Here is a 115,343-nt window from a genome sequence, read left to right on the forward strand (position 1 = left end):
CTGGATAACCACCTCATACGATACGGATACCACCACGGTCTGACCCGGGTTAACGGTACCGATGGAGAAGCCGGAAGAAGGATTAGCGCCAGGCTGCGGCACGCCGTTAACGAGCACGCTGTTTGGCACAAATGCGCCGCCGGTTGGAGACGGGTCCGTAATCGTAACCTGTGCCGGAAGATTTCCGGTATTGCTTACAACCAGGCTATAGGTAACGGTATCTCCAACCGTAGCGTTGGACGTATTGGCCGTTTTTTGAATTCCGATAATCGCTTGATACACCGGCAGAACTACGGTATTGGAGAACGCCGATCCTGAGAAAGCGCCGGAAGTAAAGGTTGCGCTCGCTTGGTTGCTAAGCTGAGCCGGCGAAGGCAGCGACGTGATCGTCAGATTAAACGTGACGGTTGACGTTACGCCCGGAGCAATGGTGTTAAGCGAAATACCTGCGGCCGGCGACGCGCCGGGACGCGGAAGGCCGTCTACGGTTACGCTATTGGCTACAAATACCGCACCTGCCGGGATCGCGTCAACAACAACAACGTTATTGATTGGCGCAATACCGTTATTGGTTACCCCGATTGTATAGGGAACGGTATCGCCTACCACGGCTGTCGTAACCGGAACCGATTTAACTACCGCAACGTTTGGTGCGGATACTTGTATAACCAGCGTATTGGAAGCGAAGGATCCGTTTAACGTACGGCCGTCCGGCAGCGTATAAGAGTATGTCGCGGAAGCTTGGTTCGTAAGCTGTTGTCCCGGCGGTAACGACTGGATTAGAACGGAGAAGGTGACGGTTGACGAAGTCGTTACATTGCCGAGCGGAATGCCGGTAGACGGATCGGCGCCCGGTACTGACTGATTGTTTACAATGACGGTATTGGGTACAAAGACCGTGCCGGCTGGTATCGTATCGGTCAGAACTATATTCGCGCCGTAGTTGCCGGTATTGGCGATTGCTACCGTATACGCAACCGTATCGCCAACCGTGGCATTGGATGTATTTCCTGATTTGACCGCGCTAAGAATCGGTTGGTAGACCGGCGTTGACACGATATTAGAGAAGGTAACTCCCGAGAACGTACCGGATGTGAACGTAACGGAAGATTGATTGTTCAGCACAGCCGGCGAAGGCAATGACGTCACAAGGACATTAAATACAATGGTTGTAGTCGCTCCCGGGCTGATCGCGTCTATAATAACGCCCGTTGCCGGATTAGCCGCCGGTCTCGTAACGCCGTCAACGGTAAGGGAGCTCGGAACAAAACTGGAGCCGGCTGGGATCGGGTCGGTGAACAGGACGTTCGATATCGTCGCGATGCCGCTGTTCGTGACGGTTGTCGTATAAGTGACCGTATCACCAACCGAAACGGCGGTAGACGGCGTGCTTTTGACAACCGTGGCATTCGGCGCGGAGACCGGGAAAGTAACCGTATTGGACACGGCTGTCTGGTTAAAGACCCTGCCGTCCGGAAGCGTATAAGCAATGCCGGCCGAGCCGGTATTGGATAGTTGTTGAGGCGTCGGCAGGGAATCGATAACGACCGAGAACATCACGTTGACCGATGCTCCAGCCGCTACGGAGCCAGCCGGAATTCCTGTTACCGGGTCGGCACCGGGCACGGGATTGCCTCCCACCAGGGCGCTGTTTGGCACAAAGGAGGTACCGGCGGGAATATTATCGGTTACGGTTACGTTAGCCGGATAATTCCCCGTATTCGTTACAATTAACGTGTAAGTGACCGTCTGGCCGACTGAAGCATTCGACGTGCTGGAGCTTTTTGCAAGAGAAATAACAGGCAGATCAACCGGCGTCGATTCCGTATTCGAGAAGGCCGTACCGGAGAACGCTCCCGAAGTAAAGGTAACCGAAGCCGTATTGTTAAAGATTGCAGGATCCGGAACGCTGTTAACGCTATTGTTAAACGTAATCGTGACCGTACCGCCTGGCGGTATAGAGGCAACCGGAATACCGCCTATAGGGCTTGCTCCAGGGGCCGGCGTGCCATTAATCGTAACGGTTCCGGGTATAAATGACGTTCCCGCAGGGGGAGGATCGGTAAACTGAACGTTGTTTACCGTTTCAATCCCGCTATTCGTAATAACGGCCGTATAAGTGATGGTATCGCCGACGGTTACGACGGTATAATTCGCGCTTAAGGCTACTCCGACATTCGGTGCCGATACCGGGAAGGTGACCGTATTGGAGTTGACGGAGCCCGTTAATGTCCGGCCATCCGCTGGCGTATACGAATAGGAAGCCGTTCCCGTATTGCTTAACGTTTGCGGCGAAGGAAGGGAGGTAACCACTACCCCAAAGGTAACGGTAGCGGTTGCGCCCGGAGCCAGAGAACCGATGTCAATGCCGGTAACGGGGGAAATGCCCGGCATCGGCATTCCGTTTACGATAACGCTATTCTCGGTAAAGGTTGTGCCCGTGGGAATCGTGTCCGTTACAATTGTCGCCGCTGCCAGATTGCCCGTATTGGAGACGACTAAAGTATAAATAATGGAGTCGCCCAAGGTGGCATTGCCGGTGCTGGCGCTTTTGACGACCGCGATTTGCGGCTGTGTGACCGGCGTAACCGTCGTGTTGGATGCGGATGTTGCCGAGAAGGTGCCGGAAGTAAAGCTGGCGGTCGATTGGTTCGTAATCTGTGTAGGAATTGCCATCGTTATCATCACCTCGAATGATACGGTAACCGATGCTCCTGGCGCCAGGCTACCGAGTGATATGCCGGCTTCGGGTGAGGCTGCCGGCTGGGAAACATTTTGAACCAACACGCTTCCGGGTACAAAAGCCGCATTTGATTGAAGCGGGTCACGCAAAACAATGTTGTTCACCGCCGCGATGCCGTTATTGGTCAGAACGGATGTGAAGAGCATGGTATCGCCGGTGACTACAACGGTTCGGCTGGCGCTTTTTACTAGGGCAACATTCGGCAGCGCAACTTGAACCGTAACCGTATTGGAAAAGGCGGAGCGGTTAATGACACGTCCGTTCGCCAGCGTGAACGAATAAGCCGCGCTTGCCTGATTGACCAGCTGCCTGCTGGCCGGATAAGAAACAATGTTTACGACGTAACTTACCGTTGCTGATCCTCCGGCAGGGATAAGGCCAACCGGAATGCCGGTCGCCGGACTGACGTTAGGAGTAGGTACTCCGTTAATAAGAACGCTGTTATCGATAAATACGGCTCCACTCGGAACGGTATCCGTCAATGTTGCGTTTGCGGCAGTATTTCCCGTATTGGCTAAGGTGAAGTTGTAAGAGAACGTATCTCCAACGGTTGCATTGGAGGTACTAGCCGATTTGCTTACCGCAACAACGGCTTGCGAGACCGGCGTCGTAACGGTATTCGACGTGGAGCTGCGGGTAAAGGCGCCGGAAGTAAAAGCTGCGCTTGCGGCATTGCTTAAACTGCCGGACGAAGGCAGCGATGTGACGCGAATCTGAAAGGCCACCGTAACGGTTGCCCCGGCACTAATTGAGCCTAGCGAAATACCGGCGTTTGGATTAGCGAGTGACGAAGGCGTTCCGTTAATTGTAACGCTGCCTGAAACAAAGGCTGCTCCTTGCGGTATGGGGTCGGACAATACAACGCTCGTTACCGGTGCAATCCCGTTATTCGTGACAAGCACGGTATAAGTGAGTACGTCCTGAACGGCCGCAGCGGTATCGCTGACCGATTTGGATACGGTGACATTTGGCGAGGAAGCGGTTATGGACACGGTATTGGAGCTGCTGCTGCCGTTTAACGTCCTGCCGCTTGGCAAGGTATAGGAGTAGGTTGATGTTGCCTGGTCATTCAAAACGGGCGGTGACGGTAAAGTGTTCAGAAGCGTCTGGAATGTAATGGTCGTCTGGGCATTAGGCGCCAGACTGCCGATTGCGATGCCCGTTAACGGCGAGGATGCGGGGCTGGCAGCGCCGTTAATCGTCACCGAGCCCGGGATAAAGCTTGAACCGGCAGGGATATTGTCAAACAAGGTTACGGTTGCGGCCAGATTTCCGGTATTCCGGGCAAGGATGGTGTACGTAACGGTATCGCCAACCGTAGCAGCAGTTGTACCGGCTGACTTGGTCAGCGGAATAACAGGCTGGTAAACCGGCGTTGTTGTATTGTTGGAAGCGGCAGTCCCCGAGAAGGTACCGACGCTGTATGAAACGTTTGAACGATTGACCAGCTGCGCGCTTGCCGGCAAGGAGCTGACTAATGCTTGCAGGGTAACCGTGGTTGAACTGTTGGCCGCCACGGTTCCGACCGCAATGCCGGTTGCCGGATTCGCCGTTGTATTCGGCGAGCCGCCGATCGTTACGCTGCCCGCAACAAAGGTTGCTCCCGCAGGGAGCACATCCGTCAGCGTCACATTCGTAACGGCTTCCGTTCCGTTATTCGTAATGACCGAAGTATAAGTGAGCGTTTCTCCTACGGCAACATCCGTTACATTCACGGATTTGGTTAGAGTTATGCTCGGAAGCGATACGGGAAGCGTTAGCGTGTTGGATGCGGCAGAGCCGGAAATGGTCCGCCCGTCCGGCGGCGTAAACGTATAAACCGCCGTGCCTTGGTCCACGAATTGCGGCGGAGACGGCAAAGAATTGACCTGCACGTCAAAGGTAACGGTAGACGTGGCGCCTGCGGCAACGGATCCGATCGCGACGCCGGCGGCAGGGTTCGCGCCAACAACGACCACGCCGTTAACCCGGAAAGTCCCGGTGATAAAGGAGCTTCCCGTCGGAATGTTATCCGTTAGCGTTACAGTAGCGGCTCTATTGCCGGTATTTGCAACAAGCAAGGTATAAGTAACCGTACTGCCCACGGTGGCGGTCGTACGGTTCGAGCTTTTGGTAATGCCGATAATCGGCGAATAGACGGGCACGGATACCGTATTGGAAGGAATAACTCCTGTAATATTGTCGCCGCCAGCCACCATCTGGAAGGTAAAAGCGGCTTTCGCGCTGTTTGGCAGCAGGAAAGTGCCCGGAAGCGAGCTGACGACTGCCCTGTAAGTAACAACAACGGAACTGTTGATGTTTAAGGCTCCGAGCGGTGCACCGGCAATGATATCGTAAGTGGGCCGTGGAATGCCTCCCACGGTAACGCTTCCGCTTACGAAGGTGAGACCAGCTGGCAAAGCATCGGTGAGAACAACGCTGGCCGCATTTGCCGTACCCGTGTTGCTGACCGTAACCGTATACGTAATGGTATCGCCGACTACCGCGCCGGCGACGCTTGCGCTTTTTACAACGTTTATGGTAGGCGAGTTAATATTGATCTGGATGGCATTGCCATTAACGACATAAGCATCGCCGGAGGTAGTCAATGTCAGGACGGCGGATGATTGGTTATTGACGAGACGCGCGGATACGTCGACGTTCGTGATATCCCACCCTTGCCGGCCGCCGATAATATTCGTTCCCGGAGCGCCGTTCGTCTGGTTGCGGCTGCCGAAGGTGCCCGTTGTGTTCAGGTTGCCGGTATCGTTGTTGATCTGGGATGCAAAAAAGTTGTTCGCAAAGTTGTTCGGGCCGGATAAGGCAACGGTAGTTGCAGAGGTTGGGCCGAATAATGCCTGGTCGCCGGTCCGGTTGGCGTCGCCTTCCTGGGCGCTGAATAAAGCTCTTCCTCCCAGCGTACCGGAGATTGGGGTTGCGAATCCGGTCAAAGTGGTGGACACCGGCCCGGAATCGGCCTGCACAAGCACCGCGCCGGCGCGCAGCGACATGTTGCGGAAAGGCAGAGACGGATTCTGATAGATAACGCCTAACGTCCAGCCGCAATGATTGGCGGTAGAATCGTTATTAATCACAATGGTACCAACCACATTGCCGGTCGTATAAGTTCCCGCGCCGCCTTGCGAAATAAGCGAAGTTACATTATTTGACCGGACGTAAGCAGAGGCGCCGTTGCCCAGGTTGACCTGATTGCTTGTTGCGGCATCCGGCGAGACCGTAAACGTTCCGGCCGGCGTTGTGAAGGTAACCGGGTTATTTATGAACGCGCTTAGATCCGTCGTGCCGTTAATATAAGAGCCGCCCCAGATCAGCTCGGCGTACAGGATGGTACTGCCCGCCGGCAAAGTCAAAACGGCAGAGGCGCTATTACTGGCAAAAGCGCTTGTTGTGCCTGCAGGATATGTACCGAAAACAGATGCGGTATTTATCGTTGAAAAAGCGCCTATGCTATCCAGCGTTCCCGGAACGCCAGCCGTATCGGAACGGCTTAACCCAAGCGTATTCCCGGTAAAGGTAATTGCTCCGGTTGCGTTAAAGGTTGCACGAGTGACAAGAGGAATTGGTATCACCCCCTCGAGATCGTATCATTTTAGTTTAATGAGGGCAGAAACAACGGATTTTATGATTGCACATATCATACATATGAACGGTTTTGCCGGTTAACTACGTTTCTTTCCTAAATATACATTAGTAATTAAAAAGGCTTGAACCGTTACAGGTTCAAGCCTTTTCTCAGGATGCGCTTATGCTTCTCGATTGCGCGGCACTTGCGGGTGCCCGATTCTCCTTGTTGACCAAGGAATGAACCAGGAAAGAGCCTACCGAGACAGCGGCCGTAATTACGGCAAGCCAAGCGACCGGCGTTAATCCGCCGCCATCGTAAAGCCCGCCCATCATATAAGGACCGATAACCCGTCCAGCCGACCCGATTCCGCCGGTCAAGCCTAGATAAAATGGGGCATTTTTGCCGCTATTCCCGGTTAGAAAGGCCGGTATGGCGGGCGCGATCAGCATCTCGCCTAATGTAGTCAGAATCATGCCAAGCACCATGCCGGGGAAGCTGTGCATGATCAGTATGACGACATAACCGCTCATGTACAAAACGGCGCTTGCCGTCAGCTGGGCTTTTACCGAGCTGGCAGCCACTCTCTTAATCAGATTGGTCACCGGCTGGGCAACAAAAATCAGAATGCCGTTAAGCGTCCAAAGATAGCCGAACATTTGCTTCGACATGCCGTGCTCGATAATAAACGGAGATACGCCGGTATTCCAGATGCTGTTGCCGAGGTTGATCAGCATTCCTCCCAGTGCCATAAACAAATAGAGCCGGACGTCGGTAACAAGCTGCCATAAGGTTGCGCCGCCGGCATCGCGTTTTTTCCTCAACAGTTCCGCTGAATGATCCCCGCCGCCTGTCCCAACCCGCTGCAGATAGAAGAGGAAGAACAAGGCGAACACGCCGGATGTAACGCCGTTAAGCACAAAGCTGAGCGAATAGGAGACGTCGGCCAAAAAGCCGCTTAGCGCCGTGCCAACCGCCACGCCGATATTGTTGGCGATATAGACGATGTTGAAGAGCTCTCCGCGCTGCTTGGCAAATCGGAAGCCGATAAAGGCCTGGATAGCAGGCATCGATAAGGCATTAAACAGCCCGATAAGGCCCATCATGACGATAAATACGGTCCAGGCATCACTTAAAGCCGGCAGAAGCAGCAGTCCCGCGGCATTTAAGGCGAGTGCGCCGATAATCAGCTTCTTGACGCCAACCCGGTGGTAAAGCGCGCCCCCGAGCAGTTGTCCCGCAATCCCGCCGATAGACTGCACGAGAATGACGAGCCCGGCGTCGGACATGGATCGCCCAAGCTGGTCGAAGACGAACATCGTAACAAGCGGCCACATCAGCGCGCTGCCAATGGCATTAATAAGACTGGCGAGCAGGAACACTTTAATTTCTTTCGGATATTGCGATAGTGATTTCATCGATGTTATAGACTCCCGGATGTTAAATCGTGATGCAAGGCTTCTATTATACCTTAAGGCAAGCCAAAAAGCCGAAGGATATTTTTGTGCTAAAGCAATTATCCCTTTTGCCCGTATTGGTTCCGGTAGTCGCGGGGCGAGAGCCGGATATGGGTCTTGAATACGCGCTCGAACTGAGACAGGCTTTCAAATCCGACATCCGCCGCGATTTCGGTAATTCGTTCATCCGTTTCGCGAAGCTGCTGCTGTGCTTTCTTCACCCGGGTAATGCCGATATATTCCGTCAGTCCGAAGCCGGTATACTTCTTGAACGTGCGGCTCAAATAACTGGCGCTGAGATGGAACTGCCTGCTTAAACCGTCAAGCGTCAGCGGTTCTCGGAAATGGTCGGCCACGTAGCTTGCGATCTCCATCGCTTTGGCAGCCGCGGGGGAAGGAGGGACGGAGCCGTCGCTTGGCTCCGGTTCGGTCTGAATCGCGTGGCGCGCAGCGAACAGCAGGGATTCGGCAACGGCATGGCGAATCGGCATTTCATGTCCAGGAGGACGCTCCTGCACCTCCTGGAGAAGACCGTACAGCAGCTGCTCAAAGCGAAGGCGCTCCTGATGGGCAAGCCGGAAAACCCGGCGCGAGCCAAGGAAAGGGGATAGAAGCAGCTCGGCTTCTTTTTTGCCGTATTGCTCGAAATATTTTTCGTTGTAATAGAGGACGACTCTCGCATGGTTTGGAACGCCGGTATCCGAGGTTTTGTGCAGTTCATTGGCTGGAATAAGCACCAGATCCCCTGCGGCAATCGGATATTTGCGGTCTTTAATGAAATACTGCCGTTCCCCACTGAACAGATAGTAGAGCTCGTATTGCCCGTGGATATGCTCGACGGACATCGTGAAATGGCCCTTGCGCTTGTTATATTCCAGAAAGAAAAGATCTTCCGAATCCCCATAGAATAGTTCGTTGCTTAAATGCATGATCAAAGACCCCCGAATGACAAAATATGCGGTATAGATTTAATTCTAGCATAGATTGCGGAGAGATTGAGCAGATATTGCTGTACATTTTGAATATAGGAAATCCAATACCAGCCAGTAAGGAGATGTACAAACCAATGTCTAACAAGAAAACGTACGTGCAAGTCGGAACCGGGGGGCGCGCGGAATTTTTCTATGGGGCGATTGCCACAACCTACCGGGAAACATCCGAGCTGCTTGCCTTTTGCGATATTAACCAGACCCGCATGGACTACGCGAACAAGCTTCTGCAGGACAAGTACGATTACCCGGCCGTGAAGACGTACAAGAGCGACGAATTCGAACGCATGATCGAGGAGATCAAACCGCAATTTGTAATCGTTACGACGGTTGACCGCACGCATCATCAATATATTATCCGTGCTCTCGAGCTAGGCTGCGATGTGATTACGGAGAAACCGATGACGGTAGACGAAGAGAAATGCCAAGATATTCTGGACGCGGTTGAGCGGACGGGCCGTCAGGTGCGCGTAACGTTTAACTACCGTTATGCTCCGCATCATACCAAAGCCCGCGAGCTTATTGAGAACGGTACCATTGGCGACGTAACCTCCGTGCACTTCGAATGGCTGCTAAATACGCAGCACGGCGCGGACTACTTCCGCAGATGGCACCGCGACAAACGCAACAGCGGAGGACTCCTTGTCCACAAATCGACGCATCACTTCGATCTTGTAAACTTCTGGATTGGTTCGGAGCCGGATACGGTGTTCGCGATGGGCGACCTGCTGTTCTACGGCCGGGAAAATGCCGAGAAGCGCGGCGTTACGAAGTTCTACGACCGTGCGACAGGCAATCCAAACGCAGAGAATGATCCGTTTGCGCTTCCGCTCGACAACAACGAGCATTTGAAAGCGATGTATTACGACGCGGAGAAAGAAGACGGCTACCGCCGCGACCAAAGCGTATTCGGCGACGGCATCTCGATCGAAGACACGATGAGCGTGTTGGTCCGCTACAAGAATAAAGCTCTGCTGACGTATTCGCTTAATGCATACCTGCCTTGGGAAGGCTACCGGATTGCGTTCAACGGTACAAAAGGCCGCATCGAAATGACGGTAATCGAACAGTCCTATGTCAACTCCGGCGGGGACAAAGCCTTGGAAGGGGCGGTTCAAGGCGTTAACATCATCGTGTTCCCGATGTTTGGCGAAGCCTACACGGCGGAGTTCGAAGAAGGCGAAGGCGGTCATGGCGGCGGCGATCCGGTTCTGCTCAATGATATTTTCGGCGTTCCGGTGGAAGACCGCTTTAATCGCGCGGCTAACCACATTGACGGCGCGCGTTCCATCCTGACGGGCATTGCTGCCAACAAATCGATCCGCACGGGCCAATCGGTGAAAGTCGATGACCTGGTACGCTTTTACGAATAGGAGGAATTTCGGATGAAGGCTTTTATGGATGATCAATTTCTATTGAACAGCGATACCGCTGCCTTGTTATACGAGAAATTCGCGAAGCCGATGCCAATTATCGACTACCATTGCCACCTGGATCCGAAGGCAATCTACGAGAATAAGCCGTTTCGCAACTTAACCGAAGTATGGTTGTACGGCGATCACTACAAATGGCGCGCGATGCGGGCTAACGGTATAGCAGAAGAGTATGTTACCGGCGGCGAAGGCGTCAGCGATTATGACCGGTTCCTCGCTTATACGCGCACCGTTCCGATGGCCATCGGCAATCCGTTGTATCACTGGTCCCATCTGGAGCTTAAGCGTTTGTTCGGCATTGACGAACTTATCAACGAGAAGAATGCTCCGGTTATCTGGGAGAAAGCGAATAAAATATTTGAAGGCAGCGGGATGACGCCGCAGGAGCTGGTGCGCGTATCGAATGTCCGCGTCGTATGCACGACGGATGACCCGGCCGATTCGCTGGAGTATCACATCAAGCTGATGGAGGAAGACCGTCACGGCTTCCAGGTACGGCCTTCATTCCGTCCGGATAAGGCGCTTGAGATTAACCGTGCGACATTCCTGCCATGGATCAATCGTCTGGAGGAAGCAAGCGGATATGAAGTATCCGATTACAGCCTGCTGCTGAAAGCGCTGAAGGAGAGAGTGGATTTCTTCCACCGGACCGGTTGTCTGCTGTCCGACCATGCCATCGATACGGTTCTGTATGCGGACGCGACAGAAGAGCAGGCGGCGGCGATCTTTGCGAAAGCTCTCCGCGGCGAACAGGTAAGCCTGGAGGAAGAAGCGCAATACAAGACCTTTACGCTGGTCTACCTATCCCGTCTGTATGCCGATCATGGCTGGGCGATGCAGCTTCATATTCATGCCCATCGCAACAACAATACTGCAATGATGGGACGTCTAGGTCCGGATACCGGCTATGACTCCATTAACACGGGTTCATTGGCCGGACCGCTTGTCCGGCTGCTCGACAGCATGGAAAATAACGGTAACGGCGGTCTACCGCGTACGATTCTGTATTCCTTGAATGCTTCGGATAATGACGTGCTTGCTTCCATAATCGGCAGCTTCCAGGACGGCACGATCCCGGGTAAAATCCAGCTTGGCTCGGCATGGTGGTTCAACGATACGATTGACGGCATGCTGGCCCAAATGAAATCTCTTGCGAATATGGGCCTGATCAGCAGGTTTGTCGGCATGCTGACCGATTCGCGGAGCTTCCTGTCTTATCCGCGGCACGAATACTTCCGCCGGATTCTGTGCAATTTGCTTGGCGACTGGGTGGAATCCGGTCAAGTTCCCGCGGATATGGAGCTTCTTGGCTCTATCGTAGAAGGCATCTGCTACCGTAACGCAGAGCAATACTTCCGTTTTGGATCAGACTCGGCGAGCATTAAGGTTCAAGCGGGGGTTGCCCAATGAGTTCTATGACGAATAACTTACCTAACTTGAATTTTGCCATCCTGCGGGAAGGAGAGGCTTCATCTTATAACCGGATGAAGTCTTATCCGGTCAAGGTGCTGCAAATCGGCGAAGGCAATTTCCTCCGCGGCTTTGTAGATTGGATGATTCACCGCTGCAATGAGCAAGGGCTTTTTAACGGCAGCATTGCGGTATCCCAGCCTCGCCCAACGGGTGCGGCGAAGCTGCAGGAGCTTAAGGAGCAGGACGGTCTCTATTATCAATGGATCAGAGGCCTGAATGATGGGGAGCTTGTCGATCGGCGCGAACTGATCTCGGTATTTTCCGATTTTGTTGATCCGTATCAGGAATGGGGCCGTTTCCTTGCGCAAGCGGCAAATCCGGATTTGGAGCTGGTTGTGTCGAATACGACGGAAGCGGGTCTGGTCTACCAGGCATCGGACTGGGCGCCGGATCAGCCGATCCTATCGTACCCGGGCAAGCTGACGCTGCTCTTATACCGCAGGTTCGAGCATTTTGGCGGTGATCCGGGCAAAGGTCTTCTTCTGCTGCCATGCGAGCTTGTTGAGCGCAACGGCGATAAGCTACGCGACATCGTGCTGCAGCATGCTTCGGACTGGAAGCTGCCTGAGGCGTTCGCGGACTGGATCCGGGAGCATAATCGGTTCCTGAATTCGCTGGTGGACCGCATTGTCACGGGCTTCCCGGCCGAAGAAGCGAATGAGCGTTTTGCGGAATGGGGGATCAAGGACTGTCTCTTAAACGCGGCTGAGCCTTATCATATCTGGGCGATAGAAGGGGAAGAGGAGTTAGACGAGCGCCTTCCGTTCGTGAAAGCCGGATTAAACGTTATATGGACAAACGATCTGCAGTCCTATCAGCTTCGCAAGGTACGGATCCTGAACGGTGCTCATAGCTGGATGGCGGCATACGGGCTGTTGAACGGATTAAATGAAGTACGCGAAGTCGTTGAACACCCGGTCTACGGAGCGCATTTGCGCGAAGTTGTTTTTAAAGAGATTGTACCGTCCGTACCGCTTCCGGAAGGGGAAATGAAAGCGTATGCCGGGCAGGTTATCGAACGGTTCGCGAATCCGTACGTGAGGCATAAGCTTACGGATATCGCGATGAATAGTTTATCCAAATTCAAGGTGCGCCTGCTGCCGACTCTCATGGCTTATTACGAGCGTACAGGCGATTTGCCGCCGTTTATCGTGAAGGCGTTTGCCTCCTTGCTTAAACTGTACCGCGTAAAGCTAACCGAGGAAGGCGCTTATGCCGGCACGCGTCTGGATGATAGCCAGCTGCTCATTCGCGACGATGCGGCTATGCTGGCGGAGCTTGCCTCCCTTTGGAACAAAGCGGATAACGGTGAGCTTGGCTTGAAGGAGCTGCTGGAGGATGTTCTCGGACGCGACGTTTGGTGGGGAACGGATCTAAACGGAATAACCGGCCTAGCTGACCGGTTAACGGCCGAAATTGCTCAATTGGAGGAACAAGCATGAGAAACGCAACGATTACGAACGCAACGCTGCTTCACCCGCAAGACGATGTCGTTATCGCTCTGCGGGATATCGAACCGGGCGAGATCGTCAGATGGCCGTCGGCCGATGGAAGCGAGCAGTCGGTAGCGGTAGATAAAGCGGTGCCGCGCGGCCATAAAATTTTGATTCATCCCGTTGCGGCCGGCGTGCATGTCCATAAATTCGGTTACTCGATCGGAGTCGCCAAAGAAGACATAACGCCAGGCAGCTGGGTTCATACCCATAATCTCCGTACCGGATTAGGAGAGGTCCTGGATTATGAATACAAGCCTAAGACGGATTCGGCTTCAACCGAAGCTGTGGTCAGTCCGTCTTGGCCCTCAACTTTTCAAGGTTATGTCCGGGAAGATGGGGAAATCGGGATCCGTAATGAAATCTGGATAATCAATACGGTTGGCTGCATTAACAAGACCTGCGAGACCATTGCCAAGCTTGCCGGACGACAGTTCGAAGGGCAAGGAATTGACGGCGTATACCATTTCCCGCATCCGTACGGCTGCTCCCAGCTTGGCGATGATTTGACGGCGACGCAGAAGCTGCTCTCCGCGCTTGTCCGGCACGGAAATGCGGCAGGCGTGCTCGTTATCGGACTTGGCTGCGAGAATAACCAGATTGATGCCTTCAAGAAAGCGATTGGCGATTACAATCCGTCCCGCGTCAAGTTCCTGAAATCCCAAGAGGTGGAGGATGAGCTGGAGGAAGGTCTGAAGCTGATCGAAGAGCTGGTCGAGTACGCCGGCGGATTCAAACGTCAGGAGCTGCCTCTTGCGAAGCTGCGGATTGGCCTGAAATGCGGCGGTTCGGACGGTTTTTCCGGCATTACGGCTAACCCTCTCGTGGGCCGTATCGCGGATGCGATTACGGCTTCAGGCGGTACGGCGCTTCTGACGGAAGTACCGGAGATGTTTGGCGCGGAGACGATTCTGATGGACCGCGCGGCGGATGAGCAGGTTTTTAACGGGATAGTTAATCTCGTTAATGACTTTAAAGGCTATTTTATCCGTCACGGACAGGAGATTTACGAGAATCCATCCCCAGGCAACAAGGACGGCGGAATTACGACGCTTGAGGAAAAGTCGCTTGGGTGCACGCAAAAGGGCGGCCATGCAACGGTAACCGACGTTCTTCCGTACGGGGAACCGTCGAGAAAACCTGGCCTCAACCTTGTTCAAGCACCGGGCAACGACTTGGTGTCGGTTACGGCGTTATCGGCTGCCGGAGCCCATATTGTATTATTTACGACGGGACGGGGCACGCCTTTTGGTGGTCCGGTTCCAACCGTCAAGATTGCGACAAATACGCAGCTGGCGGAACGGAAAAAGAACTGGATCGATTACAACGCGGGTCAGCTGATTGAAGGAAAGAGGATGGAGGAGCTTCAGGAAGAGCTGCTTCATCAGATTGTCGAGCTTGCTTCAGGCAAGAGGGAGACGAACAACGAACGTAACGGCTTCCGCGAAATTGCGATTTTTAAAGACGGCGTTATTCTATAGTTATTAATGAACCGGGCTGCCGCTGCTAAGCGGGTAGCCCGGTTTTTCGTTTTGAAGGCGGGTCGGAAGTCATGTATACTAGTAGGCACTTGCATCTGATTATTGGGAGGCCTATTACGATGAGTCAGCGTTACCGCATTACTAGATCTTTGAAGGAAACAGGCAATGTTCAGGATATGACCTTGGACGAGTGCAAGCAGCTATTTGCGTCCAAGCCGGATTTCGAATACACCTCGGTCTTTACCGTAAAAGGCCCGGAGAGCACGATGTCCATCGAAGGCGATTTCTTTATGTGGAGCTACGGGGAAGCTAAAATCCCTTTCCGGCTGTACAGCGGCGATCTCTATGTGGCAGTGAGCAATGAGGCGGTCGTTCCGAAAATGATCGAAATTGCGAGCGAGCTTGAAGCGGATATTGTGGAAGGTTAATGTGATAGCGAAAAATCAATTAAAAAACCAACTCCTGCGAGAAGCGAGGAGTTGGTTTTTTAATTGTTTCAAGCTTGCGCATCGCCTACGTAACGATTTCTTGCAGCACCCATGCCAAAGATAAAAATGAGCAGGCTTGCGGCAATCAGCATGCCAATCGATACCGTCCAGTGATGGGTCATGTCGTGTAATATGCCGAATACGAGCGGACCGATTGCCGCCAGAAAGTAACCAACCGATTGCGCCATTCCGGAAAGCTGCGCGGCGGCATGGGAAGTGCGGGTGCGGAGCGTGAAAAACAGCATCGCGAGACTAAACGAGCCCGCGCCGGCAATTCCGATAAACACCGACCATAACGGAACCAAGCCGTTCCCGTCCAGCAGCAATCCGCCTATGCCGACCAGGTAAAGAACCGTTGTAATAATCACGAGTATCCGTTGGCTTTTCATCCGGCTTGCAATGATGGGGATCACAAACGTAAACGGCAGCATCGAGAACTGGATAAGCGACAGCATCCAGCCGGCCGTATCATCCGTCATGCCTCTGTCATTTAAGATTTCAGGAAGCCAAGCGACAAGATTGTAGAAGATAAAGGATTGCAGTCCCATAAATAAAGTAACCTGCCAAGCGAGAGAGGAACGCCAAGGCTTGGCTTCACCCGCAGCCGTGCTCACTTGGGATACGGCTGCCGCCGCTTGACGGGTTTTACTCATTCGCGGCAGCCAGAAGACGATGCCCACGGCTGTCAGCACAAGCCAGCAGCTTAAGGCGCCTTGCCAACCAAAGCCCGCATCGCGGGCAAGCGGTACGCTAATGCCGGAGGCAAAAGCGCCGCAAAGGTTCATCGATACCGAATAAATCCCGGTCATTAAGCCGATTTTGCTTGAAAAATCTCTTTTTACAAGGCTGGGAATAAGAACGTTGCAGACGGCAATGGATAACCCGATCAGGATCGTTCCGCCAAACAGGGCAACGGAGCTGGAGATCGAGCGGCACAAGGTACCGATCCCGATAAAAATCAAAGCGATAAATATGACGCGTTCGACTCCGTAACGCCGCGCGAGCTGCGGGGCGAAGGGAGACATAAACGTAAAGGCGAGCAAAGGAACGGTTGTCAGGAGCCCGGCAACGGAATTGGATATTCCGGTCGATTCGCGGATGTAGCTGACTAACGGTCCAACCGACGTAATAGGCGCCCTAAGATTGGCGGCTACGAAAATAATGCTTAAAGCGAGCAGCAGACCGGATGCTTTCTTCAGGTCAGCTTTCGCTATTTTGCTGATTTGTTCCATGTTGGTCTAGTCCTCCGGTGATGTCTTCATTCTGAAAATGCTGCTGCGTTTCTCCAATGTACTGTTGAACCATCTCTACTGCTTTGGCGCTGTTCTGCTCCCTAATCGCCTCCATCAGCCGTACGTGGTTATCATGGAAGCCGTGAAACCGATCCTTGTTGAACATGTCCACAAGAATAGGCGGCACACTGTCGTAAATATAATCGTACAGCTCGATAAGCAGCCCGTTGCGGGAGGAAGCAATTACGGCCAGATGGAACTCCATATCCCAGCGGGCATAACCGTCGGCATTCGCCTTTTGAATAGCCTCTTTACTTTGATCCAGGCAATAAGCCATCCGCTCCAAATCCTCCTCGTCCCGCCGCTGGGCGGAAAGACTCGCGGCTTCCTTTTCCAAGGCATGCCGAACCTCTAGCGTTTCCAGCCAGCTTGCTCGTTGGATCCGCTTCTTAAGTACGGGGCCAAGCGCGCTGGAAGAGCTGACATACGTACCGTCTCCTTGCCTTGTTTTCAGCAATCCCGCATGGGTTAAGGCGCGGATGGCTTCCCGCAAGGTGTTGCGGCTGACTTGAAGCTGCTCCATCAGTTCAGGCTCCGGGGGGACTTTTGTGCCAACCGCCCATTGACCGGAAGCAATCAGACCTTCGATCTGCTCCGCCACTTGTTCAACCAGCGTTAGCCGTTTTGCTTGCTTCAGCATAGCGTTTCTCCTTTCTAAACGTTCAAACGTAGGATGTTTGGTTATTTTACCTCGAAAGTGGTTCATTTGCAATAAAAAAAAGACCATTTCCCGGATTTGCGGAAAACGGTCTGGCATTTAATGAATTCTTGTAAGCTTCTCCGGATTGGAGATGGCGTACACGGAACGTATTTTTCCCGTTTGTTCATCGGGCTCGAAGAGATAGACTTTGACGGGCTTGTTATCCTGGATTTGCATCAAGCCTTGTTGTCCGCTGACGACTATAGGCTGCCAGCTTCCTTCAAAGGCACCCTTCCTCGCAATACCCTCCAAAAAGGCAATAATTCTGTGCGGACCAAGGATCGGATTAAGCGCAGAGCGTACGATACCGCCGCCATCCGACAACATAACCGCGTCGTCGGTAAGAAGGTGGATGAAGCTTTCCAGTCGTCCCGTGTAGATCGCTTCGGAGAAGGACTGCACAAAGCGGGTCATGGACTCATCCAGCGTCGCTTTATTTTCCTCGTTAAGGGAGGAGGAGTGACCGATCTTGGCGGAAGCGCGGCTGAAAATTTTCCGGCAAGCCGCTTCGGATTTATCCAGCATAGCCGCGATCTCCGCATATTCATAGCCGAAGGATTCCCGCAGGACAAATACGGCGCGCTCGGGCGGCGTACAGCTCTGAAGCAGAACGAGAAGGGCGTAACCGAGCTGTTCATGCTGAATCACATTGTCGAGCGGCGAAAATTCCGGAGCCCCGTCACTCACCGGCTCGGGCAGCCATTGGCCCGGGTAGCTCTCGCGTTTGCGCGGAGCCGACTTCATCACGTTTAAGACCCGGTTGGTGAGCAGTTTGACCAGATACGCCTTTGGGTGCGAGATCTCGATGCCATCAAGCCTGCTGACGGTAACGAACACATCCTGGACCGCGTCTTCCGCTTCGCTCATCGAGCCCAGCATCCGGTAGGCGATCGAAGTTAGGAGCGGCTTATACTCCCGGTAGAGCTGTTCAATTTCCAAAGCTGTATCGCTTGCCGTCAAGTCCTATCGACCTCCAAAATTTAACTGTTTTGATCATACCGTAACGAACCGCAAGAAACCACCCTCATCCGGAGGAGTGGTTTCTTTGGCTATTGAAAGCGAGGCAGAATGCTCAGCTCGCATGGTGTCGGTTTCGTTATCTAAGACAATGCAGCAGCCGGATTTGTGACAGGGGATAAGAAAAAAGATGGAGCGGGAAGCATGTCAAGGCAGCGTGCTGCCCCGGTTGCGGATCATTATAGAAAAAATGCATTGACGTGGATCGCTATTTCGGATTACACTAGCACCAGTCATTTAGTAAATTAGTAAATTAGTAAACAAGTGAACGAGATCAGCCGACTAATTAATTTCATGCGGAAATTTAGTGTAAAGCTTGATGCTTTCAATTAGTTGGCTTCATTAGAATCAACCATGCAAGAAAGAGGTGAGGACAGCAGCTCCGTGTAACCGCCGCAATGACACTGCGAGATCGTGACAACGGTCTTGCCGCCAAAATCAAAAAATCTTACTATTCACGAGGTATCTATTATGTTTTCCAATCGTTATGTACGAACGATCATTTGTTCCCGGGTGCTGCTGCACCTGGGAATATGGATCCGGAATTACGCGGTGTTGCTGTATGTGACCGATCTAACCGGCAACGATCCGGTATACGTCTCGCTTATTTCGGTTGCGGAATTTGCGCCGATCTTCCTATTCGCCTTAATCGGGGGGACCTTCGCCGATAGATGGCGGCCGAAACGGACGATGGCAGGGAGCGATTTGCTCTCGGCGGTCTCCGTCGCAGCCGTATTGCTCGCGCTCATTAACGGCGGATGGATAGCCCTGCTGATCGGAACTTTTCTATCGGCGAGCCTGTCCCAGTTTTCCCAGCCTTCCGCAATGAAGCTATACAAACGCCATGTACCCGGCGAACAGCTGCAGGGCGTGATGGCGATGTCCCAAACGCTTGTCGCGGTCTTTATGGTACTTGGGCCGGTTATCGGCACGCTTATCTTCCTAAAGCTTGGCATCCAGGTATCCCTTATTTTGACGGCCGTCTTATTCCTGGGCTCCTCGCTTATTCTGGCAACGCTGCCCCGTGACGCAAGCGAACAGCATTCAAACCTCAAATCCAGCTTTATGAGCGAGATGACAGCCGGTATCCGGTACGTCTGGTCGAATCAGGCTCTTCGAACCTTATGCGTCAGCTTTGCGGTTGTCGGGTTTGCTTCCGGTCTAACGCAGCCGCTTCAAATCTTTATTGTGGTGGAGCAGCTTGGACAAGCGAAGAGCTTTCTGCAATGGCTTGTCATGACAAACGGCGCAGCCATGCTGATCGGAGGAGTCGCGATTATGGGCGCAGCGAAAAAAATACCGCCGCAGCGTCTATTCGTAGCGGGGCTGCTCATTACGGCGGTCTGCACGACCGGGATTGGCGCCTCTACGATGATTTGGCTGACCATTCTCTTATTGATCATCAGCGGGTTGGTATATCCGGCTATTCAAGGAGGCATTCAAACGCTCATCGTCCGGAACACGGAGATGGCTTATATGGGCCGCGTATCCGGAGCGATTATGCCTGTGTTTATGGGAATGATGGTTATCGGCATGTCTCTGTCGGGCTATTTGAAAGGTGCTTTATCGTTATTCGCCGTCTATGGCTTAAGCGGTCTCCTCATCATGGCTGGCGTTCTAATCCTGCTGAAGCTCCGGGAAGGCCAAGCGAACAAATAAGGCAGACCTGCACATAAATTCCTTCCAATCGTGCAAATTAAGGAAATCCAATTGCCGTTGAGAGGGGTAACGTAGAACCATGTCATACCATAAAGATCTGCCGCAGTTTCCCGAGTCTTATTGGACTGCATCCCAGCATGATAAGGGTAAATTTCCGAAGCTTGAGCAGGATGCGGAAGCCGATGTAGTCGTAGTAGGCGGAGGGATATCCGGTATAACCACTGCCTATCTGTTGAGTCAGGAAGGTCTTCGGGTCGTGCTGCTCGAAGCGGGGGAGATTCTGAACGGAACGACCGCTCACACGACAGCGAAAATAACCGCGCAGCATGATCTGATCTTTGACGAGCTTATTCGTTCCGAAGGCAAGGAAAAAGCTTCGCTTTATTACGAAGCCGCGAAAGACGCGATGAATTTCATCCGGGAGACGATCGGCAGGCATCAGATTGAATGCGGTTATGCGGAGCAGGATGCTTATGTATACACCCATCATGTGGATTACATCGTCAAGGTGGAGAATGAAGCAAAAGCCTATCAAGAGCTTGGCATACCGGGCGCCTATCTGGACAAAATGCCGCTTAACCTGCCGCTCTTTAGCGCTGTACGGATGGACGGACAAGCACAGTTTCATCCGCTCAATTATTTATTGAAGCTGGTTGAGGAATTTTTGAAGGCTGGCGGCAAAATCTACGAACAGACAACGGCCGTAGACGTGGAACGCGTAGACGATTCGCCAAAAGTCATGACCGGCGACGGGCATCGGATTGGATGCAAATACGTTGTTTCCTGCACCCATTTTCCTTTTTACGACGGTCAAGGCTTTTATTTTGCAAGAATGCACGCCGATCGTTCCTATGTACTTGGCTTACGGGTGGAAGACGAATATCCGGGCGGGATGTATCTGAGTGCCGAGGACCCGAAGCGTTCCGTGCGTTATGCTCCGCTCGATGACGGGAATAAGCTGATAATTCTAGGCGGACAGAGCCATAAGACAGGACAAGGGATCTGCACGATCAACCATTACGACGAGCTGCGGAAGTTTGCGGAGAATCAGTTCGAGATAAAAGAAATTTCCTACAGATGGTCCGCGCAGGACCTTGTTACGGGAGACAAAATACCGTTTATCGGGCGCATTACGGCTTCGCATCCCGACGTCTTTATCGCAACGGGCTTCCGCAAATGGGGGATGACGAACGGTACCGCGGCTGCCCTCCTTATCCGGGATCTTATTCTGGAAAGGGATAATCCGTATGCGGAGCTGTTTACGCCTTCCCGTTCTCTGTCCTGGAAAACCGTTGGCAAGCTGATATCGGATAACGCGGATGTTGCGAAGCACTTGATTTCCGGGAAGCTGGAGTATGTCAAGAAACGTCCGGAGCACCTTGAGAAGGATGAAGGCAGCGTTGTTCAAATTCAAGGCCGCCGGGCAGGGGGATATCGGGATAAAGACGGTCAACTCTTTCTTGTCGACACGACCTGCACCCATATGGGCTGCGAGGTGGAATGGAATAACGGGGAACGGACCTGGGATTGCCCTTGCCACGGCTCGCGCTTCTCGATTACCGGCGAAGTTATTGAGGGTCCGGCGGAAAAGCCTTTAGTTCGCTTATAAAACAAACGAAAACCAGCTTGCATTCCTTGTTAAAGGGATAGGGCTGGTTTTTTCGTGCCGTCTATTTATCTGCGATAAAAGTAGCGCAAAGATGCTCGAGAATCACTTCCGGCGAATAACCGCGGACCTCCCGCTGGAATAGATACGATTCGCTGCTCACTCCATTAAGCAGCATATCGGCACGGAATACGCTGTTTGGTTCAGATTTTCCCGAAGCGGTAAGCATCTCGTCAAACAGCTGAACAAGAATTTCGTGCAGCTCATGGTAGAGCGGACCTTTTTGCCGGGTGCTCGGCCGGTTGGCTTGCGAAGAATCCTCAACGCCGCGCAGCAGCTGGGATTTTTTTTCCCGAAACTTGATGAACAAGCCAAGAATTCCTTTCAGTCTGGAGCTTGGAGAGTCAGCATGGTTATCTTCCAGGTAGGCGTAAATATCCTCAAACAGAATGACCAGATTGTCCTTCATGAGGTCCAGACACAATTCGCTCTTATTACGGTATCGGCGGTAAAGAGTGCCCGGTCCGATCTGGGCTTCAGCCGCTATCTGATTCATGCTGACCTGTTCCACGCCATGCTGTTCAAACAATTGGAGAGCGGCGTTAAGGATACGCTGACGGTTCTCGGCAGCATCCCGGCGCTCGGGCTTAGGCGGAGTAGTCGTTGAATCTTTATTCATGTCCGGATCACATCCTATCTTAAAAACATGATTTTAAGCTTGGTTGACAAACGGAGAGGTCTCCGTTTAATATCAAAAGGAGAGTTCTCCGCTTAATATTATCATAACCGTAAGGAGTGTGTACAATCGATGTTGAACGCGAAAAGAAGCGCATTCGTAATCATGGACTTGCAGAACGGCATTGTATCCCGTTTTGCTAATAACCCGGAGGTTATTCAACCTTTTCAGAAGGCTTTAGAGGCTGCGCGCAAGCAAGAGATCCCGGTTATTTTTGTCCGCGTGGGCTTTAATGAAGGATATCCGGAAGTCAGTCCCCGCAATAAATCCTTTTCGGTCGTTGCGCAGCATGGCGGCATGACAATCCATGACGATGCCACGCAGATTCACGAGTCGGTGAAGCCTCTGCCTGGCGAGCCGGTCGTTACGAAGTTCCGGATCAGCGCGTTTGCCGGCAGCAACCTGGAGGTTATTCTTCGCGCGAAGCAGGTCGAGAATCTTATTCTATGCGGCATTTCGACAAGCGGAGTTGTGTTATCCACGGTGCGCGAGGCGGCTGACAAGGATTTTGCCATTACCGTATTAAAGGATGCCTGCCTGGATGCGGATCCCGAAGTGCACCGCGTCCTTACCGAGAAGGTGTTCCCGCGCCAGGCGGACGTAAAAACGGTGGAAGACTGGATTGAATCCTTAGCTTAAAACACCCGGAAGCAACAGAATGAAGGAGGATGACAGGTATGCCAATATGGAAAAGAAACCTGTTCGTCTGTTGGTTTGGCGTATTCGTCGCAAGCATCGGCATGAGCCAGATCGCCCCGGTATTGCCTTTGTACATCAATCATCTGGGCGTTTCCGATACCCGAATGGTAGAGCAGTATTCCGGTTTAGCGTTTGGGATTACCTTTATATTGTCCGCCGTGTTTTCTCCGATATGGGGAATCGCGGCGGATAAATACGGGCGGAAGCCGATGCTGCTCCGGGCAAGTCTTGGCATGGCCATCGTCATTTTCAGCATGGGCTTCGCCCAAAACGTGTATGAGCTGATTGGCCTTCGCCTGCTGCAGGGAATCATTACGGGTTACGCCTCCGCTTGCACGGCGCTTATCGCAACGCAGACCGAGAAAGCCCACGCCGGGTGGGCGCTCGGAACCTTGTCCACGGCGGGAATCGCGGGTTCCTTGTTAGGTCCGTCCATCGGCGGATTTATTGAATTGCATTTCGGTATGCGGAATGTGTTTTTTATTACCGGAGTATTGTTATTGTTCGCTTTTATTACAACCTTGCTGTTCGTGAAAGAGAATTTCACCCGCGTGGATAAAAAAGCGCAGAGAATGAAGGAAGTGTGGGGCAGTATCCCCGAGAAGAATCTGACGATCACTTTGTTCGTGACGTATTTTGCCTTAACGCTTGCCATGTATTCCATTGAACCGGTCTTAACGGTGTATGTCACAAGCTTAACGAGCAGCACCGAGCATGTTGCACTGCTGGCCGGGTTTATATTCTCCGCCTCCGGACTGGCCAATATGATCGCGGCGCCAAGGCTCGGCAGACTGTCGGATAAGATTGGCGCGCACAAGGTGATGCTTATCGCTTTGATTGTTGCGGGCCTGTTGTTTATACCGCAGGCATTGGTCCATCAGCCTTGGGAGCTTATGGTGCTTCGATTCTTGCTTGGGCTGGCGGCAGGGGGGCTTAACCCGTCTGTAAATATTCTGATCAAAAAAATTACGCCGGATGCTCTCACGGGCAGAGTCTTTGGTTTTGCGATGTCGGCGAGTTACCTCGGCGTCTTTATCGGTTCCATTCTCGGAGGGCAAATCTCTGCTTGGTTAGGCATCCGGGCGGTCTTTTTAACAACGGGAGCTATCCTTCTGCTGAACGCTTTGTGGGTCTACGCGAAAGCGTATAAGAAGCTTAATCTTAAAGCGGCTGAAGGCCGTTAATTTTTTTGCGAAAATGGGTTTACCTCGGATTCGTTTTTTGTTATTATAACTGCAATATGAAATGCAATGACGAGACGAGTAGGTAAATCAATTCTTTTCCAGAGAGCTCCGGTATGCTGAAAAGGAGTAAAGAGTTATTTATCGAAGAAAGACTCTGAGCAGCGCATCGGAACCGGTCTGGCCGGGGATGGTGTGACAGGAGCTCCTGTTATAGAGCTAGAGTATAAGCATTGATGGCAATGCCGTACTTGAAGAGGCTGATATGGCGACATATCCGCGAATTTAGGGTGGTACCACGGGTATTCAAATCTCGTCCCTGAGACTACGGTCTTGGGGGTGGGATTTTTTTATTTTCGCAGCAAGCAAAGGGATTTATACCGCATACATGTAAGGTATAAGGTCGGCATACAAAATCAGACTGAGAGGATTTGAAGAATAAATGTCACAAAAACTTAAAGTTGGTATTGTTGGTGGAACAGGCATGGTTGGCCAGCGCTTCGTACAATTGCTGGATCAGCATCCTTGGTTTGAAGTAACGGTTATTGCCGCAAGCGCAGGCTCGGCAGGCAAACCGTACGTTGAATCTGTTCAGAACAGATGGAAGCTTGACACACCAATCCCTGAAGCGGTTAAGAATATCGTGGTGCAGGACGCTTCCAAGGTCGAAGAGGTTGCTGCTGGCGTTGATTTTGTATTCTGTGCGGTGGATATGCCTAAGAAAGAAATTCAGGCGCTCGAAGAGGCTTACGCAAAAACAGGCACGCCGGTCGTGTCCAACAACTCGGCGCATCGCTGGACGGCGGACGTTCCTATGGTTATTCCCGAGATCAATCCGGAGCATCTTGAAGTTATTGAGGCTCAAAGAAAACGTCTGGGTACAACAACCGGCTTTATCGCGGTAAAACCGAACTGCTCGATTCAAAGCTATGTACCGGCGCTTCATGCTTTGCGCGATTTCAAACCTACGACGGTTGTAGCTTCGACGTATCAAGCGATCTCCGGTGCCGGCAAAAACTTTACGGACTGGCCGGATATGCTGGATAACGTTATTCCTTACATCGGCGGCGAAGAAGAGAAGAGCGAGCAGGAGCCGCTCCGCATCTGGGGCAGCGTTGAGAACGGCGAAGTCGTAAAAGCAAGCGCTCCGCTGATCACAACGCAATGCATCCGCGTTCCGGTAACGGACGGCCACCTTGCAACGGTGTTCGTGAACTTCGAGAACAAACCTTCGAAGGAAGAAATCCTTGCGCGCTGGTCCGAGTACAAAGGCCGTCCGCAAGAGCTGGGTCTGCCAAGCGCGCCTAAGCAATTCATTACGTACTTCGAAGAAGAGAACAGACCGCAAACGAAGCTCGACCGCGACATTGAAAAAGGCATGGGCGTATCGGCTGGCCGTTTGCGCGAAGATTCCCTGTACGATTTCAAATTCGTTGGCCTGTCGCATAACACGCTTCGCGGCGCAGCGGGCGGTGCCGTATTGATTGCCGAACTGCTCAAAGCGGAAGGTTATATCCAACCGAAATAATTGAGATGATTGCAGCAAGCTCCCCCAGAATAGCGGGTAAGGAGCTTGCTGTTTTGCTTTCTAAGACAAGGAGGAGAACAGCTAATGAAATGTGCCGTATTGGACGATTATCAGAATGTTGCCTTGAGCATGGCCGACTGGTCGTCTGTTCAGGAGCGTGTTGAGCTGCAAGTATACAACCATCATTTCGAAGATCAGAATGAGCTTGTCGCCGCTCTGCAGGATTGCGAGATTGTTGTCATCATGCGGGAACGAACGCCTTTCCGCAAAGAGCTTCTGCAGCGGCTGCCTAACCTGAAGCTACTTGTTACCAGCGGAATGCGCAATGCATCCATTGATCTAGCCGCAGCTGCGGAACAGGGGATTACGGTATGCGGCACGAAAGGCGGAGGCGAGGGAACGACCGAACTGACCTGGGCGCTGATTCTGGGTTTAGCCAGAAAGCTGGTGCTCGAGAATGAAGCGGTTCGAAACGGCGGCTGGCAAAGCACGATCGGAGTGGACCTTCATGGCAAGAGGCTCGGGTTGTTGGGGCTTGGCCATATCGGAACCAACGTGGCAAGAATCGGACAAGCCTTCGGCATGCAGGTGATGGCGTGGAGCCAGAACCTGACCGCCGAGAAAGCGGCAGCAGCCGGCGTTACGCTGGCTAGCTCCAAGGAAGAGCTGCTGGAGAGCAGCGATATCGTATCCGTACACTTGGTGCTCGGAGATCGTACTCGGGGCTTGATAGGCGCGCGAGAGCTAGAGCGGATGCGGCCGACCGCTTTTCTCATTAACACCTCGCGAGGCCCTATTGTTGATCGCGATGCTTTGCTGGATGCACTTCGCAGCGGCACAATCGCCGGAGCCGGGATCGACGTATTCGATCAGGAGCCGCTGCCTCAAGACGATCCATTCCGCTCGCTGCCGAATGTCCTCGCAACCCCGCATATCGGTTACGTAACGGAAGCGGCGTACCGGGGATTTTACAAGGGTATCGTTAAAGATATTGAGGCGTATTTGGCCGGTTCGCCGGTAAACGTACTAACATAGTTTCAGACAAAGAGATAGACTGTCGTTTTTTCGACAGTCTATCTCTTTTTAATCTTTATTTAACTAGTGGTGCCTGAATTAAAGTCGAGAATTTAAATGGATGAACATGACCATCGTTAAAGGTCGTCTGGCCTTTTACAAAATGAACATGCTTGCCTCTTCCGACGGGGATAGCAGGACCTGTCGTTATTTTTTTTAATTTATGAAAATGATTAAAGAAATCTGTATTGGTTAAGTCAATTTCATGAACATGGCTATTTCCTCGTGGTATCGCCTGCCCGGTAACGCCTGCGAATCGGTGGTTATGACGATCATTTCCTTCTTCGGCAAGCTGGGTACTGCCCTGGAACTCATGAACATGCCGCTGTACCTTGTAACAAGGTGCAGCTTTTTTGTTAATTGTCGCTCTTTTTCTAACCATAGTTGACAAACCTCCTAATGATGGAACTGTTTTCATGGTATTAAGGAAAGGATCGGCCCGTTCTAGGCTATCTCATTGATTTAGTCAGATTGTAAGTTTCCTCAATTGGAAAAATTCTTGAATAATTTATGATCAATTAGAAGAAAATTAGAAAACCTACTAAATCGGGGTAGCAAGGAGAGAATGATAATGGCGAATGACAAACCGAATCAGCCGCAGGACGAATCGCGCAGAAGGTTCCTTAAATATTCCGGTACGGCTCTTGGCGGGGTAGTGCTTGGCGGGGTCATCGGAGGACTTGTAGGCTCGAATCTGAAACAGACGGAGAAGGAAGCAGCTCCGGAACCGGGCAAGTCGGGGACCGCACCGGAGGATAGAGACTATAACCAAGCGTTGATGTTCTTTAGTCAGGATCAATTTTTGACGGCGGAAGCTGCAGCCGAGCGGCTCTTTCCGAAGGATGATCTGGGCCCGGGAGCCAAGGAGCTTGGCGTAGCCTTTTTCATTGACCATCAGATGGTAAGCCAATACGGCTATAATGCACGTGATTATATGCTTCCGCCTTATTACAAGGCTGAAGAAACGCAGGGTTATCAGCTGATCTTCAAACGGAGAGAACTAATCGCGTTAGGATTGGATGCCTTAAATCAATATAGCAATACGAAATATCAGAAGCCGTTTGTCGAGATAACACCAGAGGATCAGGATGCTGTTCTTACCGCATTTGAAAAGAATGATACGAGCATTAAGGATTTTCCCGCTTCGAACTTCTTCGCTATGTTTCTCAATCTGACGCTTGAGGGAGCTTACGCAGACCCGCTGTATGGGGGCAACCGAAATATGGCAGGCTGGAAAATGAGAAATTTCCCCGGCAACCAGATGAGTTATACCGAATATGTGGACAAGGACGAATTTGTCAAACTTGATCCGTTAAGCTTGCATGATCATCTTGAACTTGGATAGATAAGGGGTGAAGCAAAAATGGCAACTACACTTCCAAAGGTGCCCGTTGTTGTTGTCGGAATGGGATGGGTTGGCGGCATTATTGCCGCTGAGCTGACCAAAGCCGGAATTTCCGTCGTTGGATTAGAACGTGGCAAAAGCCGCGATACGCAAGATTACTATCATGTGCATGACGAGCTTCGCTACGCTGCGCGTTATGAACTGATGCAGGATTTGTCCAAAGAAACGGTAACGTTCAGAAACACCATGAAAATGAGAGCATTACCTATGCGTACATACGGCTCGTTTTTGCTTGGCGATGGTTTGGGTGGAGCAGGGGTTCACTGGAATGGTCAGTATTACCGGTTCCTCCCTTACGATTTCGAGATTTACAGCAAGACAGTGGAGAGGTACGGCAAGAAGAAAATCCCGGAGAACATGACGCTGCGCGACTGGGGCATTACCTACGATCAGCTTGAGCCCTACTTTGTGAAATACGAGCAAATGGCGGGTATTTCGGGAGAGAAAGAGCTTCCGTCCAATATCGGAAAAATGTCCACCCCGTTTGCAACCGGGCCTATGAAGAAAACCCCGGGAATGAAGCTGTTTGAGGATGCGGCCAAAAAGCTCGGCTACAATCCTTACGTGATCCCGTCGGCCAACCTGTCCGAGCCTTACAAGAATCCGGATGGCGTTGAGCGTGCTCCCTGCCAATACTGCGGGTATTGCGAGCGGTTCGGCTGCGAATACGGAGCGAAAGCGGATCCGGTTGTTACGGTGCTCCCGGTTGCGAAGCAAACGGGGAAATTGGAGGTTCGCACCCATTCCAACGTGGTCAAAATCAATCACGAAGGTAAAAAAGCAACCGGCGTAACTTACGTGCATACCCCAACGGGAGAAGAATACATCCAGCCTGCCGATGTCGTTATTCTTGCAAGCTACGTCTTCTCCAATGTAAGACTGCTATTGCTATCCAAGTTAGGCGAGCCGTATGATCCACAGACGGAAAAAGGCTCCGTGGGACGCAATTACGCTTACCAGGTCAATGGTGCCAGCACGAGCATCTTTTACGAGGACCGCGAATTCAACTTGGCAATGGGCGCGGGGGCGCTTGGAAGCAGCATTGACGATTTCAACGGCGACAACTTTGATCACAGCGATCTCAAGTTCCTGCATGGTGCCAACATCCGGTTTACGCAGACGGGTCTGCGCCCGATTCAATATCAGCCGGTTCCTGCAGGCACGCCGAAATGGGGAGCCGAATTCAAGAAAGCGACGATCCATAACTCGAACAGGGTCTTGTCGGTTACCGGGCAAGGAGCAAGCATGCCGAACCGGTATCACTTCCTCGACTTGGATCCGGAATACAAGGATGCGCTTGGATTGCCTCTTATCCGGATGACCTTCGATTTCGAGGATCAGGACCGCGAGCTTGTGAAGTTTATTGCGCAGAAGACGAAGGAAATCGCGGATCAAATGGGCGGAACCAAGACTGAAATCCACGATTCGCTCAAGCAATACAATATCGTTCCGTATCAGTCTACCCATAACACGGGCGGCACGATAATGGGAACGGATCCCAAGACATCCGTCGTCAACAACTATTTGCAAATGTGGGATGCGGAAAATGTTTTCATCTGCGGGGCATCCAACTTCTCGCATAACAGTGGATATAACCCTACCTCGACGGTTGGCGCGCTGGCTTACCGGACGGCGGAGGGAGTTCAGAAGTACATTAATAAAGGCGGTTCACTCGTGTGAGCAATCAGAATGGCGAAGCGGCTGAGACTGTCGGCAGCGATCTGATCAGTCATCTGACCGAGCTCCGCAAACGCCTCATTTATGTAGCGGGCTGGTTTCTGGCCTCCTTGTGCGTTGGCCTCTATGCAGCGCCGAAAATTTTGACTTTCGTCAAAGGACATCTGGGTGCGATTGAAGTAGAGTGGAGCGTGTTCGCGCTTTCGGACGGCATAGCGGTGTATATGAAATGCGCGCTGCTCGTCGGGATTATTCTGACGCTTCCGTTCCTCATGTACCATCTGTGGGCATTTGCAAGACCGGGCATGACGGATGCCGAAGCAAAAAGCACCTTGGTCTATGTGCCGACCTCGTCCTTGCTGTTCGTAAGCGGAGTGTTATTCGGTTATACCGTAGCTCTGCCGATGATGATCCGGTTCATGATTAAGCTGAATCAATCGATGGGAGCTCAAGAGGTATATGGGATCCAGCATTACATGTCATTTCTGATCAGCTTCCTGCTGCCTATGGGAGTTGCTTTTGAAATGCCGCTGGCTATGACTTTTCTGACCCGAATCGGGATGCTGACTCCAGGCAAAATGAAGCAGGTTCGAAAATTTGCGTATGTTGGTCTGGCGGTTGTGGGAACACTTATCTCACCTCCGGATTTTGTATCCCATTTGTCCGTGACCGTTCCACTCATTCTGCTTTTCGAGATCAGCGCATTTATCTCGGCGCGTTACTATAGGCGGAAGTTTGCCGTACAAACGACTTGATTGTGGAGGGATAATATGTTTAACAACGTAGGAATTTCAGGGCTGATCATTATTCTGGCTATCGCTTTGATTGTATTTGGGCCGGCAAAGCTGCCTCAGCTGGGACGTGCCTTCGGCGATACGCTGCGGGAATTCCGGAATTCAACAAAAGGCATTGCCGACGATGAACCGGAAGTCAAATCGAACGTTATCGAATTGGAACAAACTAAACATTAATTGAAGGTCAAAAGGAGACAGCTGCCATGAAGATCAATAAGCTGCTTATGATCGCTGCTCTAGCCGTAACCGTAATGGGAACGGCTGCAGGCTGCGGATCAAGCTCGAAGAACAACAATAATGCCAATACGGGCGCAACCAATAACGCCGGTACCAATGCAGGCACAAACGCTGGGACCAATGCAGGCAATAATGCCGCGGGCGGAGGCGGTGCAAAAGCCATTACCGTTAAAGCGAAAAACTTTGAATTCGATCAGCCGGAAATTCGTGTTAAGCAAGGCGATAAAGTGACCATTACATTAAATAACGCAGAAGGCTTCCATGGCTTCGCGATTCCGGATTATAACGTCGATATCAAGGAAAATAACGGCACTGCGACATTTACAGCCGATAAAGCCGGCGAGCATGAATTCCATTGCTCGGTGGTGTGCGGCGCAGGCCACAGCAAGATGGTAGGCAAGCTCATCGTTGAATAAAGGTTATTGACCGAAAGCCGCGATTTCGCGGCTTTTTGTTTTGTTTGAGGAATGGTAAAATTGTTTTATTTGAATGAGGTGAATGAAATGAAGGCTTTACAATCAACAATGGTTTATTGGGATACGCTGGTGCATCCCGTGTTACGTAATCGGCCTATTTATCTGGTTGCAACGGACAACGGATTAGCGCAAGTTACTTTGCCTCATGAATCCACCTTGGAGAGAGTTGAGGCATGGGTGAAGAAAAAAATACCGAATGCGATATTGATGAGGGATTCGGCTCAAGTAGCTCCGTACATGCAGCAGCTTCAGGAATATTTGGAAGGCAGTCGAAGGAGCTTTACGTTCGCTTTGGATTTTCGCGGCACCGCTTTTCAAAACTCCGTCTGGCAGGCTTTGTTTGAAATTCCATACGGAGAAATGAGAAGCTATGCGGAAATCGCGGAACGAGTAGGGAATCCGAAGGCTGTTCGAGCGGTAGGCACGGCAAACGGCATGAATCCCATTCCGATCGTTGTCCCCTGTCACCGGGTAATCGGCAAGAACAATACGCTCACCGGCTTCAGAGGCGGACTTCAAATGAAAGAGGAGCTGCTCCATCTGGAAGGCGTTCAAGCTTTTGTGAATAAAGGACACGAGAAATACCGCTTTTAAGAAAGCAAGGTCCAAGAGAGGATGCATCATAAATGAATGAAAAAGTCTCGAAGGCGTTCGATCGACTGGCCATCGCGTATGAGCAATCCGTTGATCATAGCAGCGGGCATAACGCCTATTATGAACGGCCGGCGATGATGAAGCTGCTGCCGGATGATATGTCCGGCATGGCTGTTCTGGATGCGGGCTGTGCCGCAGGCTGGTATACATCGCAATTCGCCGAACGGGGAGCGCAAGTGACGGCTATAGATCTCAGCCCGGAGATGGTGGCGGCTTGCAGAAGAAGTCTCCGTACATCATCCGTTTATGGTGTTCCGGCAGTATGATCGTACGGATTATTTCGCCCGCGAATTATTGACGGATGTATGGAATAAGAAGGAAACGGGTCCCGTAGAGGTAACCTTTTATCATAAATCGATGATGGATATTGTTAACGCAACGACGGAATATTTTACATTTGATCAAATGATCGAGCCGCAGCCGGTTAAGGAATATAGGGAGCTTCCCGGAGCTGGCGACTGGTATAAGCGCTGGTACGAACGTTTAATGACTAATCCATGGTTCTTGATTATAAAAGCACGGAAATAACATTTGGCTCAAAAATTAATGTTAATCTAACATTCGATAAATACATCCTTAATACAGCTCCTTTATTATTACCGTAGAACAAAGATAAAGGAGCCGATAAAGCAATGAAAGCACAAAAAACAGAACCGGCGAGAATGCCCGAATACCGGATCAGCGAAAGCGAATCGATGCAATACAAGCTGCTTTACCAGATCCGAATGGGCAATATGAGCACAAGCGAACTGGATAAGCTGCAATTCCTTTGCAAAAGCGAGCTTCATGAGCTGCGCAGCGAACTTGATACGATGCTGCAGGAGCTTCGCGACATGAACAAGCAAATGCAGGGCAAGAATGAAAATCATACGGAAAAAGATAAGGGAAGCATCGCTGCTTAAGAGGCAATGATGCTTTTTTTATTTGCATGGATAGATTCAGGACATATGTCCTTTTTGTTTTTGCCCTCCTGTCGTTTAATTAGAAGAGCGAAATGAACGAGGAGGATGATGAGGAATGAAAGGCATTTTATATGCGGTGCTGGGCGGAGTATTTCTGACCTTGCAAGGTACGGCAAACGCAGCGATTGGCGAGCATCTTGGAACCTGGCAGGCCGCCGTGCTGACGCAAGGGACGGGTTTTGCAGCCGCTCTGCTAATCGTATGGCTGACGGGCGACCGATCGTGGAAACAGCTCAAACAGGTGAAGCTGCGCTACCGGTTTGGCGGAGCGTTTGCAGCGTTTATCATATTCAGCAATATTACGGCTTTTCATCATAACGGAGCAGCCATTACGGTATCGTCCGTGCTGATCGCCCAGATCCTCGTTACTTTGGGAATGGAGAAAGCCGGTTGGTTCGGGAACGGGGCAATCCGGTTAAGAGCGCCGCAATGGATCGGCATAGCCATTATGATAACCGGGATCTTATGTTTATCGTTCTGACAGGATAAAATATCCATTAGAAAGGGGTTGCCGTCAAGTTGAAAGAAATTTTGGATGATGCCCGTATTGATCAATATCTGGCCCAATACGCGTTAGACGATGTATTCCCAAGCTCGCTGCGGCAGCACTTGGCGTTATACCGGTTCGAACCTGGCGATACGTTATGCAAGCAAGGCGAAATACCGGAATATATCTTTTTTCTCATGCGCGGAAAAGTGAAGGTATATACCGCCTCGGCGGAGGGGAAGACGCTGCTTATTAATTTCACGTCCCCGCTTGGCGTGCTTGGCGAGATCGAATGCCTGAATGAGCTGGAAAATTTGAATACCGTTTCGGCCGTTACGCCGGTAGAGACGGTTGCCTTTCACAAGCGCTGGCTGAAGCTGTATCGGGAAGAAGTGCCGTTCCTGCAATTTATGCTGCATCTTGTCACGGAAAAGTTTTATAACAAATCGGTGTCGCTCAGCTTTAATCTCTTATATCCGGTTGAAATCAGGCTTGCCAGTTATTTGCTGTCCGTAACGACCCCGGAGGATGCGAGGGTCAGCACGGTTCATTTGAAGGACATGGCGAATCTTATAGGCACAAGCTACCGGCATCTGAACCGGATTATTCTTAGCTTTACCGGCGCGAACTTAATCGAGCGCAGCCGGGGCACGCTTGTCGTGAAAGACCGCAAGGGGCTAGAAGAAGCAGCGGGAAGAAATATTTACGAGACTGGAGACCGGAAGGAGCATAAATGATGTTAACAGGCATATTACTGGCATTGACGGCGGGTTCGCTTGTCAGCGTACAGAACTTGTTTAACAATAAAGTCAATGCGGCTGCGAACTCGCATACTACGACAGCTCTGGTGCTTGGAATGGGCTTTATGGCTTCGTTAGGCATGGGGCTGCTGTTTGAAGGAGCGGATCTGCTCAGCTGGAAGCCGATGCCCGTCTGGTTCTGGTTCAGCGGCTTGCTTGGGATCGGCGTTGTCACCTGCGTCGTGAAAGGTGTACGGCTCTTGGGCCCGAGCTATGGGACAACCATTGTAATGGCTTCCCAGCTGCTCTGCGCATTATGGTGGGATTCGGCAGGTTGGTTTGGACTCGAGCAAGTGACCTTCACGCCACAGAAAGCAATTGGAGTTGCGGCGCTACTGGCGGGAATTCTTTTGTTCAAGTCGAAGCCAATGGGAATGCATCTTAAAAAGGTTTAAAGAAGCCGGCTGCTGCGGCTTCTTTTTATGCTAAGATATTGGGATAGCTTATTGTAGGAGAGGGAAGTACATGCAGCAAGAGAACGTACAGCTTAGAATGGAAAGTGATGAGAACAGCTTCCTTCAAGGGGTGAAGGACTGCGTACCAACGTTGCTGGGTTATTTAAGCATCGGGTTCGCGGCGGGAGTGGTTGGTCATACCTCGGGGTTAAGCGTGCTGGAGATTACCCTGATGTCGATTCTTATTTACGCAGGCTCCGCGCAGTTTATCATCGCGGGAATGGTAGCCGCGCAGGGCTCCATAGCAGCAATCGTGTTTACCGTATTTATCGTTAATCTAAGGCATCTGCTGCTTAGCGCGGCATTGTCCCCCTATTTCCGTCATTTGACGGCTTTTAAGACCATGATGATAGGCACGCTCCTGACGGATGAGACGTTTGGAGTGGCGATTAACAGAGCGGCCAATACAAAAGCACTCAGCGAATCATGGATGAACGGACTAAACATAACGGCGTATCTTAATTGGATTCTTGCTACGATGGCGGGTGCATTTCTGGGGCAATGGATCACGAATCCGGAAAGGTTTGGTCTCGATTTCGCGTTGTCCGCCATGTTTATTGGACTGCTTGTTTTGCAATTACTAGGTCGTCAGAAGCTGTTCAGAGATTTAGTCGTAGTCGTAAGCGCGGTGATTATCGTTGTGGGTGCAAGCATGGTCACTTCGGGAAGCGTGGCGGTTATTATCGCAACCGTAAGTGCGGCAACAATAGGAGTGTTGATTGAACGATGGAAATAAGATGGGATATTCTTGCAATTATAATAGGTGCTTCAATCGTTACTTTTCTTCCGCGGGTGCTGCCGCTTGTTGTACTCAGCCGCTTGCAAATTCCCGATCTGGCGATGCGTTGGCTAAGCTATATTCCCGTAGCGGTTATGGCAGCCTTATTAGGCAATGAATTGTTGATGACCGATGGCCAACTTACTTCATTGAAGGAAAACATCGAGTTATTTGCCGCTCTGCCTACCTTCCTGGTAGCCATCTTTACGCGCAGTCTTCTCGGCACAATCATCACGGGCGTAATAAGCGTTATGCTGCTTCGGTTGATTATGTAGGTCTGCGTAAATCGCAGACCTTATTGCTTATTATCGTAAAACTAGGTCCTACGTACAGAAAACGGGTCTCGTCTGCGAATGATTATCCAAGACAAAAGTAACGGGTTGTTGCACCAAGCTTGGAGGAATTTGTATGAGATCAGCGATTCACCATCAGAAAGCAAAAAAGCGGGGACTTTGGAAGAAGCTTGTCCTTTTTATTATGATTACCGGCGTAATTATCGCTGTCATTGGAGTGGTTGCTTTTAAATTAATGGTTGCTCGGCAGGATGTATCCTTGCTGGAGGAGCCGCTGCCGGCGGCTACGATCATTTACGATCAGAACAAGGAAGAAGCGCTTCGCATTTCGTCGAAAAAAGCCGAGGCAGTCAGCTATGACAGCTTGCCGGAGGAACTGATCGAAGCGGTAGTTGCCGTAGAGGACAAACGTTTCTTCGAGCATAAAGGCACGGATTTGCAAGGGATTGGCCGTGCGATGGTAACCAATCTGACAAACGGCAAGACGGTGCAGGGGGCAAGCACCATTACCCAGCAGCTGGCGAAAAACGTTTTTCTCAGCCAAGAACGGACATGGACCCGGAAGTGGAAGGAGCTTCTGCTCGCCGAGAAAATCGAGAAGAATTACGATAAGCAGCAGATCCTAACCTTTTATTTGAACCAAATCTATTTCGGAGAAGGGGCTTGGGGTATCAAGAAGGCCACCGAGCTGTACTTTGGCATTCCGGTGAATAAGCTGTCGCTTTCGCAATCGGCACTGCTAGCCGGGATTATTAAGGCGCCTTCGGCACTCTCGCCTTACAGCCATCCGGAGGAAGCGAAAGCGAGAAGGAACGTGGTGCTGAAGCTTATGAAGGATCAAGGCAAGATTGATCAGGCTGCATACGAGGCTTCGGTGAAGGAGCCGCTTCATATTCAAAGCTCAAAGCCAAGCAGCAGCGACGCCATTAAATACCCATATTTCATCGATCAGGTCATTCGCGAGGCAAGCCAGAAGTACGGACTAACGGAAAATGAAGTGCTTCACGGTGGATACCGGATCTACACGACCATGGATACGAAGATGCAGGAAGCCGCCGAGGACGTTTATTCGCAGGACAGCCTCTTTCCCGCGAGCGGTTCGGATCAATTGATACAAAGCGGGGCCGTGCTTGTAGATCCTAAGGACGGAGGGATCCGGGCTCTTATCGGAGGCCGAGGCGAGCAGCCGTTCCGCGGCTTTAACCGTGCGGTGCAGCTGAAACGCCAGCCTGGCTCTACCATGAAGCCGATTTCGGTGTATACGCCGGCTTTGGAGCGGGGTTATACTCCGGATAGCACTTTAATGGACGAACCGGTCAATTTCGGAGGCTATCAGCCTAAAAATGCGGGCGGCAGCTATCATGGAGAAGTATCCATTTACGAAGCTTTGATTCATTCGTATAACGTGCCTGCGGTATCGCTGCTTAACGAGATGGGGATTGAGGCAGGAATGGAAGCCGCCAAACGGTTCGGCATTGAGCTTACGGATACGGACCGGACGCTGGGGCTTGCTTTAGGCGGCTTGCAGGAAGGAGTCTCGCCGCTCGCTATGGCTGAAGCTTTTGGCGTATTCGCAAATGACGGAACACGGATCCCGGCACATTCCATTTCACGGATCGATTCGGCTGAAGGGGAGACCATTGCCGAGTTCGATTCCAACGTCAGCGTGAAAGTGACGGAGCCTGCGGTTGCACGGACGATGACGGCGATGCTTGAAGGTGTCGTCAAGGAAGGCACGGGCGATGCTGCATCCCTAGGTGATCGGCCGGTTGCCGGTAAGACGGGCACAACCGAGATGCCTGGAACCGGCGGAGAAGGGATGAAGGACAATTGGTTTGTGGGGTATACGCCGCAGCTGGTTGGAGCGGTATGGCTTGGCTATGACCATACGGATATCAGCCATTACTTGACGACAACCTCGAAGGCCGCAGCAGCCGTATTCCAGAAGCTGATGAGCGAAGCTCTTCAAGACGAACCGGTCCTGGCATTCGCTAACGTGCCGGCAATTGCCAAGAAGCCAAAGGAGACCGGAAAAGCTAAGGAAGAAAAAGAAGAGAAGAAGGACAAGGACAAAGACAAGCCAAAGCACGAAAAACCCGGTAAGGATAAGCACAAAGAGGACAAGAAAAAGGAACCGGGAGAAGAGCATCGAGGTAAGGGGAAAGGGAAAAAAGATAAAAATGACGATGATTGAGATCAAGAAGCATTCGGATAAGGCGATTATTGTAGCTCATGAAATCTACGGTTTAAACCGTCATATCTCGGCGTTGTGTGCGTCAATTGCGGCGCAGGGTTATGACGTGTACGCACCTGATTTGCTCAATCGGCAGGAGCCATATGGTTATGAGCAAGAGCAAGAGGCTTACGGAAATTTTATGGAACATGTCGGATTCGATCAAGCATCCGCAGCCATACTAAGATTAGCGGGAGAGCTAAAATCGCAATATCGCCAAGTATTCCTTATCGGATTCAGTATTGGAGCAACCGCATCCTGGATGTGCTGCGCCAGTCCGGACCTTTCGGCAGTGGTGGGTTATTACGGCTCCAGAATTCGAAGCTATACAGAGCTCAATCCTGCCTGTCCGGTGTTATTATTTTATCCGGAGTCCGAGCCGTCGTTTGACGTGGACCAATTAATGGCTGATTTACGAGTTAAACCGCAGGTTCACATTCGCAAATTCAGCGGAAACCATGGCTTTGGCGATCCTTATTCGAAGCGTTACGTCCAAGCGTCGGCAGATGAAGCTTTTGGTCAAATGGTGAATTTTCTCAAATCCATTGGTTGAAATTCAAAATTGGCTATGTTAAGATACCTGTAATTTAAGGATTGGGGATGAAAAAGATATGTAGGATTTTCTTGCGACGGTATACGAGAATAAAACGAGCGATAACGATCTGTTTCGATTGTTTTATTTTTTTATGCGCAAGAGAGTTACTGCATCTTTTTCACTCAGGCGAATATTCTTGTCCACCCGTTGGATGGTTATCCAAGGGCTGGATTTGCCGTATTCATTTGAGCTGTGGGAAAGGTAACTTTCTTGCAGCTCTTTTTGATTACGGGGGGAATTCATATGTCACTGATTAATGTATCGAACCTTACGTTTGCCCATGAGGGCAGCTACGATAATATATTCGAGAATGTAAGCTTTCAGCTTGATACGAGCTGGAAGCTTGGCTTTACAGGACGCAACGGCCGGGGAAAAACGACCTTTATGAACCTGCTGCTAGGAAAATACGAATACAGCGGACATATTTCGGCCAATGTAACGTTCGAGTATTTCCCGTTCCGTGTAGAGCATCCGGAATATCTGACGACGGATGTCGTCGAGGAGATTTATCCGGATTACCAGCAATGGGAGCTTGTGCGCGAATTGACGCTGCTGCAGGTATCCGATGATGTCCTCTACCGGCCGTTTAATACGTTGTCGAACGGGGAACAGACGAAGGTGCTGCTTGCCGCCTTATTCCTGAAAGAGGATAGCTTCCTGCTGATCGACGAGCCGACCAACCATCTGGATATGAACGCGCGGAAGCTGGTCAGCCAATATTTGAACAGCAAGAGCGGATTTATCCTCGTTTCCCATGACCGCACCTTCCTGGACCATTGCGTGGACCATATTCTCTCCATCAACCGGACGAATATCGAAATTCAGAAGGGCAATTTCTCTGACTGGTGGGAGAACAAGGAACGGCAGGACCAATACGAGCTGGCGGAGAACGATAAGCTGAAGAAAGACATCAAGCGGTTGTCCGAGGCGGCGAAACGTACGAATAACTGGTCCCATGAAGTCGAGAAGACGAAGAACGGCACGAGAAACTCCGGTTCCAAGGTGGACAAAGGTTATATCGGACATAAAGCAGCCAAAATGATGAAGCGTTCGAAGTCGATGGAGCAGCGTCAGCAATCGGCAATCGAAGAGAAATCCACGCTGCTGAAAAACATTGAGTCTTCCGACAGCCTGAAGCTGGAGCAGCTCGTTTACCATAAGCCTCAGCTTGTGGAGCTGGAGAGGGTCTCAGTGTACTACGGCGATAAGCAAGTATGTACGGACGTCAGCTTTACGATCGAGCAGGGGGAACGGATCGCGCTTTCCGGCCGGAACGGCTCCGGCAAATCCAGTCTTCTTAAGCTGATCATCGGAGAAGACCTGTCCTATACCGGGACCTTCCGCAAGGGAAGCAACCTCAAGATTTCTTATGTTTCCCAGGATACCTCCCACTTGCGGGGCAACCTGACGGATTACGCGAGAGAGCACGGAATTGACGAAAGTCTCTTTAAGGCTATTCTGCGCAAGCTGGATTTCTCCAGAATTCAGTTCGAGAAGGATATTTCCTCCTTCAGCGGAGGCCAGAAGAAAAAGGTTTTAATTGCGAAAAGCTTAAGCGAAAAAGCTCATCTTCATATTTGGGATGAACCGCTGAACTTTATCGATGTCATCTCCCGCATGCAGATCGAAGAGCTGCTGCTGGAGCATTCGCCAACTATTTTGTTTGTCGAGCATGACCGGGCTTTCTGCGAAAATATCGCGACTAAATTTGTTGAGCTGTAATCAATAAGAAAAGGCCGTCCTTCGGTTTCGAAGGGCGGCCTTGTTTGATGACGGATAAAAAATAAAAGCCCCGTATGGACAACGGGGCGGAATTTACGATTGCGTATCAAAAAAAATCATGCTATAGTAATAAAACCTGTGCATGATGATTTTATGTAAGGGCGTAGTACGAACATCTTATCTACACTTATATAATATCATGCGGCGCATGCGATTGTCAAATGTCAAACGTTTATTTTCGAGATTTTTTTCAAAATCGAGAAGGAGTGTGTTTATATTTATGAAACAGAAAGAATGGGACCAGGAGCAAAACCGTCTAAATGAAGTGAAAGTTAAGCTTAAAGAAAAGATTGCAGAGCTCGAACCGGAAGTGGATACGCTGTACGGTCAGGCTTCGAATATACGCAGGCACTTCTGGGAGGAAGTAACCGTCAACACAAGCTCGGATGAGGATTTCGAAGAAACGTTCTTCAGCATCAATCAGCAGGCCGCTCTGTTATCGGAGCGGGAGCGAACTCACGAGAAACGGCGCCAGCAATGGAAAAGCCTGAAACGGCTTCAACAGTCTCCCTATTTCGGACGTATTGATTTTAAAGAGGACGGCTTGAATGAGGCAGAACAGGTCTATATCGGCTTGTCGTCGTTCTTGGCTTCGGACGGAATGAACTTCCTGGTCTACGATTGGCGGACGCCGATCGCCAGCCTTTATTACGATTATTCTCCGGGACCGGCTTCCTACGCTACGCCCGGCGGACAGATTAAAGGAAATATGGAGCTTAAACGGCAGTATCAGATTAAAGACGGCGAGCTGCTTAATTTCTTCGATGCCAGCGTCACGATAGGCGATTCGATGCTGCAGCAGGTGCTTGGCCAAGGCGCCAATAACCAGATGAAAAGCATCGTGGCGACGATTCAGAAGGAGCAAAACGCGATTATCCGTAATGATACGAGCCGAATGCTGATCGTGCAGGGAGTCGCCGGAAGCGGGAAAACCTCGGCAGCTCTTCAGCGGGCCGCGTACTTGCTCTATAAACATAGGGAGCGTCTGACGGCTGACCAGATCGTTCTTTTTTCGCCGAATCCGATGTTCAACAGTTACGTTTCTACCGTTCTTCCCGAGCTTGGCGAGGAAAACATGCAGCAGACGACCTTCCAGGAATATTTGGATTACTGGCTCGGAGCGGCCATGAAGCTGGAAGATCCGTTCGAACAAATCGAATATGTGCTGACGCAGGAGTCGGCGGTCGGATACGAAGCGCGGGTTGACGGGATCCGGTACAAAGCATCCGAAGCTTTCCTGATTGCGCTGCAGAAATACGCGGGATGGTTAAGCAAGGAAGGCATGTTGTTTAAGAGTATACGTTTCAGGGACCGCGAACTGATTACCTCGAAGCAATTATACGAGCAATTTTACGGTTATGACGCGTCTGTCCGCCTGGCTAACCGGATTATCTTGCTGCAGGAATGGGTTTTGAAGGAGCTGCGGAAAATGGCGCGTAACGAACTGGATGCGGAGTGGGTGGATAAAGAGCTTGATTACCTTGATAACGAGCAATACGTGGAGGCTTACAGCGAGATCTTGAAGAAGTTCCAGCGGGACGAAGAGCTGTTTGACGTGTCCGAACGTTATGCGAAAGCGCTGGACCGCGCCAACAAGTTTACGAATCAAGGCGAGGATCAAATCTTCGACTTCTCCGAGCAGCAGGAAGACCTGCTGCGCCAGATGATCGTGAAGGAGCATTTCAAGCCTTTGCGCCGGATGGTGAAGAAAATGAAGTTCGTCGATGTGAACGGTCTTTACGCTCAGCTGTTTGACGAAAAGGGATCGGCCTACAGCCGAATGACCGAAGGTGCCGATGTGCCTGCTAACTGGCCGGAGATTTGCAGGCAGACGAAGGAGAAGCTGACCAACCAAGAGTTGTTTTATGAAGACGCAACCCCCTATCTGTTCTTGAAGGAATTAATTGAAGGCTCCCGGATGAATACGATTGTCCGCCATATCTTCGTGGATGAAGGCCAGGATTATTCGCCATTCCAGTATGCGTTCCTTAAGAAGCTTTTCCCGAATGCCCGCATGACCGTGCTTGGCGATTTCGGCCAGGCAATCTTTACTCAATCTTCCAAGCTGGGCGGAGGAGACTCTCCGCTTCTTAAGCTGTACGGGGAAGAGAACACCACTCTCATTCCGCTCTTGCAAAGCTACCGGTCGACGAAAGAGATCGTGGAGTTCACGCGGCTGATGCTCCCTGGCGGCGAAGAGATTATTCCGTTCGAGCGTCATGGCAAAAAGCCGTTGATTACAACGGCTGGGAGCCGCGAAGCGCTGCTTCCCCAGCTTGTTCATGATCTGGAATCGCTCAAGGCGGAAGGGAACCGTTCAATCGCCGTTATCGCGAAGACCGCAGCCGAGAGCAAGGAAGCTTACGAGGCCTTGACCTCATCTGGGATGGAGGATATTCGGCTGGTCACGACGGAGACCTTAACCTTCGAATCCGGAATTATGGTTATCCCTGCTTATCTGGCAAAAGGCGTAGAGTTTGACGCCGTCGCCATCTATGACGCATCGACGAAGTCTTATAACCGCGAAAGCGAAAGAAAGCTGTTCTATACGGCATGTACTCGCGCGATGCATCAGCTCCAGCTCTATATTTGCGGGGAATGGGCGCCATATCTGAATGCCGTGAGCAGAGAGCTGTATGAACTTCAGGCTTTGGAATAAGCCTCGAACAGTTCCGAGAAGTACCGGATGGTACAATCCCGAAACGATGCGGCCGCTTGAGTCAGATACCGTCCCTTGGGCCAATGAAGCGAGATGGATCGTTCGCAGTACCCTTCCTTCAAAGGGATGGTGACCACATCGGGTCCGGTTGATCCTCCCCAGGTGATGGCAGGAAGAAAAGCAAGGCCTTGACCAGCCCGAATGAGACCGCGGACAGTAGCCGGATCATCGCTTTCGAACTGAATATGCGGCGTAAATCCGGTAAGCCGACAGAAGGCATCCGTTGTCTCGCGCAGCGATTTGCCGGGAGGAAGGCTGATGAATCGTTCCTCTTTCAATTCCTCCAGGCTGATCCGGTCGCGCCTCGCAAGAGGATGCTCGGAAGGCAGCGCGACGACAATCTTCTCCCGCAGCAAAGCGACCGAATGGCAGCCGGGAGGAGGAACGGCGCCGTCTGACAGGCATAAATCAAAGTCGTAAGCGTGTTCGCTTGGCAACGCGTGCTGAAGCAAATGGAATTGCGTATCCGGCTTGCTTTTGCGGTATTCGGCAAGGAGACCCGGCAGGAGATGAGAGGACACGCGTACATCCAGCGTGATGTATTCGGAAGGAGATTCAACTAGATCCTGCAGCTCCCGCTTCCCATCCTCCAAAGCTTGAAGCGCGATATCCACCTTGCTCAGAAAATGAATGCCATGCTCGTTTAATCGGATTGATTTGTTGGTGCGCTCGAACAGCTTTACTCCCAGCTCCGCTTCGAGGGAAGCGATCGTTTTGCTAAGAGCAGGCTGGGAAATATGCAAATGCCGTGCAGCTTGCGTCATATGCTGCAAACGCGCGGTTGTCTGAAAATATTTTAATTGCAAGAGCTCCATTGGACTCACCTAGTCTTTCTTATTCGTTATAACCTGTAGTTTATGGTTGCTATGCCTAAATATATATTAGAGTTCATGGATTCTCAAGACTATAATGGTCACATCACAATACGGATGGGAGAATGGCTCTAGTGATTATTCAAACGTCATCTGGACACGTAAAAGGCGTTCAATTAAACGGATGTTATGTATATAGAGGGATTCCGTATGCGCAAGCTCCGGTCGGGGAGCTGAGGTTTAAGCCGCCTCAAGCCCCTCCGGCATGGGAGGGAGTTCGGGACTGCCGTTCTTTTGGGCCAATCGCCTATCAGGATGTTGACCCTAACCGTACTTTCCCGGAGCTTGCGTACTCCGAGGACTGTCTGAATCTGAATGTCTGGACGTCCGGCCCTGCGGAGCAGCTTCGTCCTGTTGTTGTTTATATCCATGGCGGGGGATTTATAGGCGGGAAGGGTGCGGACTGCGACGGCAGCCGTTATGCCGCGGAAGAAGATTTCGTATTCGTCTCGCTAAACTACCGGCTTGGAGCGCTAGGCTTTCTTGCCTTGGAAGAGATTCTTGGCGAGGAATACACGACATCCGGAAATAACGGCATGCTGGACATTATCGCGGCGCTGCGCTGGGTGCAGAACAATATTGCTGCCTTTGGCGGCGATCCCTCCAACGTGACCGTTATGGGGAACTCCGCCGGCGCCAAGTGTACGGCAACCTTGTATACGATGAAGGCTGCCGAAGGACTGTTCCAGCGGGCGGTAGCCCAGAGCGGGGCAACTCAATCCATAAGAGACAAGAAGACGGCTGCTTTAACAGCGAGCCGACTTCTTAAGGCATTAGGGTTGAAACCGGAAGATGCGAGGCAGCTTCTTGAACTGCCCGCAGAGCAGCTCATCCAGGCTCAGATGAAGGCAGGACCTGACACGGCGGGAAATCTTCATATGTTTGGTCCCGTTGCGGACGGTAATCTTATTCCAATCGATCCGATCCATTATCTCCAAGAAGCAGAGAAGCTGCCGCCGCTCTTGATCGGATCGAACGAAGACGAAGCGGCAATGTTTATCTATTATGATCCGGGCTTGCAGAAGCCTGATGCAGACACGTTAAGTAGACTGTTTGGAGAGAATCAGCAGGAAGTATGGCATTCCTTCTTCCGTCATTCCGAGACGTTACCCGCGGAAAAGGCATGGGGCAAAGCGTTGACCGAGCATTTGTATGCGATTGGCTGCATGCAGCTCGCGCAGGCGGTTGCGGCTTCGGGTGCTCCGGTATGGATGTACAGGCTAACGTACGGAGGCTGGCTTGGGGCTATTCACGGTTACGAAGGCAGCTTGATTAACTATGCGGAAAACAAAGCGCGAGATCTCTCCAATGAAGCAAACGATCCTTATTTCATTGCGGATGAAGCCTCAGGTCTAGCTGCCGGGATGCGCTCAGCGTGGAACGCGTTCATCCGCTGCGGTGACCCTAACACCCCTGAGCTGCCTGCATGGCCGGAATATGGTCCTAATCAATCCGTCATGATGCTTCAACCGGATAGCTTTGTTCAAGAAAACTTAACGCCGCCAATCGGGATTTCCGTGCAGCATCAGGTTTGGAGGACGTAAGAAATGATATTTGTTGAAGTAACAGCCGCAATGCTGCTTCTCGGGTTACTGCTTGGATTCGTTGGGGCAGGTGGATCGGGTTTTATTATTGCGATCTTAACGGTTGCATTCGGTTATCCGATCCATACGGCGCTTGGCACGGCTCTTGCGGCTATGTTCTTTTCTTCGTTATCCGGGTCTGTCAGCCATTACCGCGAAGGCAATATGATTCTGAAGACCGGCGCCATCGTTGGCTTGGCAGGCGCGGCAGGCGCCTGGGTCAGCTCGGGCTGGTCTTCCTTTATTCCGGAGGACAAGTTAGGCTGGATGACTTCGGGCATGCTGTTCAGCTCCGGTCTGGCTCTCTGGTTCAGAATGGTCTATCAGGCTAAGCATGGCGGGAAAAGCTCGTCCGCACAAATGAAAACCAGCGGCATGAAGTACTATGCATCTGCTGTCTCAATCGGATTAGTTACAGGGGCATTGTCCGGACTGTTCGGGATTGGCTCAACGCCCTTTATCCAGCTCGGGCTTATGCTCCTTCTTGGCATGTCCATGCGTTTCGCGGCAGGAACGACAATGCTCGTTATTATGCCAATCGCATTAGCGGGGGGAGCCGGATATTACTCTGTCGGTTATCTGGACATTCAACTGCTTATCGCCGTTGTGATCGGCACGATGCTTGGCTCTTATACCGGAGCGAAATTCACGAAACGCGTGCCGGCGGTTATGCTCAAAACCTGCATGGTGCTGACGCCAATGCTTGGTGCTGCGATTTTGCTCCTTTAAAAAGGACTCCGGAAGGGTTGCAGCGAACTCCTTATTATCCTAATGCGATTAAAGGGGGCTGAAATGCTAGTGAGCAAGGATACTGCGTTAATGGTTATCGATGTTCAGAACGGCATGTTTCTGGAGGAGTATCCCATCCACGAAGAGGAAAGGCTGTTAAACCGTATTAACCTGCTTCTCGCCAAAGCGCGGGAAAGTCAGATTCCGGTTATCTATGTGCAACACAACGAGGAACTGGGAACACCGCTGGAGACTCATTCACCGGGATGGGAGATTCACTCCGCCGTCGCGCCGGCCGCTCAAGATCTTATTATTCAGAAATACGTGCCGGATTCTTTCCACGAGACTAATCTTCAGGAGGAACTGACCACCAGAGGGATTAATAAGCTGGTTCTGTCCGGTCTGCAGACGGATTGCTGCATTGACGCGACATCCCGGCGAGCGGTTGAACTGGGCTACGACGTGACGGTAGTAAAGGATGCTCACAGCACATGCGGACAAGGCTCCCGCACTGCGGCGCAGATCGTTGACGAGTACAACCAGTCATTTGCCGAACGAGTAAATCTCATCGAAGCATCAGAGATTGAATTTAATTAACTCCATTAATTATAGGTTGAATTTAATTAATGGAGTTAATTATTAATCACGCGAATAACGAAGGAGTTTGCCGAAGAGATGGGTTATATCGAAGAAGTAACCAAGGACTTATATCATTACCTTCCTCCATTAACGGGCAAGGATGACCTCGATTCGTTCTGGAGCGCGACGATTGAACAGGCAAAGTCAGTGCCGCTTCAGCCGGAACGGACAGAGATTAATTATTCCAGCAAGCATGTCAAGGTATATGATATCGCGTTTAACGGCTTGGATGAGACGAGAATCCGCGGCTGGCTAATTTTCCCCGCCTTTCTGAAGCAAGAAAAATATCCGTGCCTTATCCATTACCATGGCTTCTCGGGAAGCCGGGGAGAGCCTGCCGGCCATATGCATTGGGTAATGATGGGCATGGCTGTTCTTGCGGTGGACTGCCGGGACCAAGGAGGCCCGACGGGCAACAGCGCGAGCTATACGCATGGCTTCCTCTCGAATGTCGCCAGCAAAGGCGTACATAACAAATGGGAATATTATTACCGGTATGCTTATATGGACTGTCTGAAAGCCATCGATTTTGCATGCGCGCAGGCGGATATTGATGCCGACAAATTGATCATCGAAGGCGGAAGCCAAGGCGGGGCGCTCGGCATGGCGGTCGTTGCGCTGGACAACCGTCCGAAGCTCGCCATGGTGGATGTTCCGAGCAACAGCAATCTGGTAGCCCGCATTGAAGGGAATCACGGGGCGTTTGGCGCGGTAGCCGAATATTTGAAGCGGCATCCGGAACAAACCGATCTTGTCATGGACAACTTAAGCTATTTCGATACGATGAATCTGGCTCATCGGATTGCTTGCCCGGTGCTGGCATCGGTTGCGTTAAAGGACGAAATCTGCCCGGCCCAAATGTATTTTGCCACCTACAATCGCATTCAAACGGAGAAAGAGATCGTCATTTATCCGTTTAACGGGCATGAAGGCGGAGGCGGCAGGCAGACCGAGGTGAAACTGGCCTATCTAGCCGAGCATTTCAGCGAATGGTTTGAATAGGGGAAAGCAAAAGGAGCTTATGACCGACGATATCTCGTTGGCATAAGCTCCTTTATGGTTTATGGCAAAGTTGTGAGATACGGCTTCACGGTTCTGGCCAATAAATAACTGCTTGATGCGTCCCAGTTAATCGACCAGGTCATCGCGCCGCGGAAATCGGGATATTTCGCAACCGGCTTATACGTGCCGCAATCGCTTCCGGTAGCCAGACATTTAACCGCCTGGTTCACAACCGCGGGAGCGACGTAACCGCCGCCTGCCGCCGATGTCGTAGCCGGTACGCCTATACCTAGCTGCGATGGGGCAACCCATTGCAGCGTAAGGTCGGAAAGGGCGGTCAGGAAATCAACGGTGCCTTGGGAATAACATTTGCCGTCACGGCCCAGCATGCAGCCGGAGTTATAGTACTGAACATTAATGACCGAAGTGATATCCTTCAGGTTGTTATAAAGCTGCATATAAGAGGTATTCGCATTTTGCATGTCAATGGTTTGCGGCGCCATGGTCAGAACAAAGCCGGAGCCGACCTTTTGCTGAAGCTGGCGGACCGCGGAGGTGAGATTCGCTACATTCATGCCGTTCTCCAGATCGATATCGATGCCGTCGAAACCAAACTGGGTAATGAGACCGTACATGCTGTCGACAAAGTTAGTTACGTTAGGCGAAGCGCTATTCAAATTAATGTTGCCTTTCTCGCCGCCAACGGACAAAATGACTTTTTTTCCTTGCGCATGCTTTTGACTGATATCGTTAATAAGATTGGCGTTGGTATAGCCGCCAAGCGCCGAGGACAAGCCCGAATCCACGCTGAACGTGACTCCGCCGGGTTTGGCTGAGTCCATTTCGGCAAAGGACACAACGATAATATCGTATTCGCTTGGCACATCGCCAAGCTTTACGTTAGTAGCTCCATTCACGAAGTTCTGCCAGTAGCCGGTCAAGGTATGCTTAGGCAGGCTGCCGCCGCCCGTATTGGCTGGACTTGTAGTAACGCTTAACGTGTTGCTTGCCGCGGATACATTGCCCGCCGCGTCTTTCGCTTTGACCGTAAAGCTATATGCCGTAGAGGCGGTGAGACCCGTAATCGTAGCGGCTGTGCCTGTAACGGAAAGGGCGAGCGTCGTTCCTCTATAGACATCATAGCCGGTTACGCCAACGTTATCGGTGGCAGCATTCCATGCAAGCGATACGCTGGTTGAAGAGGTTGCCGTTGAACGCAAGCTGGCAGGGGCCGAAGGGGCCGTCTGGTCGGCCGCCGGGGCTGAGGTTGTGGCACTGACCGCCGTGCTGGCTGCCGAGGCGTTGCCAGCCGCATCCTTTGCTTTTACGGTATAGGAGTAGGAAGTATTGGCGTTAAGTCCCGTATTGGTAAATGTAAGAGTGCTGCCGTTCGTGCTGCCCGCAAGCGCGGATCCGCGGTAGACATCGTAGCCGGTTACTCCGACGTTATCGGTGGATGCATTCCAGGCGATCGTAACGCTGGATGAAGTAGTCGAAGTAACCCTGACATTGCCGGGTACGGATGGTGCAGAGGTGTCTCCACCGCCTCCGCCCTGCACAGGGCTCCATAAGGCAGGAACAACGGGCGGTTCCCAACCGGTGAGGGAGGTGTGGCTCTGAATGCATTTGTAGGTGGTGCCGTTGTATGTAACGGTGTCGTTAACGGCATAGGACACATTCGGAGCCCAGGTACCGCGGTCTGCGGCGGTTGCCGCCGTTGGAATAAACGTCAGCAGCAGGGAGAGAGCCAAAACAAAGAATAGTAGTCTGCGGGTGAAGGCTTGATGAGGGGAGCTAGCATGTTTCATCATGAATTCCTCCTATTCAAACTGAACTATCTTGCAGGACTATTATGAAATGGCAAAAGGTTTCTCTCAAGGAGGAAAAATCTGTGATCGCGGGATACAATTTCATTCGCGGAGTGACGCGATATGCTTACCCCGTTTTAGCGTCAGCTCTAATTATTTGACAAGCTGTCTATTATCCGTTAGGTTTGCAACTTTTTTTCTGCTGAGATGATGCTATACTAATAGGACTGGAACTTGCGATAAACCGATAGTCATGAGGTGTAGTAGGACAATGAACGAGAATGATCTTAGAATTATAAAGACGAAGAGGGCTTTGCACGAGGGTTTGCTAGCCTTGCTTAAAAAGCAGACATTGGAGTCCATCTCCGTCTCCGTGCTGTGCCGTGAGGCCAGCGTGAACCGGGGAACCTTTTATTTGCATTACAACGATGTAGGCGCATTATTCGACGAGCATCTGAATAGCTTGCTCAAGGATTTGGAGGAGTCTTATTACGAGCCATACCGGCATGTGAGCGAACTCAATCACAGCATGATCGATCCTGGAACCATCCGGATTTTCCACCATGTGAAGAAGTACCAGCCCTTTTATGAAATCGTGTTTGACAAAAGATCATCCATTTCCTACTACTACTCCTTATTCGAAAAGATTAAGGCACTTATCGTTGAAAGCACGGGGCTCAGCGGACAGAGCAATGCGTTTATCGTTGCCTATCAGGTAAATGCAATCATGGGACTGCTAATTCAATGGAATGAAGAAGGCTTCAGCCAGACGCCCGAGCATATGAGCGAGCAGTTGAGTTATATTTTCAGAACGATGTATCAAGCCCCAACCCATTAAAAGAAACCGCGCATGCGGTTTTTTTGTTTTGCTCCCAATAGAAAAATAAATCGCTTGACTTACCGCCGCGTTCATACGGGGGCTTGACGACCGTGTGCTATAGTAAGAAGCGAATGAACGTTTCATGGGAGGAAAAAATGTTCCAATATAATGATCAAACCTATACAAGCGTTAATTTTGGCACGCAAGATTTAAGATTCGGCGAGCTGATCAACTGTACGTTCGTCCGCTGCTCGTTCGCAAGCGGTTCGCTGGAAGAACTGAGCTCCGTAAACTGCAGGTTCGTCGAATGCGATTTCCGCGGCGCTATGCTAAACGGGTCGATTCATAAGGAATCGGCGTTCGAGAATTGCAATTTCAGCGGGGCAAATCTGTTTGTCGTGAAATTTGACGCCTGCAAAATGACGGGCTCGGATTTCACCAACTCCACGATGGACGGGATCAGCATCATCCAAGGCGATTGGTCATACACCAACCTGCGTCATGTTCGGCTGGCGAAGCAGGATCTGAGGGGAATCAAGTTTCGTGAGGCCGATCTGTCCGGCGCGAATTTGGAGAAAGCCGATCTGCGGGACTCCGATCTGTCGATGGCCGTGCTGGCCAAAGCGAAGCTGCAAGATACCGACGTAAGAGGGGCAAAGATGGAGGGGGTGGATTTCAAATCACTCTCGGTTGCCGGCTTGCGAATGGACCGTGAGCAAACCGTCTTATTTGCAATGTCGCATGGGGCGAAGGTAAAGTAATATAACTTTCTGGAGCAACAATCACTGCCTGCTTCACGTTAAAAGAGTAAAAGATGGCAATCGTGATTTCAGGGAGAGGTAGAGATGAAGAGAACAACCGTTTCAAAAATGCTCGTTATCGCCCTTGCGCTTAGTATGGCGGCTATTCTGCTAAGCGTATTTGGTTTGGGTTATTTACTCCGTACGGTTTGAAATTTGTTTGCGGGCGAATAAAAAACCGCTTGACGGTTCATTCTAATCAAAGCTATTATAGACACATTAAGTCTGTGATTAGGAGCTCATCAGCATGAAATATTCAAAAGCGACGAACTACGCCTTGCACACCATGGCCTTTCTCATTGCAGCTGCACCGGACAGACCGGTTGGGGTTCAACAGCTTGCGGATAAGCAAGGCGTATCGCCTACGTACCTTTCGAAGATTCTGACCAAGCTTGTCAAAGCGGGGTTGATTGAGTCGGCTTCCGGAGCAAATGGCGGCTACCGCGCGAGAGGGAGAAAAGAAGACATTTCTTTTCTTGATGTCATTCAGGCGATTGAAGGGACCACTTCGATCTTTGAATGCTCCCACACCGAGAATCCGGAATGCCGTATCCATCAGGTGATGCTGTCGGCTGAGGATGCCATGGATCAGCATTTGAGAAATACGAAGCTTGTGGATCTGATGAAATAAAGCTACATTGACTTGGCGTTTATCGAGGCAATGTCCTTTATTTATTTTAATTACGGATATTAAGAGTCTATAAAGTCTGTGAAAAATCGTTAACAAGGAGGATTATTCAATTATGAGATACGATGTTGCCATTATCGGAGGCGGGCCGGCTGGCCTAAACGCGGCACTGGTGCTGGGCAGGGCAAGAAAGACGGTTGCCCTATTTGACAACGCGTTGCCAAGGAATAGAGTAACGCATGCTTCCCATGGATTTATTACGAGGGACGGGGTTAAACCTGCGGAATTCCGTCGCATTGCGTATGAAGAAGTACTTGGTTATCCGACCGTTAAGCATTGGGAGATTGCTGTGACGGATATCCGGAGGACGGAAGATGGATTCGTCATTGACAGTCCGGCAGGAGAAGAGGTTCAAGCGGGCAAACTTATTTTATCGGGAGGACTAAGAGAAGAACTCCCCGAAATTAAAGATATCAAGGATTATTACGGGAAAAGCTTATTCGCTTGCCCCTTCTGCGACGGCTGGGAGTTAAGAGATCAAGCGCTGGTTATCATTTCGGATCAACCGCATGCCTTCCATAAAGTCAAGCTGCTTCAGAACTGGAGCCGCGATTGTATCGTATGCACGAATGGAACAGCAGCAGCCTTGGATGCTGAACAACGTGAGCAGCTTGCAGCCAGAGGCATCTCCGTAATCGATACGCCAATCTCGGCTTTGTCCGGTAACAACGGCATGCTGGAGCGGGTTCATTTTACGGATGGTACGTCGATTAAACGCAGCGGAGGTTTCATTGATCCGGCCCAGATTCCAAACCTCGACTTTAAAAAGGCATTGGGTTACGAAACGAATGACACCGGAGCGATTATTACGAATGAGATGGGGAAAACGACGGCTGAAGGCGTGTATGCCGCGGGGGATACCGCTTATGTGATGCCTTCGCAATTGATTTATGCCGCAGCTTCGGGCAGCAAGGCGGCTATGGCCGTAATGGCGGATCTCACGGAAGAGAATTGGAAGCGGCTGTAAAGGTTTTTTTGTCGTCCTTGCCGAATACATTCGGGATAACTATTCCCAATTTATTCGGAGGAGGACTGCGTTTTGCCTTTCTTTTTGAGGACAATGATGAAGGTGCTGCGGGTACCCAAACGAACCATCTTTATCGTGGTCATCGCCTTTGTACTCGGCAGCGCCAGCATTGCATATGCCATAGAGCCAACAACCTTTCATACTTGGTTTAACGCGCTATATTGGGTCATGACCACGATGGCGACGGTAGGGTATGGCGATTATTTCGCCAAAACCGTATGGGGCAAAATTTTTACCTTGTTTATTTACGTGTTCGGCATCGGTCTGCTCAGCTTGGTTATCGGCAAAATTATCGATCTTTTATCAACGGTATACAAACATTGGGAGGCAGGGAAATTGAATTTTCACGGAAAAGATCACATTATCCTTATCAATTGGAGCAAGAAAGCCCAATATGCGATTGAAGAAATTTTGTCCTTCTCGCCAGCCTCCCATATCGTTGTAATCGATGAATCCGACAAGCACCCGGTTACCGATCGTCAGGAGATTCATTTTATAAGCGGAGACCCTTCCTCGGAAGAGATCCTGGAGAAGGCGATGCTCAAACAGGCAAGAGCCGTTATTATATTTGCGGATACAAGGATCGACGAGCCGGCGCTTGCGGACGGCAAGACGCTCTTGATCGCTTCCAGCATCGAACGGCTCCATCCCGCCATCCATACTACGGTGGAGATTACGCAAGAGAAGAATACGAAAAATTTCCGGCATGTTCATGTCAATGATTTTGTGCTATCTTACGATGCCGTCTCCAGGCTGGCGGTCCGGGCAGCTCTTCAGCAAGGAAGCTCGGAAATTATCAACCAGTTAATCCGGCGTGAAGTGGGAGACGATATTTATGAAATTCCGGTCAGGCCGGAATGGAAAACCTATAAGGATGCCTTCCAGGGGGCATTGGAGTATGGAGCAACGCTCTTGTCCGATCGGGGGGATCTTGGCATAAACCGTAAACTAAACGATCCGATTCCGGAGGATGCCAGATTATTCGTCGTATCGGATGAGCAGACATACCGGAGGCTGCTGGCAATCTAGAAGCTATAAGGAGATCGAGGAATGACCGAATTTTGGGAAGCAAGCTTTATGGAGAATCAGGCGATGTGGGGCTATGAGCCATCCGACTCGTCTATCCTGACCAAGGACTTTTTCCTTGAAAAGAACGTAAAGGATATCTTGATACCCGGTATCGGGTATGGAAGGAACGCAAAAATATTTATAGACAACAGCATACAGGTAACGGGGATCGAGATTTCCGAAACGGCCATTAACCTTGCAAAAGAAGCCGGGCTGCCCGTTCCCGTCTATCACGGTTCGGTAGAGGAAATGCCTTATGACAACCGGCTGTATGACGGGATTTACAGCTACGCGCTTATTCATCTGCTAAGTCCGGAAGCGAGAGAAAAGTTTATCAAGGACTGCTATAACCAGTTAAAACCGGGCGGATATATGGTTTTCACTACCATATCCAAGGATGCTCCTATCTACGGAAAGGGCAAGCAGCTGGATAAGGACTATTACGAGATCATGGAAGGTCTCAGGATGTTCTTTTACGATGCTGATTCGATTCGGCAAGAGTTCGGGCATTACGGGCTGTTCGAAATATCCGAAATTGCAGAGCCGAACAAACACGCTCCCAATAAACCTTCCTTCCATTTTCTAATGGTAAAATGTCAAAAACGATAACTGACATGTGAAACGGCAGCCTTTGCTGTCGTTTTTGCGTTGCGGACCGTTATAATAGATAAGGTGGAAGGAGTGTTTTCGTGAAGGTTATCGTTATTGGAGCAGGGATTCTTGGGGCATCGACGGCTTACCAATTGGCGAAGTCCGGCGCCGAGGTTCTGATTATAGATCGCAAAGACAAAGGACAAGCTACGGATGCCGCGGCCGGCATCATCTGTCCATGGCTGTCGCAAAGACGGAATAAAGCGTGGTACGAGCTGGTCAAAGGCGGGGCGCGTTATTACCCGGCGTTAATTGCGGAATTGGAAGCAGAAGGGGAATCCGATACCGGCTACGCCCGGGTTGGAGCCCTCAGCATACATACGGATCCGGATAAAATCGAAAAAATGTCGGAGCGGGCTTACGCCAAGCGGCAAGACGCCCCGGAAATCGGCAGTATCGCTACCCTTGGCGAGAAAGCAACAAGGGAACGGTTCCCGCTGCTGGCGGAAGGCTATTCTTCCGTTCATATTGCCGGAGCAGCGCGGGTGGACGGCCGGGCTCTTCGCGATGCGCTTATCCGGTCGGCGATTCGGAATGGGGCGGAATTTATTGTCGGTGACGCCAGGTTGGAATACGAGACGAACAGGGTTAAAGGCGTAACAATAGGATCGACTTTCTACCCGGCAGACAAGGTTGTCGTTTGCGCAGGAGCTTGGGCGGGAGCTTTGCTGAAGCCGCTTGGCCTGAATTTCCAAGTCAGCTATCAAAAAGCACAAATCATGCATGTAGAGCTGCAGAACAAAGAGAATCAGACCGGAAGCTGGCCAGTAATTATGCCGCCTACGGATCAGTACCTTCTGGCCTTTGACGAGCAAAGGATCGTCATTGGAGCGACTCACGAAAACGACATTTCCGGTTATGATACGCGGGTAACGCCCGGAGGTATGCAAGAGATATTAGATAAGGGACTTACTCTTGCCCCGGAGCTTGCAAACAGTACATTCCTGGAGATGCGCGTGGGCTTCCGGCCTTTTACGGCAGATTTTCTGCCGGTGTTTGGTGCCGTTCCGGGTTGGGATAATCTACTGACGGGCAACGGATTAGGCGCATCCGGCTTAACGGCAGGCCCGTTTATCGGCAGCCAGCTTGCGAAGCTCGCTTTAGGGATGGAATTAGAAATTGATCCGGCTCTTTATGAGGTGCGTAAAGCTTTGGGACAGCCTAGCGCTGAATAGAGGAATAGAGAAATTGAGGAATAGAGGAAAGGCAGCCCGATGGACTGCCTTTTTTTGCGATTTTATTTTTATTTCGCTTGAAGGGTATGGTTCGCGTGATATTCGCGATAGATCGGATTTTCGCCGCATATCATAAGACCTTGTCCCCAGTTGACATGCGTGTCTAAAGTAGGGACATCCATCGGATCGCGGTATTGGAACAGAACGTTGCGGCGGTTGCGGGTACTGCGGTTAACGTCCGAGCCGTGAACCGTCAAATAGTTGAAGAACAGAACGTCGCCGGCTTTGGCAGGGCAAGGCGTCGCCATCGAGATTGGATATTCCCGGTGATCGAGGTAATGGCGTCCGACATGCGGCATCATGCCGTTCTTATGCGTGCCCGGAATAACGCAGAGACAGCCGTTCTCCATATCGGCGTCATCCAGGTGAACGCTTGCCGCCAACATGGTGTGGCTTGCATGCGGGAAGTATGGCGCGTCCTGATGCAAAGGGAAAGCGGCGCCGTTTTCAGGCGGCTTAACAAGCATTTTGCTATGGTGAAGCTGAACGTTAGGGCCAATCAATTGGGACAAAACAGCAGCCATATTCGGATGAATAGCCGCGCGCATGAATGCCGCATCATGGTATTGAACGTCATGGAAGCCCTTCAAGACAAGCTTCTTCAGCTGCTCCGGAGGGAGATATTCACCTTGCCAGGTATGGTTCGTGTCAAACTTCGATTGAGCGGCTCGGTTCAGAATGCCGTCAATGGCCTTTCTCATGTCTTCAACCTCTTGCTGCGAGAATAAGCCTTGGACTAACAGATAGCCATTTTCTTTGTAAAATTCTACATCGTTTTGAGTAATCAATTTAATTCGCTCCTCTGCTTGATGGATTGGTAAGCGATTACTTATACTCTGATTATAGGATTGCTGGCTTCGGGTGTATTTAGCTAAAAAAGCCATCCTTTTAAGAATTTACGCCAGGATGTGAAGAGATGAACATAGAGGCCATTGAAAACGGCAGCCGTTTTTTGAACGAAATGCTTACGAAATGCAAGGCAAGCGGACTTGCATTTAAAGTCCATTACTGGGACTTGCGTCCGCAGCATTACAGCAATCACATCCATAAGCATTCTTACTACGAAGTTTGCTACGTGTTGTCGGGCGTAGGCGAATACCAGGATGAGGATACCGTTTACGGACTTGAGGCGGGGACATTGTTCGTATCCCGGCCCGGTGTCTGGCATCAGATCCGCAGCGAGAACGGAATGGGGCTCATGTATGTGGCTTACGAGCTTGATCCGGATGCTTCGCGCGAAGAAGATTTCCGCCGCTATGGCCGTCATCTGGAGACGGGCAACGTGGTATTTAAAAATGCGGACTATACAAGGTCTATCCATTACTGGCTAGGGTTGTACCATCATGCCTCATGCCAGCCATACAATGAAATCGAGGATCTGACCATGATGGCAGGCATCCTGCTCACGAGTCTGGTCCAGCCGTTCGGTCAGGAGGGCAATGTCTCCTCGCCGAGCCCAGCCAGGTCGACGGATTCAACCCGATATGCGGTTCTGCGCCAGTCTAAGCAATACATTAGAGATAACCTCTCCCGGCCGCTTAAGATGGAGGAGGTTGCGGATTATATGAATCTGTCGACCAGGCAGTTATCCCGCTTGTTTCAGATGGACGGTGGAGACACGTTCCTGTCTTATTTGCGTAATGAGCGGTTAAAGCATGCGGAGATTCTATTAAAAACCTCTATTGCTTCGCTGAAGGAAATAGCGGCGGATTCGGGGTTTCAATCCGTTCATTATTTTACGAACGTATTTACGGAACAGATGGGGATGCCGCCCGGCGAATACAGGAGACGGCATCTGGACTAAAAGTTCGAGTTAAACTTGGGTACCTTTAGAGGAATAGCCGGTATGATACAGAAATGTTCAGAGGGGTTACAACCAATAGGAAGGGATTGTTGATATGAACGCGTATAACACGGCTTCAGATGTTGCAAACCCGAGTACAGGCCACTCGCTTGCCGATATTCCTGCGCATGACCCGTTTATAGTAGCGGATAAGACTACGGAAACCTATTATTTGTATACGGGCGGCGGCCCGAGAATCCATGGAATGGACCGTTATGGCGTTCTCGTTTATAAAAGCAAGGATCTCTCCAAGTGGGAAGGACCATATGTGGTCTTCGCGATTCCTGACGGAATATGGGCGAATCCGAAGCATGGCGCATGGGCGCCGGAGGTTCATGCCTATAACGGCCGATATTATCTCTTTGTTACGTTACATAATAACGACAAGAAGCTGGAAGGAGAGGGGAACGGCGGTTATCCGCTTCAATGGCGCGGCTCCGTTATCGCTGTTTCCGATTCTTTGGAGGGGCCATTCGAGATCATCAAGCGGGATGCTCCGGTTCCGCCCGAAGAGCATATGACGCTGGACGGCTCCTTGTATATAGACGAAGAAGGGAAGCCTTGGATGGTGTATTGCCATGAGTGGGTGCAGACGGCGGATGGAACCGTTGAGGCCGTGCGGTTAACCGATGATCTATCCGATCGGGCATCGGATCCAATCCATTTGTTTAACGGCTCGGACGCTCCGTGGGATAATGGCGAGCATAAGGATGGCGGGACGCCGTCCGTTTATGTGACCGACGGCTGCCAGCTGTACCGGACGAAGGAGAACCGGCTCGTCATGTTATGGTCGACTTACGATAAAGGCAGCTATGTCCAGACGATTGCAAGGTCGGCAACCGGTAAGCTGGAAGGACCGTGGGAGCAGCTGGAGCCGCTTGTTTTCGACGACAGCGGACATGGCATGTTCTTCCAGACCTTTGACGGGGAATGGAAGCTGATCCTGCACTCTCCGTTCAGGATGCCCGATTCCCGCTGCAAGCTGTATGATGCGGTGGATGACGGGGATACGTTCCGGATTAGGTAGCTTACTTATTCAACATAGCATCGCGATACTGCCGGGGGGTAACCCCGGTTTTTTTCTTGAACAAACGGTAGAAGAACTTTAGGTCCGCATAACCGACGGCACCCGCGATCTCTTCAACGCTGCCGTGACCAGCGGTTAAGAGGCGGCATGCGGCATCCATGCGGATGCTCTGCACGTATTCGATCAGGCTCATCCCGGTATGGCGGCGAAACAGGCGGCTGAACTGCCTTTCGCTAAGCCTGGCTTGGGCCGCGAGTTCGCCTAGCTTAAGCTCAGACGAATAATTCCGGTCAATATAAGCGATGGCTTCGTCCACGCTTAACCATTGCGGCCGGTCGCCGGCCGGGGCAATGATATGCTGCTTATGCCGATAGAGTCCCGTTAATATCCGCATAACGAGTGAGGCAAGCACAACCATATATGCCGGCGGCTTGGCGGCAAACTCCTGATAGAGCTCGCGGAACATCGCATGATACTCTCCCGTGGAATCCTTGACTGAGAACCAGGATAGACTCTCATCCGTAAAGCAGTCCAAAATTTCAGAGGCATAAGGGAAGCCATCCCGCAATTCGCTCATGAAAGATGCCGGCAGCAAACAGTTGTAGACGATTAGAGGCCGGTCTTTTTTAGGGGTTTTTGGCCGGAATACATGGCTCTGCCCGACGGGAATAAAAAACAACGTTCCGTGCTCAACCGGTACGGCTTCGCCGGCAATATAATGAACGCCGGCACCTTCGCTGACGTACGTAATCTCGACAAATTCATGCGAATGCTCATCCATCTCAAAGCTTTCGTAGGCGCGGTTTACATAGAGCGGTACCCCGGGCTCGAAAAATGACGATGCCGACATGACATAGGTGCTGCGTTTTATGCTCATCGTCCATACTCCTTCCAACGTGACTAAAACGATCTGACTCTATCGTACGAAACCGTTTGCAAGATGTCTAGATCCACCTATGAAAATGTCCGGATCATCCCCTGAATCTCGTTCTCTCTTGCCATACAATCAAGTTAATGATGCTGCTTAGCATACTAGATTGCCGGAAGGGGAAATTCGTATATGACTTTGTTGCAAGTAAACCATTTGCGTTGTGAATATCTGCAAAATCCAATCGGACTCGGAGTTACATCGCCGCGTATCAGCTGGCAGCTTCAATCGGATGACGTCCATGTGATGCAGCTCGCTTATCAGATTCAGGTATCCTGCGGATTGGAGGGGTTTGATGAGCTGGAGCTGGTCTGGGATACCGGCCGCGTGGAATCGGAGCAATCGACGCTGATCGAATACGGCGGGCAGTCGCTGCAGGCGCGAAGCCGATACTATTACCGGGTGAAGGTATGGGATAACAAAGGCAACGAATCGGAATGGAGCGAGATTGCTTTTTGGGAAATGGGACTTCTTCACACCGCCGATTGGACAGCGGACTGGATTACGCCAGATGCGACGGCTATCGATCCGCAGTCGGAGGAGATTTTTATGCTCCGCAAAAGCTTTGAGGCACGCAGCAACATCAGCCGCGCAACCTTGTACGCGACCTCGCTTGGACTATACGAACTGGAGCTGAACGGCAAGCGGGTTGGCGATTGGGAATATACGCCGGGCTGGACGAGTTACTCCAGCAGACTCCAAGTACAGGCCTATGATGTGACGCAGCAGCTTGCGGCGGGGAGCAATGCAATCGGAGCTTCTCTCGCGAACGGATGGTACAAAGGCGACTTGGCTTGGAACAATCAGAAGAGCATTTACGGCAACATTCGCGCTTTGCTCCTTCAGCTTCATATCGACTATGACGATGGAACGTCGGAAGTAGTCGTCAGCGACACGTCTTGGCGTGCGGCTACCGGTCCAATCCTCATGTCGGAGCTGTATCATGGCGAAACCTACGATGCCCGGTTGGAAATTCAGGGCTGGTCGGAGCCAGACTTCGATGATCTTTCCTGGGCTGGCGTAACGGAGCTTGCCCAACCGAAGGATATCCTGGTCATGCAGGAAAACGAACCCGTCCGCATAACCGAGAAGCTCAAGCCGATCGCTCTTATTCATACCCCTTCCGGCGAAACGGTGCTGGATATGGGGCAAAACATGGTCGGACGCCTGCATTTCCGCATCGAGCTGCCGGCAGGTACGGAGCTGTCGATCCAGCATGCCGAGGTACTGGACAGGGAAGGCAACTTCTATATTGGCAATCTTCGCAAAGCGAAGCAGACGGTCCGTTACATTTGCAAAGGCGGGGAAGAGGAATACGAGCCGCATTTCTCGTTCCAAGGCTTCCGTTATGTGAAAATTGAAGGCTGGCCGCAGGATGTTGCGCTGAACCTGGATCAATTCACCGGACATGTCCTTCATACGGATATGGAGGCTTCGGGTGCTTTCGAGTGCTCTCATCCTCTGTTAAACAAGCTTCAGCAAAATATTATCTGGGGACAACGAGGCAATTTCCTCGATGTTCCGACGGACTGCCCGCAGCGCGATGAACGGCTTGGCTGGACGGGCGACGCTCAAGTCTTTATCCGTACGGCCGCGTTCAATTATGGCGTGGCTCCGTTTTTCGCCAAATGGCTTCGCGACCTGAAGGCAGACCAGCGCAGTGACGGGGGAGTGCCGTTCGTTATCCCTCATGTGCTGGACGAGAATTCTCATTCTTCCGCAGCTTGGGGCGATGCCGCGGTGATCTGTCCATGGACGGTGTACCTCAGTTACGGAGACAAGCGCGTGCTTGAAGAGCAATATGACAGCATGAAAGCGTGGGTCGAGTACATTCGCAAGCAAGGCAGCGACGAATACCTCTGGAATACCGGCTTTCACTTCGGAGATTGGCTGGGCTTGGACGCCAAGGAAGGGGATTATGTCGGCGCCACGCCAAGAGATCTCATCGCAACCTGCTATTATGCCTACTCTACGGAACTCTTTGTCAAAACCGCCGAAGTGCTTGGCCGCAAGGATGATGCGGAGCATTACCGCGAGCTGTACAATCAGATTGTATCAGCCTTCGAGCGTGAATTCCTTACGCCTAACGGAAGGCTTGCCGCTCATACGCAGACCGCTCACGTTCTGCCGTTGATGTTCGGACTTGTCAAAGGATCGGTGCGAGACCGGCTGGTTAAAACGCTGGCGGACTACGTAACGGAGCAAAAGTTCCATCTAACAACCGGTTTTGTAGGAACGCCTTACTTAAGTCATGTTCTGTCGGAGAACGGCTATCACGATGTGGCGGTTAAGCTGGTGCAGCAGGAGGACTATCCGTCCTGGCTCTATTCCATTCACCAAGGGGCAACTACGATTTGGGAGCATTGGGATGGCATTAAAGCGGACGGTTCCTTCTGGAGTGACGATATGAACTCCTATAACCATTATGCTTACGGCTCTATCGGCGAATGGCTGTACAGGGTTGTAGCCGGACTTGATCTGGATGAATCTCAGCCGGGCTATAAGCGAATTATTTTCCGTCCGCGCACGGATTCTGGCCTTACTTACGCCAAAGCCTCCTATAAATCCGTTTATGGGTTGATCCGCAGCGGATGGAGTACGGGCGTGGACGGGGCTGTGAGCTACGAGTTTGAGCTTCCTCCCAACACGACGGCGGAAGTGAGATTGCAAGGTGCGCTGCCTAATGCCATCTCGGTTAATGGCGCCGATCTTCGCTTGGCTCCCGGCGTTATCGATTTCCGGGAGGAAGGCGGATTGCTTGTGCTTTCCCTCGGGTCAGGAACCTACCGTATTCATGCCTCAGCCAAAGTAACCGCGTGAAAAACAAAACCGTTCCCTTTTTCCGGGAACGGTTTTTTGCATGTAAACGTCAGCTTTTCTGAGCATGAATTTGCTTGGCGACGCGTTCACCTAATTCGGTTGAAGCTTTTCTTAAATAACCGAGTACAATGGCTTGGGTTTCCTCGCATGCCGCGGAGAGATCGCCGGCCAGATTTTTGACGAGATGATCCTTCTGTACCGGCTGCAAACGATCGTAATATTGACCGGCCTGCATGAAATCATCGGACTTTGGAATGTCGGACCTCACAAGATGCCCTTCCACGTAACGTCCGTTGCCGCTGGTCTGCATGGAGCCCGGGGTCCAGTTCGCCTGATGATTGACCGGCACCTTTCGGAAGTCCGGCCCAATTCGGTGACGCTGCGAATCTGCGTATATATTCGAACGTCCTTGCAGCATTTTATCATCCGACAGCTCGGCGCCTTCCAGCAGATTGGAAGGGGAGAAGGCAAGCTTCTCCACCTGCTCCTGATAATCGTCCGGGTTCCGGTTCAGAACAAGCTTGCCAACCGGCAGGAGAGGGAACTGATCCTCATCCCAAATTTTCGTATCGTCGAGAGGGTCATAAGGAAGACTCGCCTCATCCCCTGGATCCATAAGTTGAACGTATAAGCCGTACTCTACCGTTTTTCCGCAGGCAAGCGTATCGTACAGATCCTGACCAGCGTAATCTGGATTCTTGCAGCTTAGTTCCGCAGATTCCTCGGCGTCTATGGTCTCGACACCGGCATAAGGAATCCAGTGGTATTTAACATAGGTTCGGACGCCCTGCGCATTCCTCCAGACGTACGTATTTACGCTATGCCCGGGAATATGGCGGAGACTCTTGACCGTTCCGGCGTCGGAATACAGCCATACCAGGAAGTGAGTGGCTTCCGGCGCCCTTGCGACAAAGCTCCAGAACCTCTCAGGATCGATTAAATTATTAATAGGTGAAGGCGATAAGGCCATTATGGATTCCGGAAAACGAATAGGATCTCTGATCAGAAAGACGGGAATATGATTGAAAACCAGGTCGAATACGCCTTCGTCCGTATAAAATTTGGTCGCGAATCCGCGTACGTTGCGCGAAGTATCCGGGGTTCCCTTATTGCTGACCGCAAGGGAGAACCTGACCGTAACGGGGACCTGATGGCCAGGCCTTTGCAAGAAGCAGAGCTTCGTATGGGCGGCCATGGAATTTACGGTCTGAAAGTAGCCAAAAGCGCCCCAGCCTTTGACATGAACGGGTCTTTCGAGAATTTTGTTATGTATAAAGGTCTCCATTGTCTCATGCAGCACGCTGTCTTGTTCGAGAATGGGGCCGCGAGCGCCTACGGTTTGCGAATGGAGAGCGGCCGGACTGTCAATCGCGCTCCATTGCGATGGCGATAAACCATGGTGATGCTCTTTTTTAGCTGATTTCTGCTTAGGCATCGGGGCATTATTCTCCGGAAAACCTTGATTATTGTCCATCTATATACCTCCATCATCAATCTCTTGCCACCTTTATGTCTATTCTCGCGAGCGAAGTAAAATGCGTTTGGAATATGGGCCTATTATTCAATCCTATCGGACGGAGGCCGGTTGGAAGATTTTTTTCACCCCAATCGGACATTAAATCTTCCGGGATATGTTATGATTGGACAACAAGAGGAAAGGTTTAATGGAGGTAATAGACAAATATGGCGAAAGCAAAAGTGCCAAAGCGTCCAACGAGGGACGAGTTTGTATTGGAAGAGATAGGGAATCAGTTAAGCGAAGCTTTCTATGAAACGTCCACGATCGTCCTTACCGTATGGGGTAGGGAAGAACCTGTTCAAGGCGTTATTACGGCGATGGATTCAAGGACGGGCAAAGTCCATATCGAGACGTCATCGGGATTGGATAAAGTCCCGTTTATGGATATTATGAATGTCAGCTATCCGAGGAATTAAAAAGGAGCTCGTTAAGGATTGGACGATAAAGACACGGTTATTCTGCAATACGTAGCCGAGGAACAAAGCTTGACGAAAGCGGCGGAAAAGCTCTATATGACGCAGCCTGCCTTAACGTACCGGATTCAGCAGATGGAGCGGGAATTCGGCGTTCCGCTTATTGTCAAGCATACAAAAGGAACGTATTTGACGCCGGAAGGCGAGGCGCTGGCCTCCTTTGCCAAGAAGATGCGCGACGAGATGGCAGCGATGAAAGATTATCTTCTTAATATGAGGAGTCACGTAAAAGGCACGCTTCGTCTCGGAGTAGCCAGCTATTACGGCTTATACAAGCTGCCGCCTCTGCTCAGGATGTTCAAAGATCTATATCCCGAAGTGCAATTCCACGTCACCTGCGCTTTAAGCTCGGAGATTCTCGATTTGTTAACCGAGCAGGAGATTCATATAGGAATCGTGCGCGGAAATTACCAGTGGCAGGAAGCGAAGGAGCTGCTTCATGACGAGCCCATCTGCCTGATTTCCCGTGAGCCTATCCATCTTGACCGGCTTCCGGAGCTGCCGCATATCCATTACAGCGAACCCAAGTCCAAGACGGTGCGCGCATCCGCGTCCACATTGGGCAATACCGTTCGGGAATGGTGGCATGAGCATTATCAGGTTCCTCCGAACATAGCCATGCAGGTCGATGCCTACGAGACTTGCAAGGAAATGGTCAAGCAAGGGCTTGGCTATTCCATTGTACCCGGCGTATTCGTTTCACCGGAGGATGGTTTATATTCGCTGGAATTAAAGCAGAAGAACGGAGAGCCGATCCGCAGAAATACATGGATGTTATACCGGAATCAGACGCGCGAGCTGGCAATCGTGGATAGATTCGTTGATTTTATGACAAGCGAGCATACACGCACATGAGGTCCTGCATGAGAGCATGCAGGGCTTTTTCATGTTCCCATGACCCATAAAAAAAGTTATGCGCTTCCCCAAAAAACAATTAATTGTACTTATCTGGCCGGTATCCTTATTATTTGATACATATTGATGCATAAATATACGGCATTTTAGGATAGGTGGGAACTTGATGGGCAACAAAGATTCCAAACGAAGGATTGCGCAGGCGGTAGATTCGCTTGACGCAAAGCTGCGTGAGCTGTCTCTTCGCATTCATGCGAATCCGGAGCTTAGCTTTCACGAGCATAAAGCGCAGCAATGGCTCACGGAGCCGCTGATGGAAGCGGGCTTTGCGGTGGAAAAAGGGATTTCGGGTCTTGAGACCTCGTTCCGTGCAACTTGGGAAGGGGCAGTAGGCGGACCAACAATAGCGCTGCTGGCCGAATACGATGCGCTTCCGGGACTTGGTCATGGCTGCGGCCATAGCTTGATCGGAACGGCTGCGGTTGGCGCCGCCCTCGCGCTTAAACGTACTTTCCCGGAGCTGCCCGGCAAAATCATCGTGCTTGGCACGCCTGCCGAAGAGGAAGGCGGCGGCAAAATCATCATGTGCAACGACGGAGTATTTGATGAAGTTGACGCGGCGATGATGGTTCATCCGCAGAACAAAACGATGGTGCTTCGAGGCGCGCTTGCGTGCGTGGATGCCACGTTTACGTTCCACGGAAAACAGGCCCATGCCTCCTCCTCGCCGGAAAAAGGAATCAGCGCGCTTGACGCTCTAGTGAACGCCTATGCGGCAATCAATTCCTTGCGCCAGTTTATGAAGGAGGATGTCCGGATTCACGGCATTATAACGAAGGGCGGGGACGCGCCTAACGTTGTGCCCGAGCTGACCGAAATGGTGTTTATTTTGCGGGCATCCACCGTGCAGGAGCTGGAGACAGTCCGGGATAAGGTATACCGCGCCGTCCGCTGCGCGGCTGAAGGCGTAGGGGCAACGGTCGACATTAAGGAAGGTCTGATTTATGCGGAGCGGAACAATAATAAAGCATTGGCAGGCTTATTCGCACGCAACCTGGAGGAAGAGCTTGGCCTTGAGGTAAACGATCCCCCGCAGAAGGGCGGCGTTGGTTCCTCGGACATTGGCAATGTCAGTCAAATGACCGCTGTTATCCATCCTTATATCCGGCTTGGAGAAGCAACGACGCATACGCCGGAATTCGCGCGTCTCGCCGGCTCGGAGGAAGGAATGATTCAGCTGAACCAATCGGCGAAAGCTCTGGCTATGACCGCTTACGATCTTTGTTCGGACCGTGATGCATTAAGGCTTGTCCGCAAAGAGTTCGAGGAATGGAGCAATTCTAAAAATGGGGGATAAGACAATGAAAGATCCGACTAAACCGGCATCCCGGCAATGGTTTAAAATGCCTCATACGTATGTCATTCTTATTTTTCTCGTATTTGTCGCTGCCGCTTTGACTTACGTGGTTTCGGCAGGCGAGTTCGAACGGGCTGAAGATCAGGCAACGGGCAAAACGCTTGTTGTGCCGAATTCCTATCACGAAGTGGATGCCAGCCCCGTAAGCCTGGTAAGCATCCCGAAAGCCATCGTTCACGGACTAGTGGATTCCGCTGACGTCGTCTTTTTCATCCTTATTATTGGCGGCACGTTCGAGATCATCTCTTCTACGGGGACAATCGAAGCCATTACGGGAAGGGTTGCCAAAAACTTCGCCAATAAAGGCAGATGGGTTATCCCGATCTTTATTATGCTGTTCTCGGTTGCCGGATTTACGATGGGCATGTCGACGGAAGTGATGGTCTTCGTGCCAATCGGTATTGCCGTTGCAAGAGCGCTTGGGTTTGATGCGCTTACCGGAACGGCGATGGTCTCGCTTGGTGCCGCGAGCGGTTTTACCGCAGGCATTCTGAATCCGTTTAACGTGGGATTGGCGCAAGCCATTGCCGAGGTTCCGTTATTCTCCGGGGCATGGCTGCGGATTATCCTTCTCCTCTGCCTCATTACGGTAACAAGCTTGTACATCGTCCGTTATGCGGGTAAGGTTCGTTCGAATCCGGAGAAAAGCCTCGTTCGCGATCTCGAAAAGGAAGTCGTGACGAAAGAACTCGATCTGAACAAGCTTCCCCGCATGCAGCTTAAGCATTATCTGACATTGGCAGTTGTCATCGTTGGTTTCGCTACTCTGATCTGGGGAGTATCGAAGAAGGACTGGTGGATGGAGGAGCTTGCCGCCTTGTTCTTGACGATGGGGGTCGTGAGCGGTTTTTGCGCGGGATACGGACCAAGCCGGGTTGCTTCGGAATTCGTAAAAGGCGCGAAGGCGATCACATACGGAGCGTTAATTATCGGTTTTGCCCGGGGCATTATGGTTGTATTGGATCAAGGCAGCGTTATCGATTCCATTGTATACGGCTTATCCACTCTGGTTGGCGAGCTGCCGGGTCCGGTGCAGGTGCTGGGCATGTACTTGTTCCAGAACGTCATGAACATCTTTATTACATCGGGCACCGGGATGGCCGTGACTACGATGCCTATCATGGTGCCGCTGGCGGATCTCATCGGAGTAACGCGTCAGACGACCGTGCTTGCCTTCCAGCTTGGCGACGGATTCTCGAATATGATCCTGCCAACCTCTTCGGCACTCATGGGGAGTCTGGCGGTGTCCGGCATTCCGTATCAGAAGTGGGTAAAATTCTTCTGGCCGCTGATGTGCATGTGGATCGTAATCGGAGCGGTTCTGATGGTTATTGCCCATATGATTCATTATTAAACGTGAAACGTGCCGTCCTGCTGGACGAGCGCGTTTTTCTTTTTGGCTCAGGGGGGAAATGCCGTACCGGTGAAGAATAAGTTACGGGAATTGTTTTTTTTGATTCATGTGACCGCTTTCAAAACTGCTTTATTTCAATCACTCACTCATTTTCCGGGAGGACATTATGAAAATCCAAAGCTATGAATTGTTCCAAGTTCCGCCGCGTTGGCTGTTCCTGAAGATTGAAACGGATGAAGGCATTACGGGATGGGGCGAACCTATCGTGGAAGGACGCGCCGAAACGGTAAAAGCTTGCGTTCACGAGCTGATGGAATATTTGATCGGCAAGGATCCGATGCGAATTGAAGATCATTGGTCGATGATGTATCGTTCGGGATTTTACCGGGGAGGTCCAATTCTGATGAGCGCGATCTCGGGAATCGACCAAGCCCTGTGGGATATAAAAGGGAAATTCTATAACGCTCCAATCTATCAGCTGCTGGGCGGCGCCTGCCGCGATACCATGCGCGTATATTCCTGGATTGGCGGAGACCGTCCGGCCGAGGTGGCCGAGGAAGCGAGAAGAATCGTTGCCGCCGGATTTACCGCCGTGAAGATGAATGGTACGGAAGAGCTTCAATACATTGATTCTTACGACAAAATCGACGAGGCCGTTGCCCGAATCGCAGCCGTACGCGATGCGGTAGGGTCATCCATCGGGATCGGAATCGACTTCCATGGGCGCGTCCATAAGCCAATGGCCAAGATTTTGGCCAAAGAACTTGAGCCATATCGCCCGATGTTTATAGAGGAGCCGGTGTTGCCGGAAAATAACGAAGCTCTCAAGGAGCTTACCAAGCATACGTCGATTCCGATTGCGACCGGCGAGCGGATGTTCTCGCGCTGGGACTTTAAGCAGCTGCTCAGCGATGGGGCGGTGGATATTATCCAGCCGGATTTGTCGCATGCGGGCGGAATTACCGAATGCAAAAAGATCGCGTCGATGGCGGAGGCCTACGATGTGGCGCTTGCGCCTCACTGTCCGCTTGGACCAATCGCGCTGGCGGCTTGCCTGCAGGTGGATGCGACCTCCCATAACGCTTTTATCCAAGAGCAAAGCCTTGGCATTCATTATAACGAGACGGGAGATTTACTTGATTATCTGAAGGATCCGGCCGTATTCGACTATCAAGATGGACACGTGACCATCCCGCAAGGCCCGGGCCTCGGAATTGAAATTAACGAAGAGCATGTAAGACAAATGGCCGCTGTCGGGCATAACTGGAGGAATCCGGTGTGGCGCCACCGTGACGGCAGCATTGCGGAATGGTAGAATGGGGAACCCGTTATGTATAAAGCGATTATTTTCGATCTGGACAACACCTTGCTGGACTATACGTATAGCGAAGCGGAATGCATGAGACGAACGGTCCGCGAACATAACCTGAACCTGGATGATGAAGCGAGCTGGAATGCATTCTGGCCAGCGTACCTCGGACATAACTTCAAGCATTGGATGGATTTTGTTCATAAGCGCGGGGCTCATCAAACCATCGAGGATGTGCTTATTCATTCGTTCCGAGATACGATTAGTCTTCAGGATTCTGCCTATGAGAAGCTGTCTGCTACCTATTGGCAACACTTTTGCAATACTTGCTATTTTGAGCCTGGAGCCGAAGAACTGCTTCAACAGGTTCATGCGACGCATAAGCTGGGCATTATCTCCAATGGATTAGGCCTGGCGCAACGCAAGAGACTTGCCGCCGGTCAAATCTACGAGAAATTTCATTCCATCATCGTATCGGATGAAGCGGGCGTACGGAAACCGGGAAAAGAAATCTTTGATCTGTCTCTTGAGGAGCTAAAGCTGTCAAACAGCGAGGTTCTCTTTGTGGGAGATTCGTTAAGCGATGATTATCACGGAGCCCGAAACGCTGGAATCGACTTTTGCTTCTACAATCGCAGGGCAGTACCCGTTTCGGACGAGATTAAACCCACCTATGCCATTGAGTCGCTTAAGGATCTTATTTCGGTTATTCAAAGCTAAGAAGGAGTATGGCATAATAGACAGCAAAAGAGACAGCTCCGGCTGTCTCTTTTGGCTGTCTATTGATCCTGCTCGCTCCAAGCCCGGTAGATGCGGCGCACTTCGCGGAAGGACTGCTTCGGCTTGCGGTATTCGTTGACCAGCCCTTTGTTATTGAAGCTGCGTGCCCGGTCGCGGAAATGTCTGCCGCTGCTCTTCAGATCACCGCGGATATCCGCAAACTGCCAGATATAAGTGCCTCCTATGCGAGGATCCTCTCTGAAAATGCCTAGCGCCTCGGTGACGATATGCGCCTGGTAATCCTCGCTGAACAGCCTTGGCTCCCAGCCGACATCGCCAAATATCCCGGCCCCGCCGAATTCGGTCATCAGGATCGGCTTATCACCCGCTCCCAATTGTTCCGCCCGTTTATGGAATTGTTGAAGCATCTCCCTAAAGCCTTCAACTTGGCCTTCATACCAGCCGTAATATTTGTTGATGCCGATGACATCGAATAGCGGGAGCAGAACATCCTCGAGCGGATGCATGGTGGCATAGGTCACAAGCCGGCTGGAATCCAGCTTTCTCACGAGCTCGACCATCCTCTTGGTCAGCTCGTAAGCGTCTTGCGTTCTTGAGTCGATCTCGTTATGAACGGACCAGAATACAACCGAAGGGTGATGGATATGCATATGGACCATCTCTTCCAACATCGACAACGCACGCTCCTGAAAGAGAGGTTCGCAGACGGTCTCATTGGGAAGAGCAGCTCCCCAGATCGGAATCTCGCTCCAGAAAACAATCCCGTTCTCGTCCAATAAGTCCAACCAATATGGGCTTTGAGGATAATGGGAGCCGCGTACCGTATTGCAGCCAAGCTCAATAATGATATCCAGATCCTTCTGCATGAGCTTGGGAGGGAAGGCGAAGCCCCATTCCGGATGCTCCTCATGCCGGTTAACGCCTCTAAGGTAGACGGGAGAGCCATTGATTAGTACTCGGTGATCCTTTGTTTCGATATTGCGGAAGCCGATCCGTTCATATTTGTCGTCATGTTCAATGGCAGCCCGGAACAGATAGAGCTCCGGTTGACCAGGGTTCCACAACCGGACGTCATTCCATCGGAATTCGAATTGAAGCTCTCTCGTTTGACCGGCTCCCACATGAACTTGTTCAGAACGGATAACTTGATCGTCTACGGATAGGGTGAAAAGTGCGGTTCCATCGGCTTGCGAGAGAGAGCGAAAACGCACTTGGACCTTAATGTCGGCAGCAGCCCCATCCAGCTCATAGTTAATTGCGAATTTATCGATATAAATATCCGGTAAGACCTGAAGCTCAACCGAGCGGATAATACCGCCGTAATGGAACCAGTCCACCACATCGGTCGGAATAGTCAGGCGGTCGAGCGTGCTGTCTGCCCGGACAATCAGCTCATGCTCTCCGGCAGGCAGGGAAGGGAGGATAAATTCGAACGGCGTATACCCGCCATAATGGTAACCAAGATGTTGTCCGTCGAGATAGACATCGGCATGGCCTAATACGGCATGGAGAATAAGGCGGACATGCTGAGTATCTTCGGTCCGCAGCTTTTTCCTGTACCAGGCGATGCCCTCGTAATCATACAAATGAAGTTCGTTATTCCAGCAGGAAGGCACATAGAGAGATTTCTCGGCATGTGGGAATCGCTCGAACCACTTCTCTTGCCGTCCCTTATTTTCAGGATCTCTTATAAAGTCCCAAGGCCCGTCTAACAGCGTGGTTTTACGAATATGATGCTCCGGAAAAGTACGAATCAATGCGGATCCTCCTTAAGCTTCAGCTATTCATAGCCGGCGTTGTAATCGTCTGATAATATGGTTAATATAGCATGACGGCACGGGCAGCTGAATGGAAGAAACCGAGATTTGCCTGTCATTTTCGAGCCTGTTTATTTACTGAACGATTCCAGGGGGTTATGCATAATGGCAGACCTTAGCCAAGCTACCAAACATCTTGTTGTCCATATTCATCTTATTCTCGATAAATCAACGTATCCCGGCTGGAAGGATATTCGCAACCTTGTGAATGTCCATAGCTTCTATTGGATTCATGAGGGGAGAGGGACCTTCCTGACGAACATCGAGCATCAGGTGGAGGCAGGCATGCTGGCGTATTTAAGACCGGGACTGGAGATGTCCATGCGTTCGGATCCGGAAGCGCCGCTTCGTATGACCATGGTGTTGTTCGATTGCGCGGAGCTTGTCTACGAGGCGGTATGGAAGAATGCGATGCCGGTTGGCAAACTGAGCCTCCCTTTTCTAAGCCGATACGGAGATCCGCAGGCCGAAGAGCTTGGCGCGTGTTTCCGTGAAATCAATCGGAGCTGGACTGCCCGAGTAACAGACGGCTCTAGCGTTCCTGAATCTCGGCTGCTTCTGTTACTGAACAAATTGCAGCACAGCAAGGCGCCGGATTGGAATATCGACGAGTCGGGCGTATTTGCTTCGTATGAGAAGATTAAACAAACCTTGGAGAGCAGCTACAAAGAAAATTTGCGAATTGAACAATTGGCCCACACGCACAGCATTTCTCCTTCGTATCTTCGCAAGATGTTCCTGAAGCATACGGGTATGGGACCCAAACAATATTTGGATCATATACGCAACCGTCAGGCATGCGGTTATCTCGTCTTTACCGATTATCCCGTCAATCAAGTGGCCAAGCTGTGCGGGTATTACGAGGAATATCATTTCAGCAAAATGTTCAAGCAGCATAATGGCGTGTCGCCAAGCCGTTATCGGATAACGAAGAGGGCGGAGACCGGTACGAACAATGAAGAAACCTAACAGGTAGTTTGAGTTTGGAAAGTCATCCAATTAGCGGCGTTATGATCTCTAACGAAATTGGATATCCTTATTTGCCCAAATACGGACGCCTCTGGAATCGAATGAAACGTCATATCGTTATTTGCCCATTTTCTGGCATCAGAGCTCTTATTCGCTAAATAGAGATATCAGGTTTCGTTAGAAATCCCTCATCGCGAATTTCGGGCAAATAGCGATACGTAGTTTCGTTAGCTCTTTTTATACTTTAAGCCTGGCCGGTAGAAGAATATTCGACAGAGATCTAACATGTCCGCTTACAATCGATTATTAGAGAATTAATAACGTGGAAATTAAAGGGAGTTGCTTGCGGATTGCCGAATATAATGTGAAGAGAGAAAGCCGGAGGAACGTTGATGAAGCTTAAAATGAGTATATTGGTTGGGCTAGCCGTATGGCTTACGGCATGCTCCGTTCAGACGGAGAAAACGGTAATCCCGCAAATCACTCCGTCACCCGATGCAGCTGTAGGGTCAGTAGAATCAGACAACCCGGAAAATACGGAAACGGTCACGAAAGATCTCTCGGTTAGAGCAGTGGCTTCTCACCAGACAGGCACACTAGTAATTCAACCAAAGAGTCAAGCGACGGTAACTGCGTTAGGTGCTCCTAGCTGCTACGGGCTCGAAACCGATCTAAGCTGGACGGGGGATTATGAGGCAATTTGGGAACCTGCGGCCGGGGGGACTCCCGTGAACGTATTGTCTTTTCCTGAAGACCTGGAGATTATTGAGCCAACCGACGAAACGATTAATCTGCAAATGCTCACAATCGGAGATACCGATTTTTTCACGTACTATCCGCGTTATACGGATTGCCATGCGCTTGAAGCTTACCTTTTTGGAGTGAAGGACGGGCAGGTTTTTTCCGTTACCTTCGAAGATGAAGCGGGACAGTTCACGAACAGCTTCTTCCAGCATCCGCATTATCCGCTGCAGTTATCCGATAATAATGAGCTTATCATTACTGGAGGCGAAGGCGGAGGGCAGGCTTTTATCGAGGTGTGGCATTACGAATATGATTCCGGTCAGCATAGGATGAAGCTAAGCAAGACCGAGCAAGTGCAGCCTCAAGATCTCTTGCCGTCCACTAATGAAGGAGGGGATTAAACGTGAAGGAGAAGGAAGAATCGAAGAAGGAGGAATCAACGACTTCTTCATCAACCGTTGTATCTTTTAACGAAGCTACGGATCATTATCAGAAGATTATGGGGGTTCCGAGCCAACGGGCGGATTTAAATAGTATGCCAAAGGCATTGCGGTGGTTCTCCTATTTTTTCTACACGGTAATTATTTTAGGCGCCATACTTTTTCTAGTCTCCTGGTTCATTCATAGGTAAGATCTTTTAGCTGTCGCTGCGGGGACCATTCTAGATTGTATTAAATGCTTGCTCAAAAACGGAAAGGAAGCCGCCGATCAGCGGCTTTTTTCTGTTACAGCTCTGTAAGAGGTGTAATTTTCATGCTACCCAAACGCATGGAGGAAGTGTATACTTGCCCCAACTTCTTATCCCGGATAAAAGCTAGGGGGGAATGCAGACATGTTGCTGGATGAGAGATATCTTACGTTATATGAACGCTTTGGAGGCGGAGCGGGGCCTATCGAGGTTACTCTTGAGGAATTATCCGAATTGTTATACTGCACGCCGCGCAATGCAAAGCTTATTCTGAAAAAGCTGCAAAGCGAACAGCTGATTGAGTGGCTTCCGGGAGTCGGCAGAGGCCACCGGTCCAGAATCGCATTTCATGCCGCCAAAGAACCTTATTTATTGGAGTTTGCCACCCATATAGCGGAACAAGGAGATTACAAGCGGGCTTTCGATCTAATTACACAATACGGCAACGGTACGAATGCCCGAAACAAGTTTTTGGAATGGCTAGACAATCAGTTTGGCTACAAAAAAGAAGAGACCGGTGAAGGGGAGCAATGTCGGGATTCACTAATCTTCCCCGTATTAAAAGCACCCGTGACGCTTGATCCGGCCGATCTGCTTTATTCCTTTGATTCCCACCTGATTCGCCAGATTTTTGACCGGCTGTTAAGGTTTGACGAGCAATTGGAGAAGATTGTACCGATGCTTGCCCATTCGTGGAGTTCAAATCCGGATGCCACGGAGTGGACGTTTTATCTCCGTAAAGGCGTCAGGTTCCATAACGGCCAGGAGCTTACCTCCAGGGACGTACAGTTTACTTTCCAGCGACTTCAGGGAGAAACGGCGAACAGCTGGCTGTTGCGTGAGGTTAAAAGCATAGAGACAATTGGTTCTCGCGTGTTGCGGATTAAGCTGAACCGGGTGAACCGGATCTTCGACCGATTTATGTGTTCGGCAGCCGCAGGTATTCTTCCGTTCGAATTTGCGGGCATGGATGAGGAAAAGTTTTGGCATCAACCGGTTGGGACGGGGCCGTTCCAGCTTGCGAAGTGGATGAACGGTCGAATTAGGCTGAATGCTTATGATGCTTACTTTCAAGGCAGACCTTATCTGGATGAAGTGGAAGTCGTTATCATGCCGGAGGACTGCAGCCAAGAGCTCGATAAGCTTGCGAAGGTGCATCATAGTCTGGATACGATGAGGATGGACCGGGCAAGCACGCAGGAAGAGTGGCAGGAGATCGAGAAGATCTGCCAGGGCTGCGTTCTTCTGAATTGGAACGTTGCTGCCCAAGGGCCGCAGCAGTCCGAGTCCTTCCGCCAGGCTGTACGCCTGATATTACACCCGCAGGAGATGATCGACCAGCTTGGCGGCGAAAGGGCGATCCCCGCGTTTGGATTTAGGCCGCAGCAGAATGATTCGCAGGAGCTTGAGCCAATCCAGCCTGAGCGGATTCGCACTCTTTTGCGTGAATCGGGTTACGGCGGAGACCGTTTACGCTTTGCTTTTCATCCGAAGTACGAGGAGGACGGCGCTTGGGTGATGAACCGTTTGGCCGATTGGGGAATTCAGATGGAGAAGCTGCCTTACGATTGTTTAATGCAAGCAGACTTCTGCATTTCCGGACTCGTATTTCCGGAGGATGAAGTTTGCGAAATCGAGGCTTACGAGCATCGCGATTGCGTGATGAAGAACTTTTTTGACTCAGAGAGGACAGAGTGGATAATCGGCCGGATCGATATGGCCATAGCAGTCGATTCCATGAATGAACGCCGCCGGATGCTCAAAGAAATAGAAGAGCGACTCCGTGAGGAAGCGGTGGTATCCTTCCTGCACCACAGACGATTAAGCACGTATTTGCATCCTTCGGTACGAGGGGTCAATTTGAACCCATTGGGTTGGATTGACTTCAAAGATGTTTGGCTGGAGGAGCATGACTAATAGATTAAGGTGAATGATTACGCTAAGCAGTCTCGAAACGCGAGGCTGCTTTTTTTATGGGAAAATTTACAACAAAAAAATTGCAAAAAACTGCACTTATTTATCGATTTGTTACGTCTGATAGATGTGGATGTCATCGTCATGGTTGTACTGATAATATTTACTTCTAGTATTTACGCAGCTGTTGCATTTATAATGGGCTATCATCGAAAGGGTGAAGTCCGCAAAGAAAGGATGGAACTTGTGAAGAAATTTTTTGGTATTGTAGGTGTCTTTATTCTCGTTTGGGCGATTATCTCGGGTATCTTTATGTTCTTTACAGATTCCGGATATCGTCTTCGGGCGATGGCGGCAGAGACCATCTTATCGTCACAACACCGGCAGTGGGCGAAGTACACTTTTTTACCCCAAAGTGACTTGGACGCAATGCTGGAAAATATAAATAATCCGAATTATGTGAACAGCGCATCGGGTTCAGGCAATTTAGGCGGCATGGTGAACGTTAAGTCGGATAAGGATTTGTATGTGCATGTGGAGTCGATTGAGAGTTACACTAATCCCACGCATTATTACAAAGGGAAAGTCATTACGATCTCCAATCCGAATCGGGTAAAGCTCGTTAGCTCGAAGCTAAGTGACCATGGCGAACAAATCTTTGTTATCGCGAAGCGGGCCAAAGCCCTTGCCGCCATTAACGCGAGTGGCTTTGTCGATTTGGATGGGCATGGCAACGGCGGAGCTTCTACCGGTGTCGTTATTGAAGACGGCGTTATTAAAAGCCAGAATAAGAATACAAAAGAATTTGTTGCCGGCATAACGAAAGACGGCGTCATGATTACGGGCAAGTACAGCGCGAATGAGCTGGTTAACCTAGGGGTACAATATGCAGCAGGCTTCAAGCCGCAGCTTATCGTAAACGGCCAAAAAATGGTTGAAGGCGACGGCGGTTGGGGCTGGGGGCCGCGTACGGCAATTGGACAAAAAGCCGATGGCAGCATCATCTTTGTCGTGATTGACGGCCGTCAAACCCGTTCCGTTGGCGCTAGCATCAAAGAAGTACAGGATTTGCTCTACGAGCGTGGAGCGGTAAATGCCATGTGCATGGATGGCGGTTCTTCCTCTTCGATGTATTTTAACGGCGATAACATTACGATTCCTTCTTCCCGCAATAATATTCCCCGTTATCTGCCGAATATCTGGGCTTTGATTCCGCAAGCCGGCGATACCCTACACGTTGACGTGGATGGTAAAGACGTCACTTCGTTTGAAGGACTGGGCTTGTAAGGTATAGCGTATAGCGTAAAACCTCTTGGTGGAATGGCGACATTCCTTCGGGAGGTTTTTTTTATTATCAAAATTCTTGAAGTTGACCATCGAATACTCTCCATAATGCTCTTGAGCGATAGTTGATATAATGGAGCAACTACGGAAAAAGGGGCGATATAGATGATAACGAAAACCGTCGCGCAACTTGGGAGATACGTGGAATCGATACCCTTGCAATTAAGAGCATGGTCCGAGGAGAGAATGGCAGCGCCGCGAGCCCTTGGCAAATGGTCCAGTCTGCAAATTCTAGGACATCTGTGCGATTCGGCGATCAACAACTGTAGAAGGATCGTTGAGGCTCCAACTGCCGAAGGACTATACGTTATTACTCCATATAACCAGGACAAATGGGTTGAAGCGCAGCAATATGCATCAGCGCCGGCAGAAGAAATTATTGCCTTGTGGGAAAGCCTGAACAGATCGATGGTGAGAGTGATTTCGGCAGTACCCGTTGATACGTTAACTACATGCCATATCCAACTGCCTAACGGCGAGACGCATACGCTGGAATGGCTGATAAAAGATTACCTAGAGCATTTGGAGCATCATCTCATGCAAATCTCTCCGGATTTATTGTTAGGGGAACTCCTCGTGCCATAAGGAGTTTTTTTATGCAAACCAAGAGAGTTATCGTACATAACCTGACGTGGATTTTATGGGAATGTGCACCAAGCACAATTTAACGAACCTCTTTTAGCATCTCATCTATATTTGATGTAAGTAATATTGACGTGAATATAACGATGACCTATATTACCTCTAAGCTTTCCGAAATTAGGTTGCATTCGTTCGGCAAATTGGGGGAGGGTCTTGGCATGAAGAAGCTCATTATGGTGGCAGCGGCAGCATTGCTTGTCTTTACGGCTGCTTGCTCGAAGGAAACAAAGACGAATTCAACGGACGCAGGTGCTGCAAGCGGTGATCAGACTAAGCCTAGAGTCGCTTTTGTCTACCTTGGCGTTCCGGGAGACGGGGGCTGGACTTACGAGCATGATCAAGGCCGCAAGATGATGGAGAAAGAGCTTGGCATTACCGCAACGACGGTCGAGAATGTACCGGAAGGGGCAGATGCGGAGCGCGTATTCGAAGAGCTTGCCGAGAAGAACGATATTATTTTTGGCACAAGCTTTGGCTACATGGATGCGATGGTTGCCGTAGCGAAGAAGCATCCCGATGTGAAGTTTCTTCACGCAAGCGGCTACAAAACAGCCGACAATCTTGGCACCTACCTGGGCAAGGAATACCAAAGCGCTTATCTCGTTGGGATGGCGGCAGGCAAAATGACGAAAAACAATCATCTCGGCTATGTCGGGGCTTACCCGATTCCGGAGGTCATCTATACGATCAACGCGTTTGCGCTAGGCGTACAAAGCGTTAACCCGGAAGCGAAGGTAGACGTCGTGTGGAGCAATACGTGGTTTGATCCAACAGCCGAGCGTCAGGCGGCAACAAGCTTGCTCGACAAAGGCGTAGACGTCTTGGCCGCTTATCAGGATTCGCCGGCAAGCATTCAAGCTGCTGCCGAACGCGGGGTATGGGGAATCGGCAATGACTCGGATATGAGCAAATACGCGCCGGATTATTATATATCCAATCCGAAATGGAACTGGGGGCCTTATTACGTGCAGACGGTAAAAGCCATTATGGATGGCACTTGGAAGTCCGAAAGCTATTTCGGTTCCATGAAGGACGGCATTACGGATATCGCGCCGTTCGGCAAGAACGTGCCGCAGGATGTCAAAGATCTGGTCGAAGCGAAGAAGAAAGAGATTCTGGAAGGAAGCTTCGACGTATTTAACGGACCTATCGCCGATCAGAGCGGAACGGAGAAAGTGCCGCAAGGCAAAGAGATGACCGTAGACGAGATTTTGAACATGAACTGGTTCGTCAAAGGCATTGAAGGGACCATACCGCAATAGTCCAAGACAGAAAGGGAAGTGGCCGGCATGATTAGAAAAGATCCCGTACTCGAGCATGAATGGCATCCTGTAGCGATTGCCGCCGATGTCAGCGACACTCCCAAGCAGGTCATCGTTCTGGGAGAGAAGGTTGTCATTTTCCGCACGAAGCAAGGCGTTAAAGCCATGAAGGACCTTTGTATTCACCGCGGTGTCCCGCTGTCGCTTGGCCGCGTGGATAATGACGAGATCGTCTGCGCTTACCATGGGTGGCGGTATGATGGCGAAGGGCGATGCGTCTGCATCCCGGCCCTGCCTAAATCGCAGGCGATCCCGCTCAAAGCGAAAACGCAAACTTATTTATGCCAGGAACGGTACGGTTTTGTCTGGGTCTGCCTAGGAGAGCCAAGAGACGATTACCCGCCGCTTGAAGGGAAAATAGAGGAGGGGCTTCTGCCGATCTGGATGGGACCTTATCCGGTTCAAGCATCCGCCCCGCGTGTCATCGAGAATTTCCTGGATGTCTCGCATCTGATGTTTGTGCATGAAGGGCTGCTTGGCGACAGCGAATTTGCCGAGATTAATGACTATAACGTACATCAAGTGGATGGAGCGCTAGTGACGGATGAGATTGTCGTCTACCAGCCCGACCCGGATGGACGCGGGATTGGCGTCGACAATCGGTATATCTATGAGATCTATACGCCATGCTGCGTCAAGCTGGTGAAGGGCAGCGAAGGCTCTGATGAGATCTTTCATCTGTTCCTGATCGTACTGCCGGAGACTGAAACGACTTGTACGGCGTTTATGCTGCAGCTCCGCAACTATGCGCCGGACGTTCCGGATCAGGTATTTATCGATTTCCAGAATACGCTGCTCGAGCAGGACAAACGAATTGTCGAGGAGCAAAAGCCGGAGCTGCTGCCGCTCGATCTGCAGGCGGAGCTGCATCTCAAATGCGACCGCGTCGCCATCGCTTATCGGCGCAGATTGAAAGAGCTGGGAGTAACGATCGGAACCGAATAAGATACGAAAAACCGCGTATATGGTACGCGGTTTTTTATTTTGTCTTCTTATATTCCCTGTTGACTTATGCGTCAGAGGACTTTATACTCCACTTATTAAAACTGTTTTAAAAAGTTTTTGCTAAAAGGAGTGGGAGCATGTCATCTCACACGCATAATACGATCCAAGTGAAAAAGATGAACGTGGAACTGGTCAAAAATGCTTTGAAGGCGCAAGGGATTGCGACAAAAGCATCGATTGCCGGACTAACCAAGCTTAGCGTGGCTACCTGCGGGACGATTCTGAATGAGCTGCTTGTCATCGGCGAGATCATTGAACTTGAGCCGGATGGGGCAAATGGCGGGAGACCTGCCAAACAATACAGATACAACGCCAATTTTGGCTGCGTCATTTGTCTGCTTGTCAGGACGGAAGGCGGCATTCATTCCATCAGCTACAGCATAATAAATTTACTTGGCGAGACAATCAGCGAGACGACATTGGGTCTGCCGCGCATAGACACGGATGTTATTGATCGGTTAATTGAAGGCCTAATCAACGACAATGAGAATGTGCAGGCCATCGGTATCGGTATACCCGGCGTTGTTCACCGGGGAGTGATAGGCGTATGCGATGTGCCTGCACTTGCCGGACAGCCTGTGGGACCTTATCTGGAAGACAAGTACGGGATCCCGATTACGATCGAGAATGACATGAACATGACGGTCTACGGCTTTTACCATCTTCAAAATTTTGAAGAAGACAAGACGTTTGCCGTGGTGACTTTTCCGAAGAATCATTTTCCGGGAGCCGGCTTTATCGTGGACGGCCGGATTTTGTCGGGCAATACGACATTTGGCGGCGAGGTATCGTTCCTGCCATTCGGCATCGCGCGAGAGGAGCAGCTGAGGCAGCTGCATACGGAGGAAGGCTTTATCCGGCTGGCGGTTATGACGCTAACCTCGATAATTGCCATCATTAATCCGGTAACCATCGCGATAACGGGCGAGCTGCCGCGCGAGTCGCAGCTGAACGATCTGCAGGAGGGTTGTTTGAAGGATATTCCTCAGGAGCATATGCCGCAGCTGATTATGCAGAACAACACGCATCGGGAGTACATGACGGGACTTGTTACGGCTACGCTGGAAAGCCTTACCTACCGGCTGCAGATCACGGAGAAAAGATAACAGATTAGGAGCACGCGAAGAGTGGAAAAAAGTATAGGCAAGTTCAACAAGATTTACGCCATGCAGCTGGCAACCATATTTATCGGATTCATTATTTTCGGGTTTTCGGAAAATATTAAGGGTCCGGCTATACCGCGCATTCAATTCGACTTTATGCTGAATGAGTCCCAGCTTGGAACCTTATTATCCTTAAACGCTTTGGGTTATTTGATAGCCTGTTCGTTTACCGCCTATTTGACGAAAATATGGGGAATCAAATGGGTAACCGTTGCCGCATTCGCCTCAATGGCCTTTTCCGGCATTCTTATCTTCTTCTCCCATCATTACTCGATGTTCTCGGCTTCGTATTTCCTTATGTATATCGGCAACGGGATGCTGGAGATTGGCCTTGCTATTCTAAGTGCCCGGATTTTCGTAAGAAATACCGGCACCATGATGAACATGACGCATGGCTTCTACGGCTTAAGCTCTACGGTTGCGCCGCTTATCGCAACCGGCCTGATGAAAGTGACGATTGCCGGGCATACGCTGGACTGGCGCGGGATGTACCTGGTGATGCTAATGTTGTCGGTGATCCCGATTCTTATCGCCATGTTCAGTACGTTCCCGGGGGATGATATCTCGCATGAGGACCGCGTTCCTCTAAAGACCTTGCTGAGAGACCGGGTACTATGGCTAATGGTGCTTGTCCTGACGTTTGGCGTTGTTTCGGAGCTTGCCGTTGGCGGCTGGCTTGTTAACTTCCTGGAGAAGGCATATAACTGGGATACCGTAAATGCTTCCGGCATGTTGTCTATTTTCTTCTTATGCTTTGCGCTGGCCAGGCTGCTGCTTGGTCCGCTGACGGACCGGATAGGCTTCGTCCTATCTCTCATCATCTTCTCCGGGTTCTCGGCATTATGCACCTTTGCAGCAATAGCAGGCGGCGAGAGCGTTGCTTTTCTGTTTGCCGCTTCCGGCATCGGCATTGCGATGATCTATCCGACCGTAATGGCGTTTATCGCAAAGCGCTATCCGAAAGGCAGCGATACGGCGATCACCTTTACCGTCACCATGATGGGCTTAGGCAGCGTAATCGGCAATTATCTGATTGGCGGAGTTACGGAGCTTGTCAAGCATATAGTCGGCGAAAATTCGCCAAAAAGCTTGCTTCGCGGCCTTCAAGCCGGTTACGGCTTCATTGGCTTATGCGCGGCATTATGCGCAATTACCGGAATTATCCTTTATATTCATTTGTCCAAAAGAAAAGAAATCATTTAAGATAGAAAAGTTAAAATACAAACGCCAATCTCCAAGCCATGAGGGCAGGAGATTGGCGTTATTTTGTGAATGGCATTTTACGATTCGAATAAAATTCAATCTTCTACGCAAGATCATGATAAGAGAAGCGGGTGACTCCAAAGAGAGGAAGGTGATATGGAAGCATGCTTATCAATTCGAATTTTGAAAAGTACGAAGCTTTTATTCGCGGATTGCCGCTCAAGGCCCGATACTCGCCGGATGACTTGCTGGTTCCGGAATTAAACGTGTTACGGGAAGGGCTAATAGAGATGTATTATGCTCCGCACAACGATTACAGCAATCCCACAGCCCAAATCATGATCGTTGGTCTCACTCCAGGCTGGAATCAAATGGAGATCGCTATACGAACAGCGAAGCTGGCTATGCTCGAGAACAAATCCGCGCAAGAAATATGCAAAGAAGCAAAAATGGCTGCACGATTTGCCGGGTCCATGCGAAGCAACCTGATCCGCATGCTGAATGAATTGAATTTGCACGCGTACTTTGGTCTTTCGGACAGCAAAGCATTGTTTGAAGACGGTTCCCCGCTGCTTCAAACAACTTCCTTGCTTCGTTATCCCGTCTTTGTGAACAAGAAAAATTACAGCGGTCATAACCCCGAGCTTTCCAAAAACGCCTTGCTATATAACTATGCCTATCAACTAATGAACAGCGAGCTTCACGCCTTGTGCCATACTCCGCTTATTATTCCGTTAGGAAAAGCGGTGGAAACGGTATTCATGCGGTTGCTTAGCGAAAAAAAGATCAGCGAGGAACAAATCTTATGGGGATTTCCTCACCCATCCGGCGCGAACGGTAACCGTCTGCGACAATTCGGGCAGTTAAAAATGGAGATGGAGAAGATCCTTAGAAACTTTGCATCGTTGCAACAATAGCTCCCATTCATTCGTTTACATATTTAGGAAGACATTCGGATAATGGGGGAGTATTTTGGATCTAATCTTACATACGTTCATTCATGCCGCAGCAGGTGCCAGTACCTCGTATTTGTTCGGCAGAGCATTCACGGATTCCATTGGCAGGCGTTCCCTATTGCTCCTGTTCGGTGCGATTGCCGCACTGGCGCCTGATTTCACGAAGTTTTTTGGCGATTTGTTCTTTCACTCCGTCTTTCTGATCCCGCTCATCGGTTGGATCATGGCTTACTTTTTTTCCAAGTTTCAAAAGGAATTTCCGTTCTCGCGGATGTGGCTGACGTTTATGATTAGTGCCGGAACTCATTTGCTGATCGATTATATCGGCAACGGGGTAGCTTTGTTTTATCCGCTCATTGAACATGAATACGAATTCAGCATTATCGATCGGGATGATCAGTTTGTTTTATTCCCGATGCTGCTATCCGTGATGATCGGGCTATGGTTCCGGAAGGGCAGGTATTTAGTGCTTGCGGGCGTTCTGACATCCATCGTCTATATCGGAATGTTGACCTATTCCAAGATAAGCCTGGAACACAGCTTAAAGGAAAGGTACAAACAAGATCATATGGAGTCCTTGCTGACCTACCCGGATCTTTCGGGCAGGCAATGGAGATTTATGCTTCGGACGGAGTCGGCTGCCGTGTTTGGCCGCGCATCCCTATTGGGGAACCGGATTGAAGTTGACAATGAGTCCAGCTTCGGCAATCTGCGCGCGGAGAAAGCAGAGGCCGACGCTTCGTCCGTAACGGTATCCGGAACGATGACGCTATCCAGAAACGATATGTATACGATTATGCTCAAGCCTTATTACATCGATATCGAGCTGGTTAACGGGACATATTCCGAAGATTGGTCTCCGGGACCGTTCATGGGACCGAATAGGAGCGGAGAATTTCATCTCGTGTTGCGGGATGACATCGGCAATGAGCTGAACCGCGTTTCTTTAAATGACTTCTATACGGATCCGCTGCTGTTCAACTCTACATTTGATCTATCTTTCGATGATTATAACGGGGATGGAAACCCTGATTTTACGATAGGGCAGTATGGAACAAGCAACGGGAATTACTACAAGCTATTTACTCTGACTGGCAGCAACGAATTTAAGGAATTAGACGCGGGAGGAAGGGATGGCATGTTTATTAGTGCGGATGACTCCATGTATTCCACCCATTTGAAGAGGATTGGCGATTCTTCGTTCCAAACCGATTACTATGATAATTCTACGGGGCAACACGTGAAAAACACCTATACATGGGCTGGAGAAGGTTTTGTGAAACAGTGAGAGATCGGGAGGCATATCGATGCCTCCTTTTCTTTTCGAGCGGAGAATGCTCTATCATAATTGAAATCATAGGCTCATACATTAGTTGGTGGTTTCCTCAAACAGGAAATGGAGCCCATTTTGTCGAAGTTAATAGCATTCTTTAAAGTCTGAGAGGTAGATTATGACGTCATTAACGGAAGCTTATGTGGATAGCTTGGCTCCCAATGCGGGAGCGATGAAGAACGGCCGGGATCTGGTCAAAAAGAACAGCTTCCCGGTGCTCCGCAGAACGGAAGACGGGACCCTGCTGTTTGGCGAATGCAAAGGAAGCGGTAAGGAACCGTACCGCTGCTCGGTTGATTTTGTTCAGGCGGATAGTCCGGTGTCGCGCTGCTCTTGTCCAAGCCGGCAGTTCCCCTGCAAGCATACGCTTGGTTTAATGTATGCCTATGCGCTTGGTAAGCCGTTTGAACAAGCAGAGCTGCCTCCGGATATCGCGGAGAAACGGGGCAAAGCGGAAAAGCGGGAAGAGAAGAAGAAAGAAACCGAAGCAGCAGTGGCAAGCGGTGCGGCACCAGCCAAACGCAAGGTAAACAAGTCGGCGCTGGCCAAAAAAATTAATGCACAGCTGGAAGGCCTTCAGCTATTGGAGAAAATGGTGCTGCAAACCGTTCAAGGCGGACTCGGCAGCTTGAGCAAGAAGAATATCCAGCTCCTCGAGGATCAAGCGAAGGAACTGGGCAATTATTATATTCCCGGCGTTCAGGCGGAATTGAGGGAGCTCATCCTGCTATTTGACGAGGAATCGAACCGTGAAGCGGTTTATTCCAAGGCGATCGAGCAGCTGATCCGTATCCATTCGTTGGCGAAGAAGGGAAAAGCTTATCTGGAGCGGCGTTTAGCGGAACCGGATATGCCGTTAGACACGGAATCAACGCTTGAGGAACAGCTTGGCCACGCTTGGCAGTTAGCCGAACTGAAAGAGTATGGCCGCGTGCGGCAAGCATCCGAGCTGCTGCAGCTTTCCTTTTTGTCGTATACCGATCAGGCAAGAGGAGAGTACGTGGATGCCGGATGGTGGGCAGACCTGCAGGAAGGGACGGTTCATGCCACCCGAAATCTCCGCCCGTTCCGGGCGGCCAAGCAGCTTAAAGAAGAAGATACCGTGCACGCCGTTGTGCAAACGGATGAGCTGTACCAGTATCCGGGCGAGATCAATGCCCGCGTAAGGTGGGATAAGGGACTGTTCCGCGAGGCTGCCGTTCAGGACTACATGGCGGTAAAGGAAGCGGCGAACGGTTCATTCCCTGAGGTGATTAAACAAGTGAAGAACATCATTAAGAATCCTCTCGCTAACCGCAATCCGGTTGTGCTAATCGCCTACCATACCATCGAGAAGTCCGGAGAAGGTTACTTGTTCCGGGATAAGCAAGGCAAGCCGATTCCGATGACCTCGGAAATGATCGCTACGCCTGCGCGACTCGAGACGATTGTGCCGTTATTGCAAGAAGAGGAGCTGCGGGACCAAGCTGCGCTGGTCATGTTCCAACATGACGTGGACAGCGGACGTCTGTCGGCGCAGCCGATGAGCATCATCACGGATAGCCGGATTATTCGGCTGTTGTACTAGAGGAGTGATTACCATGAGCGTAGATTTGTTGCTTGACCTTCAAGTGGAGGTGCGAAGATTGTTTATTGCCGGCAGCAGCCTGGCCGAGGGGGATATCAGGTTATCGAAGCTGCTTCCTTCCTTGCAGAAAGCCGGGGAAGCCGCACCCGTATTCAAACGGTTGGCAGATACAACGGAGGGACTTATTCAAGCTCCTCGTGCCGAAAACGCTTTGAAGCTGCTGGAGCTGGCCACACTGCTCAGCGCCGTCCTGCATACGCAGGGCAAAACCGATGTGTCGGGAGAGACGCAGCCAGTGAGCAGCGCAGGACTGTCGCTTCCCACGGAGGTGACCTTCCGGAGATTGCATCCGCTGCTCGAGGCCTTAACGACTAAGGGCTCGGGCAGGCTGGAGCAGATCCGACAAGCTTACGAAGACCGGAGCTTCCTCGATCTTCGGGCATTGCCCACTTTATGCAGCGCGCTGGACGATGTTTATTCCGAAATTCCGGAATTCATTCAGCTGAAAATACTGCCGGAGTTCGGGCAAGCGGCTGTCCCTTTGCTTCAGAGCCAGCTAAATCTGCAGGGCGGCAAAGGAGATGCGAGGCGTCTTCAGCTGCTTCATCTTCTGCTAGGCGAATCCGCGCTGGAGCTCGTACAAGAAGCCGGCGCATCGGGCGCGCCTGAATTGAAAATTGCGGCTATCGAGCTGCTGAGCGGCTACGAAGATCAAGAGGGCTTCCTGCTTGAGCAAAGCCGGGAAAAAAGAAAAGAAGTGCGCGAAGCGGCTTATTACGCTCTGGCGCGGCTCGCATCCATTCCTTGCCAGGACCGCTTGTTTGAGGCTGTTGCATCGAAGGATGCGGAGCTTGTTATTTACCCGATCCGCAAATGTTCGGCGCTTACGCTTCATAAGCGAATCATCGCGCACGCGGAAGAACAGCTGGACCGTTATTCGGCAAGCGAAGGCAAGGCGAGAGAAGCTGCACTGCAGCAGCTCCATACCGATCTGCGCTGCTTGAACAGCCATGCGCATGAACTCGCCGAGATAGCCTTCCCGATGCTTGGCAGACTGATGGCAACCGATGAATTTATGACCGCCGACGCGGGCGTCGTGCAGGACACGGCGGCAGAGCTTCTGCTGGCGCTGGAATCGGAGCCCTCCGACCGGTTCGCGATTGGTCTGCATTCCGCCTATAAAGGCAAATTTATCGGATACAGCTTCCGCGCTGCCTTTAGGCAATTATCTCCGGCAGAGCTCTTCGACCGGTATGCGGATGCCATCAAGGGACGTTCAGCGTCCGCAAAGCTGCTGCAGCAAGCGATTCAGCAAATCGTTCACGAGCAGCTGGCAGGCAGTGACGAACGCGCCGAAGCCGTTCCGGAAGAGGCTTGGGATCGCCGCTGGGTCAAAGCGCTCGCCGGTCAGGACTTGACGGATCTGGTCTGCGCATTTGCGCATCAGAATGACCGGGACGTGACGTCCTATCTTGTTTCGAAGCTGAAGGACGGCTCAAGAGTTAACGACTACCGTACGCAAAATGTACTGCTGACGTTATTCCGCGTTGGGTTCAAGGAAGCGCCCGAGCTCTTCATGGGGCTGCTTGAGAACAAAACCTCCCGCAGCTTCTATTACATAGACTGGCGGATGAAGCAGCTGTTTGCCTCGATGCCGAAGGCTTATGTGCCTCGTCTTCGCGCTTTTGCGGAAGCACTTGCGTACGAATCGGTTAAAAATGAATTGCTGGAGATTGTTGAGGCGTTGGAAGCGATGCCGGGCGATCAGGCAGGGGAGAGTGGAAAAGGAGTATGGCAATGGATCAAAAACAAAATGTATTAAGATTGCCGGCGGAACAGCTGTATGCGCATGAGCTGGAAGCGCTGAAAGCGGCCGATAAAAATAACGAAAAGCCTGCTGGCTGGCAGCTTTCTCCCAAAGCGGTGCTTACCTTTATTACGGGCGGCCAGGCTGGCAAAACCACGATTACTCCGAAATACATCGGCAATAAACGTCTGGTCGAGATGGCGATTGCCACTCTTTTGACGGACCGGGCGCTGCTCTTGATCGGCGAGCCGGGAACGGCAAAATCCTGGCTGTCGGAAAATTTGACCGCTGCTATCCACGGAGACTCGTCCAAGGTTGTGCAGGGAACTGCGGGCACAAGCGAGGAGCATGTCCGTTATTCCTGGAACTATGCGCTTCTGCTTGCGCAGGGTCCGTCGGATCAAGCTTTGATCCGCAGCCCGATTCTTCGTGCCATGGAAGGCGGAGGAATCGCCCGCTTTGAAGAAATTTCCCGCTGCGCGTCCGAAGTGCAGGACGCTTTGATCTCTATCCTCTCGGAGAAGACAATAGCCATTCCCGAACTTGGCAGGGAAGTGCCCGCTGAACGCGGCTTCTCCATTATTGCGACCGCAAATACAAGAGACCGGGGCGTAAACGAGATGTCGGCTGCCTTGAAGCGGCGCTTCAATATTTTGGTGCTGCCGGCACCTTCAAGCCTGGATACCGAGATCGATATCGTGCGCCGCAGGGTAAGCGAAATATCCGCGAACTACGAGCTGCGCGCCTCGCAGCCGGACGACGAAGCGATTCGCAAAGTCGTGACGATTTTCCGCGAGCTCCGCAGCGGCCTGACGCTTGACGGCAAAGAGAAGGTAAAGTCGCCAAGCGGCGTAATCTCGACAGCCGAAGCGATCTCGCTGCTTACGGGCAGCATGGCGCTTGCCGGAAGCTTCGGTACCGGAGAACTGACCGACGAGGATATCGCAGCCGGGCTGCAAGGGGCAATCGTAAAGGATGACGCGAAGGATCAGCAGGTATGGAAGGAATATCTCGATAACGTGATGAAAAAACGGGGGGCGTCATGGCGAAGCCTGTACACCGCGTGCGCGGAGATGAACGGTTGAGCGGACCGCATTATTTCGGCATCAGGCACTTGTCGCCGGCAGGCTCCTATCATCTCCTCGCCCTGCTCGGGGAGGTGAAGCCGACCGCGGTATTAATCGAGGGTCCTAGCGACGCGGGTATTCTGGCCGAGCAATTGACCGCCCGCGGCGTAGTTCCGCCGGTGGCGTTGCTTGCCTATACGGACCGTCTGCCCGTTCGTACGCTTCTGTACCCGTTCGCCGACTATTCCCCGGAATATCAGGCTCTGCTGTGGGCTAGAAACCATAACTGCCATTCGGAATTTATCGATCTGCCGACGGAGATATCCCTTGCCCTTGCAGACGCGAGAAGGGATACGGCACCGGATCTGTCGGACGGCAGCATTCAGGAAGCCGAGACTCCTGTCGATCTCTATGGCAGAATTGCCGAGTTGTCCGGCGAACCGGATTACGAAGCGTATTGGGAGCGGCATTTCGAGCATCGGTTGCAGCCGGACAGCTACCGATGCGCGATCCGAACGTATGCGGAGGAGATGCGGGAGCTGACGGACCGGGACGAACGGAAGTTGACACCGCGAGGTTACGCCTATAACGAGATTCGGGAAGCCTTCATGCGCCTAAAAATTCTAAATACGATTAAAGCCGGTCATGAGCCGGATAAGATCGTAGTGGTCAGCGGCGCTCACCACACATCAGCCCTCACTTTGGATTTGCCTGCTATGACGGATGCCGAGCTCAAAAAGCTGCCTCGCGTACCGTCCAAGATGACGTTAATGCCTTATTCCTACTATAAATTATCCTCGCATTCCGGCTATGGGGCAGGGAATCAGGCTCCTGCCTATTATTCGCTGCTGTGGCAATGCATGAAGCAAGGGAAGATGAAGGAATTGCCGGCCTTGTATCTGTCCTCCGTCGCCATGCAAATGCGGGAGCTAGGAACATGGCGTTCGACGGCTTCGGTCATTGAGGCTGTGAGAATGGCAGATGCTCTGGCGTATATGCATGACGGCGTGCTGCCGACCTGGAAGGACTTGCGGGACGCGGCCACTGTCCTTTTTGGCTTTGGAGAATTGTCATCCGTCGCAGAAGCGCTTGCGAGAGTGGATATCGGAACGGTAATCGGCTGGTTGCCGGAAGGCGTGAGCCAGACACCCGTGCAGGATGATTTGAACCGCGAGCTCAAACGGCTGAAGCTGGACAAATACAAGACGCTTGTTGCCGCCGGCCTGGAACTGGATCTGAGGGAAAACAGGCGGGTGAAATCCGAGGAATCCGCCTTTCTTGATTTGAACCGATCTGTTTTCCTGCACAGGCTTGCCGTGCTGGGAATCCGGTTTGCCCGCAAGCAGAGGGTCACTCAGGCGGACGCGACCTGGGCGGAACATTGGGTGCTGCAATGGTCGCCGGAAGCCGAGATCGAGACGGTCGAATCTACCCTAAAAGGAGAAACGGTTGAGCTAGCAGCCGCTTACGTTATTCATGAAGAGCTGCTGGCTTGCACGAACATCGCCGAGGCAGCCAAGCTGATCCGCAAATCTTGCGAATGCGGGCTGCCGCAGGTGATGGGGCAGGCGACCGGCGCTTTGCAGCGGCTTGCAGTTGACGCTGGCAGCTTCGAGCAAATAGCCGAAACGGTGCAAGAGCTGTCCGTGCTGCTGCAGTACGGCTCCATCCGCCGGATCGAGACGGAGACTTTGGTGCCCATAATGCAGCAGCTGTTCCTGCGAGGCGCCCTTATGCTGCAGGATGCCGCCGGCTGCAATGACGATGCGGCGGCAGCGATGGTAACCGCTATTCAAGCGATGGATGCAGCGGCGGAAGAGCATTACCAGCTCGTGGACGGGGCGCTTTGGATGAACAAGCTTAAGGAGCTTGCAGCCCGGGATGACCGCAACGCGAAGCTGTCCGGGTTCGCCTTTGCGATCGTGCTCGAGAAGAATGAAGCCGGCGAAGAGGAATGCGCGAGGGAAGTGTCGCGCCGTCTGTCGCCGGGTATTCCGGCGGACATTGGTTCCGGCTGGTTCGAAGGCATGTCGATGCGCAACCGTTACGCGTTATTGTCGAGAGACTATTTATGGCGGCAGCTGGATGAATACGTGAATTCGCTGGAGGAAGAGCCGTTCAAGCGCTCGCTGGTGTTTCTGCGGCGCGCATTCGGCGGCTTCGAACCGAGGGAGAAAGCGGCGATTGCCGAGCTGCTGGGCGATTTGTGGGGAAGCGGAGCGGAACCAACCGGCGAAGCCCTTCAACGTCCGCTTAACGAAGAAGAGAAGGAGCGGCTGGATGAACTTAACGATTTTGACTTTGGAGATATTTAGCCTATGACGACCATGGATCCGGAACAAGTTAGACGCTGGAGGCTTATATTGGGAGCTTCCGCCGAACAAAAGCTGCAGGGAGAAGGCGGTCCGCAAGGTAGACCTCTATTAAGCGATGAGGACCTGCTGATGGATGAAGCCCTTGCGGCTATTTACGAAGGAGAAGGGACGGGGTCGGGAGCCGGGCTTAGCGGCCAAGGCAGCGGCAATACTTCCAGATCCCGATCTGCCGGTCTGGGGGCATCGTCTCCCAAGTTAGCCAAATGGCTTGGCGATGTGCGGCATTTTTTTCCGCCGGATGTTGTATCCGTCATTCAGGCCGATGCCGTGGAACGCAAGGGGCTTACCCAGCTGCTATTCGAACCGGAGTTGTTGTCCCAGGTTAAGCCCGATATCGGGATGGTCGCCACCTTAATGTCGCTTCGCGGCCAAATTCCGGAGCGCACGAAAGAGACTGCGCGGGCGCTCGTGCGGGAAGTCGTGGAAGATATCATGAAGCGCCTCGAGCAGGATCTTACCCGCGCGGTTACCGGAGCTTTGAACCGGAGGCAGCATTCTCCGCTGCCTTCCTTAAGCGGTCTCGACTGGGGGGCGACAATCCGCAAGAACCTGAAGCATTACGATCAGGAACGCGGGCTGCTTATTCCGGAGAAGGTTTATTTCTTCGACCGCGCGCGGAAAAGCAAGGAATGGACCGTCATTCTCGATATCGATCAAAGCGGCTCAATGGCGAATTCCGTCATCTATGCGTCGCTTGTTGGTTCCATCTTTGCGAGTATGCCATCGCTGGAGACGAAGGTGGTTGCCTTTGATACCGAGGTGGTGGATTTAAGCGAGCAGTGTGCGAGCGATCCGGTGGATATGCTGTTCGGCATTCAGCTTGGCGGAGGGACCGATATCAATAAGTCGCTTCAATATTGCGAGCCGTTTATAACCGAACCGAAGAAGTCGATCTTTATTCTCGTCTCCGACTTGTATGAAGGCGGCAACCGGACCGAAATGATCCGGCGCTTGAAGGAGATGCATGAGTCCGGCGTAAAAACCGTCTGTCTGCTCGCCTTGTCGGATGACGGCGTACCGTCCTATGACGAATCGGTTGCGAAAAAGTTGGCGCAATACGGCATTCCTTGCTTTGGCTGCACGCCGGATAAACTGGCGGAGCTGATCGAAGGCGCTTTGAAGGGAATGGACCTTCAGCAGCTAGCCGACCGGATGGGGCAATCGGCAAAAGGAAAATAAAGATGCGAAGAAAAAAGCCTGCAGCTCGACTGCAGGCTTTTTCATGCCCATTCATATTAGTTTACATAATATTATTTACGGTAACTAAAGTTACGGCAGCGGAATTGCTCGCCGGAAGCTTTTCCAATTAATCGTGTTCGTCAGCATAAGGGTTATGAAATAGAAGAGAGTGGAGACGACGATGGAGGTTACCATGCTCCATAACATCGGCCAGCCTTCGTAGGTGAAGAACGCCATGGACCAGCGGCCGAAGAGCGCCATGAGCACCATGCACAAGCCTACCTTAATGTAAGGCTCTACCGGCCAATAAAAGCCGATCGAGCTGGAGATGGAGAAGAAATTAAGCATCATCTGCAGAACCATGCCGATCCCGATGCCAAACGCAACTCCAACAATGCCGAATTGGCTTCCGAATACAAAGATGGAGACGGCTTTGAAGGCGGTGGAGATGATAAAATTCCATAAGGCGGCATTCGTCCGGCCAAGTCCCAGAAGAATGGCATGAAGCGGTGCGTCAAAATAATGGAAGAAGAACATCGGGGCCAGGATCTGCAGCAGCATTCCGGCATCGGGAGCCCCGTAAATGACGGATGTTAGCGGCGTTGCCCACTGAAACAAAATAACGGTTGCCGGAGCGCCGATCAAAAGGCCTACAATCATGGCCTGGTTCATCCGTTCGTGTATGAGCAAAGTGTTCTTGCTGACCGCCGCTTCGCTGATGGCAGGAACCAGCGCGGTTGAGAGAGAATTGGTTATAAAGCTGGGCATAAACAGCAAGGGAAATGTGTAACCAGCCAGCAAACCGAACTGTTTGGTCGCCATAGCCGTGCCGATACCGGCCATCGCAAGACTGGTTGTAATAAGCAGCGGTTGAAAGGCGCTGTATAACGAGTGAATAACGCCTTGACCTGCCGTTGGCATTCCTAGGTTAAGCAGCTCGTTAAGCGTACTTCTTCCGTGCTTGAGATGGTTTCTCCACGTTTCTCCCGCGGCTTTCCGCTCGCCGTAAAGCTTGTAGCTGGCAGCGAGAAAGAGAAGACTGATCATCTCGCTAATGACGGAAGCGGCCATAGCGCCTGCCGCCGCATAAGCCACGCCATAAGGCAGAAGCAAGTGGACGAGCGCCAATACGCAGGCGATTTGCACCGTATGCTCAAGGACATCGGATGCGGCAATCGCCTTCATTTGCTGCATGCCGCGGAAATAGCCTTTCAAGACGGCGGAGATCGCTACGATCGGAGCAATTGGCGTGATGGCGAGCATCGCTAGATAAGCTCGCTGGTCGCTTAACAGAATCGAAGAAATCCACTCCGAGAATATAAGCGAGAAGGTCGTCAGCGATATACTGAGTACGGATGTGATCGCAAGAGAGACATTCAGTATCCGCCTGATCTTAGCGCGGTCGCCTTGCTCATTGGCTTCGGCGACCAGCTTGGAGATGGCAACGGGAAGTCCAAGCTCCGTAATCGTAATGACCAGCGGAACAAGCGGATGCGCCATCATAAGAAGACCAATGCCTTCCGCGCCAAGCGCGCGGGCGATGTACATGCCGCTGATAAAGCCGAGAATCCGGTTAATGAAAGCGGCGGCCGACAAGACTAACGTACCTTTTACGAATGATGATTTAGGATGTGCCATACTTTCCTCCTGAAAAAACGCTTGAATACTTAAGTGTATTCACCGTTTGGAAAAGCATGCGAACAAGCTGCTTGCATGGCGGGAGGCTTTTTCGGAAGGAGCCATAACATTGAATGAATTGGAAATCGCCATACAACTAAGAGAATCGGGACAATTAGAGGAATCCAGATCTATGCTGCTGGCGCTCACTGAACGATATCCCGCCAATCCGTCCGTCTGGTATCAATGCGCGTGGGTGCATGATTCGATGGGACTCGAGAGGGAAGCCGTTCCTTTTTATCAAAAATCAATAGAGCTTGGCCTTAGCGGAGAGGACCGGCAAGGCGCTTATTTGGGACTGGGAAGCACTTACCGGACATTGGGCATGTACGCCCAGGCGCGATCGATTTTCCGGGAAGCGATAGAAGAATATCCGGATAACCGGGAGTTCCAGGTCTTTTATGCCATGGTGCTTTATAACCTTGAGGAGCATAACGCGGCTATGGAAATCTTGCTGAAGCAGCTAGCAGAGACAAGCGGAGACCAAGGTATACAATCCTATCGAAAAGCGTTACTGTTCTATGCGGATAAATTAGACCAGAGGTGGGATTAGGGAAAACGCATTCGAATTGCCAGACGTGCCTTGACTTGGAGTTAACTCCAAGTGAGATAATAGGATCGACTAAAAGGAAAGCAGGGGATATGGATGGAATATGTAAAATTAGGTAATACAGGATTGGATGTTTCACGCCTTTGTCTTGGCTGCATGAGCTTTGGTGACGTAGAACGCTGGAATCATCCGTGGATTCTTGATGAGGAGAACAGCCGGCCGATTATTAAGAAAGCTTTGGATTTGGGAATTAATTTCTTTGATACGGCGAATGCTTATTCGACCGGAGCAAGCGAAGAAATTGTCGGTCGCGCCTTGAAGGATTACGCCAACCGGGATGAAGTCGTGATTGCATCGAAAGTATTCTTCCGCATGCAGCCGGGCCCGAACGGCGCGGGTCTATCCCGTAAAGCGATTATGAACGAAATAGATAATAGCCTGAAGCGGTTGGGAACCGATTATGTGGACTTGTATCAGATTCACCGCTGGGACTACAATACGCCGATTGAAGAGACAATGGAAGCTTTGCATGACGTGGTGAAGGCAGGCAAAGCTAGATACATAGGAGCTTCCGCCATGTATGCCTGGCAGTTCCAGAAAGCTCTGCATGTTGCGGAGCGGAATGGCTGGACCCGGTTCGTTGCAATGCAGAATCATCTTAACCTCATGTACAGAGAGGAAGAACGCGAGATGATGCCGCTGCTTAAGGAGGAGAAGATTGGCGCAATTCCGTACAGTCCTCTTGCCTCCGGCAGATTGGTTCGCGACTGGGGTACCGTTACGCACCGTTCCGAAACCGATCAGGCTCAAAAAATGAAGTATGACGCATTCGCAGAGCAAGATCGCGTCATTGCCGAGCGGGTTGCTGAGATTGCGGAGCAACGCGGCGTTCCCCGCGTTCAGGTTGCTCTGGCATGGCTGCTGCAAAAGGAACAGGTAACGGCGCCGATTATCGGCGTAACAAGCATGGCTCAGCTCGAGGAAACAATCGGTTCGATCGAGCTGACGTTAACGCCGGACGAGATTAAGTACCTGGAGGAACGGTATGTTCCTCACCGCGTTGTTGGCGCCTTGTAAGTGTAAAGGAAAAAAGCTGGCTCCTTGTCGGAGCCAGCTTTTTTTGCGTGATTATTTTGCCGTTAATAGCTTTGCATTAGCCTGCGCATCAAAAACTGTGGTTTTTCCGTCCTCGGTAATAACGGCCGACTTGGCTTTTACCGTTTGACCATCCGCGGCGAAATCTTTATCGGAGAAATTGACGGTAACCTTTAATTGATCGCCGTATTCGGCGCTTTGCACTAACCGGTCATCGGACAATACGGAGAATTTCGTCATCTCTTGCATTATCGCCTTGCTGTGAAACGGAGACCATACCTTCAGGAGGCCGGTAATGCTGGCTTGCTGCTGCTTCCATGCCGCCTCATCCAAATGGTAAAGGGGAGGAGCATTGTACAAGAGCTCATACAGCATCCGTTCCGCTTCAGCGCCTTTGATTTTGTAGCTTCCCCATTCCCAATGATTGGTTGTAATAACGGAGTTGTTGTAAACCAGCTTGTAGAGGGGCAGAGAGTAGGTTGGATCCAGATACACTTTATCGTACAACGGTTTTACCGGCACGGCTTTGCCGTAGCGTTCCGGAATCCCCGACATGGCATAGTAGCCGCCAACGTAATATTCGCTGTCTTTGTTATCGCGCATATCGGGATCTCCCCAGGCGATAATCGGACTTTCTATCCCTTGCGCGTAGGCGATGACGCCGCTGGCGTAATCGTTGCCGCCTTCGGAGCCAACGACCATCTGCTTGTCCTTCGCGTAATAGCTTAGCCTTTGAAGCCGTGCGTCCAGATCCTGCGACTGCGTCGTCAGATGGGCAGGGGAGTAATCATCAAAAATTTCACCCGTCGCATCGCAGTCGACAAACCAGGAATTAAAGGCAATCCCTTCCTTCAGAATGCTATCGGCGCGCTGCTTGACACTTGGCAAGGCTAATGTAGGATTAAGCTTACGGCCCCGGTTAAGGAAACCGGCTACCTTCGAGCCGTCTTTCCGGGTAATGGTAGCTTCCTCATAAAGAGTTGAATCCGGGAAGGAAGCCGTATTCCAGGATGGATCCGGCTTCTCCTGAATGGAATGGTAAGAATCATAAGGAGCAATAAGATAACCGTCGCTCGCCGCTTCGTTCACCATAGCCGGATTAATCAAGCCATCCGCCCAATTCGATAGACCAATCCAGGCTTTATCGATACCGGCGTCATGCATGGCTTTAATCAAGTCAGTCGAGCCTGCTTGTCCCCAATCTTTCAAATCGGCTGCCGCTTCACCTAAGCTGTCTTTTAACAGCAGCTTGTTAAGCTCATACAGCTTTTGCTCGCTTAGGCTGGACACGCCTTGTTGAATAAGGGCGGTCGCTTCTGTGCCCGTATCAGGGAACATCTCGGCAGAATAGAATTCTTTCATTCGGACAGCCTGATTAAGCGCGCTTAACACAACCTTTTTCTGATAATTATCCATATAGTCCTGACCGGAAAGCTGCTTAAGCGTATCGGCGAGCTCGCTGCTGCCGTCCGCGGTTTCATCCATCAGATGCTTAAGCCATGCGCCTAGCTTGCCATTCAGCACGGTTTTCATTTTCGGCCAATTTACGTTCTCGTCAGTCAAAATAGTTGGACTCCACAAGTAGATTTGCGGCGCCCCGTAAAGCTTCCGGATATTCGGATTTCCATCAGCCTTCTGTTCCAGGGTAACGAAATTTCCGCTCTCGATCACTTTGTTTTTATAGGGCTGAACGATCTGCTGAGGATCATTGCCCGTAACATAAAGGCGGAAGCCGTAGCTTTTGTCCGGATTAATCGCAGGAAAGTCATGCGAGAATTGCATTTGCACCGAAGGTTCCGTGTCGAAGTGAACCTCGTCGTTAAATTTGTTGTTGACCAGATAAACCATCGAGAACGACTTATGGTTTAAGGCGAAGAAATCCATCGAGAACGACTCGCTGAACGTGTAAGTCTGATCGCGAAGAAAAGTCTTCCAATCCTTGTCATCCGCGGGAATTCGCTTGCCTTCGCCAAGCGGCAGCATGTAGCTGTCCGCTTGAACAATCGGCCACTCGAAGGACTCCGCGCCGACGGATTCCAGCTGAATATCGAGATAATGATCCTTCTTGGTAATCGAGATGTTCATCCTGCCGGGATAGGTCCAGGATACCGAGTTGTCCTTTTTGACCAGATTCGTTACCTTCGACTTTGGCAGCGGCAGAGTTGCTTGTTCTCTCACTCCGTCTTTGATAATGGTAAGCGCGAAGGTATCGGGGTCTACCTCGAACTCAAAGGGCTCGTCACCGGGAAGCGGTGTTTTCTGAAGGGGAACGAGGGTCCCAGTTTCTTCCGGCGGGGTCTGGTTGCTGCCGCTGTTGGCGCATCCGGCTAACAACAAGGTTAATAGAGTAGCGGTGACCATCCACGTCAATTTTGATTTCATGCTTTGTTCCTCCATTTCTCATTTGCGAAATCGAGGTTAGTCTAAGGGACGAATGTTACAGCAATGTGCCAAATGCGAGGCGTGGCGGTTCGTCACATTCGCGTCACCTGATTTTTATATAGTAGAAAACAAAGCTGATGAATGGGCAAGACTGATATCTGGAGAGTGGGTGACGTATGAACTTGCTGCTGGCCGATGACGAGCCGATGATGCTGCAAATTTTAGAAAGCTATTTTATGAAAGAAGGATTTAACGTGCTGACGGCCGGGGATGGCGAAGAAGCACTGGAGTTGTTTTACGAGCATCGGGTGGATATTGCCGTGTTGGACTGGATGATGCCGAAGGTGAACGGGGTAGAGGTATGCAAGGAGATCAAGAGGGTCAGCCGGACGAAGGTACTGCTCCTCACGGCGAAAGGCGAACCGGAAGACGAGCTCTATGCTCTAAATGCCGGTGCGGACGACTATGTGCGCAAGCCATTTGATCCCCGAGTGTTAATCGCCCGTGCTTGTAAATTGTTGAACTGGGATTCTCAGCTGCGTTCAGGCGATTTGGTGGTGGATATGGAAGCTCAGAAAATATATCGTGACGGCAACGATGTGCAGGCAACCTCGAAGGAGTTCCAGTTAATGAAGTACCTCATTCAGAACAAAGGTCAGATCGTTCCCCGGAAAATGCTGCTGGATCAGGTATGGGGATTCGACTATTACGGGGATGACCGGACGGTGGATACCCATATCCGCAGGCTGCGGGAGAAGATCGGGGAGAGCCGGATCAAGACGTTCCGGGGTTTAGGGTATAGTCTGGAGGAGCATCCGGATGAGTAAGCTTGGCTATAAGCTGATTACCCGTATCACGCTGGCGCTGCTGGCGGTATTTATTTTGACTTTTGCGATGAATACTTATTTTCTGCCGAAATATTTTTTATACCAGAAGAAAGAGAAGCTGGCATCCCTGACGGCCGAGTTGTCCAGTGTGCCGGCTGATGCGCTCGACTCGATGATCCCGAAGCTGGAGCAGGCGAGAGACGTGACGATAGTTTATACAAGCTTGGCTCAGAACGCGGATGACCTAAACGACCGGATTCTGCGGCAGTTAAACCTGAAGGGAATTACGTTAAGCAAATTCTGGTTAAGCGAAGAAAATATCGCTCTGCTGCGGGCGGGCAGCCGGGTTAACAAGCTCTATGATCAAGCTAAGCTGAAATCCAGCTTTCTGGTTAATTTCCTGCCTTCCGGCGGCAACGTGCTGGCGGTAGGAGAGTCGATCTCCTATTCGAAGGAGACCATTGGGATCATGAACCGGTTTAATCTGTATATTTGGGCAAGTATGCTCCTGCTGCTGATCGTCCTGTCAGCCTTGTATACGGCAAGGATCGTGAAACCGCTGGCGAAGCTGAACGATACGGCTAAATCCATTGCCGATTTAGCCTTCACTCATGCAGATATCCGGACAGGGGATGAGATTGAGTCTTTGGCAGGCAGCATCAACCGGATGAGCGATAAGCTGAAAGCTTCGCAGCAGTCGCTGGAGGCAAGAAACGCGAATCTGCGGACGTTTATAGCCGATATCTCGCATGAACTGAAAACTCCGTTGTCCTTGATTCAAGCCTATGCGGCGGGTATTCAGGACGGGCTTGACGATGGTACATACGCCGAAGTCATCGGACGCCAAACGAAGCATATGGCAGGGATGATCGATCAGCTGCTCGAGCTGTCCAGGCTTCAGACGGAAATTTACGAGCTTATGCCAACGGATTTCCACCGGCTGCTGACAACAACGATTGATGATTATCGCGCAGCCTTTCGTCATAAGAATATGGAGCTGATCGTGGACGACAAGCTTCCCGAGGAAGCTTGGGTCATGGCGGACAGCCGCAAGCTCGAATCCGTTATGCGCAATCTGCTCTCCAATGCATTGAAATATGCCAAGGGGAAGTGGGTCCGCGTTGCCGCGGAAGTCCAATCGTCCGCCGTTCATTTCAGCATTATGAATGAAGCGGATACAAGCCAGGAAGCGAAGTGGGGGCAGGTATGGGAGCCATTCTTCGTCATGGAAGAATCCCGCAGCAAACAATTGAGCGGCACAGGACTTGGTCTGTCCATCACCGCATCCATATTGCAGAAGCATCATGCCAATTACGGACATGCGGCGCAGGATGGAAAGGTGGAGTTTTATTTTTCATTAGGTGTGATGGATTTATAAATAAAGAATTCCACATATCCGGATAGCTGCTTTGAGAATAAGTTGTAAGGAGAGCTAACGAGTCATCTGCCCTTCGCTCGGAGCCTTCCAGCGTAGCTGCCCGGATCGTTTCATGATTTTTTGCAAAATCCAAAAGCATCCGCCTCATATCCAGTTCACTTCTCATCCGTCTATCTTCCTTTCTTCAAGGGTTATCGCATAAAATAATAATGACTGGGAAACTCGGGAAAAGGGTGGTGGGGACGACCATGAAGATCCAGATCCGGAACCTGAACAGCAGCTCGACGCCAACGATTTTCCATCAGTATTCGATGATCGACTCCATTCGAGATTTCAACCTAACCATTGAACCCGGCAAAATCTACGGTTTAGTTGGATCCTTTGGCAGCGGAGGTTGGCTCCTCAGTTATTTTTTAGCCGGAAAAGAAGAACTGTTGTCGGAATGCCTGGATATGTCCCACTCGATCATAACCTTGGATGATCATCCCGTAAACAATGATGTCTTGAAGCGTATTTCTTGTTATGTAGGCGAAGGGGTCGCCGAGTTTCCGTATCGCAGCTTTAAGACCTATCCCGGTCCTTTCACATGGAAAATAAAAGGAGTACGGTCGGTCGCCGACCAAATTAAAGAGGGGATCAAGCGGAGCGGGAATCCGTTAACCCTGGAGCAAATCGCCCTGTTGTTCGAGTTAACCGGAATGGATAAACCAAAGCGCTATCAAGGCCGAATTTATCGTCCCCTTGAATTCAACAGCGGCGAGCGATGGAGAGCTTCCATGGCGATCGGTTATGCTTTTCAGAAAAAGCTGTATTGCGTTCCTTGGATCGAACCCCATGGACTCTTCTATATTCTAGGGCAGCTTGGAAGAAAACTGCTCGGTATCTTAAGAGAATCCGGTGCGTCGGTGATCATCCCCGTAAGCGATGAAAAATATATTGATGGTCTAGCCGATGAGATAGTTTATTTGAAGCCCTATGACCTATGGAAAGACAATAAAACGGATGAAAATGCCATTCGTTTATCGGAATGATCATAAAGCCGCACGGGAAGTGCGGCTTATTTTGCATCCTACCTCTCGGCATCTATTCTATGGAGAAGAATACTATGGAGATAGGAAATCATTTCGGTGAGGTGAAAAAATGTCCTATCTCTATTATCCTTATATCGGCTGGAAGCAGCAATGTACCAACGTGCCGCTCGTATTTCCGCCGCAGCATCAGAACCGCCATCCGGGATTCGAATATCCGATGATTCCGCGCCCCTTATCGGATAATCCGTATTATAAAGGAAGCGGGAAGCTTAAAGACAAGGTAGCTATCCTTTCGGGCGGAGACAGCGGTATCGGCCGGGCGGTAGCGATTGCGTTTGCGAAGGAAGGGGCGAATCTGGTTATTCCTTATCTGGATGAGCATCGGGATGCGGAAGAAACCAAACAGATGATAACCAAGCTTGGTCGCGAATGCGTGATGCTGCCTATCGATTTGCGGATTGAGGAGAATTGCAAGAAGGTTGTAGATAAAGCGATCAAGACATTCGGGAAGCTAAATATACTGGTGAACAATCATGGCGTCCAGTTTCATAAGAAAAGCATACTGGAAATTACGCGGGAGCAATTGATGAATACCTTCCAGACGAATATCATCTCTTTTTTCGATATGACCAAAGCGGCTTTGCCGCATCTTTGCGCGGGAAGCACGATTATCAATACAACGTCAGATACGGCATTTTCGGGAATGGCCAATATGGTCGATTATACCGCAACCAAAGGGGCTATCGTCTCGTTTACGCGCTCATTATCGCTGCAGCTGGCGGAAAAGGGAATCCGGGTAAACGCCGTAGCGCCGGGTCCAACCTGGACCCCGTTAATCCCTTCGGCATTTACGGCAGAAGAGGTAACAACATTCGCTACCGACGTTCCCTTAAGACGTCCGGGGCAGCCGTTTGAGCTTGCTCCAACTTACGTGCTGCTTGCATCCGACGATTCTTCCTACATATCGGGACAGGTGTACTTCGTTAATGGCGGCTCGATTGTGACATAGACCGGCTTGTTGGATGCGTATCAATGAGGATAATAGAAGCTCCTCTCCTTGACGGAGGGGAGCTTTTGAAGTTTAGCGAGAATGAAGATTTACTGGATAATCTCCGTCGGATTGTTACAACAAATCGATTTTTAGTGAAAAACAATAGGAATCAACTCCCATGGTTCATCGGTTAATGAATAACTTTATAGACGGAATAATTGTATAAAGGTTTCCATCCGGAAAAAATAAGGAAAAAAAATCCTCATTTGTGTTAAGCTTGAAACATCATAAGTATCGAAAACCAGGAGGATCATAAATGTCCAGTGAAAGCGTCTTTTCCATGTTTGCTATTCTGCCAATGATTTTAGTAGTTGTATATGGGTTGTTTATCCTTATGGGGTTATACGCTCTTTATCTTATTATTAAATTCTTGATTCGGGGTATTGCGGCGTTAGATATCTATCTGGACGAAAAGCGAAACGGAAGATTTTGATAGGATGAAGGTTACATATGATTAAATTTAGACAGGCAACGGCCGAACAATCGGCTGTTGTCTTTTCTTTTGCGCAAACATAAGCCATTGTCATGCATTTTGAACAAAATGTTGCATAAATGAAGATTAAAGCATACAATAACTTAAACAATGTTGCACAACGGCTTAGGTATTTGAGAAAATCCGGAAGAGGTGGTAAGGGGTTATGTTTCAGGAAGAACGAATCAATGCCATTATGGAGCATTTGAATCAGCACAAGCGGATCGATATTAAAGACATGTGCCAGAAGTTCGACGTATCCCGCGATACGGCACGCCGGGATCTGCTGAGGATGGAGGAGCTTGGTCTTATTCTCAGAACGCATGGGGGAGCGGTACTGCCGAAGAAGTCGAGGGAGGTATTCGAGTATAAGGATCGTCTTGTCAAAGATTCCGACGTCAAGCGCGATATCGGACGCTTTGCCGCATCGCTTGTAAAAGATGGCGACTATATTATGATGGACGCTTCAACTACCGTACAGTTCACCGCCGAGCACATTACCGCGGAACGAGTGGTTGCCGTTACGAACTCCATTGACATTGCAGATGCCTTATCGCGGAAAAAGGCCTTAAGGACGTATCTGCTCGGCGGGGAGTTGAATATCAAACACCGCTTCCTGTATGGCCAGGCGACGATTGATAATTTGGCTAATTACCAGGTGGACAAATTGTTCCTTGGGGCATGCGGAATAACGGCAAACGGTTTATCCTATCCCGATGTGGAGGATGGGGTGGTTAAACGCGAGATGATCAAGAGGGCGAATCAGGTTATTCTTTTGGCTGATCATACGAAATTCGGCGAACAGATGTTTTATAAAATCGGGGGCTTAGACGCCATCGATCTCCTGATTACGGATCAACAGCCTGACCGGGATATGATGGAGAAGCTTGCGGAGCATCATGTAGAATTACGCGTCGTATCGGAGGAGGATTTGGATGATTAAACTTATTGTCAGTGATTTGGACGGCACGCTGCTGGATAAAAGCAAACAAATTAACGAGCGGGATCGCCGCGCGGTAAGAAAAGCTTATGAAAGCGGGCTCGATTTATGTATCGCGTCCGGCCGGATGAATGCCGAGATTACCGTCATTATGCGCCCATTTCCGAATAACTATCATGCCGTTGGTCAAAACGGGGCAACCGTCCGGCTGAATAACGAGCGTCTGCTTGGAGCGATGGATTTTGCGCCCGAATTATCCTTTCAGCTGCTTCAAGCGGTCCCTCGCGAGGAGTTCATAAGCTTCGTTCATTGCACGGACGACTCCTACTATGCGCGGGTAGATAATGAAGCTTCCCGTTCCGTCGAGAACCGCATTATGTCGGAAAGCTCTTTTCATCACAAGTTGGAGGAAGCTCTGGCAAACGACGAGTTCCGTTGCAGCAAGCTTGCTTGTTTCGGTGAATTAGGCAAGCTGAGCAAGCTGAAAGCCCAATTGAACCGCCAATTCCCCGGACAGATCGAGACTTTTATCAGCGATAAAGATTGTTTGGATATTATGCCGCTTAACGTCTCCAAAGGTACGGGGATATCGCTCCTCATTCGGGAATTGGGAATTGCTCCGCATGAAATCGCATGCATCGGAGACTCGTTTAACGATCTTTCGATGTTTGCTTTAACCCCGCACAGCTTTGCAATGGTCGAAAGCCATGATGAAATCCGCGGGCAGGCGAGTACGGTTGTCCATTCCGTTGCTGAAGCTATCGAGCATATCATTGCTTACAATGCCATATCGGTCGCGAACTAAGTTCTTGATCGGGTTGGATTGATGAAATGCCGCATATTGCGGTTTTTTTTGTTCCAATTTTGCGTACAGGTGATAGAATGGCAATAGCGTATGGAAAAACAAGGTAGCCTTGTTGCGAAAAGGTGGGGATGGGATGAAAGGACCGGGTACGGGCATTTTGCTTACGGTATTTTTTCTGCTTGAGCTTGCCGCATTTGTCGTGTTTGGTTATTGGGGGTATCAGCTGCAGTCCGTAAAAATGATAAGTATTCTATTGGCAGTGGCGTTTCCTCTTGTTCTGACGGTTCTCTGGGGGATGTTTCTCTCGCCAAAAGCATCTGTGGCCATTTTCTCTTACCCGGTAAGGACAGCCCTGAAACTTGTCGTCTTCGTAGCAGCTTCAGCTGCATTATACTCAATCGGCCACGAGAAGCTGGGTCTTGCATTTCTAATCGTTGGCATCGTTATCATTGCAGCCGTTTTTCTTTTGAATTTGCATAAGGTGGATGCCAAGAAAGGATAAGAACTTCGTTTTTTATAAATTAGGACGATAAAAGAGGCTGCCACAGAAGGCAGCCTCTTCTCAATCCTCAAACCGTATGGACGACCTGATCGATAATCCCGTAGTCAAGCGCTTCTTGGGCGGAGAGAAAATAATCGCGGTCCATGTCCTTCTCGATTTTCTCGAGCGGCTGGCCGGTGCGATCCGCTGCGATCCGATTCAACCGGGCTCTCGTATCGAGGATCCGCTTCGCGCTGATCGCGATATCGCTGGCTTGGCCTTGGGCGCCGCCATGCGGCTGGTGAATCATGACCTCGCTGCTCGGCAGGGCAAACCGTTTGCCTTTCGCGCCGCTTAGAAGCAGAATAGCAGCGAAGGATGCCGCCATTCCTACGCAAATCGTATGAACCTCGGGCTTTATATACTGCATCGTATCATAGATCGCAAAGCCAGCCGTTGTTGAGCCTCCGGGAGAATTAATGTACAGGCTGATTTCCTTATCCGGATCCTCGGCGGCAAGAAATAACAGCTGTGCTACGATACTGTTCGCAACCTGGTCGTCGATGGCTGAGCCAAGGAAGACAATCCGGTCCTTCAAAAGCCGCGAATAAATATCATAGGAACGTTCTCCGCGATTGGACTGTTCAACCACATAGGGGATAAAGCTGCTCATCGTAATCCCTCTTTCCTTTGTTTGATCAATTCGGCAAACGAAAAGGGGATACGAAAGGATACGCCGTAAAATTTATTTTGCTGTTGCGTATCTTTTTCGCAGGCTCACTCGTTTACTGAATTAAGGATGCGTATAATAGGAAAAAGCGGAGGTGTCCGATATGACAGAAGCAACAATGGATAATGAACATATAGAATTGAAACGTCTGCAACAAATGCTCGGCCGCTATTGCCTGACTTTAACCAAATCCCGGGTGGAAGCAGAGGATTTATCGCAGGATACATGGATTAAGGTCATGGAATCGGCGCAGCTGACGGAGCATGCCAATTCTGAAGCATATTTGCTTCGAATTGCCCGTAATAACTGGATTGACCGGGTAAGACGCCAGTCGAGCCATGCACGTATGATGGAATCCGTTCGGGGATCAGCGGTTTATCATACCATGCCGGACGAAAGCCGAATCGGAACCGAAGTCGTCATGCAGGCTCTTATGACTTTCCTGTCTCCGCTTCAAAGGACGGTCTTTCTGCTGAGGGACGTTATGGGGTACTCGGCTCAGGAAACGGCATTGCGATTAGGACTAACTCCAGGCGCGGTAAAAGCAGCTTTGCATCGGGCCCGCGCGGCATTACCGCAGGTTAGACAGGCGGTTGAAGCAGGTTCGCTGCCTGTTCCGAAAGACGAAGGGCTGCGGGATGTCTTGCGTGCGCTTGCTATTGCTTATGAAGGCGGCGATATTGAAGCGATGCTTACGCTCGTGCAGCAAGGAGAGCTGGAACCGGGGCCGGCAATCGCGGCGCTGCAAGGCAGAAGACTTCGGGCAGCCTTGAATCAAGCACGCCGTGGAGATTCCGTACCGTCAATGATGCTGGCCGCTTGATGAAATATACAAATGCATACACGAGAGAGCACTGCCGTTACAGGCAGTGCTTCTTTTTTGCTCGCGAATAACGCAATCCGAATTAGCTAAAAATATCCACGAGATCAGGAAAGGAGTGGTATTTGCGGTGGAGCCGCTTAATCCAGCGAATGTGAGCGCGAACATAAAAGATAACGAAACTGTGCTCCGCAACATTTTCCATCACTGCGCGGATATCGTATTTCGGCCGCTTAATCTTCCTGACCGTTCGGGCATCTTGCTTGTCTATATCGACGAATTGACGGACACGAACAAATTGGAGCAGATAATTTCTGCCTGCATGATGAATGACGATTATAGCCGATTGACGCAGTACGCGATTGTTCATAGCTATTCTGAGATCGTAGCCAAAGTACTCAAAGGCAGTACGGCTATCTTTATGAACGGGCTGCCTGTTGCTTATATGGCTGACCTCACTGCCTTCAAGCAGCGTTCCATCGACGAGCCTTCCAATGAGGCTTCCATCCGCGGACCAAGGGAAGGGTTCACGGAAGATCTGAAAACCAATCTAAGCATGATCCGGAGAAAAATCAGTCACTCCAGGCTGAAATTCGAAAGCTACCATGCCGGAGAATTGTCCAATACGGAGTTTATTGTTGCTTATATTGAGGGTTGCGTGAAGCCGGAGCTGCTCCAGGAGGTGAAAAGCAGGCTTGAATCCTTTCACACCGATCAATTGCTGGATTCCAGTTATATCGAAGAGTTTATTGAAGATAAACCGTTATCTCTATTCCCGCAGATTCGAAACACGGAACGTCCGGATACCGTCTGCTCCAGCTTGTTGGAAGGAAAAGTTGCCATCATTGTAGACGGTTCTCCGAACGCGCTTATTCTCCCAATGACGTTCTGGTCGGGGTTCCAAGCGGCGGAAGACCATTACGAGCGATTCTTGTACGTCTCCGCGGTAAGAATGCTGCGGATGTTGCTTGCCGTGATGTCATGCCTGCTGCCGTCCTTGTATGTTGCCCTTACAACCTTTCATCCGCAAATGATACCGCTGAATCTCATGCTCAGTATCTCGGCAGCCAGGGAAGGCATCCCGTTTCCGACCGTTATCGAAACCTTGCTCATGGAGATCATGTTTGAAGGCCTCCGGGAAGCGGGGCTTCGGTTACCCAAAGCCATTGGTTCGGCCGTCAGTATCGTGGGCGCGCTTGTTATCGGGGAAGCCGCGGTACAGGCGGGATTTATTTCGGCGCCAATCGTTATGATCGTTGCGGGCACGGGAATTGCCTCGTTCGCTTTTCCCAGCTATAGCCTGGCACTGCCATTCCGGATTCTCCGGTTTCCGTTATTAATTTTAGGCGGTTTTCTCGGTTTATACGGTGTCGCGATCGGCATCATGATTATCGCGATTCATCTTGTAACCCTGAAATCGTTCGGCACCCCTTATCTAAAACCATCGGCACCAATCTTGCCGAATTTCTGGAAGGATACGCTGGTACGCATGAATAAACGTTTCGTTCCGGCACAACGCAGAAAATGAAAATATTCAGGTGTTTCATCATTTGTTCTCTTTGCTCGCTGCTGCTCTCGGGTTGCTGGGACAGGAACGAAATAAACGAATATGCCTTCTGGATCGGTACCGCTCTTGATGTAACCGAATCGGGAAAGCTGGAGAAAAGCGCTCAAATCGCCATTCCTGCCGAGTTCAAGACGCTAAAGGGAAGCGGGGGGAAAGGGGAGAGAGCCAACATTGTCGTATCGGCAACGGGTAGTTCCATTGTTGATTTGATTCAACAAATTCAGGAAAAGCTGCCCCGCCGTATTTTTCTGGGACATCGCAGATCTATTTTTATTGGGGAAAAACTGGCTCATACCGGGCTGGTCGATATCATGGATCAGTTTACCCGAAATCCGGATACCCGGATGCGTACCGATATTTTCGTGGTTAACGAGGGCAAGGGCAAGGACGCTTTAACGATCAACAGTCCCTTCAACCAGTTCTCGGCGATTGTGGCGGTGCATCAAGACCGTTATTGCCGGCTGGGAGATACGTCCTTGCGGGATTTTCTCCTGGATGCGGGGAGAGACGGCATCAGACCCTCCATGCCGATGATCGATATTGCTCCGATGAACAAGCTGGAGGAGAACAAAATCATTGAAGTAAGGGCTGTCGCTATTTTTAACAAGGATTTAAAAATGGTCGGGAAAGTCCGGGATCGGGAATCTCTCGAGTTGTTTTGGGTAAAGGGCGTGCTCAAAAATCAGTACGTAACAGAAGAGACGGGGGAAGGCACCCTGTCTTTGTATGTTTCCAACCTAAATAGAACGTTCCGTACCACAATCGAAGGGGATAAGCTTAAGGTTCGCGTGAAATTGAAAGGGAATGCCAGGGTTGTGGAAAACAACACGCCTATTGATCTCTCCGTATCCTCCAAGCGTATTCATACGGAACGGAAGTTTAATGAGCTCAAAGCCAAACAAATTGAAGCCACCATTAGAAAAATACAAACGGATTACGGTCAAGATGTATTCGGCTTCGGAGAAGAGTTTCACCGGGAACATCCGAAGCAATGGAAAAGGCTTAAAGCTCAATGGGATCAAAAATTCCCGACTATAGAGGTTGCCGTTGATGTCGGAATTAAAATTCAGAGTACCGGGGATATTCGCAAGCGTATCCCTAGAATAGGAGCAAGAGAGTGAAGATTTCGTCTTGGCAATTATTTTGGATTTTGACGACCCTGGAGATTTCCATGAGCATTTGGCTAACGGTATCACCCACAATCGAAATTGCCAGGCAGGATGCGTGGATCTCGCTTATCGTAGCGGGAATTATCGGACTCGCCCTGTCGTGGGTCTTAGTTAAAGTCAGTCAGAGATTCGCTTCGCAAACCTTGATAGAATTTGTGCAGACTTTATTCGGCAAATGGCTTGGCAAACTAATCGGCGTGATGTACTTGCTGGTCTGGTATTCGGTGTGTGCGGATATCCTTCGCATTTTTTCCTTGTTTATCAAGCAGGTTCTGTTTCACGATACGCCGATGTGGCTAATTTCCGTGCTAATGATGATCGCCATGGCGTACATCACTTTGGTTGGAAGCGTAGAAGCAATTGCCCGGTTCAGCGAGATGGCCGGTCCGCTTCTATTGCTCGGCATTCTCATTACCTTTATACTCAATATCTCCAATCTGCGTCTGACGCTTATGCTGCCGGTCTTTATGGATACGGGCGCGATGTCCATATTGAAGGGATCTTTTGTGAATGCCTCCTTCCTCGGGGAATCCATGATGATTATGATGCTGATCCCTTTTGTAGCCAGCCCGAAAAAGATTCTAAAGCCTGTGTTATTGGCGATATGTATCCCATCCATGCTGGCTATAATTACGGCAATCATGGTTGTTTCCACGTTTGGCATTCAAATCGGGTCAACCTTATATTTTCCGTATTTCAGCATGGTGAGATTTATTAATTATCTGGATTTTATTCAAAATATGGATGTGTGGATTGTGTTTATTTGGATCTTCAGCGTCTTCGTCAAGCTGTCCATCTATTTGTTCATCAACAGCTACGGAACAGCACAATTATTAGGCGTTAAGAAATGGCGGAAAATGATTGCGTTTACGGCTCCCGTCATTTTCGCGGCAACCTTAACTCCGGCCAACATCTTTGGTATGCTCGATTACGCGAATTTTATTTGGATCAAGTATATCTTCCCGATATTTATCGTAGGCCTTCCGATTGTTTTCCTGCTCGCCAGCATGATCCGCAAACGAAGGATTGCCGCGTCTTGATTAATGCGCAAGCACAGGCATAGGGGTTTGAATATGCTCGGCATAACGGATAGCTTCCTGTTCCAGCCATTCGTCCGTTGAAGCATCAACGGCATAACTTACGAAGGCAGGAAGATAAACACCGCTGCATTTGGTGATGGTACGTTCGATCGGACGCAAGAGCTCGCTGATTGTGAACTGATTGTCTCCGCCTGAGCGGTAAGAATTATCCGTTCCGCCGGTAGTTGTGGCGATTAGAAACTCTTTGCCAATCAGACGGTTACCCCCTGGGCCATATGCCCAGCCTGGTTTCATCACATCGTCGAACCATTTTTTCAATAACGGCGGACAGCTGTACCAATAGAAGGGAAATTGAAGAACAACACGGTCGTGTTGCAGCAGGAGTGCTTGTTCCTTCTCCGTGTCTATATTCCAATCCGGGTAGAGCTCATAAAGCTTGTGAATATGAATATTTTCTCGATTCTTATTAAGCCCCTGCAATAAAGCTTTATTGGCTCGGGAGGTAGTCAGCTCGGGATGAGCAACGATAACCAGAATGTTCATGAGAATCTTCCTTTCAAAGTGGAGTATCCCCATTATTAAGCATGAAGACGAAGCTGAAAAGTACGCTCTTTTTCCGTACTTAGTACGGTTTACCGTACCATATTGCCGTTGCGGAAGGCTCTGCTATAATAAATACCATCAGAGAGCTAAGCGGAACGGGGGAGATTAATGAACCGGGACAGCCAAAAGCCTGCCTCCACGGAAGGAATAATGGCTACCCTTCAAGCTATTGGAGGGAAATGGAAGCCGTTAATTTTATTTATCTTGTTATATGAAGGTACGAAGAGGTTCGGAGAGCTAAGACGGTTGCTGCCGAATGTGACGCAGGGGATGCTAACTAATCAGCTTCGGGAAATGGAGAGAGACGGACTTATTGTCCGGAAGGTGTATCAGGAGGTTCCTCCCAAAGTGGAGTACCAATTATCCGTTCATGGGGAGTCTTTAGGTTCCGTCTTGACCGATATGTGCGGATGGGGCTTCAAGCATCTTGCCTTTATGAATGAGCATAAGGAAGAAGAGCAGCAAAAGGAACTACCTTCCTATTTATCGCAAGCGGATACCTGACGGTATTCGTTTTTTGTTTATGGGGAGGATATGCGGAAGTCGTGTGGAATTTATTGGATGGAGCAAAAGGCAAAAATCAGTTATGCATCATAGAGGAGGAACGGCATTGAGTGTTACGCATTCTGTGAAAAACCCAACCAGGCTAAAAAATATTATCGTATTTTCATTGGCATGTCTGATTTGGCTATTTATCATTATCCACTACTGGAAAGACTATTCAAGCAGAGGGAAGACGGAATTTCTTCTCATGGATTCGAATTCTATCATATTCCTGGTGTATTTCGTTCTCTTACTTTTAACCGTAGTGAGAGCGTTAAGAAAACCTACCGAGCTCTCAATCGATGAAAATACGATTCTGGTGAATGGTTATGCTCTAGCTGCTCAAGATATTAAAGTCATTATGAAAATGGGCTATTTCAATCCGGTTATCGGCATAAAACCAAAAGGGAAGAGGATCGTTCCCCTTCGATTATGCTTCAGTTTCGCTGCGAATGAAGATCAGGGTATAATGGATATGAAAGAGTGGGCTGCAGCTAACAACGTAAAGATGATCAATAAAGATTTTATGTCGTGGTTGTAAGGGTTAGAGTCGCTCGGGCAGCGGCTCTTTTTTGCTTCACTGACTCCTGCATCATTACTGAAAAATAAGCGGTGCGTCAGTGTGAGGAGGTTTTAATCATGCCCGGTTTGAGTTACGATATCTAATGGAGTCACTACCGATGGCAGACCGCCATCCCATACGGAGGAACACAAGTGGAAAACTTTGCATGTTTATATATTATTCGCGGTGAGCCCTACAAGTCGGGAACTATCGTGAATTTGGAAGAGAACGAAACGACGGTTGGCCGCTTATCCAATCAGTTGACTCCGGATATAGCCTTTACCAATCCGTTTATTTCAAGGCAGCATATCGTCATACGGAAAGAAATGGATAAAGCCGTGCTGTACGATAAAGGAAGCCTGCACGGAACGGAGATCAACGGGGAACGCGTGAAGCCGCACCGTCCGTATCCTTTGAACAATTTCGACATTATCAAGCTTGCGAACGGAATGAGCGTCCTTCACTTTTCCTATGTGTTCGCCGATCAGACGCTGGAGCTTGAGCCCCTTAGCATTACGAGACAACTGGAAATTCCGGGCATGCCGCTTACGATTCATTGGGAGAAACGGGAATGCGTAGTGGAAGGGCAGCGTATTGCGATGTCGGAAAAAGAATATCTGCTGATTCGTCTCCTTCACGAGAACGCGAATCGGCTTGTACCGCTTGAAGTCATTAAAGCTACGGTATGGCCTGAACGGCTTGCAGGAGAAGAAGGTATCCCGGATGTGACGCTGGATGAATTAAACGCGCTGATCTACCGGGTACGCAAAAAATACGGCAAAGACACCTTCCTGATAAGCGCAGTGCGCGGCAGCGGCTACGTACTCGAATCGGAGATTGTATCTTCCTGACGAAAGTAGGAGAATTCCTTCATGAAATATATACAGACAGAGTATTCAGGACCGCTAAACGGAAAAGTACATATTCCTGGAGCGAAAAACAGTTCTCTTGCGCTGCTTGCCGCAGCTTGCTTGGCGGATGACATCGTTACGCTCGAGGGAATTCCCCTCATTGATGATATACGGATGATTGAAGGAATAAGCCAGGATATCGGAATGGAGCTGAAGCAAGAAGGAGGGGTAATGATTCTTGATCCCCGCTGGATTCACAACGCCGTTATCGATCCGGGCAAATCCTCGAGCTACCGGGCATCGTATTATTTTGCCGGTGCCTTGCTGGCTAAGTTCGGCAGAGTAACGATCGGATTCCCGGGAGGCGATAATTTCGTCTCCAGACCGATTGATCAGCATATAAAAGTGTTCCAGGCGCTTGGCGCCCAGGTTCACATGTTTCAGGATTACTACGTTGTCGAAGGCACGGAGCTTAAAGGCGCGGACATCTATTTCGATATGGTTACGTCAGGCGCAACGATTAACGCGATACTTGCAGCTTCCCGGGCAAAAGGGCGCACGATTCTGCACAATGCGGCCGTAGATCCGGAGGTTGTGGATACGGCGGCGTTCCTGAATCGGCTAGGCGCGAAAATTTACGGTGCGGGGACGAATCGGATCCGGATCGAAGGCGTGTCTTACTTAAATGGGGGAAGGCATACGGTAATTCCCGACCGCTTAATTGCCGGAGCTTTTCTGATGGCTGCCGGGATCAACGGAGGATTGGTTACCGTCGAGGATGTCATTCCCGAACATCTTGGATCATGTCTATCCAAGCTGGAAGAAATAGGGCTTGAAATCGAATGCGGCGAGAACCATATTACGGCTTACAGTTCCGGCCCTTTAAGAGCAACGCGAATCCGGACAGGCATGTATCCCGGTTTTGCAACGGATCTGCAGCAACCGATGACGGCACTTCTTCTGCAAGCCAAAGGCAAGAGCATCATTACGGAACGCGTTTACCCCATGAGGTTCGCCCATGTCCCGCAGTTAAGGCGGCTTGGAGCGGAGATCGAAATTCGGAAGGAAAGCGCGTTTATCCGCGGAGGAAACCCGCTGCAAGGCGGGTGGGTGCACGCAACCGATGTGCGCGCCGGTACTTGCCTGCTGCTGGCCGGTTTAGCTGCAGAAGGAATCACCAGCATTACGGGCGTTGAGCATATCGAACGGGGCTACGAAGACGTAATTGGCAGCTTCCGTGCAATCGGGGCGAAGCTTTCCATTCATGACCGGCCGGATACGATAATGACCGAAGACAGAATCCTAAGCTAATAAAAGACAACGCAGAAGCCTCTAACGTATTCGAGTTAGAGGCTTTTTAGTACGAGCTACAGACCAAGAGGAGTGGATGAGAATGGGTTCCCGAATGATGCATTATTGTATTACGTCCGAAATCAATAAACAAATTTATTCCTCGCAAGAATCCCGCATTCATCTGGGAGGTCTAGCTCCCGATTTAACGCATCCCG

Annotated in this window: 101 protein-coding genes, 1 pseudogene and 1 other annotated feature (2 of these 103 running past the window's edge); of the genes and pseudogenes, 84 read left to right on the plus strand and 18 right to left on the minus strand. The window is 50.7% G+C overall.

Going from position 1 to position 115,343, the window contains the following annotated elements; translation table 11 throughout:
- The 3 genes from CFI03_RS20845 to CFI03_RS20855 form a co-directional block, all read right to left on the minus strand.
- Positions 1–6,312, minus strand: the 5' portion of a protein-coding gene (locus CFI03_RS20845; RefSeq protein ID WP_248759225.1) for a DUF7507 domain-containing protein. 402 nt of this gene lie to the left of the window's left edge; only the first 6,312 of its 6,714 coding nucleotides appear in the window; its start codon is at positions 6,310–6,312; its stop codon lies beyond the left edge, outside the window.
- 163 nt (positions 6,313–6,475) lie between these two features.
- A complete protein-coding gene (locus tag CFI03_RS20850) occupies positions 6,476–7,723 on the minus strand; it encodes an MFS transporter (protein ID WP_248759229.1) in 1,248 nt (415 codons plus the stop codon).
- 98 nt (positions 7,724–7,821) lie between these two features.
- Entirely contained in the window at positions 7,822–8,691 is an 870-nt protein-coding gene (locus CFI03_RS20855; RefSeq protein WP_248759237.1) for an AraC family transcriptional regulator, read from the minus strand.
- A gap of 137 nt (positions 8,692–8,828) precedes the next feature.
- Between CFI03_RS20855 and CFI03_RS20860 the strand changes: the two genes are divergently transcribed.
- The 5 genes from CFI03_RS20860 (at position 8,829) to CFI03_RS20880 (ending at position 15,059) form a co-directional block, all read left to right on the plus strand.
- Positions 8,829–10,124 carry a Gfo/Idh/MocA family protein gene (locus CFI03_RS20860; protein ID WP_248759239.1) on the plus strand — a complete coding sequence of 432 codons (1,296 nt, stop codon included), beginning with the start codon at positions 8,829–8,831 and terminating at the stop codon, positions 10,122–10,124.
- Positions 10,125–10,136: 12 nt separating this feature from the next.
- Positions 10,137–11,594, plus strand: coding sequence for a glucuronate isomerase (gene uxaC, locus CFI03_RS20865; protein WP_248759241.1), 1,458 nt, complete (start codon positions 10,137–10,139; stop codon positions 11,592–11,594).
- A complete protein-coding gene (locus CFI03_RS20870) occupies positions 11,591–13,099 on the plus strand; it encodes a tagaturonate reductase (protein WP_248759243.1) in 1,509 nt (502 codons plus the stop codon). The genes uxaC and CFI03_RS20870 overlap by 4 nt, the downstream gene beginning before the upstream one ends.
- Positions 13,096–14,631 (plus strand): UxaA family hydrolase, encoded by a 1,536-nt coding sequence (locus CFI03_RS20875; protein ID WP_248759245.1) that lies wholly within the window; start codon positions 13,096–13,098, stop codon positions 14,629–14,631. The genes CFI03_RS20870 and CFI03_RS20875 overlap by 4 nt, the downstream gene beginning before the upstream one ends.
- A gap of 119 nt (positions 14,632–14,750) precedes the next feature.
- The gene (locus CFI03_RS20880; RefSeq protein WP_248759247.1) at positions 14,751–15,059 is read left to right on the plus strand and encodes a hypothetical protein; all 309 of its coding nucleotides are present in this window, start codon (positions 14,751–14,753) and stop codon (positions 15,057–15,059) included.
- 68 nt (positions 15,060–15,127) lie between these two features.
- Here the strand turns inward: CFI03_RS20880 and CFI03_RS20885 are convergent, their stop codons facing one another.
- The 3 genes from CFI03_RS20885 to CFI03_RS20895 all read right to left on the minus strand — a co-directional run bounded on the left by CFI03_RS20885 (position 15,128) and on the right by CFI03_RS20895 (position 18,071).
- Positions 15,128–16,351 carry a CynX/NimT family MFS transporter gene (locus CFI03_RS20885; protein ID WP_248759249.1) on the minus strand — a complete coding sequence of 408 codons (1,224 nt, stop codon included), beginning with the start codon at positions 16,349–16,351 and terminating at the stop codon, positions 15,128–15,130.
- Complete coding sequence (locus CFI03_RS20890) at positions 16,320–17,051, minus strand: FadR/GntR family transcriptional regulator (RefSeq protein ID WP_248759251.1); 732 nt, start codon at positions 17,049–17,051, stop codon at positions 16,320–16,322. The genes CFI03_RS20885 and CFI03_RS20890 overlap by 32 nt, the downstream gene beginning before the upstream one ends.
- A gap of 117 nt (positions 17,052–17,168) precedes the next feature.
- Positions 17,169–18,071, minus strand: a complete 903-nt coding sequence (locus tag CFI03_RS20895) for a sigma-70 family RNA polymerase sigma factor (protein WP_248759253.1) — start codon at positions 18,069–18,071, stop codon at positions 17,169–17,171.
- 528 nt (positions 18,072–18,599) lie between these two features.
- Here CFI03_RS20895 and CFI03_RS20900 point away from each other — a divergent pair.
- On the plus strand, positions 18,600–19,787 hold the full coding sequence (locus tag CFI03_RS20900; protein WP_248759255.1) for an MFS transporter: 1,188 nt from the start codon (positions 18,600–18,602) through the stop codon (positions 19,785–19,787).
- A 79-nt stretch (positions 19,788–19,866) separates the two neighbouring features.
- Positions 19,867–21,396, plus strand: a complete 1,530-nt coding sequence (locus CFI03_RS20905) for an FAD-dependent oxidoreductase (protein WP_248759257.1) — start codon at positions 19,867–19,869, stop codon at positions 21,394–21,396.
- A gap of 61 nt (positions 21,397–21,457) precedes the next feature.
- Here the strand turns inward: CFI03_RS20905 and CFI03_RS20910 are convergent, their stop codons facing one another.
- Positions 21,458–22,072, minus strand: coding sequence for a TetR/AcrR family transcriptional regulator (locus CFI03_RS20910; protein WP_248759260.1), 615 nt, complete (start codon positions 22,070–22,072; stop codon positions 21,458–21,460).
- Between the two features lie 129 nt (positions 22,073–22,201).
- Between CFI03_RS20910 and CFI03_RS20915 the strand changes: the two genes are divergently transcribed.
- The 4 genes from CFI03_RS20915 to CFI03_RS20930 all read left to right on the plus strand — a co-directional run bounded on the left by CFI03_RS20915 (position 22,202) and on the right by CFI03_RS20930 (position 26,572).
- A complete protein-coding gene (locus CFI03_RS20915; RefSeq protein ID WP_248759261.1) occupies positions 22,202–22,768 on the plus strand; it encodes a cysteine hydrolase family protein in 567 nt (188 codons plus the stop codon).
- Positions 22,769–22,806: 38 nt separating this feature from the next.
- Positions 22,807–24,012: a multidrug efflux MFS transporter gene (locus CFI03_RS20920; protein ID WP_248759264.1), complete on the plus strand. Its 1,206-nt coding sequence runs from the start codon at positions 22,807–22,809 to the stop codon at positions 24,010–24,012.
- Between the two features lie 57 nt (positions 24,013–24,069).
- Positions 24,070–24,333 (plus strand) — a binding site (T-box leader).
- 118 nt (positions 24,334–24,451) lie between these two features.
- Positions 24,452–25,537, plus strand: a complete 1,086-nt coding sequence (gene asd / locus CFI03_RS20925) for an aspartate-semialdehyde dehydrogenase (RefSeq protein WP_248759266.1) — start codon at positions 24,452–24,454, stop codon at positions 25,535–25,537.
- A gap of 84 nt (positions 25,538–25,621) precedes the next feature.
- On the plus strand, positions 25,622–26,572 hold the full coding sequence (locus CFI03_RS20930) for a D-2-hydroxyacid dehydrogenase family protein (RefSeq protein ID WP_248759268.1): 951 nt from the start codon (positions 25,622–25,624) through the stop codon (positions 26,570–26,572).
- Positions 26,573–26,627: 55 nt separating this feature from the next.
- On the opposite strand, the gene CFI03_RS20935 is transcribed toward CFI03_RS20930, so the two are convergent.
- Positions 26,628–26,993: a YmaF family protein gene (locus CFI03_RS20935; protein WP_248759270.1), complete on the minus strand. Its 366-nt coding sequence runs from the start codon at positions 26,991–26,993 to the stop codon at positions 26,628–26,630.
- 189 nt (positions 26,994–27,182) lie between these two features.
- Between CFI03_RS20935 and CFI03_RS20940 the strand changes: the two genes are divergently transcribed.
- The 17 genes and pseudogenes from CFI03_RS20940 to helD all read left to right on the plus strand — a co-directional run bounded on the left by CFI03_RS20940 (position 27,183) and on the right by helD (position 42,898).
- The gene (locus CFI03_RS20940; protein WP_201005208.1) at positions 27,183–27,956 is read left to right on the plus strand and encodes a gluconate 2-dehydrogenase subunit 3 family protein; all 774 of its coding nucleotides are present in this window, start codon (positions 27,183–27,185) and stop codon (positions 27,954–27,956) included.
- A gap of 18 nt (positions 27,957–27,974) precedes the next feature.
- The gene (locus tag CFI03_RS20945; RefSeq protein ID WP_248759273.1) at positions 27,975–29,696 is read left to right on the plus strand and encodes a GMC family oxidoreductase; all 1,722 of its coding nucleotides are present in this window, start codon (positions 27,975–27,977) and stop codon (positions 29,694–29,696) included.
- Positions 29,693–30,448 (plus strand): twin-arginine translocase subunit TatC, encoded by a 756-nt coding sequence (gene tatC / locus CFI03_RS20950; RefSeq protein WP_127492176.1) that lies wholly within the window; start codon positions 29,693–29,695, stop codon positions 30,446–30,448. Before CFI03_RS20945 ends, tatC begins: the two co-directional genes overlap by 4 nt.
- A 15-nt stretch (positions 30,449–30,463) precedes the next feature.
- Positions 30,464–30,664, plus strand: coding sequence for a twin-arginine translocase TatA/TatE family subunit (tatA, locus tag CFI03_RS20955; protein WP_248759275.1), 201 nt, complete (start codon positions 30,464–30,466; stop codon positions 30,662–30,664).
- 26 nt (positions 30,665–30,690) lie between these two features.
- Entirely contained in the window at positions 30,691–31,140 is a 450-nt protein-coding gene (locus CFI03_RS20960) for a cupredoxin domain-containing protein (RefSeq protein WP_248759277.1), read from the plus strand.
- Between the two features lie 87 nt (positions 31,141–31,227).
- Positions 31,228–31,794 carry a methylated-DNA--[protein]-cysteine S-methyltransferase gene (locus CFI03_RS20965; RefSeq protein WP_248759279.1) on the plus strand — a complete coding sequence of 189 codons (567 nt, stop codon included), beginning with the start codon at positions 31,228–31,230 and terminating at the stop codon, positions 31,792–31,794.
- Positions 31,795–31,826: 32 nt separating this feature from the next.
- A pseudogene (locus tag CFI03_RS20970) lies at positions 31,827–32,382 on the plus strand (class I SAM-dependent methyltransferase).
- A gap of 104 nt (positions 32,383–32,486) precedes the next feature.
- A complete protein-coding gene (locus CFI03_RS20975; RefSeq protein WP_248759280.1) occupies positions 32,487–32,756 on the plus strand; it encodes a hypothetical protein in 270 nt (89 codons plus the stop codon).
- Between the two features lie 115 nt (positions 32,757–32,871).
- Positions 32,872–33,297 carry a DMT family transporter gene (locus CFI03_RS20980; RefSeq protein WP_248759281.1) on the plus strand — a complete coding sequence of 142 codons (426 nt, stop codon included), beginning with the start codon at positions 32,872–32,874 and terminating at the stop codon, positions 33,295–33,297.
- 38 nt (positions 33,298–33,335) lie between these two features.
- Positions 33,336–34,040, plus strand: a complete 705-nt coding sequence (locus CFI03_RS20985; protein WP_248759282.1) for a Crp/Fnr family transcriptional regulator — start codon at positions 33,336–33,338, stop codon at positions 34,038–34,040.
- The gene (locus tag CFI03_RS20990; RefSeq protein WP_248760087.1) at positions 34,040–34,498 is read left to right on the plus strand and encodes a DMT family transporter; all 459 of its coding nucleotides are present in this window, start codon (positions 34,040–34,042) and stop codon (positions 34,496–34,498) included. The genes CFI03_RS20985 and CFI03_RS20990 overlap by 1 nt, the downstream gene beginning before the upstream one ends.
- Positions 34,499–34,568: 70 nt before the next feature.
- The gene (locus CFI03_RS20995) at positions 34,569–35,294 is read left to right on the plus strand and encodes an AzlC family ABC transporter permease (RefSeq protein ID WP_248759283.1); all 726 of its coding nucleotides are present in this window, start codon (positions 34,569–34,571) and stop codon (positions 35,292–35,294) included.
- Entirely contained in the window at positions 35,285–35,611 is a 327-nt protein-coding gene (locus CFI03_RS21000) for an AzlD domain-containing protein (RefSeq protein ID WP_248759284.1), read from the plus strand. Before CFI03_RS20995 ends, CFI03_RS21000 begins: the two co-directional genes overlap by 10 nt.
- Positions 35,612–35,744: 133 nt before the next feature.
- Positions 35,745–37,823, plus strand: a complete 2,079-nt coding sequence (locus tag CFI03_RS21005) for a transglycosylase domain-containing protein (protein ID WP_248759285.1) — start codon at positions 35,745–35,747, stop codon at positions 37,821–37,823.
- Positions 37,810–38,415, plus strand: coding sequence for a dienelactone hydrolase family protein (locus tag CFI03_RS21010; RefSeq protein ID WP_248759292.1), 606 nt, complete (start codon positions 37,810–37,812; stop codon positions 38,413–38,415). Before CFI03_RS21005 ends, CFI03_RS21010 begins: the two co-directional genes overlap by 14 nt.
- Positions 38,416–38,700: 285 nt before the next feature.
- A complete protein-coding gene (locus CFI03_RS21015) occupies positions 38,701–40,179 on the plus strand; it encodes an Lsa family ABC-F type ribosomal protection protein (protein ID WP_248759293.1) in 1,479 nt (492 codons plus the stop codon).
- A 280-nt stretch (positions 40,180–40,459) separates the two neighbouring features.
- On the plus strand, positions 40,460–42,898 hold the full coding sequence (gene helD / locus CFI03_RS21020; RefSeq protein WP_248759295.1) for an RNA polymerase recycling motor HelD: 2,439 nt from the start codon (positions 40,460–40,462) through the stop codon (positions 42,896–42,898).
- Here helD and CFI03_RS21025 read toward each other — a convergent pair.
- A complete protein-coding gene (locus CFI03_RS21025) occupies positions 42,883–43,773 on the minus strand; it encodes a LysR family transcriptional regulator (protein WP_248759296.1) in 891 nt (296 codons plus the stop codon). The two genes, helD and CFI03_RS21025, sit on opposite strands and share 16 nt — an antisense overlap.
- 122 nt (positions 43,774–43,895) lie before the next feature.
- Between CFI03_RS21025 and CFI03_RS21030 the strand changes: the two genes are divergently transcribed.
- From CFI03_RS21030 to CFI03_RS21045, 4 genes are all read left to right on the plus strand, one after another.
- Positions 43,896–45,374: a carboxylesterase/lipase family protein gene (locus tag CFI03_RS21030; protein ID WP_248759297.1), complete on the plus strand. Its 1,479-nt coding sequence runs from the start codon at positions 43,896–43,898 to the stop codon at positions 45,372–45,374.
- A gap of 3 nt (positions 45,375–45,377) precedes the next feature.
- Positions 45,378–46,142 carry a sulfite exporter TauE/SafE family protein gene (locus CFI03_RS21035; RefSeq protein WP_127492207.1) on the plus strand — a complete coding sequence of 255 codons (765 nt, stop codon included), beginning with the start codon at positions 45,378–45,380 and terminating at the stop codon, positions 46,140–46,142.
- A gap of 63 nt (positions 46,143–46,205) precedes the next feature.
- Positions 46,206–46,739 (plus strand): cysteine hydrolase family protein, encoded by a 534-nt coding sequence (locus CFI03_RS21040; RefSeq protein ID WP_248759298.1) that lies wholly within the window; start codon positions 46,206–46,208, stop codon positions 46,737–46,739.
- Between the two features lie 78 nt (positions 46,740–46,817).
- A complete protein-coding gene (locus CFI03_RS21045) occupies positions 46,818–47,783 on the plus strand; it encodes an acetylxylan esterase (protein WP_248759299.1) in 966 nt (321 codons plus the stop codon).
- A 59-nt stretch (positions 47,784–47,842) separates the two neighbouring features.
- Here CFI03_RS21045 and CFI03_RS21050 read toward each other — a convergent pair whose 3' ends face one another.
- The gene (locus CFI03_RS21050) at positions 47,843–49,594 is read right to left on the minus strand and encodes a fibronectin type III domain-containing protein (RefSeq protein WP_481857700.1); all 1,752 of its coding nucleotides are present in this window, start codon (positions 49,592–49,594) and stop codon (positions 47,843–47,845) included.
- Between the two features lie 331 nt (positions 49,595–49,925).
- Here CFI03_RS21050 and CFI03_RS21055 point away from each other — a divergent pair, with 331 nt between their 5' ends.
- The 7 genes from CFI03_RS21055 to CFI03_RS21085 all read left to right on the plus strand — a co-directional run bounded on the left by CFI03_RS21055 (position 49,926) and on the right by CFI03_RS21085 (position 55,820).
- On the plus strand, positions 49,926–50,429 hold the full coding sequence (locus CFI03_RS21055; RefSeq protein WP_317979438.1) for a TetR/AcrR family transcriptional regulator: 504 nt from the start codon (positions 49,926–49,928) through the stop codon (positions 50,427–50,429).
- Positions 50,430–50,566: 137 nt separating this feature from the next.
- A complete protein-coding gene (locus tag CFI03_RS21060; protein WP_248759302.1) occupies positions 50,567–51,172 on the plus strand; it encodes a pentapeptide repeat-containing protein in 606 nt (201 codons plus the stop codon).
- 286 nt (positions 51,173–51,458) lie between these two features.
- Positions 51,459–51,842, plus strand: a complete 384-nt coding sequence (locus tag CFI03_RS21065; RefSeq protein ID WP_248759304.1) for an Rrf2 family transcriptional regulator — start codon at positions 51,459–51,461, stop codon at positions 51,840–51,842.
- A 112-nt stretch (positions 51,843–51,954) separates the two neighbouring features.
- On the plus strand, positions 51,955–52,866 hold the full coding sequence (locus tag CFI03_RS21070; protein WP_248759306.1) for an NAD(P)/FAD-dependent oxidoreductase: 912 nt from the start codon (positions 51,955–51,957) through the stop codon (positions 52,864–52,866).
- A 72-nt stretch (positions 52,867–52,938) separates the two neighbouring features.
- Positions 52,939–53,955 (plus strand): potassium channel family protein, encoded by a 1,017-nt coding sequence (locus tag CFI03_RS21075; protein ID WP_248759308.1) that lies wholly within the window; start codon positions 52,939–52,941, stop codon positions 53,953–53,955.
- A gap of 21 nt (positions 53,956–53,976) precedes the next feature.
- Positions 53,977–54,603: a class I SAM-dependent methyltransferase gene (locus CFI03_RS21080; RefSeq protein ID WP_248759309.1), complete on the plus strand. Its 627-nt coding sequence runs from the start codon at positions 53,977–53,979 to the stop codon at positions 54,601–54,603.
- 80 nt (positions 54,604–54,683) lie between these two features.
- On the plus strand, positions 54,684–55,820 hold the full coding sequence (locus CFI03_RS21085) for an NAD(P)/FAD-dependent oxidoreductase (protein ID WP_248759311.1): 1,137 nt from the start codon (positions 54,684–54,686) through the stop codon (positions 55,818–55,820).
- A gap of 68 nt (positions 55,821–55,888) precedes the next feature.
- Here CFI03_RS21085 and CFI03_RS21090 read toward each other — a convergent pair whose 3' ends face one another.
- Positions 55,889–56,668, minus strand: a complete 780-nt coding sequence (locus CFI03_RS21090) for a phytanoyl-CoA dioxygenase family protein (protein ID WP_248759313.1) — start codon at positions 56,666–56,668, stop codon at positions 55,889–55,891.
- A gap of 128 nt (positions 56,669–56,796) precedes the next feature.
- Here CFI03_RS21090 and CFI03_RS21095 point away from each other — a divergent pair, with 128 nt between their 5' ends.
- Both CFI03_RS21095 and CFI03_RS21100 read left to right on the plus strand, forming a co-directional pair.
- Positions 56,797–57,684 (plus strand): AraC family transcriptional regulator, encoded by an 888-nt coding sequence (locus CFI03_RS21095; protein WP_248759315.1) that lies wholly within the window; start codon positions 56,797–56,799, stop codon positions 57,682–57,684.
- Positions 57,685–57,778: 94 nt separating this feature from the next.
- Positions 57,779–58,750 (plus strand): glycoside hydrolase family 43 protein, encoded by a 972-nt coding sequence (locus tag CFI03_RS21100; RefSeq protein ID WP_248759316.1) that lies wholly within the window; start codon positions 57,779–57,781, stop codon positions 58,748–58,750.
- A 1-nt stretch (position 58,751) separates the two neighbouring features.
- On the opposite strand, the gene CFI03_RS21105 is transcribed toward CFI03_RS21100, so the two are convergent.
- Positions 58,752–59,627 (minus strand): AraC family transcriptional regulator, encoded by an 876-nt coding sequence (locus CFI03_RS21105; RefSeq protein WP_248759317.1) that lies wholly within the window; start codon positions 59,625–59,627, stop codon positions 58,752–58,754.
- Positions 59,628–59,810: 183 nt separating this feature from the next.
- Here CFI03_RS21105 and CFI03_RS21110 point away from each other — a divergent pair, with 183 nt between their 5' ends.
- The gene (locus CFI03_RS21110) at positions 59,811–62,498 is read left to right on the plus strand and encodes an alpha-L-rhamnosidase (RefSeq protein WP_248759318.1); all 2,688 of its coding nucleotides are present in this window, start codon (positions 59,811–59,813) and stop codon (positions 62,496–62,498) included.
- Between the two features lie 49 nt (positions 62,499–62,547).
- Here the strand turns inward: CFI03_RS21110 and CFI03_RS21115 are convergent, their stop codons facing one another.
- Positions 62,548–63,933 (minus strand): catalase, encoded by a 1,386-nt coding sequence (locus CFI03_RS21115; protein ID WP_248760096.1) that lies wholly within the window; start codon positions 63,931–63,933, stop codon positions 62,548–62,550.
- Between the two features lie 248 nt (positions 63,934–64,181).
- Between CFI03_RS21115 and CFI03_RS21120 the strand changes: the two genes are divergently transcribed.
- The 6 genes from CFI03_RS21120 (at position 64,182) to CFI03_RS21145 (ending at position 70,145) form a co-directional block, all read left to right on the plus strand.
- Entirely contained in the window at positions 64,182–64,433 is a 252-nt protein-coding gene (locus tag CFI03_RS21120; protein WP_127492250.1) for a YolD-like family protein, read from the plus strand.
- An 18-nt stretch (positions 64,434–64,451) separates the two neighbouring features.
- A complete protein-coding gene (locus CFI03_RS21125; protein ID WP_248759319.1) occupies positions 64,452–65,345 on the plus strand; it encodes a LysR family transcriptional regulator in 894 nt (297 codons plus the stop codon).
- A 166-nt stretch (positions 65,346–65,511) separates the two neighbouring features.
- On the plus strand, positions 65,512–66,702 hold the full coding sequence (locus CFI03_RS21130) for a M20 family metallopeptidase (RefSeq protein ID WP_248759320.1): 1,191 nt from the start codon (positions 65,512–65,514) through the stop codon (positions 66,700–66,702).
- Positions 66,703–66,706: 4 nt separating this feature from the next.
- A complete protein-coding gene (locus tag CFI03_RS21135; RefSeq protein ID WP_248759321.1) occupies positions 66,707–68,116 on the plus strand; it encodes a YfcC family protein in 1,410 nt (469 codons plus the stop codon).
- Between the two features lie 166 nt (positions 68,117–68,282).
- Positions 68,283–69,431, plus strand: coding sequence for a galactonate dehydratase (gene dgoD / locus CFI03_RS21140; RefSeq protein WP_201005308.1), 1,149 nt, complete (start codon positions 68,283–68,285; stop codon positions 69,429–69,431).
- A gap of 15 nt (positions 69,432–69,446) precedes the next feature.
- Positions 69,447–70,145, plus strand: a complete 699-nt coding sequence (locus CFI03_RS21145; RefSeq protein ID WP_248759326.1) for a YjjG family noncanonical pyrimidine nucleotidase — start codon at positions 69,447–69,449, stop codon at positions 70,143–70,145.
- A 59-nt stretch (positions 70,146–70,204) separates the two neighbouring features.
- Here the strand turns inward: CFI03_RS21145 and CFI03_RS21150 are convergent, their stop codons facing one another.
- Positions 70,205–71,923, minus strand: a complete 1,719-nt coding sequence (locus tag CFI03_RS21150; protein WP_248759328.1) for a glycoside hydrolase family 2 TIM barrel-domain containing protein — start codon at positions 71,921–71,923, stop codon at positions 70,205–70,207.
- A 165-nt stretch (positions 71,924–72,088) separates the two neighbouring features.
- Between CFI03_RS21150 and CFI03_RS21155 the strand changes: the two genes are divergently transcribed.
- The 17 genes from CFI03_RS21155 (at position 72,089) to CFI03_RS21235 (ending at position 93,261) form a co-directional block, all read left to right on the plus strand.
- Complete coding sequence (locus tag CFI03_RS21155) at positions 72,089–72,952, plus strand: helix-turn-helix transcriptional regulator (RefSeq protein ID WP_248759329.1); 864 nt, start codon at positions 72,089–72,091, stop codon at positions 72,950–72,952.
- A 392-nt stretch (positions 72,953–73,344) separates the two neighbouring features.
- Positions 73,345–74,097, plus strand: coding sequence for a hypothetical protein (locus CFI03_RS21160; protein ID WP_248759331.1), 753 nt, complete (start codon positions 73,345–73,347; stop codon positions 74,095–74,097).
- Between the two features lie 2 nt (positions 74,098–74,099).
- Entirely contained in the window at positions 74,100–74,327 is a 228-nt protein-coding gene (locus CFI03_RS21165) for a hypothetical protein (protein ID WP_248759332.1), read from the plus strand.
- Between the two features lie 201 nt (positions 74,328–74,528).
- The gene (locus CFI03_RS21170; protein ID WP_248759333.1) at positions 74,529–76,301 is read left to right on the plus strand and encodes an SgrR family transcriptional regulator; all 1,773 of its coding nucleotides are present in this window, start codon (positions 74,529–74,531) and stop codon (positions 76,299–76,301) included.
- A gap of 243 nt (positions 76,302–76,544) precedes the next feature.
- Positions 76,545–77,585 carry a phosphodiester glycosidase family protein gene (locus CFI03_RS21175; RefSeq protein WP_248759334.1) on the plus strand — a complete coding sequence of 347 codons (1,041 nt, stop codon included), beginning with the start codon at positions 76,545–76,547 and terminating at the stop codon, positions 77,583–77,585.
- A gap of 162 nt (positions 77,586–77,747) precedes the next feature.
- Positions 77,748–78,227 carry a DinB family protein gene (locus CFI03_RS21180; RefSeq protein ID WP_248759335.1) on the plus strand — a complete coding sequence of 160 codons (480 nt, stop codon included), beginning with the start codon at positions 77,748–77,750 and terminating at the stop codon, positions 78,225–78,227.
- A 215-nt stretch (positions 78,228–78,442) separates the two neighbouring features.
- Positions 78,443–79,546 (plus strand): BMP family ABC transporter substrate-binding protein, encoded by a 1,104-nt coding sequence (locus CFI03_RS21185; protein ID WP_248759337.1) that lies wholly within the window; start codon positions 78,443–78,445, stop codon positions 79,544–79,546.
- 27 nt (positions 79,547–79,573) lie between these two features.
- Positions 79,574–80,551: an aromatic ring-hydroxylating dioxygenase subunit alpha gene (locus tag CFI03_RS21190; protein WP_248759342.1), complete on the plus strand. Its 978-nt coding sequence runs from the start codon at positions 79,574–79,576 to the stop codon at positions 80,549–80,551.
- Between the two features lie 137 nt (positions 80,552–80,688).
- Positions 80,689–81,717 (plus strand): ROK family protein, encoded by a 1,029-nt coding sequence (locus CFI03_RS21195; protein ID WP_248759343.1) that lies wholly within the window; start codon positions 80,689–80,691, stop codon positions 81,715–81,717.
- Between the two features lie 60 nt (positions 81,718–81,777).
- Positions 81,778–82,977, plus strand: coding sequence for an MFS transporter (locus CFI03_RS21200; protein WP_248760098.1), 1,200 nt, complete (start codon positions 81,778–81,780; stop codon positions 82,975–82,977).
- 164 nt (positions 82,978–83,141) lie between these two features.
- Complete coding sequence (locus CFI03_RS21205) at positions 83,142–83,894, plus strand: hypothetical protein (RefSeq protein WP_248759345.1); 753 nt, start codon at positions 83,142–83,144, stop codon at positions 83,892–83,894.
- 55 nt (positions 83,895–83,949) lie between these two features.
- Positions 83,950–85,221, plus strand: a complete 1,272-nt coding sequence (locus tag CFI03_RS21210; RefSeq protein ID WP_248759347.1) for a metal-dependent hydrolase — start codon at positions 83,950–83,952, stop codon at positions 85,219–85,221.
- 163 nt (positions 85,222–85,384) lie between these two features.
- Positions 85,385–86,833, plus strand: coding sequence for an SWIM zinc finger family protein (locus CFI03_RS21215; protein WP_248759349.1), 1,449 nt, complete (start codon positions 85,385–85,387; stop codon positions 86,831–86,833).
- A 13-nt stretch (positions 86,834–86,846) separates the two neighbouring features.
- On the plus strand, positions 86,847–88,655 hold the full coding sequence (locus CFI03_RS21220) for a hypothetical protein (RefSeq protein ID WP_248759351.1): 1,809 nt from the start codon (positions 86,847–86,849) through the stop codon (positions 88,653–88,655).
- On the plus strand, positions 88,631–89,725 hold the full coding sequence (locus CFI03_RS21225) for an ATP-binding protein (RefSeq protein WP_248759353.1): 1,095 nt from the start codon (positions 88,631–88,633) through the stop codon (positions 89,723–89,725). Before CFI03_RS21220 ends, CFI03_RS21225 begins: the two co-directional genes overlap by 25 nt.
- Entirely contained in the window at positions 89,683–92,022 is a 2,340-nt protein-coding gene (locus tag CFI03_RS21230; protein ID WP_248759355.1) for a DUF5682 family protein, read from the plus strand. The genes CFI03_RS21225 and CFI03_RS21230 overlap by 43 nt, the downstream gene beginning before the upstream one ends.
- 3 nt (positions 92,023–92,025) lie before the next feature.
- Positions 92,026–93,261 carry a VWA domain-containing protein gene (locus CFI03_RS21235; RefSeq protein WP_248759357.1) on the plus strand — a complete coding sequence of 412 codons (1,236 nt, stop codon included), beginning with the start codon at positions 92,026–92,028 and terminating at the stop codon, positions 93,259–93,261.
- Between the two features lie 90 nt (positions 93,262–93,351).
- Here the strand turns inward: CFI03_RS21235 and spoVB are convergent, their stop codons facing one another.
- On the minus strand, positions 93,352–94,899 hold the full coding sequence (gene spoVB / locus CFI03_RS21240) for a stage V sporulation protein B (protein ID WP_248759359.1): 1,548 nt from the start codon (positions 94,897–94,899) through the stop codon (positions 93,352–93,354).
- Between the two features lie 109 nt (positions 94,900–95,008).
- Between spoVB and CFI03_RS21245 the strand changes: the two genes are divergently transcribed.
- Both CFI03_RS21245 and CFI03_RS21250 read left to right on the plus strand, forming a co-directional pair.
- Positions 95,009–95,491, plus strand: a complete 483-nt coding sequence (locus tag CFI03_RS21245; RefSeq protein WP_127492300.1) for a tetratricopeptide repeat protein — start codon at positions 95,009–95,011, stop codon at positions 95,489–95,491.
- A 93-nt stretch (positions 95,492–95,584) separates the two neighbouring features.
- Positions 95,585–96,565 carry an aldo/keto reductase gene (locus tag CFI03_RS21250; RefSeq protein ID WP_201005364.1) on the plus strand — a complete coding sequence of 327 codons (981 nt, stop codon included), beginning with the start codon at positions 95,585–95,587 and terminating at the stop codon, positions 96,563–96,565.
- A 51-nt stretch (positions 96,566–96,616) separates the two neighbouring features.
- Here the strand turns inward: CFI03_RS21250 and CFI03_RS21255 are convergent, their stop codons facing one another.
- Complete coding sequence (locus tag CFI03_RS21255) at positions 96,617–98,965, minus strand: glycoside hydrolase (protein ID WP_248759361.1); 2,349 nt, start codon at positions 98,963–98,965, stop codon at positions 96,617–96,619.
- A 176-nt stretch (positions 98,966–99,141) separates the two neighbouring features.
- Between CFI03_RS21255 and CFI03_RS21260 the strand changes: the two genes are divergently transcribed.
- The 8 genes from CFI03_RS21260 to CFI03_RS21295 all read left to right on the plus strand — a co-directional run bounded on the left by CFI03_RS21260 (position 99,142) and on the right by CFI03_RS21295 (position 105,971).
- The gene (locus CFI03_RS21260) at positions 99,142–99,792 is read left to right on the plus strand and encodes a response regulator transcription factor (RefSeq protein WP_248759363.1); all 651 of its coding nucleotides are present in this window, start codon (positions 99,142–99,144) and stop codon (positions 99,790–99,792) included.
- Positions 99,785–101,170, plus strand: a complete 1,386-nt coding sequence (locus CFI03_RS21265) for a sensor histidine kinase (protein WP_248759365.1) — start codon at positions 99,785–99,787, stop codon at positions 101,168–101,170. Before CFI03_RS21260 ends, CFI03_RS21265 begins: the two co-directional genes overlap by 8 nt.
- 248 nt (positions 101,171–101,418) lie before the next feature.
- Entirely contained in the window at positions 101,419–102,201 is a 783-nt protein-coding gene (locus tag CFI03_RS21270; RefSeq protein ID WP_248759367.1) for an ABC transporter ATP-binding protein, read from the plus strand.
- A gap of 109 nt (positions 102,202–102,310) precedes the next feature.
- Positions 102,311–103,210: an SDR family oxidoreductase gene (locus CFI03_RS21275; RefSeq protein WP_248759368.1), complete on the plus strand. Its 900-nt coding sequence runs from the start codon at positions 102,311–102,313 to the stop codon at positions 103,208–103,210.
- A 298-nt stretch (positions 103,211–103,508) separates the two neighbouring features.
- Positions 103,509–103,685 (plus strand): hypothetical protein, encoded by a 177-nt coding sequence (locus tag CFI03_RS21280; protein WP_015844625.1) that lies wholly within the window; start codon positions 103,509–103,511, stop codon positions 103,683–103,685.
- Positions 103,686–103,890: 205 nt separating this feature from the next.
- Complete coding sequence (locus CFI03_RS21285; protein ID WP_248759369.1) at positions 103,891–104,667, plus strand: DeoR/GlpR family DNA-binding transcription regulator; 777 nt, start codon at positions 103,891–103,893, stop codon at positions 104,665–104,667.
- On the plus strand, positions 104,660–105,469 hold the full coding sequence (locus CFI03_RS21290; RefSeq protein ID WP_248759370.1) for an HAD family hydrolase: 810 nt from the start codon (positions 104,660–104,662) through the stop codon (positions 105,467–105,469). The genes CFI03_RS21285 and CFI03_RS21290 overlap by 8 nt, the downstream gene beginning before the upstream one ends.
- Before the next feature lie 133 nt (positions 105,470–105,602).
- Positions 105,603–105,971: a YrdB family protein gene (locus CFI03_RS21295; protein ID WP_248759371.1), complete on the plus strand. Its 369-nt coding sequence runs from the start codon at positions 105,603–105,605 to the stop codon at positions 105,969–105,971.
- Between the two features lie 67 nt (positions 105,972–106,038).
- On the opposite strand, the gene clpP is transcribed toward CFI03_RS21295, so the two are convergent.
- Positions 106,039–106,623, minus strand: a complete 585-nt coding sequence (clpP, locus tag CFI03_RS21300) for an ATP-dependent Clp endopeptidase proteolytic subunit ClpP (RefSeq protein WP_015844630.1) — start codon at positions 106,621–106,623, stop codon at positions 106,039–106,041.
- 160 nt (positions 106,624–106,783) lie between these two features.
- On the opposite strand from clpP, the gene CFI03_RS21305 reads away from it, so the two are divergent.
- The 4 genes from CFI03_RS21305 (at position 106,784) to CFI03_RS21320 (ending at position 111,276) form a co-directional block, all read left to right on the plus strand.
- The gene (locus CFI03_RS21305) at positions 106,784–107,503 is read left to right on the plus strand and encodes an RNA polymerase sigma factor (RefSeq protein ID WP_248759372.1); all 720 of its coding nucleotides are present in this window, start codon (positions 106,784–106,786) and stop codon (positions 107,501–107,503) included.
- A 127-nt stretch (positions 107,504–107,630) separates the two neighbouring features.
- Entirely contained in the window at positions 107,631–109,028 is a 1,398-nt protein-coding gene (locus CFI03_RS21310; protein ID WP_248759373.1) for a spore germination protein, read from the plus strand.
- The gene (locus CFI03_RS21315) at positions 109,025–110,188 is read left to right on the plus strand and encodes a Ger(x)C family spore germination protein (protein ID WP_248759374.1); all 1,164 of its coding nucleotides are present in this window, start codon (positions 109,025–109,027) and stop codon (positions 110,186–110,188) included. Before CFI03_RS21310 ends, CFI03_RS21315 begins: the two co-directional genes overlap by 4 nt.
- Entirely contained in the window at positions 110,185–111,276 is a 1,092-nt protein-coding gene (locus CFI03_RS21320) for a GerAB/ArcD/ProY family transporter (protein ID WP_349292490.1), read from the plus strand. The genes CFI03_RS21315 and CFI03_RS21320 overlap by 4 nt, the downstream gene beginning before the upstream one ends.
- Here the strand turns inward: CFI03_RS21320 and CFI03_RS21325 are convergent, their stop codons facing one another.
- Positions 111,277–111,819, minus strand: coding sequence for an NAD(P)H-dependent oxidoreductase (locus CFI03_RS21325; protein ID WP_248759381.1), 543 nt, complete (start codon positions 111,817–111,819; stop codon positions 111,277–111,279).
- Between the two features lie 168 nt (positions 111,820–111,987).
- On the opposite strand from CFI03_RS21325, the gene CFI03_RS21330 reads away from it, so the two are divergent.
- The 5 genes from CFI03_RS21330 to CFI03_RS21350 all read left to right on the plus strand — a co-directional run.
- Positions 111,988–112,383, plus strand: a complete 396-nt coding sequence (locus CFI03_RS21330) for a winged helix-turn-helix transcriptional regulator (RefSeq protein ID WP_248759382.1) — start codon at positions 111,988–111,990, stop codon at positions 112,381–112,383.
- A gap of 106 nt (positions 112,384–112,489) precedes the next feature.
- Positions 112,490–112,963: a hypothetical protein gene (locus CFI03_RS21335; RefSeq protein ID WP_248759383.1), complete on the plus strand. Its 474-nt coding sequence runs from the start codon at positions 112,490–112,492 to the stop codon at positions 112,961–112,963.
- 173 nt (positions 112,964–113,136) lie between these two features.
- Entirely contained in the window at positions 113,137–113,835 is a 699-nt protein-coding gene (locus tag CFI03_RS21340) for an FHA domain-containing protein (RefSeq protein ID WP_248759389.1), read from the plus strand.
- A gap of 21 nt (positions 113,836–113,856) precedes the next feature.
- A complete protein-coding gene (murA, locus tag CFI03_RS21345; RefSeq protein WP_248759393.1) occupies positions 113,857–115,146 on the plus strand; it encodes a UDP-N-acetylglucosamine 1-carboxyvinyltransferase in 1,290 nt (429 codons plus the stop codon).
- A gap of 82 nt (positions 115,147–115,228) precedes the next feature.
- Positions 115,229–115,343 carry the beginning of a hypothetical protein gene (locus tag CFI03_RS21350; protein WP_248759395.1) on the plus strand. It continues 506 nt past the right edge of the window, so the window shows 115 of its 621 coding nt (coding positions 1–115); it begins with the start codon at positions 115,229–115,231; its stop codon lies beyond the right edge, outside the window.

This window comes from Paenibacillus sp. ATY16, assembly GCF_003399985.2.
Taxonomy (GTDB): Bacteria; Bacillota; Bacilli; order Paenibacillales; family Paenibacillaceae; genus Pristimantibacillus; species Pristimantibacillus glycanilyticus.

Coding starts and splice junctions, on each gene's coding strand:
- CFI03_RS20850 (WP_248759229.1), bottom strand. CDS start 7,723: ATGAAATCACTATCGCAATATCCGAAAGAAATTAAAGTGTTCCTGCTC.
- CFI03_RS20855 (WP_248759237.1), bottom strand. CDS start 8,691: ATGCATTTAAGCAACGAACTATTCTATGGGGATTCGGAAGATCTTTTC.
- CFI03_RS20860 (WP_248759239.1), top strand. CDS start 8,829: ATGTCTAACAAGAAAACGTACGTGCAAGTCGGAACCGGGGGGCGCGCG.
- uxaC (WP_248759241.1), top strand. CDS start 10,137: ATGAAGGCTTTTATGGATGATCAATTTCTATTGAACAGCGATACCGCT.
- CFI03_RS20870 (WP_248759243.1), top strand. CDS start 11,591: ATGAGTTCTATGACGAATAACTTACCTAACTTGAATTTTGCCATCCTG.
- CFI03_RS20875 (WP_248759245.1), top strand. CDS start 13,096: ATGAGAAACGCAACGATTACGAACGCAACGCTGCTTCACCCGCAAGAC.
- CFI03_RS20880 (WP_248759247.1), top strand. CDS start 14,751: ATGAGTCAGCGTTACCGCATTACTAGATCTTTGAAGGAAACAGGCAAT.
- CFI03_RS20885 (WP_248759249.1), bottom strand. CDS start 16,351: ATGGAACAAATCAGCAAAATAGCGAAAGCTGACCTGAAGAAAGCATCC.
- CFI03_RS20890 (WP_248759251.1), bottom strand. CDS start 17,051: ATGCTGAAGCAAGCAAAACGGCTAACGCTGGTTGAACAAGTGGCGGAG.
- CFI03_RS20900 (WP_248759255.1), top strand. CDS start 18,600: ATGTTTTCCAATCGTTATGTACGAACGATCATTTGTTCCCGGGTGCTG.
- CFI03_RS20905 (WP_248759257.1), top strand. CDS start 19,867: ATGTCATACCATAAAGATCTGCCGCAGTTTCCCGAGTCTTATTGGACT.
- CFI03_RS20910 (WP_248759260.1), bottom strand. CDS start 22,072: ATGAATAAAGATTCAACGACTACTCCGCCTAAGCCCGAGCGCCGGGAT.
- CFI03_RS20915 (WP_248759261.1), top strand. CDS start 22,202: ATGTTGAACGCGAAAAGAAGCGCATTCGTAATCATGGACTTGCAGAAC.
- CFI03_RS20920 (WP_248759264.1), top strand. CDS start 22,807: ATGCCAATATGGAAAAGAAACCTGTTCGTCTGTTGGTTTGGCGTATTC.
- asd (WP_248759266.1), top strand. CDS start 24,452: ATGTCACAAAAACTTAAAGTTGGTATTGTTGGTGGAACAGGCATGGTT.
- CFI03_RS20930 (WP_248759268.1), top strand. CDS start 25,622: ATGAAATGTGCCGTATTGGACGATTATCAGAATGTTGCCTTGAGCATG.
- CFI03_RS20935 (WP_248759270.1), bottom strand. CDS start 26,993: ATGGTTAGAAAAAGAGCGACAATTAACAAAAAAGCTGCACCTTGTTAC.
- CFI03_RS20940 (WP_201005208.1), top strand. CDS start 27,183: ATGGCGAATGACAAACCGAATCAGCCGCAGGACGAATCGCGCAGAAGG.
- CFI03_RS20945 (WP_248759273.1), top strand. CDS start 27,975: ATGGCAACTACACTTCCAAAGGTGCCCGTTGTTGTTGTCGGAATGGGA.
- tatA (WP_248759275.1), top strand. CDS start 30,464: ATGTTTAACAACGTAGGAATTTCAGGGCTGATCATTATTCTGGCTATC.
- CFI03_RS20960 (WP_248759277.1), top strand. CDS start 30,691: ATGAAGATCAATAAGCTGCTTATGATCGCTGCTCTAGCCGTAACCGTA.
- CFI03_RS20965 (WP_248759279.1), top strand. CDS start 31,228: ATGAAGGCTTTACAATCAACAATGGTTTATTGGGATACGCTGGTGCAT.
- CFI03_RS20975 (WP_248759280.1), top strand. CDS start 32,487: ATGAAAGCACAAAAAACAGAACCGGCGAGAATGCCCGAATACCGGATC.
- CFI03_RS20980 (WP_248759281.1), top strand. CDS start 32,872: ATGAAAGGCATTTTATATGCGGTGCTGGGCGGAGTATTTCTGACCTTG.
- CFI03_RS20990 (WP_248760087.1), top strand. CDS start 34,040: ATGTTAACAGGCATATTACTGGCATTGACGGCGGGTTCGCTTGTCAGC.
- CFI03_RS20995 (WP_248759283.1), top strand. CDS start 34,569: ATGCAGCAAGAGAACGTACAGCTTAGAATGGAAAGTGATGAGAACAGC.
- CFI03_RS21000 (WP_248759284.1), top strand. CDS start 35,285: ATGGAAATAAGATGGGATATTCTTGCAATTATAATAGGTGCTTCAATC.
- CFI03_RS21005 (WP_248759285.1), top strand. CDS start 35,745: ATGAGATCAGCGATTCACCATCAGAAAGCAAAAAAGCGGGGACTTTGG.
- CFI03_RS21010 (WP_248759292.1), top strand. CDS start 37,810: ATGACGATGATTGAGATCAAGAAGCATTCGGATAAGGCGATTATTGTA.
- CFI03_RS21015 (WP_248759293.1), top strand. CDS start 38,701: ATGTCACTGATTAATGTATCGAACCTTACGTTTGCCCATGAGGGCAGC.
- helD (WP_248759295.1), top strand. CDS start 40,460: ATGAAACAGAAAGAATGGGACCAGGAGCAAAACCGTCTAAATGAAGTG.
- CFI03_RS21025 (WP_248759296.1), bottom strand. CDS start 43,773: ATGGAGCTCTTGCAATTAAAATATTTTCAGACAACCGCGCGTTTGCAG.
- CFI03_RS21030 (WP_248759297.1), top strand. CDS start 43,896: ATGGCTCTAGTGATTATTCAAACGTCATCTGGACACGTAAAAGGCGTT.
- CFI03_RS21035 (WP_127492207.1), top strand. CDS start 45,378: ATGATATTTGTTGAAGTAACAGCCGCAATGCTGCTTCTCGGGTTACTG.
- CFI03_RS21040 (WP_248759298.1), top strand. CDS start 46,206: ATGCTAGTGAGCAAGGATACTGCGTTAATGGTTATCGATGTTCAGAAC.
- CFI03_RS21045 (WP_248759299.1), top strand. CDS start 46,818: ATGGGTTATATCGAAGAAGTAACCAAGGACTTATATCATTACCTTCCT.
- CFI03_RS21050 (WP_481857700.1), bottom strand. CDS start 49,594: ATGATGAAACATGCTAGCTCCCCTCATCAAGCCTTCACCCGCAGACTA.
- CFI03_RS21060 (WP_248759302.1), top strand. CDS start 50,567: ATGTTCCAATATAATGATCAAACCTATACAAGCGTTAATTTTGGCACG.
- CFI03_RS21065 (WP_248759304.1), top strand. CDS start 51,459: ATGAAATATTCAAAAGCGACGAACTACGCCTTGCACACCATGGCCTTT.
- CFI03_RS21070 (WP_248759306.1), top strand. CDS start 51,955: ATGAGATACGATGTTGCCATTATCGGAGGCGGGCCGGCTGGCCTAAAC.
- CFI03_RS21080 (WP_248759309.1), top strand. CDS start 53,977: ATGACCGAATTTTGGGAAGCAAGCTTTATGGAGAATCAGGCGATGTGG.
- CFI03_RS21095 (WP_248759315.1), top strand. CDS start 56,797: ATGAACATAGAGGCCATTGAAAACGGCAGCCGTTTTTTGAACGAAATG.
- CFI03_RS21100 (WP_248759316.1), top strand. CDS start 57,779: ATGAACGCGTATAACACGGCTTCAGATGTTGCAAACCCGAGTACAGGC.
- CFI03_RS21105 (WP_248759317.1), bottom strand. CDS start 59,627: ATGAGCATAAAACGCAGCACCTATGTCATGTCGGCATCGTCATTTTTC.
- CFI03_RS21110 (WP_248759318.1), top strand. CDS start 59,811: ATGACTTTGTTGCAAGTAAACCATTTGCGTTGTGAATATCTGCAAAAT.
- CFI03_RS21115 (WP_248760096.1), bottom strand. CDS start 63,933: ATGCCTAAGCAGAAATCAGCTAAAAAAGAGCATCACCATGGTTTATCG.
- CFI03_RS21120 (WP_127492250.1), top strand. CDS start 64,182: ATGGCGAAAGCAAAAGTGCCAAAGCGTCCAACGAGGGACGAGTTTGTA.
- CFI03_RS21130 (WP_248759320.1), top strand. CDS start 65,512: ATGGGCAACAAAGATTCCAAACGAAGGATTGCGCAGGCGGTAGATTCG.
- CFI03_RS21135 (WP_248759321.1), top strand. CDS start 66,707: ATGAAAGATCCGACTAAACCGGCATCCCGGCAATGGTTTAAAATGCCT.
- dgoD (WP_201005308.1), top strand. CDS start 68,283: ATGAAAATCCAAAGCTATGAATTGTTCCAAGTTCCGCCGCGTTGGCTG.
- CFI03_RS21145 (WP_248759326.1), top strand. CDS start 69,447: ATGTATAAAGCGATTATTTTCGATCTGGACAACACCTTGCTGGACTAT.
- CFI03_RS21155 (WP_248759329.1), top strand. CDS start 72,089: ATGGCAGACCTTAGCCAAGCTACCAAACATCTTGTTGTCCATATTCAT.
- CFI03_RS21160 (WP_248759331.1), top strand. CDS start 73,345: ATGAAGCTTAAAATGAGTATATTGGTTGGGCTAGCCGTATGGCTTACG.
- CFI03_RS21170 (WP_248759333.1), top strand. CDS start 74,529: ATGTTGCTGGATGAGAGATATCTTACGTTATATGAACGCTTTGGAGGC.
- CFI03_RS21180 (WP_248759335.1), top strand. CDS start 77,748: ATGATAACGAAAACCGTCGCGCAACTTGGGAGATACGTGGAATCGATA.
- CFI03_RS21185 (WP_248759337.1), top strand. CDS start 78,443: ATGAAGAAGCTCATTATGGTGGCAGCGGCAGCATTGCTTGTCTTTACG.
- CFI03_RS21190 (WP_248759342.1), top strand. CDS start 79,574: ATGATTAGAAAAGATCCCGTACTCGAGCATGAATGGCATCCTGTAGCG.
- CFI03_RS21195 (WP_248759343.1), top strand. CDS start 80,689: ATGTCATCTCACACGCATAATACGATCCAAGTGAAAAAGATGAACGTG.
- CFI03_RS21200 (WP_248760098.1), top strand. CDS start 81,778: ATGCAGCTGGCAACCATATTTATCGGATTCATTATTTTCGGGTTTTCG.
- CFI03_RS21205 (WP_248759345.1), top strand. CDS start 83,142: ATGCTTATCAATTCGAATTTTGAAAAGTACGAAGCTTTTATTCGCGGA.
- CFI03_RS21215 (WP_248759349.1), top strand. CDS start 85,385: ATGACGTCATTAACGGAAGCTTATGTGGATAGCTTGGCTCCCAATGCG.
- CFI03_RS21220 (WP_248759351.1), top strand. CDS start 86,847: ATGAGCGTAGATTTGTTGCTTGACCTTCAAGTGGAGGTGCGAAGATTG.
- CFI03_RS21225 (WP_248759353.1), top strand. CDS start 88,631: ATGGATCAAAAACAAAATGTATTAAGATTGCCGGCGGAACAGCTGTAT.
- CFI03_RS21230 (WP_248759355.1), top strand. CDS start 89,683: ATGGCGAAGCCTGTACACCGCGTGCGCGGAGATGAACGGTTGAGCGGA.
- CFI03_RS21235 (WP_248759357.1), top strand. CDS start 92,026: ATGACGACCATGGATCCGGAACAAGTTAGACGCTGGAGGCTTATATTG.
- spoVB (WP_248759359.1), bottom strand. CDS start 94,899: ATGGCACATCCTAAATCATCATTCGTAAAAGGTACGTTAGTCTTGTCG.
- CFI03_RS21250 (WP_201005364.1), top strand. CDS start 95,585: ATGGAATATGTAAAATTAGGTAATACAGGATTGGATGTTTCACGCCTT.
- CFI03_RS21255 (WP_248759361.1), bottom strand. CDS start 98,965: ATGAAATCAAAATTGACGTGGATGGTCACCGCTACTCTATTAACCTTG.
- CFI03_RS21260 (WP_248759363.1), top strand. CDS start 99,142: ATGAACTTGCTGCTGGCCGATGACGAGCCGATGATGCTGCAAATTTTA.
- CFI03_RS21265 (WP_248759365.1), top strand. CDS start 99,785: ATGAGTAAGCTTGGCTATAAGCTGATTACCCGTATCACGCTGGCGCTG.
- CFI03_RS21270 (WP_248759367.1), top strand. CDS start 101,419: ATGAAGATCCAGATCCGGAACCTGAACAGCAGCTCGACGCCAACGATT.
- CFI03_RS21275 (WP_248759368.1), top strand. CDS start 102,311: ATGTCCTATCTCTATTATCCTTATATCGGCTGGAAGCAGCAATGTACC.
- CFI03_RS21280 (WP_015844625.1), top strand. CDS start 103,509: ATGTCCAGTGAAAGCGTCTTTTCCATGTTTGCTATTCTGCCAATGATT.
- CFI03_RS21285 (WP_248759369.1), top strand. CDS start 103,891: ATGTTTCAGGAAGAACGAATCAATGCCATTATGGAGCATTTGAATCAG.
- CFI03_RS21290 (WP_248759370.1), top strand. CDS start 104,660: ATGATTAAACTTATTGTCAGTGATTTGGACGGCACGCTGCTGGATAAA.
- CFI03_RS21295 (WP_248759371.1), top strand. CDS start 105,603: ATGAAAGGACCGGGTACGGGCATTTTGCTTACGGTATTTTTTCTGCTT.
- clpP (WP_015844630.1), bottom strand. CDS start 106,623: ATGAGCAGCTTTATCCCCTATGTGGTTGAACAGTCCAATCGCGGAGAA.
- CFI03_RS21305 (WP_248759372.1), top strand. CDS start 106,784: ATGACAGAAGCAACAATGGATAATGAACATATAGAATTGAAACGTCTG.
- CFI03_RS21315 (WP_248759374.1), top strand. CDS start 109,025: ATGAAAATATTCAGGTGTTTCATCATTTGTTCTCTTTGCTCGCTGCTG.
- CFI03_RS21325 (WP_248759381.1), bottom strand. CDS start 111,819: ATGAACATTCTGGTTATCGTTGCTCATCCCGAGCTGACTACCTCCCGA.
- CFI03_RS21330 (WP_248759382.1), top strand. CDS start 111,988: ATGAACCGGGACAGCCAAAAGCCTGCCTCCACGGAAGGAATAATGGCT.
- murA (WP_248759393.1), top strand. CDS start 113,857: ATGAAATATATACAGACAGAGTATTCAGGACCGCTAAACGGAAAAGTA.